Consider the following 114,012-nt stretch of genomic DNA (forward strand, 5'->3'; position numbering starts at 1 on the left):
GCACGATCCGGTCGGCGGAGAGCAGACCGAGTGCCACGGTCGCGGTGAGCGACACGAGGGCGATAACGCCGGAGAAGAACGAGAAGACGCCACGGATGGCGGCCGCCGCCTCCATGCCGGGCGCTGTCCGCCCGAGCATGAGGAGACCGACCACGGAGATCGTGATCGTGACGCCGAGGCCGATCCTGGCGGGCCTCTGGTCGAGACTGATCCCGGCTTCCGCCCGGGTGTGTCTCGGAGTCCGTCTGTTACCCACCTATGGCTCCTGTCTGCGAAGCGGCTCGGACGGCTTCTGCGTCCGAGGGTGATGGACTCTGATATCGCGAGATGCCGCCCCCCGTCTCCGCGGGGTGTGGAAGAGGCGCGGAGACGAGGAGCGGCGGTCCCGGGAGGACGACCGTCAGCAGCGACGGTTCCTGTTGATGCAGTCGACCGCGAGCCTCATGAGCCGGTCGGGCATCAGGTTGGCGAAGTCGGCGTGGTCGGTGACGGGGTTGTGCCGCTGCTCGGGGAAGGCGTCCAGCGCGAAGGACGCCGTGCGCGGCGTGGCGTAGGTCAGGGTCATCCGCAGCTGCGGGATCGCCCTGGTGCCGGACGGGCAGGCGCCGTTCGCGTCGGGGAACAGCACGTGCGTGCGGTGGTTCGCGCTGTCGTTGTTCTGGCCGTCCCAGCAGCTGGGGAAGTCCAGGATCCGGACGAGCTGGCTGCCTCGGGGGCAGAGCGGGTACTTGGTGGTGATCCGGTTGGTGAACCCGGTGCAGGTCCACTTGGCGAGGGCGTTCGCGCCGCCGTTGGTGGCGGCCTTGGCGTCACCGGTGATCATCCTGATGAAGCGCGGCATCGGGCTCACCCTGGAGACCGCGTTCCCGCGGAACTGCAGGCTCACCTGGCGGGCCTGCATGATGGTGCCGACGTTGCCGTCCGGGTCGTCGACGTTGGCGTCGGTCGTACGGTCGCGGAGGACCGGCCAGAAGTAGGTCGAGCGGTCGTTGAGCGCGCACGTGGTGCCCGCGGCGGCCAGGGACTGGTCCGTGGAGAACCCGTCGGTCGACAGGTTGCCGACGTAGTCGTGGATGTGGTGGGCGCCGTTGGTCACGCCGGGGGCCACGATGAAGTTGTCGGAGTTGCGGTGGCCGTTCCTGTTCGTGCCACAGCGGGAGGTGAAGATGCCGGCGGAGCCGCTACGCCGCGGCCGGATCTCCCGGACGTTCCGCTGGACCTGCCGGATGTCGATGAAGTCCTCGGGGAACGGCCCGAGGTCGGCGCACTCGGCCTCCTCGTCGTCCTGCGGGGGAGCGGGGGTCTCGCTGGGAGCCGGGGTCTCCGCGGGCGGGTCGTTCGGGTTGTCCGGGGCGTCGGTCGGCGGGGCGTCGGTGGGGCTCTGCGAGGGAGCCTGGGTGGGCCTGCGACGGGCGTTGCCGTTGTCGGCGTTCTCCTGGGCCGGGGCCTGCTGCTCGTCGGCCGACTCGTCGGGGGCGGGCGGCTCCGTGGGAGACGCCTGGATGAGGCTTCCGCCCGCGGGAGGCGCGTCGGCGGGCTGGTCCTGCTGGCCCTGCTGGTTCTGGTCCTGCGCGGGCTGGTCCTGGGCGGGTTGGTCCTGCGCGGGCTGGTCCTGCGCGGGAGCGTCCTGCGCGGGAGCGTCCTGCGCGGGGGGTGCCTGGTCCTGGTTCTGGCCCTGCTGGTTCTGGTCCTGTGCGGGCTGGTCCTGCTGGCTGCGCTGGTTCTGCTGGCCCTGCTGATTCTGCTGGTTCTGCTGGTTCTGCTCGGCGGGGTCGCAGTGGTCACCGTAGGCGGGGGTCGTGACCGCCACCGTGAACGTGACGGTGGTGAGCGTGCTGGCCGCCAGGGCCAGCGCGGACAGGGAGACGAGCGAGCGTTTCATGATTCTCAAGCGTTTTCTCTCCTCACAGGTGTGTCGAGAGCGGAGACGGGCGGCGCCGGGGAGGGCATCGGAGGCTCGGGCAGGTCCGAGTAGTCGACCAGTCCCGTGCTCTCCAGCAGGGTCATGTGCTTCATGACCACCTCGACCGCCCGCTGGGCGAATGTCCTGACCAGGTCGTTCCGGGTGCCGGACCGTACACCGGCGACCACCCCGAAGACCTTTCCGTGGGCCGCGCGCAGCAGCTGGGCGAACAGGAGGTCGTACTCGGCGCCCGGCTGCACCGCCGCCAGCTGCGCCATCCAGCCCTGCTGGTCGGCGTTGGGCTGGTCGGGCAGCGGCACGTTCAGCTGCGCCGCGAGGGCGCGAACCTCCTTGTCGAGCTTGAGGTGGTCGGTCATCAGGTGCATGCCGACCTCCTTCACCCGCTTGCTCGCGGCCTTCTGCTGGGCCTGCTGACCGCTGGGAATCTCCCAGAGACCGGCCAGACGGACTTTGACCAGCAGGTCGCGGTCGGCCGCGCCCAGCGGCCCCTGCGGGGTCTGGACCCAGCCCTGCGCGGCGGCCCCGCCGCCGGGCGGGGTGATCAGGACGACCGCCACGGCGGCGATCGCGATGAAGACCCCGAACAGCAGGGGTTCGCCGTTCTTGAAGCGGCGGAACAGTGATCTGAACATGGGCCCGGTTCCGCTCTCAGAGACTGGCCGCTACCAGGGCCTTCTCGGCGCCCGGCGCGGTGGCGAACGTGCCGCCCGGCCCGTGGGGGGCCGGGTGCGTGAGGAGGAGGACAGCTCCGACCGGCCACGGGATGTGCCGCACTGCCATGTCGTTTCCTTTCCCCGAGGCCCGCCGGTGCGGGCGCACTTGGTGGGAGGTACGCGGCGCCGCCCGGGGTGGTTCAGAAGAAGTGATGAGATAGTTAGAAATGACTGGAGTTGCCAGAGTTGCAGACGGGACTCATAACGAAGGTGTAAAGATGTGCCCGTGCGTCAACTCGACAGTCGGTTCGAGAGCGCGGACACCGATGTCCTCTTGGTAGAAGATCTGTACCGGGAGTTCGGTGCACCCCTGCTCCGCCACGTGCGTAAGGCCACCGGTAACGATCTGCAATGGGCGGAGGACGTCGTCCAGGAGACGCTCGTCCGAGCCTGGCGCAATGCAGGAAGGTTGCAACGAGAGCCCGGCCTGTTGTGGGCCTGGCTCCTGACCGTCGCCCGGCGTATCGTCATCGACGGTCGTCGCAGGCGAGGCACTAGACCACAGGAGGTCGAACCCGCCGACGCGAACGCTGTGCCCGTTCCCGACGGGGCCGATCGCGCGCTGGAGGCGATGATCGTCGCCGAGGCGTTGCGAGAACTGTCCCCAGAACACCGCGAAGTCATCGAGCAGACTTACCTACGGGACCGTACGATTAACGAAGCGGCGGAAATCCTCGGGATACCGCCGGGTACGGTCAAGTCCCGGCTCTACTACGGGATCCGGGCTCTCCGAAAGGTCCTGAAGGAGAGAGGTGTCGCGAGCTGATGTTGCCCTCCCCGCATCATGACGTGGCGGCGTACGCGCTCGGGGTGCTCGACGAAGAGGACCTGGAGGCGTTCCAAAGCCATCTCATGACCTGCGAGGAGTGCCAGGTCGAGCTCCGGGAACTCAGCGAGGTTCCCGGACTCCTCGATGTGGTGAAGCGGGACCGCTCCAATGCCCTGGACGACGACCGGATGCCACATTGACGTTTAGTCACTTTTGGGGTGATATCAGGAACGGTGGTGTGTCCCGGTCAACGAGGATCGGGACAGACGGCCACTGGAGGTGTCGTGCCGCGGGCCATGCCCGATGGGCGGAGTGCGGGCCGGACGGCCCCGGCCGCCCGGCGAGGCGCCGGGAGCGTGCCCAGACTCGCCCGGCGGCGCCGTAGCCGTTCCGAGGCGACCCTGTGGGATGATTGCCGCACCGCCACCTCGCAGGGAGAACCCGCCGTCTCCGACCAGGAGCCCTTCCGTTCCCCGCCGGCAGCGGCGAGAGACCGTGGCTCCCATGACGAGCCGTGGCGCCTGGCCGACATACCGATCACCCGTGACGGGACGACCGCCCCGCGGCGGGTGTCCCGCGCCCGGACTCTGTGGAAACGCGCCCGGGTTTCCCGGGAGCGGGGTCGGTGGCCGGGCGAGGGTGCCGCATCCCGGCGGGCGCGTGCGACATCACTTCCGCCCCGCTGGGCACCATCCCCCCGGGAATCATCACTTTGACCATGGATTCCCATCCAATCATGCACAACCCCTCACAAAGGAGTGAGAGCGACATGCCGCTCGACGAGGCCAAGGACGAGCTGCTGAGGAGTGCCGCGGAGACGTACGCGCGCACACCGGGCGGCGACCACGTGAGCGTGGAGGAGGCGCTCGCCTTCCTGCGGCTCTACCACCGGCACGTCGCCCCGGAGGACCTGCTCGGCCGCGACCTGACGGACGTGTACGGCCCGGCGATGGCCCAGCGGCGGCTCGCCGAGCGGCGTCCCCAGGGCCGTGCTTTGGTACGGGCCTACACCCCCACCGCGGAGGAGCACGGCTGGGATCCCGGGTTCTCCGTCGTGGAGATCGTCACCGACGACATGCCGTTCCTCGTCGACTCGGTGACGATGGAGCTCGACCGGCACGACATCGGCACCCACCTGGTCATCCACCCGCAGATGCGGGTGCGCAGGGACATGACCGGCAAGCTGCTCGGGTCCGGCGAGGAGGACGTCACCGGGCAGGTGCTCGCCGAGTCCTGGATGCACTTCGAGATCGACCGGCAGAAGGACCCGGCCGTGCTCAAGACGATCGAGGGCGACCTGCAGCGCGTCCTGGAGGACGTGCGCGGCGCCGTCGAGGACTTCGTCAAGATGCGGGCCCTCGCCCTGCGGACCGCCGAGGACGTCTCGGCCAACCCGCCGCCCCTCGACCCCGCCGGGGTGGAGGACAGCCTGGAGCTGCTGCGCTGGCTGGCCGACGGGCACTTCACCTTCCTCGGCTACCGCGAGTACCGCCTGGAGGAGGGTGAGGGGGGCGACAGGCTGCACCCGATGCCCGGGACCGGGCTGGGCATCCTGCGCAGCGACAGCGCCGACTCCGGCAGCTTCGCCGCGCTCCCCCCGGAGCTGCGCGCCAAGGCCCGCGAGAAGCAGCAGATGCTGATCATCACCAAGGCCAACACCCGGGCCACCGTCCACCGCTCCGCCTATCTCGACTACGTGGGCGTCAAGCTCTTCGACGCCTCGGGCGAGGTCGTCGGCGAGCGGCGCTTCCTCGGCCTCTTCACCCACGTCGCCTACAGCGAGTCGATCTCCCGCGTCCCGGTGCTCAGGCGGAAGCTGGCCGAGGTGATCACGCTCGCCGGGCTCACCGCCGACAGCCACGACGGCGGGGACCTCATCGAGATCCTGGAGACCTTCCCCCGCGACGAGCTCTTCCAGACCTCCGTGGACCAGCTGCTGCCGATCGCCCTCGGCGTGCTCAGGCTCCGCGAGCGCAAGCAGGTCAAGGTCTTCCTGCGGCCGGACGACTACGGCCGCTACGTCTCGTGCCTGGTCTACCTCCCGCGCGACCGCTACACCACCAAGATCCGCATCAAGATGCAGGAGATCCTGCTCAAGGCGCTCGGCGGCACCTCCTTCGACTACAGCGCGATGATCGGCGAGTCGGCCCTCGCCAGGCTGCACGTGGTGGTGCGCGGCGAGCGCGGCAGGCCGCTGCGCGCCGACGCGGTGAACGTCGAGGAGCTGGAGGCGAGGCTCGCCGCCGCCACCAGGTCCTGGGACGACGACCTGGCCTCCGCGATCACCGAGCTGAGCCCCGAGGAGGAGGCGCCCCGGCTCGTCCGCCGCTACGCCCCGGCCTTCCCCGAGGGGTACAAGGCCGACTTCCCCGCCCGGATGGCGGTCGCCGACCTGCGCCGCCTGGAGGTGCTGGCCGCCTCCACCGACGAGATCGGGATGAACCTCTACGAGCCGTACGACGCCTCGGAGGGCGAGCGCCGCTTCAAGCTCTACCGCCTCGGCGCGCCCGTCTCCCTGTCGCGCGTGCTCCCGCTGCTCCAGCGGATGGGCGTGGAGGTGGTCGACGAGCGGCCGTACGAGATCGACCGCGACAACGACCCGGCGACCAAGGACGCCTGGATCTACGACTTCGGCCTGCGCTACACGCCCTCGCCCGAGGTCGACAGGGACGAGTTCAAGCGGCTCTTCCAGGACGCGTTCGGCGCCCTGTGGGCCGGGCGGGTGGAGAGCGACGGGTTCAACGGGCTCGTCCTGGCCGCCGGGCTGACCTGGGAACAGGCCGAGATCCTGCGCGTCTACGCCAAGTACCTGCGCCAGGCGGGCACCACGTTCAGCCAGGAGTACATCGAGCGGGTGCTGCTGGGCAACGTGCGGCTCGCCCGGCTGCTGGTGCGCCTGTTCGAGGCCAGGCTCAACCCCCGGCGCCCGGCCGAGGTCCGCGCCGACCTGTCCGACGCGCTGCACGAGGAGATCCTCGCCGCCCTGGACGACGTGGCCTCGCTGGACGAGGACCGGATCCTGCGGGCCTACCTGGAGATGATCGGCGCCACCCTGCGGACCAACTACTTCCAGCGGGTCGACGGCGAGCGCAAGCCGTACGTCAGCCTGAAGCTCGACTCGCCGTCGATCAGCGTGCTGCCGCTACCCCGGCCCAAGTTCGAGGTGTTCGTCTACTCGCCCCGGGTCGAGGGCGTGCACCTGCGCTTCGGCAAGGTCGCGCGGGGCGGGCTGCGCTGGTCGGACCGGATGGAGGACTTCCGTACGGAGGTGCTCGGGCTGGTGAAGGCACAGATGGTGAAAAACACCGTCATCGTGCCCACCGGTTCCAAGGGCGGCTTCGTGGTGAAAAATCCGCCGAAGTCGGGGTCGCGGGAGGACACCCTGGTCGAGGGCATCGCCTGCTACCGGATGTTCATCTCCGGCCTGCTCGACCTCACCGACAACCTCGTCGACGGCGCGGTGGTCCCGCCCGCCGACGTGGTCAGGCACGACGGCGACGACACCTACCTGGTGGTCGCCGCCGACAAGGGCACCGCGACGTTCTCCGACATCGCCAACGCCGTGGCCAAGGAGTACGGCTTCTGGCTGGGCGACGCCTTCGCCTCCGGCGGCTCGATCGGCTACGACCACAAGGCCATGGGCATCACCGCCAGGGGCGCCTGGGAGTCGGTCAAATACCACTTCCGCACGACCGGCGTCGACATCCAGACCACCGACTTCACCGTGGCCGGGATCGGCGACATGTCCGGCGACGTGTTCGGCAACGGCATGCTGCTCTCCCAGCACATCCGGCTCGTCGCGGCTTTCGACCACCGGCACGTCTTCGTCGACCCCCAGCCCGACGTCGCCGGGAGCTACGCCGAGCGCGCCCGGCTGTTCGCGCTGCCCCGCAGCTCCTGGGAGGACTACGACGCCTCGCTCATCTCGAAGGGAGGCGGCGTCTGGCCCCGTACGGCCAAGTCGATCCCCGTCTCCGCGCAGACGCGCGCCGCGCTCGGCATCGAAGGCGACGTGACGTCGCTCGCCCCCGGCGACCTGATCAGCGCCATCCTGCGGGCCCCGGTCGACCTGCTGTGGAACGGCGGCATCGGCACCTACGTCAGGGCGTCGGGCGAGTCCAACGCCGACGTCGGCGACAAGGCCAACGACGGCCTGCGGGTCACCGCCGCCGAGCTGCGCTGCAAGGTGATCGGCGAGGGCGGCAACCTGGGCTTCACCCAGCTCGCCCGGATAGAGTTCGCGCTCAACGGCGGCCTGGTCAACACCGACTTCATCGACAACTCCGCCGGGGTGGACACCTCCGACCACGAGGTCAACATCAAGATCCTGCTGGATCGGGCCGTCCGCGACGGGGAGCTCACCGACAAGCAACGCAACCAGCTCTTCCTCGACATGACCGACGAGGTGGCCGGGCTGGTCCTGCGCGACAACTACGACCAGAACGTGGTGCTGGCCGCCGCCCGCGCGCAGGCCCCCGAGATGCTGCACATCCACTCGCGCCAGCTGCGCAGGATGGAGCGGGCCGGGCTGCTCAACCGGCGGCTGGAGTTCCTGCCGTCGGACAAGATGCTCGCCGAGCGGCGCCAGGCACGGCTCGGGCTGACCGCGCCGGAGTTCTCGGTGCTGCTCGCCTACACCAAGCTGGTGACCGACGCCGAGATCCTCGCCTCCGACCTGCCCGACGACCCCTACCTGGAGTCCTGGCTGGTCTCCTACTTCCCGTCGGCGCTGCGCGGCCCCGGGCTCCGCGCCTACATGGACGCCCACCCGCTGCGCAGGGAGATCATCACCACCGGCGTGGTGAACGACCTGGTCAACTCCAGCGGGACCACCTTCATGTTCCGCCTCGGCGAGGAGAGCGGCGCGTCCAGCCCCGACATCGCCCGCGCCTACCTGGTCACGCGCGAGGTCTTCGACATGCCCAGCCTCTGGCACCAGATCGAGGAGCTGGACAACAAGGTCGACACCTCCACCCAGATCGCGATGGAGCTGGAGGCACGCAAGCTCGTCGAGCGGGGCACCCGCTGGCTGCTCGGCAACCGGCGCCCGCCGCTCGACCTGGCCTCCACCGTCGGCTTCTTCGCCAAGGGCATGAACGGCCTGCTGCCGCACCTGCCCAAGCTGCTGACCGGGTCCGACCTGTCGGCGTTCGAGGAGCGCCGCGACGGCTTCGTCTCCCGGGGCGTCCCGTCCGAGCTGGCCGAGCGCGTCGCCGCGATGGTGCCCGCCTACTCCACGTTCGACCTGGTCGAGGTGGCCTCACGCACCGGCCGTCCCGTCCACGACGTCGCCGAGGTCTACTTCGACCTCGCCGACCGGCTCCAGCTCTCCAGGCTGCGCGAGCGCGTCGTCGCGCTGCCCAGGGACAGCCGCTGGAACTCCATGGCGCGGGCCGCGCTCCGCGACGACCTCTACGCCGCGCACGCCGCGCTCACCCACGACGTCCTGACGCACAGCACGCCCGGGCTGTCGCCGGAGGAGCGCCTGGCGCGCTGGACCGAGGCCAACTCGGCGGCGGTCTCGCGGGCGCGGCAGACCCTGTCGGAGATCTGGGAGAGCGACAACTTCGACCTCGCGACGCTGTCGGTGGCACTGCGCGCGATCCGCACGCTGGTGGCCACCATCAACCTCCCGCACGCCGACGCCTGACCCGCCCGACGCCCGGCCGGGCCCCCTCACCGGGGCCCGGCCGCGCGGCCCGTCACCCGGTAAGGCGAGTCGGTTCTCTCTGCGGCACGGCCCCGTGTCCGGGTACGGAGAGTCCGTCACCCGGTGTGGCGAGTCGGTTCCCCGGCGGCGTGGTCCCGTGCTCCGGTGCAGCGGGTATGGCCCGCCGGAGGGAGCGGCGCGGGCAGTACAGCCAGCCCGCGACGGCTAGCCCACGGTGACCTTGGTGAGGCCGCCCAGATAGCCGATCACCTTGGCCGGACGGCCGCTGCTCCTGGCCGGGACCGTGCTCACGTACAGCTGCGTCTCCACCGTGCGCAGCTCCTTGAGGATGAACCGCTCCTTCGTCAGCCTCCTGGCCTCGGGCGGGATCCGGATGTCCGACCCGCACGGCGTGACCCTGATCGTCCGTGTCGTCGTCCTGATCAGGGAGTAGAGGACCAGCGCGCCCCCGTCGGCGGTGCGCAGCGCGTGCACCGGGTAGTTGCTCGCGGCGAAGATCGAGTCGTAGTTCAGGCAGTCGTTCCGCTTCTCTGCCGTGCGACTCCTGGTGATCTCGTCGGCGAAGCCGGTGGTGTGCGGGCCCTCCTCGATCAGCCCCGCGGCGAACCCCCGCTCGCCCTCCTCGGCCGAGGTCGCGTGCAGCGGGGCCATCAGCCGCGGGCTGATGGCCAGCGTCTCGTCCTCCTCGCCCAGCGCCGTCGCGTACCCCTCCGCGTCCGTGGCGACCACGGGAGGCCGGACGCCCTCGTCGAGCAGCGAGGTCGAGCTGACCCGCCAGTCCTCCCCGTCCTGCCGCATCAGGGTCAGCACGGCGGTGCGGACCCGGCCGGAGGGCTCCTCGCGGTCCAGGACCGCGGCGAACCAGAGGGGACCCCGCTGGTCGCGCGGGACCAGCAGCCGGGGCGTGCCCCACGTGTAGTGGGGGAGGGCCTCGGCGGAGCCGTCGAAGGCCGCCGCGGTGAGGGCCTCCTGCCCGTCGCGGGTCTGCGCCCGCAGGAGCCTGCGGTCGGCCTCCAGGTGCGGCACCGCCGCTCCCAGCACCCCGTCGGCGCCCACGACACCCGCCAGCGCCTTCGCCGCCTCGGTGAGCGTGACCGGGGGCGGCGGGGGGGCGGACGCGGGTGAGACGGCCGGTGTGGCGGCGCCGGACGAGGGGCTCCGCTCGGGCGGCGCGTCACCGGGACCGGAGCACGCGACGGTCGCCGCTGTCGCGGTGATCAACGCCAGCGCGAGTGCGAGCACACCCCGTCGCCCGTGTTCGCGCACGTCCACCTCCCGATGCTCCCCGATGCGGGCCATGCTAGCCATGGTGGGGGAGCGCGCCGTACACGATGGGGTTCGGAGGTCGCGTACCCTTTACAGACGTGGCACTCATCGATCCGGCAGAACAGATCAACGAGCTTACCGGGACGCTGAACAGCATCCAGGACGTGCTCGACCTCGGCGCGATGCGCAAGCAGATCGAGGAGCTGGAGGATCAGGCCGCCGCGCCCGATCTGTGGAACGACCAGGATCGCGCCCAGAAGGTCACCAGCAGGCTCTCCTACCTCCAGGGCGAGGTCAACAGGATCGAGTCGCTGGGGCAGCGGCTGGACGACATCTCCGTCCTGTACGAGCTCGCCGCCGACGAGGCGGACGACGACACGCGGGAGGAGGCCGACCGCGAGCTGGAGTCCCTGAAGAGCGACATCGGCGCCCTGGAGGTCCGCACCCTCCTGTCCGGCGAGTACGACGCCCGCGAGGCGGTCGTCACGATCCAGTCACAGGCGGGCGGCGTGGACGCCGCCGACTGGGCCCAGATGCTCCAGCGGATGTACCTGCGGTGGGCCGAGCGCAAGGGCTACCCGACCGACGTCTACGAGACCTCCTACGCGGAGGAGGCCGGGATCAAGTCGACGACCTTCACGGTCAAGGCCCCCTACGCGTACGGCACGCTGCGTGGCGAGCACGGCACCCACCGGCTGGTCCGCATCAGCCCGTTCGACAACCAGGGGCGCCGCCAGACCTCCTTCGCGGGCGTCGACGTGGTGCCGGTCGTGGAGACGACCGACCACATCGACATCAACGAGGACGACCTGCGCGTTGACGTCTACCGCTCCTCGGGCCCCGGCGGCCAGGGCGTCAACACGACCGACTCCGCGGTCCGCCTGACCCACCTGCCCACCGGCATCGTGGTCTCCTGCCAGAACGAGCGCTCGCAGCTGCAGAACAAGGCGACCGCTATGGCGGTCCTGCAGGCCAAGCTGCTGGAGCGCAAGCGCCAGGAGGAGAAGGCGGCGCTGAACGAGATCCGGGGCGAGTCGACCACGTCGTGGGGCACCCAGATCCGTAACTACGTGCTCCACCCGTACCAGATCGTCAAGGACCTGCGGACGGGCGCCGAGGAGGGCAACCCGAGCGGGGTGCTCGACGGCGACCTGGACGGTTTCATCGAGGCCGAGATCCGCTGGACCCGCCGCCAGGAGTCGGGCGCCGACGACTAGGGCGTCCTCGGGCGGCTCCGGAAACCGGCAGCCGAGGGCCGGGCGCCGGGTGTCGCGCGCCGGAACCGGGCGCCGGTGAGGAGAGGGGCGTCTCCCGTCCCCGGCTCCGCCGGAGACCTCGTTCACGGGCGCCTCTGAGCGCCCGTGAAGCCGTTCCCGTCCGCGAGGCCGGGAAGTCCGGGGAGAACCCCGGGAGAGCGGTCAGGTGCCGCTGAGGTGCTTCAGGGCCAGGGTGAGGAAGAAGAGCACGATCAGCAACAGCGACACGAGCGCCGGGGTCATGCCTCCGAAGCCGTTCTGGTGCATCCGCTCGCGGTACGCGCGGCAGCGGGGGCAGCGGCCTTCGGCCACGGGGTGAGCGCACCCCGCGCAGACCAGGTCCTCACAGCTCATGACGTCCTCCCTCTTCGAGGTCAGAACCACTTTATGCGGTCGTTACCAGGCACCGAATCGTTTTGTTTCCGTTATGGACGTTCCATGCCAGTCTTCCCCCTAGACTGGGCTCCGGCCAACCGGAACGTCGATCGAGAGTAAAAGACCGGCGCCCCCCGGCCGGCGAGAGGCGGGAAGTGGCCCTCTGCCACTCCTGTGACCGTCCTAACCCCTAGACTGGCATGCCGTGATGCGCCCGTGATCCATTTTGATAATGTCACCAAGGTCTACGCGAACCAGAACCGGCCCGCGCTGGACCACGTCAGCGTCGATGTCGACAAGGGCGAGTTCGTGTTCCTCGTCGGCCCCTCGGGGTCCGGGAAGTCGACCTTTCTCCGGCTGGTCCTGAAGGAGGAGCGCCCCAACTCGGGCGCGATCCACGTGGCCGGCAAGGACCTCGCCCGACTGTCCAACTTCAAGATCCCGCACCTGCGCCGCCGGATCGGATGTGTCTTCCAGGACTTCCGGCTGCTCCCGAACAAGAACGTGTACGAAAACGTCGCGTTCGCTCTGGAGGTCATCGGCAAGCCCCGGCGTTTCATCCGTAAGGTGGTCCCGGAGGTCGTCGAGCTGGTCGGCCTTGAGGGCAAGGCACACCGGATGCCCGACGAGTTGTCCGGTGGCGAGCAGCAGCGGGTCGCGATGGCCCGGGCGTTCGTCAACCGGCCGATGATCCTGCTGGCCGACGAGCCGACCGGAAACATCGACCCCGCGACGAGCATCGGCATCATGAAGGTGCTCGACCGGATCAACCGGACCGGCACCACGGTCGTCATGGCCACGCACGACGCGGCCATCGTCGACTCCATGCGCAAGCGGGTGGTGGAACTGGAGGACGGAAAGATCGTCCGTGACCAGTCGCGAGGCGTGTACGGCCAGGCGTACTGACACCAGGACCGGATAGAGCGACAGGAAGAGCATGCGGGCAAACTTCATCTTCTCCGAGGTCTGGATCGGCCTCCGCCGCAACCTCACGATGACCATCGCGGTCATCGTGACCGTGGCGATCGGCATGGCGTTGCTGGGCGTCGGTCTGATGATCAACTCCCAGATCAACAGCATGAAGGACTTCTGGGCGGACAAGGTCGAGGTCTCGGTCTTCCTGTGCAAGAAGAACGATCCCTTCCCGCAGTGCAAGGGCAGCGGCGGCGTGAACGCCCAGGAGCAGGCCGAGCTGAAGTCGACCATCGAGGGCATGTCCCAGGTCGAGGCGGTCACCGTGGAGAACGCGGCCGAGGCCTACAAGAACTTCCGGGACCAGAACGCCAACAACACCGTGCTGCTCTCGGCCATCCAGGTCGAGGACATGCCCGAGTCGCTGCGGGTCAAGCTCAAGGACCCCAACGCGTACGGGCCGGTGATCGAGGCCGTCAAGGGCGCCCCGGGGGTCTCCAACGTGGTCAACCAGAAGGAGCTCCTGGAGAAGTTCTTCGGGCTGCTGGAGAAGCTCCGCTGGGCGGCCCTGGTGGTGGCGATCATCCTGGTCTTCGCGGCCACGCTGCTGATCGGCAACACGGTCAGGCTCTCCGCGTACAACCGCAGGCGGGAGACCGGCATCATGCGGCTGGTGGGGGCCTCCAACCTCTACATCCAGCTCCCGTTCGTGATGGAGGGCGTCATCGCCGGCCTGATCGGCGGTGTGCTGGCCGCGATGCTGCTGATCGTCAGCAAGGTCTTCCTCTTCGACGGGGTCCAGCTCTATCTCTCTCCCAACAGCCAGCTGTCGTGGGAGACGGTCGCCTCGGTGATCAGTGTCACCATGGTCTTCGGCGTGCTCATCTGTGTGCTGGCCTCCTTCGTCACCCTCCGCCGCTACCTGCGGGTGTGACGACTTCCGTGCCTCCGTCCGCCGTGGCCGCCCCGCGAGCGTGGCGCGTCCGCGCGCCGATCCAGGTCCCGCCCGCGCTCGCGGGCGCGGTCCATGGCTCCGGTCACCGGTAGGCTCCAGGCATGCCACGTGAGACCGGGCGTAAGGTAATCGCCCAGAACAAGCGTGCCTGGCACGACTACCACATCGAGGACACCTACGAGGCTGGTCTCGTGCTCCAGGGCACGGAGGTCAAGTCGCTGCGGCTCGGCCGTGCCTCCCTCCTCGACGGGTACGCCGTCATCAAGGACGGCGAGGCCTGGCTGATCAACGTCCACATCCCCGAATACACCATGGGGACCTGGACCAACCACGCCGCGCGCCGAACCCGCAAGCTCCTGCTGCACCGCAAGGAGATCGAGAAGCTGGTCTCCAAGACCAAGGAGGGCGGCCTGACCCTGGTGCCGCTCGCCATCTACTTCAAGGACGGCAAGGCCAAGATAGAGATCGGCCTCGCCAAGGGAAAGAAAGACTGGGACAAGCGGCAGACGCTGGCCGAGAACCAGGCCAAGCGGGAGATGGCGCGCGCGCTCAGGCACAGGAACAGGTGATCGTGAGGGGCAGGGCCCGGCGAACCGCCGCCGCCGCGCTCGCGCTGGTGGCGACGGCTCCCATGCTGTCAGCCTGCTTCGAGGAGCCCTCGGCCCACGAGGCGGTGCGCGACTTCCTGATCGGCTGGCAGACGGGCGACTACGCCGCCGCCGCCAGGCGCACGGACGGCGACCAGAAGGTGGTCAGCCGGGCGCTGGAGGACGCCAAGCTCCAGCTCGACGCGGCCTCGTTCCGCTTCAACGTCACGAGCATGCGGCGCGCGGCGGACGAGGTCGAGGCCGACTTCGACGCCGAGGTCGACCTGGGGGAGAACAACCCCCTGTGGGAGTACGAGGGCAAGCTGCCGCTCCACCTGGTCGACGGCCAGTGGAGGGTGCGCTGGTCGCCCAGCGTCCTGCACCCCCAGCTGCGCGAGGGCGAGCGGTTCGCCGTGAAGGTCACCCCCGAGGGCCGCCAGCCGATCCTCGACCGCAACCGCGACCCGCTGCAGGAGAAGGCCGTCCTGCACGTGGCGAGCGTGGTGCCGTCCAACCTGAGGAGCGGCGAGGCGGACGAGCTCTGCGAGAGGCTCTCCAAGATCACCGGTTTCCCGCAGGACCGCCTGCTGAGCCGGATCCGCTCCGCGCCGCCCAACCTCCAGGTGCCGCTGGTCACCTTCGGCCGTACGAAGTTCCGGCAGCTGCAGGGGCAGCTGGAGGCGATCCCCGGCATCACCCTGTCCGCGCAGGAGCAGGCGGTGGCCCCCGCCTCGCCCACCCAGATCGTCGGCACCGTCACCGCCGTCACCCCGGAGAGCGAGCAGCAGCTCGGCGGCCCGCAGCGGGCCGGCGACACGGTCGGCAGGGCCGGTCTGCAGAAGGCGTACCAGGAGCATCTGACCGGCTCGACCGACACGCGTGTGATCACCGTCGACCTCAAGACGCTCAAGGTGACCGAGCTCAAGAAGTGGCGGCCCGACCGCGCCACCTCGCCGGTCCAGACCACGCTCGACCGTTCCCACCAGAAGGCGGCCGACAGCGCGCTGCTGGGCGGGACCCCCGGGATGCTGGTCGCGGTCCAGGCCTCGACCGGCGACATCCTGGCGGTGTCGAGCACCGAGCAGTACAACCAGGAGAGGCACGCCCTCGCCGGGAGGTTCCCCGCGGGGACCGCGTTCTCGATCATGACCGTCGAGGGCATGCTCAGGGCGAAGATCGACCCCAAGCAGAAGCTGGCCTGCCCGGCCGACAGGTCCGTCGGGGGGGCCGCGTTCCACCAGGAGGGCGTGCCCGCCGGGGGCTCGCCGACCCTCCAGGCCAACTTCGCCTCCGGCTGCGTGACCGCGCTCGCCGCGCTGGCCCGCAGGATCAACGGCTCGGAGCTGGCGGCCGACGCCGCGAAGTTCGGGATCGGGGTGCCCTGGACCCTCCCGTTGAAGTCGTTCAGCGGCTCCATGAAGGCGCTGAAGAACGACGCGGCCACGGCCAGGGCCATCACCGGGCAGAACGTCCTGGTCAGCCCGCTGTCCATGGCGCTGGTCGCGGGGGCCGCCGCCTCCGGCACCTGGCGCCCGCCGGTCCTGGTCACCGAGCCCCGGACGGCCGACCCCACGACCGACGCCAAGCCGTCCAAGGCGCCCGACCCGGTCAAGCTGGACGACAAGACGGTCGAGACCCTCCGCGCCTTCATGCGCAGCGGGGTGACCGCGGGCTCCGCGCGGGCCGCCGCGGCCCTCGGCGACCCCGTCCACGGCATCACCGCCTCCGCCTCGCAGAACCGCAAGCCGCTCGCCTGGTTCGTCGGGTGGCAGGGGGACGTGGCGGTCGCCGTGCTGACGCAGAGCCCGGACGCCACGTCGGGCGCGGCCGTCGCCGGGCGGTTCTTCCAGGGGCTCCACGCCGGAATGTGACTCTCTGGAATATTGTTTTCACCCTGAGCAACCACGGGGTGTCTTGTTTGCGTCCTTCTAAGTGACCGGGCTCGCTCGGGGGGTTGCGGACCCGGTCGCTGTGATGAGATCAGGGCTTCATCTCGGGGGAAGCCCTGCCGTCAGGACCGGCTCGACCCTGCCGGTCGACCCCGGGGACGCTCGCGATTCGCGGGTGTCCCCGGGGTTTCGGCGTCCGGGGTACGGCGCGCCCGGCGGGAATTCGATTCGCGTCAGCCGTGTTGCAAGAGGTATCTTCGGATAGCTCGGCCCCTCGGGGTCGCGTTGAAAACTCAACAGGGGGTGACTGGTTTCGACTTTGGCTTTGCAAGTCAGGTGAAGCGGGTCGAGGACTGCGGACATAACCTCGTTAACACTGTGACCGCGACCAACAAGTGCCAATAAGACGCACTCCGAAGTCAGCCAGGGCAACCTGGCACTCGCCGCCTAAGCAGCGAGTGACTTCTGCCGGCCCGGGAGCGCCTCCGGCCCGGATCCGGCATCGCTAGGAGGCTCAACCGATCGACCCGGCCACGGGGAAGATCGGGAAATCTTACAGTGGCTGAGCCCGTCGGCGACTTGCCTGCGTGATTGCCGGGGCTGAGAAAAGCACAGCAGGCTCCACCCGGAGAAGCCCTGTCTTGGAGTTGAAGGACGCGGGTTCGATTCCCGCCACCTCCACCCCCGTCTCGCACCGAACCGTGCGAGACAGATCGCCGAAGGGCGGTCGGGCCGGCCCCAAGCCGCCCCGGCCGCCCTTTGTCTTTGCCGGGGAGAGCGCCGGGCCGGGGGGGTCGCCGGGGCCACGGCGAATCCGGTGCGAACGCTCGCGGGGCAGGCGGCCACGAACCCTCCGTTGGAGACTCGTCGAGATGACGGCGGAAGAGGACGAGATGGGGTCGTCGCGATGCGGCAGGGTCGCGCCGTTGGCCCTGTCGCGGCGGTTCGGCTGATGGGGTGTGGTCGGGCTGAACGCGTCCGCGCTCGGGCCGGCCCCCTGCGGCGTCTGGCGGTGGTTCCCCGTGGTTCCCCGTGCTTCTGCCCCCGGACGGCGTCTAGATGGTGAGCTCGTTCTCGATGCGCCTGAGGTGGTGCCGGGCGAGGGCCAGGTTGGAGCGGTCGCGGTCGAGCACCAGATAGAGGAAGGTGTGGCCGCTGCTGTCGGACAGGAGCCTGATGATGTGATACTGCCTGGCCAGCGTGATGAGGATGTCCTCGACGGCGTCGTTGACGTTCAGCGCGGACAGGGTCCGGACCTTGGCCCTGACGACCTCGGTGTTGCCCGCGGCGGCCACCTCCAGGTCGAGGTCGCGGCTTCCCCCGATCGTGCCGAGGCACATGCCGCTTTCGTAGTCGACCAGCGCCGCGCCGACCGCGCCGTCGATCGTCATGGTTTCCTTGAGGGCGGTTTCGATGTTCATGAGCTTCTTTCCCCAGGGGATCGCGTGCGCCCCGGCGCCTCGCCGAGTGGATCTAGGAATTTATCGGACGTGCGGATGAGTCCGTTTGTGGCTGCAGATACGTAAAGTACACTTATCTACTACCGTTAGTGAAGTGCAATATGGTGTAGTAGCGGATGATCGGCTCATTCGGGGACATATTTCGCGCTTCGGTCCGTGGTCGGGGTGCGAGCAGAACCAGAGGTGACCTTGTGCCGTCGTCGGCCGTGATCCAGCCGATGCCGTCCCGGGGAGCGGTGGACCGCTCCCCTTCCCGGAACGGGATGACGGCGTGACCGCCGGGGGGCCGGAGGCCCTGGGCGAGATCGGGAGATCGCTGCTCCGGCTCTCCCGCGAGGGTTTCTCCGGCGTGCTCCGCGTCGAAGGGGGCCCGGGAGGGGCGCTGTGGATCAGGGACGGCCTCGTGGTGGCCGCCACGACCCCGGCCGCCCCCGGCCCCGAGTCGTTGCTGCTGCGGTCGGGCCGGGTGTCGGAGAAGGACTGGACCGACGCGTACGCGACCGGTGCCCCCGCCGACCGGCTCGCCGCCGAGCTCGCCGGACGCGAGGTCATCGGCGAGGCGGCCCTGGAGGCGGTGTGCCTGGCCGCGCTCTTCGACGCGGTGTTCGCCATGGTTCTCTCCGGAGTCGAGTCGTGCGCCGCCGAGCCGGTGGGACCCGGTGACCGCCTGCCGCTGCTGCCGGTCCTGCCGGGCATCGGGCACGAGCGGCTGGCGCGGGAGACCGCGCGCCGCATGGAGCACGCGGAACGCTGGCGGCGGCTCGGCCTGTCCATGCGCGTCAGGCCGGTGCCCCCGGCGGTTCCCGCTCCCACGTTGCTCGGCGCCGACCGCATCCGCCGCGCCGTCCTGGAGCGGGCGACCGGCCGCAGGACGCCGCGCGACATCGCCTTCGTCCTGGGCAAGGGCCTGTTCGCGGTGATGAGCGAGATCGCCAGGATGCTTGAGGAGAGGGTGCTCGACCTCGGGGAGAGCGCCGCCCCGGCGGTAGGGGCTCCCGTTCCCGCGTCCGAGGAGGACGCGGACGGGAGCGCGGCCACCCGGCTGCCGCGCCGCCGCCCGGGTACCAGCAAGATCAACGAGGTGCTGGCCCTCACCGGGGGAGGACAGGCCCCCACGCGGCCCCTCCTCGCCCTGCGGTCCCTGCCGCCGGAGGCGGAAGAGGTCGGTCCCGCCGGTGAGTGACGGCTCCGGCGGCTCCGAGGGCCTCGCCGCGAAAGACCCGTCAGGCGGCACCGCGCCGCGCCTTCGTCTTCCCGGGGTCGAGACCCGGGGCCCCACGCTGGAGGTATCCGATGACCAAGCAAGCGGTGCTCGCCGAGCTGAAGATCCTGCGCGATCAGGTGGCCGGAGTGCTGGAGACGGCCGTCGCGTCCGTGGACGGGCTCCTCGTCGCGGCCGACAGCGAGGGGGCGAGGCCCGAGGTGCTGGCGGCCCTGGCCGCCGCCACGCTGGGCCTGGGCAAGCGCACGGGCTACGAGGTGGGCATGGGAGAGCTTCGTGAGGTGGTGACCCGCTGCCGCAGCGGGTACATCGTCGTCTACGCCGTCCGCCAGGAGGCGCTGCTCGTCGTGCTCGCGGACGAGGGGCTGGACGTCACCCGGCTGCACGTGGAGTCCCGGCCCACGGTCGAGCGGCTGGGCGCGCTGCTCGCCGGTGCCTGACGGGTTCTGCCGGTGACCGGCGTGCGGTCTCCGGTGCCTGACCGCTGCTCCCGTCACCGATCGGTGTACGGCCGCCGTCCGGCGCCTGACCGGTCCCGTCGGTGATCGGTGTGCGGTCGCCGTCCGGTGCTTGACCGGTCTCGTCGGTGATCGGTGTGCGGTCGCCGTCCGGCGCCTGGCCGGTCTCGTCGGTGATCGGTGTGCGGTCGCCGCCCCCCCGCCGTCGCGGGCCGGTGCCCGACCGGCGCGCCCCGCGACCCGGGGGATCCGCGGGTCGTACGGGGCACGTCCGGTGGTAGCGCGGGTTCTCAGGACACGTCGACCCAGTCGAGGGTGCGCTCGACCGCCTTCTTCCAGGCCGCGTAGCCGGTGGCCCGCCGCTCGTCCGACCACCGGGGCTCCCAGCGGCGGCCCTCCTGCCAGTTCTGCTTGAGCTCGTCGGTCGACTTCCAGAAGCCGACGGCGAGCCCCGCCGCGTACGCGGCACCCAGGGCGGTCGTCTCGGCCACGACGGGCCGGGAGACGGACACGCCGAGGATGTCGGCCTGGATCTGCATGCACAGGTCGTTGGCGGTGACGCCGCCGTCGACGCGCAGCACGTCTAGGGCGACACCGGAGTCCTGCCGCATCGCCTCGACCACGTCGCGGCTCTGGTAGCAGATTGACTCCAGGGTGGCCCGCGCGAGGTGGGCGTTGTTGTTGAAGCGCGACAGGCCGACGATGGCGCCCCGGGCGTCGGACCGCCAGTACGGGGCGAAGAGGCCGGAGAAGGCGGGGACGAAGTAGACGCCGCCGTTGTCCTCGACCTGCCGGGCGAGCGCCTCGCTCTGCGCCGCCCCCGAGATGATGCCGAGCTGGTCGCGCAGCCACTGCACGGCGGAGCCGGTCACCGCGATGGAGCCCTCCAGCGCGTACACCGGAGGCTCCTCGCCGAAGCGGTAGCAGACGGTGGTGAGCAGGCCGTTCTGGGAGCGTACGAGCTCGGTGCCGGTGTTGAGCAGCAGGAAGTTGCCGGTGCCGTAGGTGTTCTTGGCCTCGCCGACGCCGAAGCAGACCTGCCCGACGGTGGCGGCCTGCTGGTCGCCGAGGTCGCCGGAGAGCGCGACCTCCCCGTTCAGCGGGCCGGTCGCCCGGGTGACGCCGTACAGGCCGGGGTGGGAGGAGGGGGCGATGGACGGCAGCATCCGGCGGGGGATGCCGAAGAACGACAGCAGCTCGTCGTCCCAGTCGAGGGTCTCCAGGTCCATCAGCATCGTGCGGCTGGCGTTGGTCGGGTCGGTGACGTGCACGCCGCCGTCGGTGCCGCCGGTCAGGTTCCACAGCAGCCACGTGTCGGTGTTGCCGAAGATCGCGTCTCCCGCCTCGGCCGCCTCGCGCACCCCGTCGACGTTCTCCAGGATCCACTGGATCTTGCCGCCGGAGAAGTACGTCGCCGGGGGCAGGCCCGCCTTGCGGCGGATGACGTCGCCCCTGCCGTCGCGGTCCAGGGCGGAGGCGATCCGGTCGGTGCGGGTGTCCTGCCAGACGATCGCGTTGTGGTACGGGCGCCCGGTCCTCCGGTTCCAGACCACCGCGGTCTCGCGCTGGTTGGTGACGCCGAGCGCGGCCAGGTCGGAGGCGGCGAGGCCCGCCCTGTTCATCGCGGTCTCGATCACCGCCCGCGTGCGCTCCCAGATCTCCGTCGGGTTGTGCTCGACCCATCCGGCCCGGGGCAGGATCTGCTCGTGTTCGAGCTGGTGGCGGCCTATCTCGTTGCCGCCGTGGTCGAAGATCATGAATCGGGTGCTCGTCGTTCCCTGGTCGATCGCTCCGACGAAGTCAGGCATGGATGGTGCCTCCTCTGTGAGACTCTCCGGGAGATCTGCCGCTCTCCCCGTGACGGTTCCCGGCCGCGGTCGTCCCGCTCCCGTTCATGCGGGGGTGGCCCCCTCGTCGGACGGCACCCGCCCCACCTCGGGCGCGGCGTCCTCGGGGGGCAGGAACCTGGCGATCAGGAGCTGGTACAGGAACGCCCCTATCAGGCCCCCGATCACGGGCGCCACGATCGGCACCCAGAAGTAGAGCTGGCCGTACTGATCCTGCCAGGCGGTCTCGTATCCGGTGAGGTACGAGGCGAGTCGCGGCCCGAAGTCGCGGGCGGGGTTGATGGCGTACCCGGCGTTGGTGCCCCAGGCCATCCCGATGGCCACCACGATCAGGCCGACCACGAAGGGGGCCAGGTTGGCCATGGGCGCCGAGTTGCGCGCGTCGGAGACGGCGAGGATGAGCAGGAGCAGGATCGCGGTGCCGATCACCTGGTCGCGGAAGGCGCCCCAGGTGCCGATGGGCAGGCTCCCGTTGCCCGGCAGGGTCGAGAAGACGCCCTGGGTCTTGATCGTGAGCCCGGGGTCGGCCTTCTGCAGCACCTCGCCGTAGTTGAAGCGGACGATGAGCGCCGCCACGAACGCGCCCGCGGTCTGCGCCAGGGAGTACGGCAGGACCTTGCGCCAGGAGAACCCCTTGAAGGCGGCGAGCGCGATGGTGACGGCGGGGTTGAGGTGGGCCCCGCTGGTGCGTGCCGCGACGTAGACGCCCAGGGTCACCCCGATCCCCCACGCCCACGCGATGCTGTCGTGGTCGCCGATCTCGGCCGCCACGACCTGGGCCACCACCGCCACCCCGAACAGGATCAGGATCATGGTTCCGGCGAACTCCGCCGCCAGCTCGCCGACAAGCCCCCGGCCCTTCAGGCGCTCCGCCATCTTTCCCCCTCACGACGCCGCTCGGATGCCCGGACGGTAAGCGCGAATCTCAAGGCAGTCAACGGTAATGTGACGAAATTATTGAATTTTGGTCAACAATCTAAGTCATCGGTAACGAGACCGAAATGAAGCGCAACGTCCGCACTTGCGACGTCTCCGCTCGGTGAGAATCCGTCACCGTCCGGCGTCCCCGGGTGCCGGGAGCCCCGTCGTCCCCGGGGGCCGCGCGGCGCCGCCGAGAGCCGCTCCGGCGGGAACCTTTGCCGGGTGTGGAGGTCAACCCGCAGGTCAGAGGGGGATGAGAAGCGTATCGTCAGTGCGCTTTGGAGGAATTCGATGGGCCGTCTCAGAATGGGCAGGGCCGGTGTGGTCGTCGCCACGGGAGTCGCGACGGGAGCCGTGCTGGCCGGATGCGGATCGACGGGACCGGACGCGGGCGACGAGCAGCGGGCCAGGGTGGCGGCCTCGGCCAAGGCGTCGGCCGCCGCCGCCTCGCAGGCCAACCTCCTGAAGGCCAAGGTGCAGGCCGCGGCCAAGGTCAAGGCCAACGAGCTCGGGCAGGTGCCCGTCCTCATGTACCACCGGGTGGTCGACAAGCCCGCCACCCAGGACGACCGCACTCCCAGGCAGTTCCGTACCGAGCTGGAGCGGCTGGCCAAGGAGGACTACGTCGCGGTCACCGCGGCCGAGTTCGTCACCGGGCGCATCGACATCCCGGCGGGCAAGCACCCCGTCGTCCTCACCTTCGACGACTCCTCGCCCTCGCAGTTCGAGCTGGACGGGATGGGGCTGCCCAGGCCGAACACCGCCGTCGCGATCCTCCAGGACGTCGCCAAGACCCACCCGGGCTTCCGTGGCGTTGGAACGTTCTACGTGACGCGCGACATGTTCGGCAAGGCGACGCCGGAGGAGGGGGCGCAGATGCTCCTCTGGCTCACCGACAAGGGATTCGACATCGGCAACCACACCCGCGACCACCTCAGCCTGCGCGGCAAGCCGAAGAAGGCGGTCAACTCGGAGGTGGCGGCCGGACACCGGCTCATCACCGGCCTGATCAAGGTACCTCCGGTCACGCTCGCCCTGCCGTACGGCAACCAGCCCGACGGCAAGGAATGGGGGCTCAAGGGCTCCTCGGGGGACGTCTCCTACGACTACGGCGGCGTGTTCCTCGCCGGTTACACCCCGGCGCTGTCGCCGTTCAACAAGAAGTTCGACCCGCTCGGCATCCCGCGCATCCGCTCGATGGACAAGAAGGGCGACTGCGCCAAGTTCTGCTCGGTGGCCTGGCTCGACTGGCTGAAGGCGAACGCCGACGAGCGCTACACCTCCGACGGCGACGTGAAGACGGTCGCCTTCCCCAAGTTCAAGGCCCCCTTCGTGGCCAAGTCCTTCACCGACCGCGTCCTGCCCTACTGACCCGGCACCGACCCGGCCCGGCACCGACCCGGCCGGGCGGTCCCGGGGGCCCGGCGTCCAGCGGTCTCGCCGTACCGGGGGCCACGCCGGTCCCCGGTGCGAGACACCCGGGGGTGCCGGTGTCAGCCGCCGGGAAGCTCCTCAAGGGGGACGACCACGGTGGGCGTCGACCCGTCGGGGCGCAGGAGCTCGACCTTCGCGTCCTGGCCGGGCTTGAGCTGGGCGAGTACCGACGCCAGCTCCTGGGTCGACGAGGTGGGCATGCCGTCGATCGAGACGATCAGGTCCCCGGCCCTGAGTCCCGCCCGCTCCGCGCCGCTGTTCCGCTGCACTCGCACGACGCCGACGCCCGCGGGCTGCCCGTTCATGTCGATCACGGTCCGTACGACGACGCCGAGCGCGGCCCTGCGGGTGTTGGTGACCCTGCCGTCCCTGATGATCTGCGCGGCGACGTCCTTGACGGTATTGGCCGGGATCGCGAAGCCGATGCCCGGGGCCTGGGCGTTGCCGAGCTCGGGGTTGACGGCGGTCAGGGTCGGCACGCCGACGACCTCGCCCCGGAGGTTGACCAGGGCGCCGCCGCTGTTGCCCGGGTTGATGGGCGCGGAGGTCTGGATGGCCCCGCTGATCGTCGCGCCCGGCGAGCCCTCGCCCCCGGGCTCGGTGACCGTGCGGCCCAGCGCCGAGATGATCCCCTCGGTGACGCTGCCCGACAGGCCCAGCGGGTTTCCCATGGCCATCACGATCTCGCCGACCCGCAGCCTGGCGGAGTCGCCGAAGACGACGGGTTTCAGCCCGGACGGGTCGTCCACCTTGATCACCGCCAGGTCGCCCAGCTCGAACGAGTCGACCAGCCTCGCCGTACGCGGGGTGCCGCCGTTGGCGAGCGTGACCTTGAAATTCTTGGATTCCCCGACCACGTGGGCGTTGGTGATGATGTGCCCTGCGGTGTCGTACACGATCCCCGAGCCGAGGCCGTCCCCCGTGGTGATCTGCACGATGGACGGCAGCACCCTGGCGATGGTTTGCTCGTACGCGTCCTCAAGGGCGTCCGGGACGGGGCCGGGGGTGGTGGGGGAGCCCCTTGGGGAGGCTTCCGCGAAGGTGCTCGCCGATGGGCCGGGGGTGGGGGCGCCTGGCGAGCCCACCGTCCCGGCCGTTTGCAGTTGCAGGCCCTGACCGCAGCCCGCGAGCGTCATGACGGCGGCCGCCAGCAGCGCGGCGCCTGTCGTTGGTCCCCCCATGCAAGGGTATTTGCCCAGCTCAGGCAGGAAGATACGTATTGCGAAGGTCGCTCCGGCTGAGCTTGCCCGTGGGAGTGCGCGGCAGCGGGTCGCGGTACTCGATCACCCGGGGGTGCTTGAGGCGGGCGAGCCGGGTGTCGCAGTGGGCCAGCAGCTCGCCGGTGAGCTCCGCGCCGGGGACGGCGCCCGGCGCGGGCTGGACGAGCGCGACGACGCGCTGGCCCCACTCCGGGTCGGGGACGCCGATCACCGCCACGTCCGCCACCGAGGGGTGCTCCTGGAGCACGGCCTCGACCTCGGCCGGGTAGACGTTGACCCCGCCGGAGATGATCAGGTCTGTGCGCCGGTCACAGAGGAACAGGTAGCCGTCCTCGTCCAGATAGCCGATGTCGCCGGGCGTGTAGAGGGCGCCGCGCATCGTGGAGGCGGTCTTGGACGGGTCGCGGTGGTACTCGAAGTGGTTGATGCCGCCGATGTAGACCATGCCGGGCTCGCCGGGCGGGAGCTCCGCGCCGTCGTCGCCGAGGATCGTGAACGCGAGGCCGTCGATCGCCCGGCCGACGGTGCCCGGCCGCTCCAGCCACTCCGCCGAGGAGACCATCGTGGCCACGGCGGCCTCGGTCGAGCCGTAGTACTCCCACAGCACGGGGCCGAGCCAGTCGATCATCGCCTGCTTGGTGGAGGGCGGGCAGGGCGCGGCGCCGTGGTAGAGGTGCGTCAACGACGACAGGTCGTGCTTCGCCCTGACGGAGGCGGGCAGGGCGAGCAGCCGGTGGAACATGGTCGGCACCATGAACGCGTTGGTCACCCGGTGCCGCTCGACCAGCTCCAGCGTCTCCGCGGCGTCGAACCGCTCGGTCACCACGACGGTGTGCCCGAACTGCAGGGCCATCATCGCCTGCCCGTACGGCGCCGAGTGGTAGAGCTGCGAAAGGAGCAGGTGCACGCCGTCCGGAGGCAGGCCGAAGTGCCGCCAGCCCTTGCGCGTCAGGATCGGGTAGAGGTCCTCGGGGCTCAGCTCGATCAGCCGCCGCCGCACGCCCTTGGGCCTGCCGGTGGTCCCCGACGTGTAGAGCATCATCGACCCGGCCCTGCGCCCCTCGGGCGGTGTGGCGGGCCGCCCCTCGGCGAGGTCGCCGGTCTCCGTGAACCCGCCCGGCACCGCGTGCCCGTACCGCCCGGAGCTCACCACCACCCGCGCCGCGCAGTCGGTGACGATGTAGCCGACCTCGTCGGCCGTGTAGTGCCAGTTGACCGGGACGTGATAGGCGCCGATCTGGTACGTCGCCAGCATCATCGTGATCGCGTCGACCCCGTTGGGCAGGACCGTCACGACGGTGTCGCCGGGCCGGGTGCCGCGCGCCAGAAGGCCGTGCGAGACCTGGTTGACCCGCTCGTACAGCTCGCCGTAGGTCGTGCTCACCGTCGCGGCCGCGCTCGCGTCCCCGGCTGGGCCCTGGGTCGTACCCGCCTCCGTGGAAGCGCCCTTGACAGTGGTCGCGGCCGCGTCCGTGACGACGGCGACGCGTCCGGGATCGGCCGGCGCGATCTCGTAGAAGCCCCTCGTAGCCCTCATGGCGCGACCATACAGAACGACATTCTGTTCATGGAAGGGGAAAGACGGTTACCTGGGCTGATGCACATCCCGTGGCCGAAGCGTAATAAACGACGATGCGTCGAATCTTTCCGGGGTGACATAACCTGACGCGTATGGCGGACGTCGGCGGCAACTCCTCCGGGCGCTCTCACGAGAGATACATCCCCTCATATGACGCGCCCACGGCTCCCATACCCGCCATTCCCGCCGAGGACGGTTCGATCATCAGCCCCCGGGTGCCCCGGAGGTTCCCCATCGGCGACGGCGAGGAGACCGCCCTGGTCTCCAGGCCCCCTGGATCGTTCCCCCGCCCCGTCGCCGCGCCCGGCGACCGGCGGGACGAGCCGGAGGCCGACGCCGGCCAGGTGCGAGAGTCGGGCGGGCTCGGCACGATCCCGGTCAGGCGGGTAGGCGGATCCGCGGGACCCTGGCGTCCCGACAGGACCGGAATGCCCGGCCGGCCGGGCGCGGGGCCCCTGGCGGGCGCCGGTGACGGCCACGGCAACCGGCACGGCAACCGGCAGGGCGGCGGGCAGGGCGGGCAGGACGTGGCGGCGGGGTGGCCCGGCGCGGCGCAGCGGCCCGAGGTGTTCGGGGAGTCCGGCGGCGCGCGGGGCGGCACCGAGGCGAAGGACGGGGCGAAGAGGTCCGGCGGCCTGCTGATGCGGATCGGCGACATCCCGATCCGGGTCGCCTACAGCCTGGGAGCCGCCGCACTCACCGGTGTCATCGTGGTCCTGATCTTCGTGCTGTTCTCCGGTGACGAGCCCGGCGATCCGGCCGGGGTCGGCCGGGCCGTGGTGCCCACCGCGAAGCCCTCGCCGACCGTCTCGCCGATCACGCTGCCCGCCCTGCCGGGCGCGACCGCCCTGCGGGTGCTGCCGGGCACCCCGAGCGTGGTGCTGGGCGCGGTGACCGACACCAGGTCCGCGCTGACCTACGTCAGCCTGGGCGCGCCGTGGGCGACCAAGGCCGTGCCGTCGTTCTCCGTCGGCCAGCAGGTCGGCGCGGCCCGGCTGCCGCGCACGGTGATCGCCTCGGGGCCGCTCCCCGGCGCCACCCCGGCCAAGGCCCTCAAGAGCGACGCCGACTACCGCAGGGCGGCACTGAACGCGGTGCGGTGGACGATCCGCAACCACCACCCCGCGGGAGGCAAGGTCACCTGGACCGCCTCGCAGCGGCCCGCCGGGGGCAAGGGTTGGACGCTCGGCTACCGGGTCACCTACGAGGTCAAGGGCGAGAAGCGCGCCTCCCAGGCGGCGCTCGCGGTGATCGACGTCGGCCGCCGCAAGCCCTCCGTGCTCTTCGTGACCGTGCCCGACACGCGCAAGCGGCTCTGGGCCGACATCGCCCCCCTGATGGCGAGCGTCCGCGCCCTCTGACGTCCTCCGTCGCGCCCCGGTTCCCGGCCGTACCCGGTGATGGAGGCTCGCGCGTTGTGATGGAAGTACCTTCTAGAATATGGTTCTGGCATTGAATCCTGTCTGGAGGCTGTCATGGCGATCGGGTTGAGCGAGGAGCACGAGGCGCTCCGGGAGTCGGTGACCAGGTGGGCGGAGCGCAACGTCCCGTCCGAGGTCGTGCGCGCCGCCGTCGCGGCCGAGGGGGAGGAGCGCCCCGGTTTCTGGGCGTCGCTGGCCGGCCAGGGGCTGCTCGGCCTGCACGTCCCCGAGGAGCACGGCGGCAGCGGCTACGGCCTGCTGGAGACCGCCGTCGCCGTCGAGGCCCTCGGCGAGCGCGTCGCTCCGGGCCCGTACGTTCCCACGGTGCTCGCCAGCGCCGTGATCCTCGCCTCCGACGGCAAGACCCACGCCGAGCTGCTGCCCGGCCTCGCGGACGGCACGCTGACCGGCGCGGTCGCGCTGGGCGCCTCGATCACCGGCAGCCGGGGCGACGACGGCACCCTGACGATCTCCGGCACCGCCGACCTGGTCCTGGGCGGCGGGTCGGCGGACGTCCTGGTGCTCCCGGTGAGCACCGACCGCGGCGAGGAGTGGGTCGCGGTGGACGCCTCCGCGGCGACCGTCACCCCGGTCAGGGCGCTCGACCTCACCCGTGGGGTGGCCAAAGTCGAGCTGGACGCGGTCACCGTACCGGCCGGGCGGGTCCTCGACGGGCTTCAGGGGCCCGGGGTCCTCAACCTGGCCGCGATCCTGCTCGGCGCGGAGGCCGCGGGCGTCGCGTCGTGGTGCGTGACCGCCGCCGCCGGATACGCCAAGGTCCGCGTGCAGTTCGGCCGCCCGATCGGGCAGTTCCAGGGCGTCAAGCACAAGGCCTCCCGGATGCTCGTCGCCCTGGAGCAGGCCCGCGCGACCGTCTGGGACGCCGCCCGCGCCACGGACGGCACGGCCGGCGGCAACGGGGCCACCGAGGTGTCGGCCGACGAGCTGGCCTACGCCGCCGCGATCGCGGGCGTGGTCGCCCCCGACGCGGCCGTGCTCTGCGCCAAGGACGCCATCCAGATCTTCGGCGGCATCGGCTACACCTTCGAGCACGACGCCCACCTGTACTACCGCCGCGCGCTCACCCTGCGCGCCCTGCTCGGTTCCTCGGGGGAGTGGGCCGAGTCGGTCGCGGAGCTCGCCCTGAACGGCGTGAGCCGGGAGCTGGAGATCGAGCTGCCCGAGGAGGCCGCCGAGCTGCGCGAGGGCATCCGGGCCGAGATCGCCGGGTTCGCCGCGCTGGAGGGCAAGGAGCAGAAGCGGGCGCTGGCGAGCGCCGGATACGTCATGCCGCACCTGTCCAGGCCCTGGGGCCGCGACGCCAAGCCGCTGGAGCAGGTCCTCATCCTCCAGGAGCTCAAGGCCGCCAGGGTCAAGCTGCCCCAGATGATCATCGGCGCCTGGGTGGTGCCCTCGCTCGTCTCGTACGGCACCCCCGAGCAGCAGGAGCGCTTCCTGCCGCCCACGCTGAGCGGCGAGATGATCTGGTGCCAGCTCTTCTCCGAGCCCGGCGCGGGCTCCGACCTGGCGAACGTGCAGATGAGGGCCGAGAAGGTCGAGGGCGGCTGGCGGCTCAACGGCCAGAAGATCTGGACCTCCGTGGCGCACTTCGCCGAGTGGGGCATCTGCATCGCCCGCGACTCCTCCGAGGGCTCCAAGCACGAGGGCATCACCTACTTCCTGGTCGACATGAAGGGCACGGGCGTCACGGTCAGGCCGCTCACCGAGATGACCGGGGAGAACCTGTTCAACGAGGTCTTCCTCGACGACGTCTTCGTCCCGGACGACCTGGTCGTCGGCGAGGTGGGCCAGGGCTGGAAGGTCGCCAGGAACACGCTGTCCAACGAGCGGGTCTCGCTCTCCTCGGGATCCGGCGGCACCGGCTCGTCCGTCCCCGACCTGATCGGCCTGGCCGGGCGCCTCGGCAGGGAGCTCACTCCCGCCGAGCGCCAGGAGCTGGCGCACGTCGTCTGCGAGGGCCACTCGATCGCCGCGCTCGGGCTGCGGGTGACCCTGAAGCAGCTGACCGGCCTGGAGCCCGGTGCCGACGCCTCGGTCCGCAAGCTCCTGTCCACCTCGCACGCCCAGCACGTCTCGGAGTGCGCGGTCTCGCTGCTCGGCGCCTCGGCCGTCACCGCCGCCGACATGAAGCTCGGCGACGCGGGCTACTGGAACCGCGCGGTCCTCTCCACCCGGGCCATGACGATCTACGGCGGCACCACCGAGGTGCAGCTCAACATCATCGCCGAGCGCATGCTCGGACTGCCCCGCGACCCCGAGCCCGGCAAGTGAGGTTCGGTTAGGCTTCGCGCATGTCGATGCGGTTCCGGCCAGGTGTGGTCGTCCGGAGCGCCGTCGCCGGTGCGATCCCGTTGCGCTGGTTCGGCGCCGTGATCCGCCGGGTCTACCCCCGGCTGGACGCCGAGCTGGCCCGCGCCGGGGAGTTCGCGCCGCGCGGCGGCACCGCCGTCGACGTGGGCGTCTGGTACGGGCCGTGGACCGCGAAACTGCGGCGGCTCGGCTGCGACGTCGTCTCGATCGAGGCCAACCCCCGCCTGGCCGCCATGCTCCGACGGACCTTTCCCGACGTCCGGGTGATCGCCGCGGGCGCCTCGGACCGCTCGGGTACGGCGCGGCTGTGGATCCCCGGCGGCGGGCGGGGAGCGGAGGCCACGGCCTCGCTCGTGCACGGGGAGGGCGAGGGTGTTCCGGTGGACATCCCGACCGTCACCATCGACGAGCTGGGGCTGAAGGACGTCCGGTTCATCAAGGTCGACGTGGAGGGCCACGAGCTCGCCGCCCTGCGCGGCGCGGAGCGGACCGTCCACCGGGACCGGCCCGTCCTGCTCGTCGAGCTGGAGACCCGGCACCAGGACATCGGGCTGGTCGTCGACCAGCTCGCCGAGTGGGGCTACACCGGCTCCGTGCTCACCGGCGGGACCTGGGTCCCGCTGGACGGCTTCGACCTCGCCGCCCACCAGGAGGCGGCGGTCGGCGAGGTGGAGCGGAGCTTCATCTCCCGTCTCCTCAGGCCCGGCGGCGAGTACGTGAACATGGTGCTGTTCCGCCCCGCAGCCCGCTAGTGCGAGCCCTTCGCGCCTCCACGCCGTTCCTGGCTCCCGCCCTGGTGGGGCTGCTTCTCGGGGTGCTCGCGCTCTGGCCCGCGCTCGGTCCCGGTTTCGTGCTCCGCTACGACATGGTGTTCGTGCCCGATCCGCCGATCCCGGCGATCCCGCCTACCGGCGGCGGCTTCCCCCGCGCGGTGCCGAGCGACCTCGTGGTGGCCCTGCTCTCGTCGGTCCTTCCCGCCCAGATCGCGCAGAAGGCGATCCTGCTGGGGATCTTCGTGCTCGCCGCGACGGGCGCCGCGGCCCTGGTGCCCGGGGAGCGCCAGGTCGCCCGGCTCGCCGCCGCCGCGTTCTACGCCTGGAACGTCTACCTCGCCCAGCGGCTGCTGCTCGGCCAGTGGGCGCTGCTGCTCGGGTACGCGGGCCTGCCCTGGGCGGTGCGCGCGGTCACCCGCGAGGGGATCTGGAGGACGGCCCTCGCCCTGGTCCCCGCGGCGGTCGGCGGCTTCCAGGCGATGCTCGTCTCGGCGATGGCCGTGCTGCCCGTGGCGGGCCGCCGGGCGCCGCGCGCCCTGCTGGTCGTCGCCGTGCTGAGCCTGCCGTGGCTGGTCCCGGCCCTGGGCAGCGCCGCCGTCACCGACCCCGCCGGGGTGCGGGCCTTCGCGCCCCGCGCCGACGGGCCGCTGGGCACCCTCGGCAGCCTGCTCACCCTCGGGGGCGTGTGGAACTCGGGAGCCGCCGTACCGGGACAGGAGACCTGGTGGTCGGCCCTGGTCCGGCTCGCGGTGGCGGTGGCGGCGGTGGCGGCGTACGCCCTGCTCAAAGGGGGGTGGCCGCTCGCGACGCGCGGTCACCGAGGTCAAGGTACGGAGGAGGGACGCGGCGGGGACTCCGGCGAAGGTGACGGGGAGAGCGGCGGGCGGCCCGCGTACTGGGGTGGGCTGGCGGCGGCGTCGGCGGCGGGGCTCGCGGTGGGGTGCGCCGGGGCCTTCCTGCCGGGGGTGGTGGAGGCGATGGTCGGGCTGTGGCCCGGCTTCGGGCCGCTCCGCGACGGGCAGCTCTACCTCGCCCCCTTCGTCCTGCTGCAGGCGGTCGGCCTGGCCGCGGTGACCGCGCGCCTGGCCCCGGCGGTCCGGCCCGGCATGCTCGTGCTGCCCCTGCTGGTGCTGCCCACCTTCGCGCTGGGGGCGTTCGGCCGGCTGGTCGCGGCCGACTACCCGCCGGACTGGTCCAGGGCGCAGAGGATCGTGGACGCGGATCCCGCGCCGGGGGCGCTGCTGACGCTGCCGTGGGGGGCCTACCGGGCGTTCGGCTGGAACGGGGGCCGGGTGGTGCTCGACCCGGCGGTCAAGCTCTTCCATCGGAGGGTCGTCTGGAACGACGGCCTGCCGGTCGGGCTGGGGGACGGCCGCACGCTCACCCTCGCCACCGAGGACCCGCTGGCGCGCCGGGTCGGCGCGGTCCTCGCGGGGTCCGGCCCGCTGACCGGCCCGCTCGCCGCTGAGGGGATCGGTTACGTGCTGATCCAGAGATCGAACGAGAACCTGTTCCGTGACAGGCTCCCCGGCGCGAGACTGGTCTTCGCAGGTCAGGACCTGCTTCTCTTCCGCCTCTGATTCCCTGAGATGCAACTATGTCGCGATTTACCAGCTGGTAACATTATTTATCACATTTTTACCGATTGACTAGCTGAGGACCTGTATCAGGTTCTACTGTCGGGCAGACCGCACGACCACGCGTTGGAGGGAGAACTCGAGTGTTGCGAGTGATTGCCGCTCTGGCGGTAGGGGCGGTGCTGGCGGTCGGAGCGTCGGTGGCCGTCACGAACGTCGCGGCGCCCACCCCCGAGCCGCCCAACAGACCGCTCTACAACTACGGCACCAGGTGACGGCCCGGGGCCGCGGGCCGGCCCCGGCAGCCGCCTGAGCGCCGCCACCCCCGACGCGAGGGAAACCCGTTCCGGGTCACGTCGACGCGACAGGGCCCGGCCGCCGCATGCGCGAATTCCCCCCGGCGCCGTTCTCGCGCGCCGTACGGCGGTTCCTCCGGACACCCGTCGTACAGGGACACGCCACCCGGAGTCACAGGAGATGCAGGAGATAGGAGTGGTCGTGGCCGGACAGGGCGCCAGGGCGACCCCCCGGGCCTCGGGCCCGGCGCCCGCCGCGGGCCTGGTGGCCGAGACGGCGCGGCAGCGGCCGTCCATGCGCGGGGTGCGCGTCGCCGTCCTGAACTTCCGCGAGCCGCGGCAGTCCGTGGCGGGCGGCGCCGAGGAGTACGCCTGGCAGGTCAGCCGCTACCTGGTCGGGCAGGGAGCCTCGGTCACCTTCGTCACCTCCAGGGAGGCCGGGCAGTCCGCGGCCGAGGAGCGCGACGGCATCGCGCTGCGGCGGATGGGCAACCCGTTCCTCGTCTACCTGCTGGTCCCGCTCTGGCTGCTGTGGCGGCGCGGGCGCTTCGACGCCGTCATCGACTGCATGAACGGCATCCCCTTCTTCGCCCCCCTGGTCGTGAGGCGGCGCACGGCGGTCGTCTCCCTGGTGCACCACGTGCACGACCGCCAGTTCCACGCCTTCTTCCCGCGCTGGCTGGCCAGGATCGGCTGCTTCGTCGAGGGGCCGGTCGCCCGGCTCGTCTACCGGCGCCGCGCGACCGTCACGGTCTCGGAGTCCTCCAGGAACGAGCTGCGCGAGCGGCTCGGCTGGCTCGCGCCGATCCAGGTCATCCCGAACGGCAGCCCGGTGGCGCGCCCGGTCGCGAGCGTCGGGGACACGGCGGGAGATCCCGCCGTGGTCTACCTCGGCAGGCTCGTGGGCCACAAGCGCGTCGAGCGGGTGGTGGACCTCGCCGGTGACCTCGAAGCGGCCTGGCCCGGCATCCACGTGCACGTGATCGGGCGCGGCGGCGAGCGGGAGCGGCTCGCCGCCCACGCCGCCCGCCGGGGGCTGGAGGACCGGGTCCATATGCACGGCTTCCTGCCCGAGGCCGCCAAGAACGCGATCCTGGGGGCGGCGCGGGTCAACGTCACCGCCTCGGAGTTCGAGGGCTGGGGGCTGACCGTGATCGAGGCCGCCGCGCTCGGCGTCCCGACGGTCGCCTTCGACGTCGCGGGACTGCGCGACTCGGTACGCGACGGCGTCACGGGCTGGCTGGTCAAGGAGGGCGAGGCGCTGGCCGGCGTGGTGGACCGCGCGCTGCGGGAACTGTCGGACCCGGCCAGGCGCGAGGAGATCCAGCAGGCGTGCAGGCTCTGGGCCGCCGAGTTCACCTGGGGGAGAACGGGCGCTACGATGACCGGACTAATCACCACGGAACTATCTAAAAACGGTCGTCACCTCCATGTATCCGATCCCTGTCTCGCCACGGGTGAGACCGACCCGCCATAAGTGTCCGTGATCCCTGAGGCGTGGATCACCCGCCTGGCCGCGCCTCCCGCCACGTTCGGAGCCTCCGACACCGGGCTCCGCCGCAGGCTCAGGTTGCTCGCCGGGTGCCTCTTCCTCGCGGCCGTCGCCTTCAACATGGCGCCGGGCATGCTCATCGCCGAGACGAAGCTGGACATGCCGATCAACCCGATCGGCTTCCTCTCCCAGGCGCTGAACATGTGGGACCAGGACTATCTGGGACACCTGCAGAACCAGGCGTACGGCTACATCTTCCCGATGGGCCCCTTCTACACCCTGCTGATCAACGCGGGCATGCCCCCCTGGGTGGTGCAGCGGCTCTGGGTGACGCTGATCCTGTGCGTGGCCTTCGTCGGCGTCGCCCAGGTGGCGAGGGCGCTGCGGATCGGCGGGCAGCTCGCCGGGGTGCTGGCCGGTCTCGCCTACGCGCTCGCCCCGCACGCGCAGGCGCTCATGGGGTTCAACTCCGTGGAGTTCGCCCCCAGCGCGCTCCTGCCCTGGGTGCTGCTCCACCTCGTCAGGGGGGCGCGGGGAGAGACGAGCCCGCGCAGGGCCGCCGGCCTGTCGGCGCTGGCGTTCCTGTGCGCGGGCGGCATCAACGCCGCAGCCGAGCTGGCCGTGCTCGTCGTACCGATGATCTACCTGCTGACCCGGGAGGGCGGCCCGCGCAAGCGGCGGCTGATCGCCTGGTGGCTCGCCATGATCGCCGCGGTGTCGTTCTGGTGGCTCGTCCCCCTGGTGATGCTCGGCCGGTACGTCTTCTCCTTCATGCCGTTCACCGAGAACGCGTGGACGACCACGGTCGTGGGCTCGCTCACCAACGTGCTGCGCGGCATGAACAGCTGGGTGGCCTTCCTGCCCGTGGACGGCCGCCCCTTCCTGCCCGCCGCCTACGAGCACGCCACGACGCCCTGGCTCGTGCTGGTGACCGCGCTCGTCGCCGGGCTGGGGCTGGCCGGGCTCACCCTCGCGCGCACGCCCGAGCGGGCCTTCCTGCTGCTGACCACGCTCGCGGGCGTCGCGATCCTCGTCGCGGGACACGCCGGGCCGCTCGCCGAACCCGTCAGGGCGCTGCTGGACGGCCCGCTCGCGCCGTTCCGCAACCTGCACAAGTTCAACGCGCTCGTACGGCTGCCGCTCGTGCTCGGGCTCGCCGCGCTCGTCTCGTACGTGGGGGCGCGCAGGGCCCTCGTCCGCCTGCCCGTCGCGGTGGCGGGGGCCGGGCTGGTCGGGCTCACCCTCGTCCCCGTCGCCTCGGCGGGCATCGCGCCGAGCGGCGCGTTCGCCGACGTCCCCGAGCACTGGCGGCAGGCGGCCTCCTGGCTGGACGACCGGGCCGACCAGGGCACCGTGCTGGTCCTGCCGGGAGCCAGGCGCGGCGAGTACACCTGGGGGAGGCCGCTCGACGAGCCGTTCCAGCCGCTGCTGAGGAAGGCCCGCTGGGTGAGCAACACGATCGTGCCGTGGGGCACGGCCGGCTCCAACCGGCTCGTCAAGGCGATCGACGACCGCTTCGCCAACGGGCAGGGCTCCGAGGGGCTCACCCAGACGCTGCGCCGGATGGGCGTGCGCTACCTGCTGATCCGCAACGACCTCGACAGGGTCGCCTTCGGCGACGCGTGGCCCGCCCGCGTGCACGAGGCGCTGGACCGTTCTCCCGGCCTGAACCGGGTGCGCGGCTTCGGGCCCACGGTCGGCTTCGAGGACTCCTCGACCGGCGCGGGCTGGCTCGACCAGCCGTACACCTCCCTGGAGATCTACGAGGTCGCCGGGGCGCGTCCGGTGGTCGGCACGGTCGCCGCGGCACGGCCGCTGCGGGTCTCCGGCGGCCCCGAGGCGCTGCTCACCATGGCCGAGGAGGGCGTCCTCGACGACGACCGGCCGGTGATCCTCGGCGACGACCCCGGCGCGGACGCGATCCCCGCCGCCGACACCGTGCTCACCGACACCATGCGACGGCGCGAGCTGGTGGTGAGCGACCTGCGCAGGCCGTACGGCGAGACGATGACGCCGGACGAGCCCTACGAGGGCCGGGGGCCCGCCCACGACCTCACCGATCCGGTCTGGGCCGAGCCCAAGACGGTCGCCGTCTTCACCGGGATCAAGGGCGTCACCGCCTCCTCCTCGCAGTCCAGGCTCGGCGTGACCCCCGGGACCCGCGACGGCGGGCAGCAGCCGTTCGCCGCGGTGGACTTCGACCTGCGCACCGGCTGGCGCTCCACCGGCTGGGAGCCGCCCACCGAGCAGTGGCTGGAGGTCCAGTTCGCCGAGCCGATCCCGGTGCCCTCGATGCAGGCCGTCTTCGAACGCTCGGAGAACGCGGTGACGGTCTCCGAGGTCATGGTCGAGACCGACACCGGCCGGGTGCGCACCCGGCTCGGCCTCACCTCCCTGTGGGAGAAGCTGAACGTCCCGGCGGGCAGGACGTCCCGGCTCAGGATCCGGGTCACCGGGGTCCTCCGCGACCCCAACCCCCGGGTCGGCATCACCGAGCTGTCCATCCCCGGGGTCCGCCCCGGCCGCACGCTCGTGGTGCCCGCCCAGGGGCCCGCCTCCTCGCCATCCTCCTCGGCGGACCCCTCTGAGCCGGGGCGGACGGTCGTGACCAGCCGGACGGACACCGCCCCCGGCTGCATGCTCGGCTCCTACGCCTGGACCTGCTCGGACAGGCTGCGCTTCGTGGGCGAGGACGGTTACGGCTTCGACCGGTCGGTTCCCGTCGCCACCGGGAGGCGGGTGCTGGAGGGCAGGGCCGTGCTCACCGACCAGCGGGTGGCGGAGACCCTGCTGATGCCCACCGGGAGCTTCCCGCGCGCCACCGCCTCCTCCACCGCGGGCGACATCCCGGCCACCGGCGCCTACGCGGCCTTCGACGACGACCGCAGGACCATCTGGTACGCCGGGGACAAGGACCTGGCGCCCTCCCTCTCCGCCGAGCTGGGCAGGAAGGTGACCCTGTCGCGGCTGCGCGTCGACTTCCCCGACACCAGGCTGGGCGCCCCGCCGGTCCGGGTCACCGTCGAGACCGACGACGGCGTCCGGTACGCCTGGGCCTCGAAGGACGGGTGGATCCGCTTCGCGCCGATGAGGGCGAGCCGGGTGAAACTCACCTTCGCCGCCCTCGGCTCCTGGCGGATGGAGGTGCTCGGGGTGGCCGTTCCCGGCGTCGCGCCGCTGCCCGCCCTGGGTACGCAGCCGGTGAGGATGCCCTGCGGGTTCGGCCCGACGCTCACCGTCAACGGGGTCGAGACGCCCACCGAGATCCACAGCGGGACCCTGGGCGACCTGCTCAACGGCCGTCCGGTCGGCTACCGGGCCTGCGAGGCGGTGTGGTCCCAGGGCGGCACGCTGCGGGTGCGCGCCGCCGCGCTCCAGGGCTTCCGGGTGGACTCGATGGTCCTGCGCGCCACCGGAGGCGGTACCGGGACTGCCGGGAGCACTACGAGCACCGGGGGCGCGGCGGCGGTGACCCTGCGGGCCGCGGCCGTCGAGAGGTGGGACGCCGGGGAGCGCCGGGTCAAGGTGTCCACGACGGAACCCTCCTACCTGGCGCTCGGCGAGAACTTCAACCGGGGCTGGCAGGCGTCGTTCGGCGGGCGCGTGCTGGAACCGGCCAGGCTGGACGGCTGGCGGCAGGCGTGGCTGCTGCCCCCCGGGAGCGGGACCGTCGTGCTGACGTACGCCCCCGACGGCCTCTACCGGACGTCGCTGATCGTCGGCTGGGCGCTGGTCGCGCTCGTCGTCGTGCTCGCCCTGGCCCGCCCCCGGCCGGGCAGGAGACTTCCCGCGTCGCCGCCCGCGGCGGTGCGGGCGGCCTGGCTGTGGCCGCTCGCCCCCGCGCTGGGCCTGCTGGCCGAGGGCTGGGCCGGTGCCGCGCTGACCGGACTGGTGGCGGCGCTCGCCCTGTGGCTGCGGGGCGTCGCCGGGGCCGGGCACAGCGCGGGCGGCTCGCCGTACCGGATCGGCCGGGTGCTGCTCACGCCGTTCCCGGTGGCGGCGGCGCTCGGCGCGGCAGGTCTCGCGCTCGGCTACGGCGGGGACGCCGGGGCGGTGGCGGCGCAGTACCTCTGCCTGGTCGCGCTCGGCCTGCTGCTCGCCGCGGCGCGGGTGCCGCCGCCACCCCGCTCGTGGCTGCCGGTACGGGCACGCGCCCAGGACGGTCCCCTTCGGCAGGACGGCCCCCTCCGGCAGGACGGCTCCCTCCGACCCGGGGAGCGAGGATGAACGACCAGAGGTCGCGGGGCGTGCTGCTCCTGGTCGCCGGGGCCTTCCTGATCACGCTGGCCGCGCTGGTGCGCCTCCACGTCTACCCCAGCGGCCTGCTGCTGCCCGCCGAGCAGGACCGGATCACCAAGCTGACCACCGAGTCCGGCTCCTACTTCGACACCGCCACCCTGCGCACGCACCGGGGCGTCCCGCTGGAGACGGTCGTGGCCAGGTACGGGGACACGGTCAGGTCCACGCCCGACGTCGCCGTGTGGACCGAGTTCGTCTCCCTCGCCACCCGCGACGGGCGGCGCGTCGACTACCACGAGCGGCGCGCCGCCTTCGACCGCCGTACGGGGCTGGCGGTCAACTGCTGCGAGAACTACGTCGACGAGAACGCGAACCCCGCCCCGCGCGGGCTGGTGTTCCGCTGGCCCTTCGACGCCCGGCCGATCGCCTACCAGGTCTACGACCCGCTCGTCCGGCGCCCGGTGGCCGCCCGCTTCGAGGGGATCGAGACCCTGTACGGCGTCCGGGTCAACCGCTACGCGCAGCGCCTGGTCAACGAGCGGCTCGCCCAGCAGCCCATGGAGCTGCCGGGGTCGGTCCTCGGCCTGGGCGGCGCGAGGCCGTTCCCCGTCAACGCCTACGTCGAGGGGACCCGCACCTTCTGGGTGGAGCCGGAGAGCGGCATGGTGATCGGGTTCAGGGAGAACCTGGTCAGGACCCTGCGCACCCCCGACGGCCGGGGGCGGCTGGTCGCGCTCGCCGCCGACATGCGCACCAGCGAGGGGGACGAGCGGTGGAACGCCGGGGAGGCGGAGCAGTTCGGCCGCTGGACGACGCTCGTCAACCGGGTGGTCCCGCTGTCGTGCGCCGTACTCGGGGCGCTGCTGCTGGTGGCGGGCCTGCGCGTACAGGCCCGAGTCCCCGCTCCCGCGAGCTCCGGGGACGACCCCGGGGAGAAAGAGGAGGACGGGGTCAGCGACGACGGCGGAACCGACGCAGCCGCTGCGCCGGAGCCTCGACCAGCCGGTGACTGAGGTCGGCGAGCAGCACGGTGAACGCGGTGCACACCACCAGCGTCGTCAGCAGGCCGCCGGTGAAACTCTCCTGGCCGGTCAGCTCGTACCAGCCCACGATCACCACGAACTGCCACAGGAAGACGCCGTAGGAGATGCGGCCGAGATAGCGCATCACCCGGTTGCCGAGCAGCGAGCGCAGCGGCGAGGGCGGCGAGGACGCAGCGGTCTGCAGGGCCACCGGAGCCAGCAGGGCCAGCACGAAGGCCGTGTAGAGGATCATCTCGAAGATGTCCGTCCACAGGTCCTGGATCTCGAAGAGGCGGCCCCCCGCGACGGGGCTGGCCGCGACGGCGTAGACGAGGGCGGCGATGATCCAGCAGGTCACCCACGACTCGCGCAGCCCCCTGGTCAGCCGCCGCACCGGGGCGTCCGGGTCGGTCTCGGCGTGCGCCCAGAGCGAGACGACGGCCAGCGCCATGCCCGTCGCGAAGTAGAGCATCGACCGGGGGAGCCAGAGGCCGAGTTCCGGCCGGTGCGCCGGGAGGTGGCTGAAGATTGCCCAGAGGGGGGAGACCAGCGCGAGCGCGCAGATGCCGGTGAGCAGCAGCCGGGCCCGCGCCACCGGGTCCGCGCCGCGCCGGGCCAGCGCGCGCAGCGCGACGGCGATCAGCGGGAGGGCGAGATAGAAGGTCATCTCGACCGAGAGGCTCCACATCTGCCCGAGCCCCGGCGGGCTCGCCCCGGCCCACCACGGGTCGGGGACGTAGTTCTGCACCAGCAGCAGGAAGGGCAGCCAGCTGACCGGGTCGGCCGCCCGCGGCCACGACCACAGCGACAGCGCGACGGCGACCACGAGCCAGTACGCGGGCAGGATGCGCAGCGCCCGCTTCCACAGGTAGTCGCCGACGCGGGGTGGAGGCGCGCCCGCTGTGCCCGCCGCGCCCTCTATGGCCTCCCTGGCCCAGGGCCGGTACAGGAGGAAACCGGAGAGCAGGAAGAAGATCGGCACCGCGATGTCGCCCCGGGAGAGCAGGGCGGGGAGGAACCCCTCCCGCAGCGATGCGCCCGTCGTGCTCGCCACGTGGTATACCAGAACGCCGAAGGAGGCGACCGCGCGGACGCCGTCCATCGCGTCGAGATGCCCGCCGACCGCCGGGAGATCCCGCGCGTCCCCGCCGGTCAACTCCCGGTGAACCGGCATAGAACCTGTTTCGGTCACTTTTTGGCATCCCTGGTGACGTAGATGATTCCCGGCACTAACATATCGCGAAATGGAACATGTTATAGGGCGATCCGGACACCTATACAGCGCACGGCCCCTGGAGGAGCGATGCGTCGCGTCATCGGTTTGGTGTTGATCGGAATCGGGGCATTCCTCATTGTTCTCGCACCGCTCGTACGGTTCCAGGTGGCGGCCAGTCTCATCGCCGCCCCCGCCAACCAGTACGGCATCAGCAAGCTGGAGGCCGTAGACGCCCAGTACTTCAGCCCCGGGGACCTGAAGGTGATGACGGGTGACCTCGACATCACCGTCACCACCAGGGGTGACGTCGCCGCCGCCGAGGGCGACCGGGTCGTCTGGGAGGAGGCGATGGCGGTCAACGACGTGACCAACCAGAACCCCCTCATCAACTTCACCGAGCGCCGCAGCGCCTTCAACAAGTACACCGGCGAGGGCGTCAACTGCTGCGACGTCAACATCGACAAGGACCCCGTGCGGCTCCAGGGCCAGATCTACAAGTGGCCCTTCGACGTCGAGAAGAAGACGTACAGCGTGTTCAACTCGACCACCGGCAAGGCGTTCGACGCCAAGTTCGTCGGCGAGGAGCAGGTCGGGGGGCTCACGGTCTACCGGTTCGAGCAGTCCGTCCCGGCGACCAAGATCGACACCATCACCGCCCCGGCCTCCGTCCTCGGCATGGACGACACCGGCGACGTGCAGGTGGACCGGATCTACGACGGCGTCAACACCTACTGGATCGAGCCGGCCACCGGCTCGCCGGTGCGGCAGGAGCAGCAGCGCCACGACGTGCTCAAGACCCAGGACGGGGTCGAGCGCTCGCTCGCCTTCGTCGCCACCGCGAAGATGACCCAGCAGACCCAGGACGACCTGGTCAAGAACGCGGTCGACGGCAGGAACACCATCACGCTGCTCAAGACCACGATCCCGGTGGCGCTCCTGGTGGGCGGCCTGATCCTGGTCGTCGTCGGCTTCCTCCTCATGAGGCGCCGCAGGGACGTCTGAGGCCCTGAGGGAACCACCGAGGGAGGCCGCGGGCACACGCCCGCGGCCTCCCTCTTTTCGTGCTCTCCGGTGGGTGACTACTGGAACGCGTTCCACCTTTCTTCCCGCTTCATTACTCGCGAGTAGCTTTGGGTTGCGACAAACGGAAATGTTCTGGAATAGAACGCGTTGCAGTTTGTTCTCGGCCGGTCGTACAGTCGTGGTATGCGGACACGTGTTACCGACATGCTCGGGATAGAGTTGCCGATCTTCGCGTTCAGCCACTGCCGTGACGTCGTCGCCGAGGTCAGCCGCGCGGGGGGGATGGGCGTGCTCGGCGCCCTCTACTTCACCCCCGAGGAGCTCGAAACGGAGCTCAAGTGGATCGACGACCACGTCAACGGCAAACCGTACGGCGTCGACGTGGTCATGCCCGCCTCGTACGCGGGCTCCGACCTCGGCGTCGACTCCCCCGAGGACCTCGTGGGACGGCTCCAGGGGATGATCCCCCAGGGGCACCGGGAGTTCGTCGACGGCCTGCTCGCCGCCCACGGCGTGCCGAAGCTGTCGGCCGACGCGGACGCCGGGAGAGTGCTGCTCGGCTGGACCGACGCCACCGCCCGCCCGCAGGTCGAGGTGGCCCTGCGGCACCCGATCGCACTGCTCGCCAACGCGCTGGGCCCGCCCCCCGCCGACGTGGTCGAGCAGGCCCACGCCAAGGGGGTGAAGGTCGCCGCGCTCGCCTCCACCCCCCGGCACGCGATCAAGCAGGTCGAGGTCGGCGTGGACATCGTCGTGGCCCAGGGCACCGAGGCGGGCGGGCACACCGGGGAGATCTCCACGATGGTCCTCATCCCGCAGGTCGTGGACGCCGTCGGCGTCCCCGTGCTCGCGGCGGGCGGCATCGGCGACGGCCGCCAGATGGCGGCCGGGCTCGCGCTCGGCGCCGAGGGGGTGTGGACGGGGTCGATCTGGCTCGCCGTGGAGGAGGCCGACACCTCCGAGGTGGTCAAGCGGCGCATCCTGGCGGCCACCTCGCGCGACACCGTGCGCTCGCGGTCCTGGACCGGCAAGCCCGCGCGGCTGCTCAAGAACGAGTGGACCGACGCCTGGGAGTCCCGGGAGTCGCCCGGCACGCTCCCGATGCCGCTGCAGTTCATGCTGATCTCCGAGGCGCTGCGCCGGATCGGCCGTTCCGACGCGACCGAGCTGGCGACCTTCCCGGCCGGGCAGATCATCGGCACGATGAACCAGGTCAGGTCCACCAGGGACGTCGTCTTCGGCATGATCGAGCAGTACGTCGAGGCAATGGAACGATTGGGCCGCATTACCAGCGAGTAGGTAGCTCATACCTGGACGAATGGGCTAAGAACTCATCAGAGCCGATGAGTTTGGAGAATGATGGCGTCGCCCCAGGTCACCGACCGTGCCCCCGATCCCCTGGCGAGGGCTTCCCGGCCCTTCCCCGGGAGCCGGAGGGTGTTCGGCGTCGCGCTCGTCCTCGTCGCGGCCCAGCTGGCCTGGCGGGCCGTGGTCCTGCACCGGGGCGGCTTCTTCGGCGACGACCTCAACATGGTGGGCCGGGCCGCGGCCGAGCCGTTCGGGCTCGACTATCTCTTCGGGGTCTACTCCGCGCACGTGATGCCGGTCGGGATGATCGCCAACAAGGTGGTCACCGCGCTCGGCGCGTACAACTGGACGGTGACCGCGGCGGCGCTGCTGCTCTTCCAGCTCGCCGCCTCGCTCGCCGTGTACCGCATGCTGCGCGTGCTGTTCGGCGCCCGCTGGGCGATCCTGGTGCCCCTGTCCCTCTACCTGTTCACGCCACTCGCCCTGCCCGCCTTCTACTGGTGGGCGGCGGCGGTCCAGGCCCTGCCGCTGCAGGTCGCCATCGCGATGGCGGTCGCCTCCCACGTGACGTTCCTGCGGTCGGGGCGGGGCGTGGACGCGGTCGTGACGGGACTGTGGTTCCTGTTCGGGCTCGGCTCCTTCCACCTCAAGGCCGTCTTCGCCATTCCACTGCTGCTCGTCCTGGTCACGGTCCTGTACTTCCCGGTCCGCGAGCGCCTGCGCTCCCTGGCGGTGGTGTTCGGCGCGTACGCGGCCATGGCGGGCGCGTACTCGATCCTGTTCGTCATGCAGCTCGACCGCCTGCACGGCCAGACCGTCGGGGCGCCCGCCTCGGAGGTGGCGGGCCGGGCGATGGCGCGGATGCTGGGCGTCACCCTCCCCGTGCTCGCGGCCGGTGGCCCCGGGCGCTGGTGGTACAAGTTCTACGCGGTCCCGCCGCAGCTGATGATCGGCGCGGCCTGGCTGCTCGTCGCGGTGGTCGTCGCCGTCACCCTGTTCTTCCGGCGCGGGGCGTGGAAGGCGTGGCTCGTCCTCGCCGTCTACCCGCCCCTCCTCATGGTGCCGATCCTGGCCGGACGCTCCCTGGACCGCGCCCTGGGCGAGGAGGCCCGCTACCTCGCGGACGTGACCCCGGTGATCGCCCTCTGCCTGGCGCTCGCGATGCTGCCGCTGCTGGGCGAGGCGCGCCCGTACCGCAGGCGGATCCCGGCCCGCGCCGCCGTCAGGACCGCCTGCGCGCTGCTGGCGGCCGGGGTCGCCGCCTGCTCCGTCTACTCCGCGCACAGATACGTGACGGGGACGGAGCCGGGGCGGGCCGAGATCCGCTCCTACCTCGCCTCGGTGCGGACCACGCTGGCCGCCGCCCCGCCGGGCAGTGACGTCTACCCCCAGCAGACCCCCTACGACCAGTTCGGCTTCGGGTACGGGGACGAGGGGCTCAGCAACCTCACCCTCAGCCCGCTGGCCCCGCCCGAGCTGGCCGCCCTCATGCGCAACCCCCGCCCGGCCACCGCCCCGCTCGTGCTCGACCGCACCGGCCGCCGCCTCGTCCCGGCCCGCCTCACCGGCCCCTACGTCGCCGCCACCGGCGGCTGCTTCCCCCAGCGCGGCGGCGTGATCTCGGTCCCCCTCACCCACAAGGGCGGCATGGTCGTCCTCGGCCTGGACTACCGCTCCACCGCCCGGACGGCGGCCTACGTGCGCGTCGGGGAGCAGGAGACCGAGGTCGTCTTCGAGCAGGGAACCGGCAGGATCCACATCCCCTTCACCGCCCCCGGCTCCTCCGTGCGGCTGGAGATCCTGTCGGCCGAGACCCAGGTCTGCGTCATCGGCGGCCTCTTCGGCGGTCCGGTCCCGCGCTAGAGGAGTAGGTTCCGGGCCGAGCCTGCCCTTGGCGGCCCCCGGCCGTCCCGCGTCGTCACACCCTTCTGTCGTGGTGAGTGAGACTTTCGTCGATTAATGGCAAAAAGGTATGGGCAAGCCGAAGATCTTGCCTTAGATTACGGCGCAGAGCAGCGTTAGCTCCTCCGTGTCACAGCGAACAAGACCCGGCGTCCGCCATCCGATACGGCCGTATCGGCTACATCGGCCGTATCGGCGGTGCCGCACCCCCCACGCCGCGCCGGACGCGGCACCCTCACCGAGATGGGAACGGCCATGCGGAAATTACCCCTGTTATCCGTCTCACTGCTCACCGCGCTCTCATGGCTCGCCGTACCCGCCCAGGCGCACGCGGCGGTGCCGCCGCAGCAGCCGGGCGTCACCCTGCGCACCTACGACGTCCAGGTCGAACTGTCCAAGCTCTGCACGCTCAAGCCCGGCCAGACACCCAACGTGGACAAACTGATGCCCACGATCGACTGGACCTCCGACGCGGACTTCGGCCTGACCGACAAGTTCGTCACCGAGGCCGTCGGCAACATCTCCATCGCCACCGCGGGCACCTACGAGTTCCGGCTCACCAGCGACGACGGCTCCCGGCTGCGCGTCGACGACACCGTTGTGATCACCAACGACGGGCGGCACGCGGCGATCGCCGTGGACGGCACGATCAACCTGACCACCGGCTACCACGCGTTGCGCGTCGACCACTTCGAGCACCTGTACGGCCAGCGGCTCAAGCTGGAGTGGAAGCCGCCCGGCGCCTCGGCGTTCACCCTCGTGCCGAACTCGGTGCTGAGCACGGACGCGGACGTGGTGCGGGTCACCGCCCCCGGGCGCAAGGACTGCGAGAGCGGCGCCGACTCCCCGGGCGACGGGCTGCCGCTGGAGTCGGTGCACCCCGACTTCGCGCTCACCGACCTGCGACCGGCGGGCTTCCAGCCGCAGGTGACCGCGATGGACTGGCTGCCCGACGACCGGCTGGCGATCACCACGTGGGGCGGCTCGGAGAACAGGCTCGGCGAGGTCTACCTGCTCGACAACGTCACGGGCGCGACCTCGCCCGCACGGGTGACCACCAAGAAGATCGCCAGTGGGCTTCAGGAGCCGATGGGCATCAAGTACGTGGACGGCAAGCTCTACGTGTCGGAGAAGTCCCGGCTGGTGGAGCTGAACGACACAGATGGCGACGAGGTCGCCGACAACCTCAGGACCGTGGCGACCTGGCCGTTCGGCGGCAACTTCCACGAGTTCGCGTTCGGGATGCTCTACCGCGACGGCCACTTCTACATCAACCTCTCCGTCGCCATCAACTACGGCGGCGCCACCACCGACCCGCAACCGGCCCCCGACCGGGGCACGACCATCAAGGTCGACAAGGCCACCGGCGCGATCGAGTACGTCGCCGGAGGCCTGCGCACGCCCAACGGGCTCGGCTGGGGCCCGAACGACGACCTGTTCGTCATGGACAACCAGGGTGGCTGGCTGCCCGCCTCGAAACTCGTACACGTCAAGCAGGACCGGTTCTTCAACCACTACACCAACCCCGACGGCCGGTTCGACGACAACCCGGTGACCGCGCCCGTGCTCTGGCTGCCGCACAACGAGATCGCCAACTCCCCCAGCACGCCGCTGCTCGTGAAGCAGGGCAGGTTCGCGGGCCAGCTGCTGTTCGGCGACGTCACCTACGGCGGGATCCAGCGCGGCTTCCTGGAGAAGGTCAACGGCGAGTACCAGGGCGCGGTCTTCCGCCTCACCCAGGGCCTGGAGGCCGGGGTCAACCGGATCAGCCTGGGACCCGACGGCGCGATCTACGCCGGAGGTCTCGGCGCCGGTGGGAACTGGGGCCAGACGGGCAAGCTCACCTACGGGCTGCAGAAGCTGACCCCCAGCGGCGACAAGGCCTTCGACATCCTGAGGATGCGCGCGATCGAGGGCGGCTTCGAGCTGGAGTACACCCAGCCGCTGTCGGCCGCGACCGCCGCGTCGCTCGCGTCCAGGTACCAGATCACCCAGTGGCGGTACGCCGCGGCCTCCTCCTACGGCGGCCCCAAGGTGGACGAGGAGCCGCTGACCGCCACCTCCGCGGACCTGAGCCCCGACGGGAAGAAGGTCACGCTGAAGATCGCGGGCCTCAAGCCGGGGCGCGTGGTGCACCTGCGGTCGCCGCGCCCGTTCAGCTCGGCGTCGGGGCAGCCGCTGTGGAGCACCGAGGCCTGGTACACCCTCAACACCCTGGTCAACGGCCCGGAGACCGACACCGTGTACGAGGCGGAGAGCGCCTCGCACAGCGGCGGCGCGAAGCTGAACACCGACCATCCGAGCTACTCGGGAAGCGGCTTCGTCGACGGCTACCAGACCGTGGGAGCGGCCACGCAGTTCGCCGTGCGCGTGCCCAGGGAGGGCACGTACCACGTGGGCCTGCGCTACTCCAACGGCCCGAACCCCGCGCCCGGCACCAAATCCCTGAGCGTGTACGTCAACGGGACCAAGGTCAGGCAGGTGCCGCTGCCCACCACGGAGACGTGGGACCTGTGGGCCACCCGGGTCGAACCGCTCGCGTTGAAGGAGGGCGCCAACACCATCGCCTACAGGTTCGACAGCGGCGACAAGGGCAACGTCAACCTGGACTCCATCACCGTGGCCGCGCAACGGGTGTTCGAGGCGGAGAACGCCACGCTGGGCGGTGGCGCGAAGGCGAACCAGAACCACCAGGGCTACACCTACAAGGGCTTCGTCGACGGCTACTGGAACGAGGGCGCGAGCACGTCGTTCTCCGTGTGGTCGGGCTCGACCGGCCCGCACAACGTCGGGCTCCGCTACGCGTCCGACACCGGCAGGTCGGTGAGCGTGTACGTCAACGGCGAGAAGGTCAGGCGGGTGCGGCTGGCCGCCACCGGCGGCTGGGACGCCTGGGCCGTCCAGACGGAGGCGCTCACCCTGAACCGGGGCACGAACACGATCGCCTACAGGTACGACTCCGGCGACACGGGCAACGTCAACCTCGACCACCTCACCGTGTCGAAGGCGGAGCGGATCACGCTGTTCGACGGGTCCGGCCTGGCGGCGTGGGAGAAGCGGGGCGGCGGGGCGGCGACCTGGCCGGTCGCGAACGGCTTCGTGGAGTCCTACGGCGGCGACATCCGCACCCGGCGGACGTTCGGCGACTTCAAGCTCCACGCCGAGTGGTACGAGCCGGACTACCCGCCGAACGTGACCGGGCAGCAGCGCGGCAACAGCGGCATCTTCCTCCAGGAACGCTACGAGGTCCAGGTGCTGGAGTCGTTCGGTGACACCACACCGGCCGCCAACGAGGCGGGCGCGATCTACAACAAGCGCGCGCCCGACCGCAACATGGCAACCGCCTCGGGGACGTGGCAGACCTACGAGATCACCTTCCGCGCGGCCCGCTACACCGGCGCGGGAGTGAAGACCGACAACGCGCGGGTCACGGTCGTCTGGAACGGCGTGGTGGTGCACGACGACGTGGCCGTCGACGGCGGCACGGGCGACCACATCCCGGAGAGCGCGGCGTCGGGCGGGATCCGCCTCCAGGACCACGGCGACGCCGGCGAGAACCCCCGCTTCCGCAACATCTGGATCGAACCCGTCTCCTGACCCCGTCCGCCCGGCAGGCCGCCCCGCCCTTCGCGCGTGGCGGTCTGCCGGGCCGGTGCCTCACGCGGGCTCCGGCCGTACCGCCTCCCCGGCCAGCTCGTGGACGCCCTTGAGGAGCCTGTCAACGTCGGACTCGTCGGTGTACGGCGCGATCCCGGCCCGGAGCGCGCCGGTGTCGCCGAGGCCCAGGCGGCGGGAGCACTCCAGCGCGTAGAAGCTGCTCGCGGGCGCGTTGACGCCGCGTTCGGCCAGGAAGCGGTAGGCGTCGGCCGGCCTGACATGGCCGACGGAGAACAGCGTCGTGGGGGTCCGGCGGCGCGAAGCCGCGCCGTACGAGGTCACCCCGGCGATCTCGGCCAGACCGGCGTCGAGCCGGTCGAGCATCACCCTCTCGTGCTCCTCCAGCGCGGCCATCGAACCGGTGAGGCGTTCGCGCCGGGTCCCCTCGCCGGGCACGAGACCGGCGAGGAAGTCGACCGCCGCCGTCGTACCGGCGAGCAGCTCGTACGGCAGCGTGCCCAGCTCGAAGCGTTCGGGCACCGCGTCGCTGGAGGGGAGCAGCTTGTCGGGGCGGACGCTCTCCAGCAGGCCGGGGTCGGCGGCGAGCACGCCCAGGTGCGGCCCGAGGAACTTGTACGGCGAGCAGGCGTAGAAGTCGGCGCCCAGCCGCCCGACGTCGACCAGGCTGTGCGGCGTCAGGTGCACGCCGTCGACGTAGAGCAGCGCCCCCGCCCCGTGTACCCGCTCGGCGATCGCCGGGATGTCCGGGCGGGTGCCCAGCAGGTTCGACGCGGCCGTGACGGCCACCAGCCTGGTGCGCTCGGTGAGCAGGTTCGCGATCGCGCCGACGTCCAGCTCGCCGCTCTCCGGGTCGAAGTCGGCCCAGCGCACCGTGACCCCGCGCGCCTCGGCGGCCTGCGTCCAGGGCCGGATGTTCGCGTCGTGGTCCAGCGTGGTGACCACGACCTCGTCACCGGGGTGCCACTCCTTGGCGAGCGCGCGGGCCATGTCGTAGGTGAGCTGCGTCATGCTCCGGCCGAACACGACGCCGCCCGGCGTGGCGCCGAGCAGGTCGGCCATCGCCCGGCGCGCCTCGGTCACGATCCCGTCGGCCCGCCGCTCGGCGGCGGTCTCGGCCCCCCGGTTGGAGACGGCGGCCCGGAGCGCCCCGGCCACGGCCTCCGCGACCGCCTCGGGCACCTGCGACCCCCCGGGCCCGTCGAAATGCGCCGCGCCCTCGCGCAACGCGGGAAAACACGCCCGTACGGCCGTTACGTCGTATGTCACAGAACCTCCAGGGTCGCTGTCGACAATACGGAAGTGCCCCGCTGCTCGCGAGCAGCGGGGCACCGATCCCGGACGCGTCAGAGCAGCTCCCGGACGAGATCCACGGCTCGGGCACTCACGGCGCCGACGTCTTCCACGGGGTGCACCTCGGCGCCCAGCGCGCGGAACACCTGCTCCGCCTCCTCGTAGGCCGTCTCCTGCTGGGCCGTCTCGGGGGTCGCGATGACCACCTGCAGATTCACGTCTCGGGAGACCTCGCTCGAACGGCCCTGGGCGTCCACCATCCGCGCCTCGTCACCGCGACGCAGGCGTTCCAGCGCGAAGCCCCAGGCCTTCACCTGTGTGAGGAGCCTGTCCATGCCGGTGACCCGGAAGGACCAGCCCTGTGCCAGCTGTGCGACCTCGCCGTTGGCGACGGCTATGTCGACGGCGGAACGCAGCTTGTCGCCGATGAACACCTCCGATTTCGGTCTCAGGAGGTGCGCCGGGATCTGCGCCTGCGCATAGGCTCTACGAAGATCCTGAACGACTCGGTCCTTTCCGACGGTGACCTGTCGTGGTTGCGACGCCGGATCGATGATCATTCGCCCGAAGACGATGTCGAGCGCGGCCTCGGCGTGGTTGGCGACGATCGGAAGCGGCGGACTGAGCTGCACGATGTTGCGATGGTCGTGATGCAGCCTGCGGAGCCAGTCGTCGTCGAACGGGTGACCGTCCCCGGTTTCCAGGGTCTCTCGCGCCTCGGCTATCTAACTGCTCAGGCGGACCATGAAACGGTCGGTGACATTGATCGCCGCGGGCGGTGCGAACTTTTTGATCCGGTCGGTGTTGCTCAGGCGCCGGACAGCCCAGTCGCCGGTGTCCGGGTCGCCGGCCACGGCGCCGACGTTGACGAATTCGCCGGTTCGCGGATCGGGGAGACAGCGAACGATCGAGTAGATGTATCTGCTCACCGGGTGTCACACCCCCTTCAGGCTAGGGCTCGGAGACGGCTCGCCACGGCGGGCGCCCGGTGTTCGAGGAACCAGCCGAGCGTTGCCAAAGCCTCGTCGCTCACCGGCCACGATGCTGGCACGGCACGCAGGACATTGACGAGAGCATCGCGATCTATTTTCTCAAGGGCCCGCGCGACGGTCTCGACCGCCGTCGGATCCAACCCCTTCGGGGCGTCGGGCAGCGTGTTCGGTTCGTCGGCGGACCGTTTGAGGATGTCGGCGTCGACGGCGCCGAGGTTGGGTGGGAAGTACAGGCCGTGATCATGTGAATAGATGGACCGGTCGTCGTCGAGGTCGTAGAGCCACTGAGCGTCGTCTCCGTAACACCAGTCTTACAGTGCGTAGACGCCGGCGTGGCGGGCTCGGTTGTGATCCTGGTCGCGGTACGCCAGATGGTCGCGTTGCTCGTCGGCGTGTTCCAGGGCCTTGCCGGCGTGGGCGATTCCGGGCACCAGGGGGACGCCGGGACGGATCTCGTCACCCCTGAAGTCCTCAGGTATGCGTATCAACCGGCTGTCACACACCGGGGCTTCGATCAGCTTTCCCACTCGGCCGACGACGTACTCGACCGCGAGTGACCCTCTGGCCCAATCTCGTCGGCAGGACTCCAAGGTCTTGACGAGGCAGTCGTTTCCATCGTCGGCGATCGCGCGAAAGGGACTTGCCCAGCTTTGCCCGCCGGGGGCGACGATCGCGACCAGCCGGAGGGCGTCGTAGTCATCGGTGCGCCCGCTGACCAGGCCGTACCAGCCGGCAAGATCGGCTAAGGCTGCCTCCGCTCACTCATCGACGGGTCATCGCGGCAGCATAAACGGGCCGTGGGCATCGCGGGTGGCGGTTAACGAAGAAGGAATCGGTGGTGCTCCGGGTTATTCGCCTCGGTAGGCGGCCGGGCGTTTTTCGCGGAAGGCTCGGGAGCCCTCCTTGGCGTCCTCGGAGCCGATGACCGGCCAGCCGATGGTGTCGGAGACCTTCAGGGCCTCGGCCTCGGGCAGGCCCAGGGTCTCGCGGTAGGCGCGGAGGATGGCCTGGACGGCGAGGGGGCCGCACCCGGCTATCTGGGCGGCGATCTCCAGGGCGACGGTGAGCGCCTCGCCGTCGGGGACGACCCGGTTGACCAGGCCCATGGCCAGCGCCTCTCGCGCGGTGACGGCGCGGCCGGTGAGCAGGATGTCCATGGCGAAGGCGTACGGGATCTGGCGGGGCAGGCGGATCGCGGAGCCGCCCATGGGGAAGAGGGCGCGGCGGGCCTCGAACAGGCCGAGGGTGGCGGACTCGGCGACCACCCGCATGTCGGTGCCGACGAGCAGCTCGGTGCCCCCGGCCACGGCGTACCCCTCGACCGCGCAGACGATCGGCTTCGTCGGCAGCGCGCCGGAGTCGCGGAGCAGGCCCTTCCAGTGGAAGTCGGGGATGGCCGCGGCCCGCTCCCTCACCCGGGCGTCCTGCGACGGGCTGCCCATCGCCTTCAGGTCGGCGCCCGCGCAGAACGTCCCGTGCGCGCCGGTCAGCACGGCGACGCGGACCCCGGGCTCCTCGGAGACGTACGCCCAGGCGTCGGCCAGGCCGACCAGCATGTCGGTGGAGAGCGCGTTCTTGGCCTCGGGGCGGTCCATGGTGACGACCACGACGTGACCGTCACGCTCGACCCGGCAGTGCGGGGTGCTGATCGGCAGGAGTTCCACGGGACGACCTCCGTTGATTCGCCAGGTGCCTGATGGGAAATTCTGGACTCGTAGCGTTCCCGCCCGGGTGGGGGAGGGGTTCCGGTCGTTCCCGCGCGGCCGGGCCGCCCGGGGGAGACCGGGGTTCCGGCGACCTCGGGCGGGGCGCCGCCCGGGGAGGACCGGGGTTCCGGCACCGCCGGGGGAGGCGTCTCCCGGGGTGCCGATCCTGCATTGAACGGGCGGGGCCGGTGCTGAGTCAAGCGCTTGCTAGGCGTACCTCGCGGGGTTAGTCTGCCCATGCGTACAAGAACAGATTCTTGTTCTAAATACCCCGTTCCGCCAGGGCTTGTCGCGATAAAGAGAACGTGATTCACTCCGGCGTGCCGGGGCCTTTCCACCGAGAGGATTTCCGATGGGTACGCTCGGTTTCTGGAGATTGGCGCAGGCGGACCCCGAGTGGGTGGCCGCCGTCGACCCGGACGGCACCGAACACCGCGCCGGAGACCTGCTCGCCCGCGCCAACCGCCTCGTGCACGCCCTGAGGGGGCTCGGCCTCAAGGCGGGCGACGGCGTCTGCGGGCTCGTGCCCAACGGCTCCGACGGGCTCACCCTCTATCTCGCCGCCCTGCAGGCCGGCTGGTACTACACGCCGATCAACTGGCACCTCACCGGCCCCGAGATCGGCCACATCGTCGCCGACAGCGAGGCGCGCGCCTTCTTCGTCCACGAGCGCTACGCCGAGGAGGGCCTGCGCGGCGCCGCCGAGTCGGGCATCGCCGCCGACCGCGTCTTCGCGTTCGGGCGGATAGAGGGGACGCGGCCCGCCTCCGAGCTGACCGAGGGACAGCCGGACACCGCCCCCGCCGACCGTACGGCGGGCGCCACCATGCACTACACCTCCGGCACCACCGGCAAGCCCAAGGGCGTGCGCCGCCCGCTCAGCGGGCTGGACCCGGACGAGGGGGCCGAGCTGATGACGTTCCTGCTCACCCTGTTCGGCGTCACCCCGGGCAAGGAGAACGTCCACCTGGTCACCTCGCCGAACTATCACACCGCCGTCACCCAGTTCGGCGGGACGGCCCTGCAGATGGGGCACACCCTCGTCTACATGGACAGGTGGGACGCCGAGGAGACGCTCCGGCTCTGCGAGAAGTACCGGGTGACCAACTCGCACATGGTCCCCACCCACTTCAAGCGCCTGCTCGCCCTCCCCGCCGACGTGCGGTCCAAGTACGACCTCTCCTCGCTCAGGTGGATGATCCACGCCGCCGCCCCCTGCCCGGTCCCCGTCAAGTGGGCGATGCTGGAGTGGTGGGGTGACTGCGTCTACGAGTACTACGCGGCCACCGAGGGCGGCGGCACCATCGCCACCCCGGAGGGCTGGCGGAGCCATCCCGGCACCGTCGGCACCGCCTGGCCGATCAGCGAGCTGCTCGTCGTGGACGAGAACCTGGAGCCCGTCCCGACGGGGACCCCCGGCACCATCTACATGAAGATGCTGGGCGTCCGGTTCGAGTACAAGGGCGATCCGGTGAAGACCGCGGCGAACCGGCTGCGCGACCACTTCACCGTCGGCGACATCGGCTACCTGGACGAGGAGGGCTACCTCTTCCTCTGCGACCGCAAGGCCGACATGATCATCTCCGGCGGGACCAACATCTACCCGGCCGAGATCGAGAACGAGCTGATGGTCCACCCCAAGATCGCCGACGTGGCCGTGTTCGGCATCCCCGACGAGGAGTGGGGCGAGCAGATCAAGGCCGTGGTCGAGCCCGCGGCCGGAATCGTCCCCTCGCCGGAGCTGGCGGACGAGCTCATCGAGTCGCTGCGGGGCCGCCTGTCGAGGATGAAGTGGCCGAAGTCCGTCGACTTCATCGCGGAGATGCCCCGCGAGCCCAACGGCAAGCTCCTCAAACGCAAGCTGCGTGACCCGTACTGGAAGGGACACGAACGTGCCATCTGACGACACCGCCGGGACGCCGCCGCGGGCGCGGCACGTGCTGGAGTTCCCCGGCGGATACACGCGCACGACGGGACCGGTGATCGGGCGCTTCCTCACCGAGCTGCGGGACGGGCGGCTCGTCGGGGTCCGAACGGCGGGCGGGCGCACGCTGGTGCCGCCGCTGGAGTACGACCCGGAGACCGGCGACGCCGTGACCGGCGAGTTCGTCGAGGTCGGCCCCGCGGGCACCGTGGAGAGCTGGGCGTGGGTGACCACCCCGAGGAGGAACCACCCGCTGGACCGGCCGTTCGCCTGGGCACTGATCCGGCTCGACGGCGCCGACACCGCGCTGGTGCACGCGGTGGACGCCGGGGACGTCAGGGCGATGCGCCCCGGGCTGCGGGTGCGCCCCCGCTGGCGGGCCGGGCGCACCGGGCACATCACCGACATCGAGAGCTTCGTCCCCGAGGTCACCAGGATCGTCTCCGAGGTCAGCGTCGCGTACACCGTGACGCCCGGCCTCGCGCTGACCCGCTTCCTGGAGGGGGTCGCGCAGGGCGTTCTCATCGGCTGCCGGTGCGGCACCTGCCACAAGGTCTACGTGCCCTACCGATTGTCCTGTCCCGAGTGCGGGGTGTCGATCACCGAGGAGACGGTCGTCCCGGACACCGGCACGATCACCACCTTCGCCATCAACAACCTGCCCGACCCGCGGGCCCCCGAGGTGCCGTTCGTCTCGGCGTACATCCAGCTCGACGGCACCGACATCCCGATGATCGCCCTGGTCGGCGGGATCCCGGCGCACGAGGTGCGCCAGGGCATGCGGGTGCGGGCCGTGTGGGTGCCCGAGGAGGAGCGGACGACGTCCATGTCGAACATCAAGTGGTTCGCCCCCACCGGCGAGCCGGACGCGGAGCTCTAGATGCGGGAGATAGCGGTCGTCGCGTTCGCGCAGACCCGGCACAGCGCCGTCGACGAGGGACAGAGCGAGGCCGAGCTCATCCTGCCCCCGCTGGAGGAGGTGCGGGCGGCCACCGGGCTGCGGAGGTTCGGGTTCACCTGCTCGGGGTCGTGCGACTACCTGGCGGGCGCGCCGTTCTCGTTCGTCTCCGCGCTCGACGCGCTCGGCGCCTGGCCGCCGATCTCGGAGAGCCACGTCGAGATGGACGCGGCCTGGGCGCTGTACGAGGCCTGGGTCAGGCTCCAGCACGGCGACGTCGACTCGGCCCTGGTCTACGGCTTCGGCAAGTCGACCCAGGGAGACCTGCGGGAGATCATGACGCTCCAGCTGGACCCGTACTACCTCGCCCCCCTCGGCCTGGACCAGGTCTCCTTCGCCGCGCTGCAGGCGTCGGCCACCGGGGCGGACCGGGCCGAGCTGGACGAGATCGTACGGCGCAGCCGCGCCGACGGCCGGGCCAACCCGTACGCCCTCGACCTGCCGGACCCCGGCCCGGATCCCACCGGGGAGGAAGCGGAGGTCGCGCCGCTGCGGCCGTACGACATCGCCCCGATCACCGACGGCGCCGCCGCGCTGGTGCTGGCGGCCGGTGACCTGGCCAGGGAGCTGTGCGAGCGGCCCGCGTGGATAACGGGGATCGCGCACCGCATAGAGCCGCACTACCTGGGCATGAGGGACCTCGCCCGGTCGGTCTCCGCCGCCGACGCCGCACGCGCGGCGGGGGCCGGCAAGGGTGACGTCGACGTGGCCGAGCTGCACGTCCAGTTCAGCCACGAGGAGCTCATCCTGCGCGAGGCGCTGGAGCTCCCGCAGGGCACGCGCGTCAACCCGAGCGGCGGCCCCCTCGCCGCGAACCCGGTCATGGCCACCGGCCTCATCAGGATCGGTGAGGCGGCCGGGCGCATCCTGGACGGCACCGCGGGCCGCGCCCTCGGGCACGCCACGAGCGGTCCCTGCCTCCAGCACAACCTCGTCACCGTGATGGAGGCTTAGAGACCATGGGCAATCCCTGCGCCGTCATCGGTGTCGGCCAGACCCACTACACGACCAAGCGGCGCGACGTCTCCCTCGCCGGGCTGGTCCGCGAGGCGGCGCTGCGCGCGCTGGAGGACGCGGGCCTGACCTGGAAGGACATCGACGCGGTCGTCATCGGCAAGGCGCCCGACCTGTTCGAGGGCGTGATGATGCCCGAGGCGTACCTCGCCGACGCGCTGGGCGCCGCGGGCAAGCCGATGATGCGGGTGCACACCGCCGGTTCGGTCGGCGGGTCCACCGCGCTCGTCGGCGCCTCGCTGATCCAGGGCGGCGTGCACGACCGGGTGCTGGTGGTGGCGTTCGAGAAGCAGTCGGAGTCCAACGCGACCTGGGCGCTCTCCACCCACCTGCCGTTCAGCGCCTCGCTGGTCGTCGGCGCGGGCGGCTACTTCGCCCCGCACATCCGCGAGTACATCCGCCGCTCCGGCGCCCCCGGGCACATCGGCCACCTGGTGGCCGTCAAGGACCGGCGCAACGCGCTGAAGAACCCGTACGCCCACCTGAGGATCCCCGGTATTGATCAGAAGATGGTCGAGTCGACCCCGATGCTCTGGGAGCCGATCCGCTACCTCGACACCTGCCCGTCCTCCGACGGCGCCTGCGCGATGGTCCTCGCCTCGGAGGACAGGCTCACCGGCGGCACCCCGGCCTGGGTGCTCGGCGCGGCGTCGCGCTCCGAGCCGATCTTCCGCGCGGGCCGCGACACCGTGAACCCGCAGGGCGGCAAGGACTGCGCGGCCGACGTCTACCGGCAGGCCGGGATCACCGACCCGCGCCGGGAGATCGACGTGGCGGAGGTGTACGTGCCCTTCTCCTGGTACGAGCCGATGTGGCTGGAGAACCTCGGCTTCGCCGCCGAGGGGGAGGGCTGGAAGCTCACCGAGTCCGGGGCCACCGCCCTGGACGGCGACACCCCGTGGAACGCCTCGGGCGGCGTGCTGTCGAGCAACCCGATCGGCGCCTCCGGGCTGATCCGGTTCGCCGAGGCGGCGCTCCAGGTGCGGGGGATGGCGGGGGAACACCAGGTGGACGGCGCCAGGCGGGCCCTCGGGCACGCGTACGGGGGAGGCGCGCAGTTCTTCGCGATGTGGATGGTCGGCAGCGACAAACCCTGATCCCCCAGGAGGGGTGCGAATGGAGTTCAACCACGCGGATCTGTTCGAAGGGCTCGCCGACGCGGTAGGGCACCGCACGGCCGTCGTCTGCGGTGACCGCCGCGCGACCTACGCCGAGCTGGACGCGCACGCCAACCGGCTCGCCCACTTCCTCCAGGGCAGGGGCGTGCGCCCCGGGCAGCACGTCGGGATCCACCTGTGCAACGGCGTCGAGTACGTGGCCGGGCTGCTGGCCACCCTCAAGATCCGGGCGGTGCCGGTCAACGTGAACTACCGCTACGTCGAGGCGGAGCTGCTCTACCTCTACAAGGACTCCGACATCGTGGCCCTGCTGTTCGACGTGGAGTTCGACGCCCGGGTGGCGGCCACCGCCCCGGACGCCCCCGCCCTGGAACACCTGATCGCGGTGGGGGGACCGTCCCGGGTCGAGGGCGCGGTGCCGTACGAGGCGGCGCTGGCCGGGCAGCCTGAGACGCGCGGGTTCCCCGAGCGGTCGGGCGACGATCTCTACATCATCTACACCGGCGGCACGACCGGCATGCCCAAGGGCGTGATGTGGCGTACCGAGGACCTGTTCTTCGCCTTCGGCGGCGGCAACCCCTACGGCGAGCCGCGCGCCACCCCGGGCGAGGTGGTCGAGGCGGCCGTCGCCGCGGGTGAGATGACCATGATGGCCGCGGCCCCGCTGATGCACGGCGCCGCCCAGATGGGCACCTTCATCACCTGGTGCATGGGCGGCACGATCGCGTACGTCCGCAAGTTCGACGCGGCCGAGGTGCTGCGGACGATCGAGCGGGAGAGGGTCCTCACGCTCAACATCACCGGGGACGCGATGGCCCGCCCGCTGGTCGAGGAGATCGCCACCGGCGCCTACGACCTGTCCTCGCTGTTCGTGCTGAGCTCCACCGGAGCGATCCTCAGCGGTTCGGTGCGCGAGCGGCTGGAGGAACTGCTGCCCGGCAAGATGATCGTCGACAGCTTCGGCTCCACCGAGTCCGGCTTCACCGCCTCGGCGGTCCCCGGCTCCTCGCCCGAGTCCGGGCTGCGCTACCAGGCGAACCCCCAGGCCACCATGGCCGTGCTCAACGAGGTCCTCGAACCGGTCAAGCCCGGCTCGGACGAGCTGGGCACGGTGGCGAGGAGCGGCCGCATCGCCTCCGGCTACTACAAGGACGAGGCCAAGACGGCCCGCACCTTCGTGACGGACAAGGACGGGGTCCGCTGGCTGCTCACCGGCGACATCGCCAGGGTCGAGGCGGACGGCACCATCGCGATCTTCGGCCGGGGCTCCGCCTGCATCAACACCGGCGGGGAGAAGGTCTTCCCCGAGGAGGTCGAGGCGGTGCTCAAGGGCCACCCGGCGGTCTTCGACGCGGTCGTGACCGGCATCCCGGACGAGCGGTGGGGCGACCGGGTGGCGGCGGTGATCGAGCCGCGCCCCGGCGCGGCGCCGACGGCCGAGGACCTGGAGGCCCACTGCCGGGGGAAGATCTCCGGCTACAAGGTGCCCAGGACCTTCGCCTTCGTCGACGAGATGGTCCGCTCCCCGGCGGGCAAGGCCGACTACCGCTGGGCGAGGAGGACCGCCGAGGCCGCCCGGACGAGCGGGGGCTGACCCTTCACCCGCCGTCGTCCCGTCGTGGCGGGGGCGCCTCCGGTGAGGTGCCGGTGTCCGTGAGGCGCCGGTGTCCGTGAGGCCGCCTCGCCGGAGGCGGGGCGTGAACCGCGAGGGGATCCGGTCCGTTTCAGTGGTGTGATGCGCTTCCTGCTCGCCGCCGTGCTTCTGCTCCTGACCGGCTGCTCCGCGACCACCGGGACCAGCGCCGCCGTCGAGACCACCCAGCCCGCCGTGCCCGCCACGACGGCCGGGGCCCGGCCGGGCGCCGTCGTCGTCCGGTACGTCAGCTGCGGCGGGATGACGTGCGAGGGCGGCGACGGCATGGCCGTCACCGCCGACGGGCGGGCCGTCTCGCTGCGGGACGGGGAACTCGTCGTCGTCCCGCTCCCGGAGGCCGAACTGCGCGACCTGCGGGCCGGGCTCGCCGCGTCCCTGGCCGGACGGGAGGGCACGCTCGACCGTACGGGAGGGGCCACCGACCAGCCCTTCGCCGTCGTGACCGTGGTGGACTCCGGCGGAAAGACCCATGAGACCCGGCTGGAGGGGACGCCGTCGGCGGAGGACGGGCCGATCGTCGCCGCGACCGAGCGCCTCTCGAAACTGACCGCCAGGATCCGCTCCACCGGCACCCCCGACCCCGCCGCGCCGATCACGGTGACGATGTACGAGGACCCGAGCACCCGGCCCATCAGGCGGGCGACCTGGCCCAGGGGGATCACCACGCCGATCGAGGCCGCGACCGGCGGCAACTTCGGCACCCGGACCTACCGGGGAGACGAGGCGACGACGCTGCGTGCCGCCCTGGGGAAGGCGGGGGACAACGTGACGGTGACCCCCGGAGGCAAGACCCTGATCGCCCGCTGGGAGGCGGTGCTTCCCTGATCTCGCCTCCGTGACGCGACGGGGTGTATTCACGGGCGAGCCGGTGCCGGACACCGTGGCGGGCACCGTCGGCCTTCGCGTTCTTCGGCTACCGCGCCTGCCCGGTCAGCACCCGGTGCCACATCTCCCGCGCCTCACGGACCCTCCACCGCCCGGTGAAGGCGTGCTCCGGCGGACTGCCCTGGACCACCCTGTGGATCATGTAGGCGCCGCCGCAGGAGACCAGCTCGTAGAAGACCGTCCGGCAGGAGCACGTGTGCTCCACGGCGCGGTAACGCCCCTGCGGCACCGAATCCCAGTCGAGAGCCTGGCACTCCGGGACGGCGCGTACCGGATGCGCGCTGACGCCGGGGCAGGGCCATTCGCCGCGGACGTCCTTCGGACCGCCGCTCGGGGTGCCGGGCGTCTCGTGCCCCTCTTCGAGGTGCGGAGGGCCGGGCGACGACTCCCGGCCCTCCGCCCGGCCCCGCCGCGGCCCCTGGTCACGCACCACCGCTCGCGGGGAGTGTGGCCCGACGGCACGGGCGGCTGGCCGCCGTGCCGCCGCGCCGCTCATGGGGCCGTGGCCGGCTCGGCGTAGTGCTCGCCGAGCCGTCCGGCGATCCGGCGGGCGACCCGCGGCAGGTCGTCGGCCGGGGCGTGGTCGGCGGGTTCCTCCAGGTGGTGGGTGCCCCAGCAGAGGAACATGCCCTCGCGGTCGGCCCAGACGGTCAGCGTGCCGTCGCCGATCACCAGGCGGGGCTGCCCCTCGTCGCAGGCGATGGCCGGATAGATCCGGTGATCGTGCAGCTCGGTCCGCAGGTGCTGGAGCGCGGCGACGGCACCGGGCCGCCAGGTGGCCGCGCCGAGCCGGTCGCCCCCCGGTGTGCCGTGAGACGGGATCACGTCCGCTTCCTTCCGCTCAGCATGGGACGACATCGTCGGCGTCGTCGGGCAGGAGCGCGTCGGCCAACAGCGGCAGCTCGCCTTCCAGGACGCCGGCGGCGGGGCGGGAGCGCAGGATCCGGTAGTGCCCGGCGAGCCGTTCGGCGGCGAGGGGCAGCGTCAGCCCGGAGCTGAGCAGGGGCGCGCCGGAGTCGCCGAGCCCCGGGCCGGTCCACCAGAACGTCTCGCCGTCGGTGTAGGCCAGGAGCCCGAGGAAGACGGACACGATGGCGTTGCCGGAGGCGAGCGCGTGGACGTCGGCCTCGATGCCGTAGACGTCGCCCAGGATGGCGGCCAGGTCCTCGGCGCGCTGCAGGGCGGGCGATGGTTCGGTGGTCGGCCGCACGTACTCGTGATCGGCGCTTCGGCCGGGGCAGCCATGCGCGGGGGCGTGCCCGCGGACGGCGCAGCCCATCGGCGGAGGCGACAGGTCGGCGAAGCAGCCGCAGCCGCTCGCCGTGGTCCGGTCGAGAATCGGAGCATTGGGGTTGTTCACAGGTCAGGACACCACTTCCTGATCAAGGGGTCCGTCCTGGCGCGCAATGCCATGGGCGGACTCCGCTGTTCTGGCGACGGTGAAGAACGCCAAACGGCACGTCATGTCTACGAGTAACGTTTCCAATACCGGAGGTCATGGGCCAGGTATTGGCCGTCCCCCGCTGTCCGCAGAAACTGTGGACAATGGTGGACGACCGCGAACGCGCCAGGAGCGGAAGCATGGACTCGGAAACGTTCGGCCAGACATTGCGTCGCCTGCGCGGTGACCTGTCGATACGCGACGTGGCGAACCGGGCCAAGTGTGGGAAGAGCTACGTCTCGGCATTGGAGCACGACCGCCGCACTCCCAGCCCTGCCGTCATCATCGCCCTCGACGAGGCGTTGGGCGCCCGGGGCGAACTCATCGCCGCAGCCTGCAAACCGTCAAGGCCATCCGTACTGGAGCGGGCCGAGGAGTTGCGCCGAGGCATGACCGACGTACTGGCCAGTGGAGGGATGAGCGACGCCGGTATCGAGGACTGGGAGCGCGTTGTCGCCCGTTACGGACGGGCGACCAGGTATCGGCCCGAGGCTGATCTTCTCGCTGACCTGCTGAGCGATTTCTCTGACCTACTCCAGGTGCTGGAGCATCGCCACCCTGCGGCGGTTCGGCGCAAGCTCAGTGTGGTCGCAGCACACCTGTCGGGGCTTGTGGCGTTGACACTGCTCAAGTTGGGAGATGACCGGTCGCGCGACTGGTGGCGGACCGGCCGAGCAGCTGCTGCTGCAGCGGAGGATCGGGCGGCGCAGTCGTGGATGTATGCGCAGGAGTCCTACGCTCTTTACTACGACGGGGACATGATCGGCGCGATCGAGCTGGCGCAGCGGGCGCAGAGCGTCGCCGAGGGGGAGCCGTATGTGGGGGCTGCCCTGGCTGCGCCGCTGGAAGCCCGAGCGCATGCCGCGCTGAGGCGCGGGGACGCTGCGGACCACGCGCTACGGCGGGCGGAAGAAGCGCTGGAGCGTCTTGACCCCGAGCTCGCCACGGCGTCGGCCTTCGGCTACAGCGAGTCTCAGCTGCGATTCCATGCCGGGAACACGTGGACGCACCTGCGGCAGAGTGGCCGAGCCTGGCAGGAGCAGCAGCGGGCGCTGGAGCTGTACTCCGAGGAAGAGCACACGGATCGCACGCTGATCCACCTCGATTGGGCACTGTGCCTGGCGCATGACGGAGATACGGCGGCAGCGGCGGCGCACGCCACCACCGCTCTCGTCGCTCTGCCTCATGAGCACCGCAGCCACTTGATCATTGAGCGTGCCCGACATTTGACCAATAGTGTGCCTGCATCACGATTGAAGTTGTCGGAGGTGCGGGCGCTCAAGGAGGTCCTCGCGTTGCCCGCCGACCGCGATGTGGAGGACTGAAGAGCTGATGACGCTCACGATCGAACAGGCCCGGCCGGAAGACGCGACCCTTATCTCGGAGCTGATCGAAGAGATCGAGATCCACTACGGGGTGAGCGACATCTCGCCCGAGGAGGAACGCGTTCGGCAGATCGAAACTCTGCTCTTCGGTGAATTCCCGGTCGCATGGGTGCTGCTGGCCCGAGACGAAGATCAGGTGGTGGGAATGGCCTCCTACTCGTTTCTCTGGCCAGCTGCCGGGGCGTCACACTCGCTGTTCCTGAAGGAGCTGTTCGTCCGGGAGTCGGCTCGGCGCCAAGGTGTGGCCCGTTTCCTCATGGAGCGCGTGCGGCAGATCGCCACGAAGAGCGGTTGCAGCAGGGTCGAATGGCAGACCGAGCGCGGCAACACCGATGCGCGGCGCTTCTATGAGGCGATAGGTGTGCCGATTCACGACGGGAAGATTTTCTATCGCATCAATACGTAGCGGTGCTGTCGCACGTAGGCGCGCTGGCATACGTCAGAAAGTGGCGGATTCCGCCGTACCGGCAGGTGGCCAACATCTCGCGCAAACGGATCGCCTTGGGGGAATCCCTATTGGCTTGGCCGCCACATCCCGAGGATGGTCAAGTTGGAGAACGAGTTGGACGTCGCGCGTGACATCCCGTGCGAAGTCACCCGGTTCGACCCGGCAAGCCGCTGATGCCGACGTAAGAACATCGAACGTATTCGGCGCCGGCTCGCCGCGCTGCGATGGCGGGTTCGCCGGGCGCGGCTCCCGGGGCGGCCTTGGGGAGGTCGGAGGTAATTTGGTCAGCCGACGCGACGGCCGTTGCTAGACGCGTCGATCGAGGGCGCGGGCATGGCCGGGTCGGCCAGGGGCAGGCGGACGACGAAGCAGGCGCCGCCCAGCGTGGAGTCCTCGATGTGGATCGTGCCGGAGTGGGAGGTGACGATGTCGCGGGCGATCGTCAGGCCCAGGCCGGTGCCGCCGAGGTCGCGTGAGCGGGCCTCGTCCAGCCGGATGAACCGGTCGAAGACGCGCTGCCTGTCGGCTTCGGGGATGCCTCGCCCGTCGTCGGCGACGGTCAGGATGGCGCAGTCGGAATCGTGGCTCAGCTCGACCTCCACGACGTGGTCGGCGTGGCGCTGGGCGTTGTCGAGCAACTCGGCGAGCATCCGGTTGATCTTCTCCGGAGCGGCGCCCACCAGGATTCTCGGCCGGCACCGCAGGCTGATCTTGTGTTCGTCCTTCCGCCGGTAGACCTGCCTCTGAACGATCTTGGCCAGGTCGACCGCCTTGTATTCGCCGATGCTCGTGCTCGCCTCCAGCTCCGTCAGGATGAACAGGTCGGTCACGATCGCCTGTAGCCGGTCGACGTTGCTCAGCGCGTGCGAGAGAAGGTTTTCCAGGTCGGTGTTCTGGGGGTTGCGCGCGGCCTCTTCCAGCGAGACGCGCAGGCCCGCGATGGGAGTACGCAGCTCGTGGGAGGCGTCGGCGGCGAACCGGCGCTGCCGGCGGATCTCACGGCTCAGCCGGCAGCGCATGCCGGTTATGGTGTCTTCGAGCTTGTCCAACTCCGCGACGCATTCACGTAGATCGGTCATATCCGGATTTCTCCTGCCCCTGACCTGTTTCGGGCGATCGAGACCTTGGGTTTTCCTCCGCACCGGCGTGGCGTCCGGGACGCGGTGACGCTCGGTCGACGTCTCACCCATCTGGATGATCACTTTGGCTCGGAGATCTCCCTGCGGGAAGCGTGAAACCTCCGCTACCTGGTCATTCGATCCCGCGGTGCCCCACGGTTGCCATCGGCCGCCCATGTGATTTTCCCGGCCTCCGAACCGGGACCGTCCTCGCCGGTCATCGAGGGCGTGGCCGACGAGGGGCGAGCGGATCCGCGCCGGGTGGCCACTGTGATGGAAAGCGCTTACCGTAGGAGAGTGGGCCTGGTGTGGCAGGCTCCGCTGAGGAAAGGCTTCCATCTTGATCCACTCAATCGACCCCAGGACCGGCGAGTCCGTCGGCGATCCCTTCCCGCTGACCTCGGACGACGAGGTGGACGCGATCGTCGGGGCGGCTCTCGCGGCCGGGGCCGGCTGGCGTACGGCGGACCGGGCGGCGGCGCTCGACGCGGTCGCGGCGGCGCTGGAGGCGAACGTCGAGGAGCTCTGGCGGGCGGCCGACGAGGAGACCGCGCTCGGGGAGACCCGGCTGCGCGGGGAGGTGGGACGGGCCGCCGGCCAGTTCCGGCTCTTCGCCCAGGTGCTGCGGGACGGCGGGCACGTGGAGGCGGTGATCGACCACGCGACGGCCCGGCCGCCGGTCCCCGACCTGCGGCGGATGAACCACCCGCTGCCCGGTGTGGCCGGGGTCTTCGCGGCGAGCAACTTCCCGTTCGCCTTCTCGGTCGCGGGCGGTGACACGGCCTCGGCGCTGGCCGCCGGATGCCCGGTGGTGGTCAAGGCCCACGACGGGCATCCGGCCACGTCGGAGCTGTCGTGGCAGATCATCCAGCGCGCCCTCCCCGACCCGGCCCTGCTCGGCCTGGTCCGCGGGCTCGACGCGGGGAAGCGGCTGGCCGGGCACCCGTCCGTGGCGGCCGTCGGGTTCACCGGCTCCATCCCCGGGGGCAGGGCCATCCAGGCGCTCATCGCCGAGCGTCCCGACCCCATCCCGTTCTACGGCGAGCTGGGCAGCGTCAACCCCGTCGTCGTGCTGCCCTCGGCCGCCCGCGACGGCCTCGCCCAGGGGTTCGCCGCCTCGCTCACCCTCGGCACCGGCCAGTTCTGCACCAACCCCGGCCTGGTGTTCGTCCCCGACGACACCGAGCTCCTGGTCTCCGTCTCCGAGGCGGTCTCCGAGACCGTGGGCGGGCCGATGCTCACCGAGCGGATGCGGGGCGGCTACCTGCGCGGGCTGGCCAGGCTCGGCAAGCTCACCCCGCTCGCCGAGGGGCGGCCGGGCGAGGGGGCGTTCGCGGTGACCCCGCAGGTGTTCGTCACCGACCTGGCGACGTTCGCCGCGGACCTGCCCGACCTCGTGGAGGAGTGCTTCGGCCCGGCCGCCCTCGTGGTCGTCTACACCGACCCCGCGGACCTGCCTCCCATACTGGAGAGGCTGGACGGCTCGCTGACCGCGACGATCCACGCGACCGACCCCGCCGAGGCGCACGGGAGCGCCGAGGTGCTGCTCAGGAAGGCGGGACGGCTGATCTGGAACGGCTGGCCGACCGGGGTGGCGGTCCGCTGGGCCATGCACCACGGCGGTCCCTGGCCCGCGAGCACGGCCGCCGCCCACACCTCGGTCGGCGCCGCCGCGATCCGCAGGTGGCTGGTGCCGACCGCCTACCAGGACTGGCCGGCCCAGCTCCTGCCGCCCGAGCTGCGCGACGACAACCCGCTGGGCATCCCCCGCCGGGTCGACGGGGTCCTCGTCGAGGGCCGCGCCTGACATCCCGCCGATCTCCGGGCACGCCGGAGATCGGCTTCGCGCCACCCTGTTTTCGGCTTGCCCCTAACTCCCTATTAAAACGTAATAACAAAAAGAGTCTTGCCTGGGTGGCCTTCTGTCGGAAATGTCGCGTTAATCAACTATTGACGGTCCGGAAACGCTGATCTACTGTCCAGTCAGCTTTAAATCGATTTACTCCGTCTTGGTTCGCCCTGCCTTTTCGCCCCCCACGGATCGCAAGGAGACGGCATGCCATTCCCCTCCCTCCACCCCGGCCGGTTACGCACACTCCTGTGGACACTGGCCCTCTGCGCGCTGGTGGCGGGGCTGCTGCCCGCCGTCGCCGCCCCGGCGCGGGCCGCCGCCCCGGTCGGGCTCGCCGGGGCCAACTGGATCTGGTCCCCCGGCGGGGACGCGCGGCAGTCCGTCCCCGCGGGCACCCGCTACCTGCGTCGTACCTTCACCGTCCCGGCGGGCGCCGTCACCGAGGCGCAGTTCGTCGCGACCGGGGACGACACCCTCGACGTCTGGCTCAACGGGGTCCCGCTGGCGACCTCGCCCAGGGCCGAGCACTCCTGGCGGCGGGCGCTCTACGTCGACCTCGCCGCGGCCGTCCGCTCCGGCGCCAACACCCTCGCCGTGGCGGCCCGCAACACCACGGCCGGAGCGGCCGGGGTGATCGGCAGGCTGCGGGTCGTCACCGCCGGTGGCACGGTGGAGCTGGTCACCGACGGCGCGTGGAAGGCCGCCGAGACGGTCACCCCCGGCTGGACCGAGCCCGGGTTCGCCGACTCCTCCTGGCCCGCCGTCGCGGTCTCCGGGGCGTACGGCGTCACCCCCTGGAACAGCGACGTCGTCGCCCCCGACCTCGCCGCCGCCTCGCCGCTCACGGTCGCCGCGCCCGTCACCGAGCGCCGTGTCGCCCCGATCGGCGTCGACACCGCCAGGCCCCGGTTCGGCTGGCAGCTCACCTCCGCCGCCCCCGGGCAGATCCAGGCGGCGTACCAGATCATCGTCGCCTCGACGGAGGCCCGCGCGCAGGCCGGTACCGGCGACGTGTGGGACAGCGGGCGCGTCGTGTCAGGCAAGTCGGTGGACGCGGTCTACGGGGGCGGCGCGCTGGCCTCCCAGACCCGCTACCACTGGCGGGTACGGGTCTGGGACACCCAGGGCCGCGCCACCGGGTGGGGCCCGGCGCACTGGTTCGAGACCGGCCTGCTCGCCCCGGCTACGGAGTGGCGGGCGGCCTTCGTCGGCGCGCCCGGCAGCGCTCCCAGCCTGTCCGGCGCGAGCTGGATCTGGTACCCGGAGGGCGACCCGGCGGCGAGCGCGCCGCAGGCCACCCGGTTCCTGCGCCGCCAGTTCACGCTGCCCTCGGGGGCGATCACCCGCGCCAGGCTCACCGTCACCGGCGACGACACCGCCGACGTGTGGGCCAACGGCGTCCAGGTCAGTACCTCGGCCCGCGCCACCGACTCCTGGAAGTCCGCCGCGGTCGTCGACCTCGCCTCCCGGCTCCAGGCCGGGACCAACACGCTGGCCGTCTCCACCCAGAACACCACCGTCTCCCCGGCCGGGGCGATCGCCGCGCTGGAGGTCGTCGTCGGCGGCGCCACCACGCGGATCGTCACCGACGCGGCGTGGAAGGCCTCGCAGAGCGGCCCGTCGGGCTGGGAACAGCCGGGCTTCTCCGACGCCTCCTGGCCCGCGGCCCGGGTCGTCGCGGCCTACGGCTCCGGGCCGTGGGCCTCGAACGTCACGGCCGCCGAGGCGGCGCCGTACCTCAGGAAGGGGTTCTCGCTCGGCAAGCCGGTGGCCGAGGCGCGGCTGCTGGTGACCGCGCTGGGCCTGCACGAGACCCGGATCAACGGCACGAGGGTCGGCCAGGAGGTCCTCGCCCCCGGCTGGACCGACTACAACAAGCGCCTGACCTACCGCGCCTTCGACGTGACCTCGCTGGTCCGCCAGGGTGACAACGCCGTCGGCGCGCAGATCGGCCGGGGCTGGTACGCCGGATCGCTCGGCTTCGCCGGAAGCCAGAGGTACGGCACCCAGCCGTGGTACTCGGCGCAGCTGCGGGTCCGCTTCACCGACGGCACCGAGACCACCGTGCTGACCGACTCCTCGTGGCGCACCGCGCCGGGGCCGATCACCGCCGACGACCTCTACCACGGCGAGGAGTACGACGCCCGCGCCACCCGGACGGGCTGGGACGCCTCCGGGTTCGACGACTCCGGCTGGAGCGCGGTGCGGGTGCGCGGGGAGGCCAAACCCACCCTCGTGTCGGCCGTCGACCCGGGCGTGGTCGTGCAGCAGGACATCGCCGCGCGGTCGGTGACCCAGCCGAGACCCGGCGTGTGGGTGGTCGACCTGGGGCAGAACTTCACCGGCTGGAACCGGTTGCGGGTGCGCGGCCCGGCGGGCACCACGGTGACCATGCGGCACGCCGAGGTGCTCAACGCCGACGGCACGATCTACACCGCCAACCTGCGCGCCGCCCGGCAGACCGACAGGTTCACCCTCGCCGGGACCGGCGCGGACGAGGTGTACGAGCCGAGGTTCACCGTGCACGGCTACCGGTACGTGGAGCTGACCGGCTTCCCCGGCACGCCGACCACCGCGAGCCTCACCGGCCGGGCCGCCTGGACCGGCGGCGCGCCGACCGGCGTCTTCGACTCCTCCAGCGCGCTGGTCGACGGGCTCCAGCGCAACATCCTGTGGGGCGCCCGCTCCAACATGCTGTCGGTGCCCACCGACTGCCCGCAGCGCGACGAGCGGCTCGGCTGGACCGGGGACATCGCGATCTTCGCGCAGACCTCGACGTTCAACTTCGACGTCCACGGCCTGCTGGACAAGTTCTCCGACGACCTGACCGACGCGCAGCGCGCGGACGGCGCCTTCACCGACGTGGTCCCCGACGTCTGCTGCGGCGCGGGCAAGGCGGGCTGGGCGGACGCGGGCGTCATCGTTCCGTACACGCTGTGGCAGCGGTACGGTGACCTGCGCGTCGTCGACGAGCACTACGCGGGGATGAGGCGCTGGGTCGACTACTCGCGCTCCACCTCGGGCTCCGACCTGATCCGCAACCAGGACACCTACGGCGACTGGCTGAACGTCAACGACAACACGGCGAACGACCTGATCTCCACCGCGTACTTCGGCCACAGCGCCCGGCTGCTGTCGCGGATGGCCGCGGCCACCGGGCGGACCGCCGACGCCGCCTCCTACGGCACCCTGGCCGACCAGGTGGCCCAGGCGTTCACCTCCAGGTTCGTCGCGGCGGACGGCACGGTGTCGGGCAACACGCAGACCGGGTACGTGCTGGCGCTGTCGTTCGGGATGGTGCCGCAGAACCGGGCCCAGGCGGTCGCGGACAAGCTCGCCGCGAAGGTGGCCTCGCGGGACGGCCACCTGAGCGTGGGCTTCCTGGGCGTGGAGAACCTGCTGCCCGTGCTGGCCGACCACGGTCATCTCGGCACCGCGTACCAGATCCTGCTGCAGCCCGGCTACCCCGGCTGGGGATACATGAGCGGCAGGGGAGCCACCACCATCTGGGAGCGCTGGGACGGCATCCGCACCGACGGCTCCTTCCAGGACCCGGGGATGAACTCCTTCAACCACTACGGCCTCGGCTCGGTGGGCGACTGGCTGTACCGGACGGTGGGCGGCCTCGGCCCGGACACCGGCGACCCCGGCTACCGCCGGATCACGATCGCGCCACGCCCCGGCGGCGGGCTCACCTCGGGCAAGGCCGACCTGCGGACGCCGTACGGCAGGGCGCTCAGCGACTGGTCGATCGGTGGCGGGACGCTGACGCTGCGGGTGGAGATCCCGGCGAACGCCACGGCCACCGTCCGGGTCCCCTCGGCCTCGGCCGCGGCGGTCACCGGCCCGCCGGAGGCGGTGCCCATGGGCTACGAGGGCGGCGCGGCCGTCTTCCGGCTCGGCGCCGGTTCGTACACCTTCACGGCGCCCGCCTGACGCAAGGCTCGTACGTCTTCACGGCGCCTGAGGGCCCCGGGAAGCCGGGGCCCGGCATGGGCGACCCGGGTGGCTCGTCGTTCGCGAGCCACCCGGGTCCGCCGGGTCCCGCGGTGGCCCCGGAGGTGTCCAGGGGCCCTTCGGACACCTCCGGGTGTCTCGGGTGCCCCTCGACGTCCCCGGGATCCGCCGGATCTCCGGGGGCCACCGGGTGTCCGTTCGAATCCGCCGGGGTTCGTCAGGGGACCCGGACGCCACCGCGGGCCGTCCGGGGGCGTGCGGCGGCCCTGGATCTCATCGGACCGCCGCACGCTCGCTTCCGGCCTCCCCACACTCGTGCGCGGTGGTCCTCAGCGGGACCTCCCGCGCGCTCGTGTGCGGTCGGCGGGGATCTCCCGCACGCTCACGCGCGGCCGTCCTCAGTGGATCTCGCCCACGCCCGCGTGCCGGGAGACCGAGCGGTCCACCGTCCGGGCCGGTTCGATCGCCGTGTGCAGGACGGGGGTCCAGCCCGCGTCCGTGCCGAGGTCGGGGTCGTAGGCGGCGTTGTGCGCGGCGACGAGGTCGATCGGGGTGACCCTGCCGCCGACGCGGAGCACGTTCTCCCTGGCGGTGAGGGTGGTGCCGCCCCAGTTGTAGAGGAGGTCGGCCGGGGCGACCGCCCGGCCCAGCCGGAAGAAGTTGTTCTCCGCGAAGATCTGCGACTGCACCCCCACACCGAGGGCGTACTCGAAGGTCGAGGCGTCGGGGATCTCGTAGTAGTTGTTGTAGACGTGCACCTGGCCGAAGCGCACGCGCGGGAGCCGCTGGAGCACGTCGTCGAAGTGGTTGTGGTGGACGGTGACCTTCAGCTTGCCCGTGTCGTTCGCCGGGTTGTTGGTCGAGCCGATCAGCATCGTCTTGTCGTGGCCGGAGAAGCGGTTCCAGGAGGCCGTGACGAGGTTGGCGGCGTTGGTGATGTCGAGCTGCCCGTCGTGCACCTGGTAGGGCCTGCCGAAGTATCTCGGCTGGTTCGAGTCCGGGTTGTCGCCGTCGGTGAAGGTGTTGTGGTCCACCCACACGTGCGTCGAGCCGGTCACCGAGATGTTGTCGTAGAGGGAGTTCCAGTTGCCCTCGGCGCCGTCGGTCGGGTCCCACTTCGGGAAGCAGTCGGCGGTGTCCTCGAAGAGGACGTTGCGGATGATGACGTTGTCGGCCTTGTCGACGTGCAGGTTGACGCCCCGGATGCGCGCGTTCTTGCCGAGGCCGACGATGGTGGTGTTCGAGCCGACCTTGAACTTGATGTTGGCGGTCTGCCTGGCGGCCGAGGCGACCCGCGCGTCCTCCAGCGGGCCCGAGGGCACGGCCGCCCTGCCCCACACCGCGGGGTCGTACGCGGCGAGGTAGGCCTCCAGCGTGTAGCCGCCGGTCGCGTAGTCGGCGCAGGTCCTGTCGGTGTCGACCGTCCCCTTCACGTAGATGATCTTCGGTGAGGGGGCGGCGAGCGCGGTGGCCAGCTCGGTGCGGGTGGAGACGGTGTGCACGTTCGACGCGGGCGCGGCGGCGCCGCCGGTGGTGCCGGTGCCCTCGGCGGCCCAGCCGTCGTTCGCGGGCAGGGTCTGCCGGCCCAGGTCCGGCTTGCGGCCGGAGGTCTCCGAAGAGGCCCCCGGGAGGGCGACGGCGGACGCGGGCGGGGCGGCGAGGATCGCCAGGGACAGCAGGGTGGTGAGCGCGACGGCTCGTTTCACGGGAATTCCTCCGCTGGTCAGGTCGGGAGGGAGGCTCCGTACGGCCCCCGAGAGCCTTCCGGGTGGTGGAGGCGGGCGCGCCCAGGTCAGGGATGGGCGCGCCCGCCCCGCTTTGACGGCTCAGCCGCCGTTGCGCTGCCTGTACGACGCCTGCGCTTCGGTCAGCCTGGCCGCGAACGTGTCCAGGAAGTCCTTGGGGGCGAGGCCGCCCCGCAGGACCTTCTGGAACTCCGGCTCCATGTCGGTCTTGGCGATCGCGTTGAACTCCGGCTTGAACCAGTCGGTCCGATACCAGAAGACGTCCATATTTGTGGATATCGGCACCAGGTAGGTCTTGCCGTCGGGCACCGTGCTCTTCACCGTGGCCAGCACCTGCTCGTTCAGCACGCCGTTCAGGGCACCGCCGGAGATCCGGGTGTCCACCGGCTCCAGCGCCTTCTGCGCCACCAGGCTCGACGGCATCGCGGTGGACACGCCGCCCACGTCGGGCAGGCCCCCTCCGGCGATGGCGGTGTCGTACTTCTGCTGTGCCTGGGCGATCGGGATGCCGACGTACCTCACCTCGATGGCCGGGTTCGCCTTATGGAACTCGGCGATGACGTGCCGCCACACCGGGGTGCGGGCCGGGCCGCCGTTGTCGTCCCAGAAGGTGAACGTGATCTTCCCACCGGAGGACCCCGACGGTTCCTCCGAGCCGCAGGCGGCGAGTCCCGCGCCGAGCGCCAGGGCCGTGGCCGGGATCGCCACGCGCTTGGAGCGTGTGATCATCTGCTCCTACCTCTCTGTGTCGTGTCCGCCGAGATGCCTTGACCACGCGGGCACCGGCCGTCCCGCCTCGGTACGGCGCCCGCTCCAGGGCACCCGGAGTTCCGAGTAGAGCGCGAGCCGTTCCGCGCTCGTCGCCGTCACCTCGGCGATCCTGGGCAGCACCCGGCGCTCGTCGCCGACCTCCTGGAACACGTCCGGTATGGCGAGGGGCTCGGGCGCCAGCCGCACCGCGTCGAGGACGCGCATGAAACCGGCGGTCCTCTCCAGCGGCACGAGCAGGCCGGCGCCGTCGCGGATGTGCGCGACGAGGTTCTCCAGCAGGTCGGTCCTGGGGTGGACGACCGAGGTCCCGTCGAACTCGACCCTGTCCTCGGTGTAGGTCAGCCGGATCCGGCCGCTCTCGCCGTGCACGATCAGGTACGGCTCGTGCCGCCGGTCCGCGCACAGCGAGACCGCGACCGTCACCACCGTCCCGTCGTCCATTCGCGCCCGTACGCACGAGGTGTCGTCCGCCTCGATCACGTTGGCCCGGTAGAGCTCGACCTCGACGTCCTCGACCCCCGCGCCGGAGACGGCCAGCGCGGTCGCGGTCGCGTGCGCGAGCGGGTTGGTGAGGACGCCGTCCATCACGGGGACGCCGTCGACCTCGCGCCTTCCCGCCCACGGCACCCGGCCGTAGTAGGAGTAGGGCCGCTCCCAGGCGCCCGCCGCGCCGATACCGGTGACCCGGCCGATCGCCCCCTCGGCGATCATCCGCCGGACGGCCGGGATCGCCTCCGAGCCCAGGCTCTGGAACCCCACCTGGCAGGCGAGCCCGGTCTCCTCGGCCACCGCGACGATCCGCAGGTAGTCCGCGTACGTGGCGGCGGGCGGCTTCTCCAGCAGCACGTGCGAGCCGGCGCGCAGCGCCTTCCCCGCCAGCTCGGCGTGGGTGTGGATGGGCGTGCACAGGATCGTCACCTCGGCGCCGGTACGCCCGATCAGCTCGACCAGGTCGCCGGAGAACTCCGCCCCCTCGGGCAGGTCGTCGACGGGCCGCACGTCGCACACCCCGGCCAGGTCCACCAGCCCGGCCTCGGACAGCCGCCGGACGTTCGACAGGTGCCACCAGCCGTGCCCGTGCGCCCCGGCGAGCACCACGCGAACCGGTTCCATCACGCCATCTCCCATCGCAGTCCCCGCCCACCGGGCCGGACCCGGCCGGCCCGGCGGGCTCTTCCACGTGTCCGTGTCATCGGTCGCTCACCGCTCCTCGCTCGTCGGGTCGGCCGGGGCCGGGCAGTCACGGGCGCCACGGGCGTCACCGGTCTCGCCGTCACGGGGGCCGGGGCGCTCACCGTCACGAGGAGCGTCATCCCTTCACCGCCCCCGCCGACATGCCCTGCACCAGGTAGCGCTGGACCACCGTGAAGACGAGCACCACTGGCACGGCGGCGACGACCCCACCGGCCGCCAGCGCGCCGAAGTCCACGCTGAACTCGCCCAGGGTGTACGCGAGCCCGACGGGCACCGTGAACTTCTCCTGCTCGTTGACGAACATCAGCGCGAACAGGAAGTTGTTCCAGCTGTGGACGAAGGCGAACGAGCCGACCGCGACCAGGGCGGGGGCGATCAGCAGGTAAGGGGTCCTGGCGGCGCGACCTGGCCGGCGGCGTGTCAGGGGACCCGCCGTGGAGATTGCCATCGCCGTCAACTCCCTCCGGGTCGGCGTCATGGACTGCAACCGGTTGCAAGAAACACTGAGGACATCTTCCGGCAACGTCAAGGGCCCAATTTGGTAAATCACCCGCCATCTGCGGATTTTTCGGTATTTCTGATAGCCAGAGGTGCGCAACCGATCTCGTACCGCTTCGCAAAGCATCCGATTCCGGCGTTGACAGTCACGCAACCGCTTGCACTAATGTGCTTCAGGGCCCGATGCCGGGTCGGGGCGAAGGAGCATGGTGGCAGCGACGATCAGGGATGTGGCGCGGGCGTCGGGAGTGCACGTCTCGACGGTGTCCCGCACCTTCTCCGCGCCCCACCTGGTGAACACCGAGACCCGCAACCGGGTGCTCGCCGTCGCCGAGGACCTCGGCTACCGCCCCAACCGCGCCGCGCGGGCCCTCACCACCGGCAGGACCCACAACATCGGCCTCATCGTCGCCGACATCTCCAACCCGTTCTTCCCGCCGCTGATCAAGGCCGCCCAGGCGCACGCCAGGGCCCGCGACTACCACGTGTTCGTGGCCGACACCGACGAGGACCCGCTGGTCGAGGAGGAGCTGATCCAGACCCTCGCCAAGCAGGTCGACGGGGTCCTGCTCTGCAGCCCCCGGCTCTCCAACCGGGCCATCGAGCGCCTCCACGCCGACGTGCCGTTCGTGGTGGTCAACCGGCGGATGAAGGGCCTGCCGACGATCCTGATGGACGTCGGCGAGGGCGCCCGCCTCGCGATCGAGCACCTCACCGGCCTCGGCCACCGCGGGATCGCCCTGCTCTCCGGGCCGAGCGGCTCGTGGACCAGCGGCGAGATGAGCGCCGCCGCCACCGCGATCGACGGTGTCGAGCTGGTCATCCTCGGCCCGAACGCGCCCACCGAGCAGGGCGGCCTCGCCGTCGCCGGCGAGGTGGTCGCCTCCGGGGTGACGGGCGTGCTCGCCTACAACGACCTGGTGGCCATCGGGCTCATCGAGGGCCTGTACGAGCGCGGCGTGCGCGTCCCAGACGACATCAGCGTGGTCGGCGTCGACGACATCGTGTCCGGGCGGCTGAACCGGCCCAAACTGACCACCGTGGCCATGCCCACGGCCGCCGCCGGGCGGATGGCGGTGGACCTGCTGCTGCAGTCGTTCGGCGAGGGTGCCACCCCCACCCTGGCCACCCTGGACACCAGCCTGGTCGTCCGTGAATCCACCGGAGAGGTGCGCACATGAGCTTCGGAACCACCCCGTCGGGCGAGCAGGTCGAGCGGCACGTGCTGTCGAACGGGCGGATGCGCGCCGCGATCCTCGGCTACGGGGCGATCCTGCAGTCGCTGGAGGTCTCCGGCGTCGACGTGGTCCTCGGCTACGACAACCTCGGCGACTATCTGACGCGCAGCCGCTACTTCGGCGCCGTGGTCGGCCGGTACGGCAACCGCGTCGCGAACGGGCGGTTCACCCTCGACGGCCGCGACCACGAGCTGCCGGTCAACAACGGCCCCAACAGCCTGCACGGCGGGCCGCAGGGCTTCGACACCCGCGTCTGGCGGATCACCGGCGCCTCGGACACAGCCGTCACCCTGGAGTACGTGAGCCGGGACGGCGAGCAGGGCTACCCCGGCACCCTCACCGTCTCGGTCACCTACACGCTGACCGGCGACGCGATCCGGCTCGACTACGACGCGGTCACCGACGCGCCGACCGTGCTGAACCTCACCAACCACTCCTACTTCAACCTCGCCGGGGGCGGCGACGTCCTCAAGCACGTGGTCCGCATCGACGCCGACCACTACCTGCCGGTCGACGCCACGCAGATCCCCACCGGGGAGCTCGCCCCGGTCGCCGGCACCCCGTTCGACTTCACCTCGCCGTGCGAGATCGGCGAGCGGATCGCCGACCCGGCGCTGGGGGACGGCTACGACCACTGCTACGTCCTGCGCGGCGGCATCGAGGTCCGCGAGCCGGCCGGGGGGCTCAGCATGGAGGTCACCACCACCGAGCCGGGCGTGCAGTTCTACACGGGCAACTTCCTGGACGGCGTCGCCACCGCGTACGGCAAGCACGCGGGCCTGTGCCTGGAGACCCAGCACTTCCCCGACTCGCCGAACCAGCCGCACTTCCCCTCGGTGATCCTGCGTCCCGGCGAGCGGTTCGCCTCCACCACCACCTACCGCTTCACCTGACGGCCCCGGGCTCCCCGGTGAATCATCGGGTGAACCATCCGGTGGGCCGTCAGGTGGGCCAGAAGTAGAAGGTCAGCGAGGGGCGGCGCGCGTCGCCGCCCAGCGCGATCAGGCCCAGCCTCACCCCGGTCCCGTGAGCCGCCATCGCCTCCCGCAGGCGCAGCAGCGGGCCGAGGTCGTGCTCGTACGACCTCCGCAGGAAACCGAGCAGCTCCGCGAGCCCGGCCGGATCGTCCCACCCCCACGGGGCGCAGAGGAAGAAGATCTTCTGCCGCGTCGTGTGCCCGTCGTGCGACAGCTGCAGGAAGAGCGACCGGCCGGCGGGCCTCGGCCGCGACGCGGTGGCGAAGAGGTCGTGCAGCCGAGTGGCGGGGAGCAGGTCCGGGTGCGTCCCCGCGCGCTCGCCGAGGGTACGGCCCGGGCCCGCGGGCAGCCACTTGTAGGTCTTCCACGCCGTGAGCTCGCCGCCCGCGAAGTCGTACCCGATCACCTCGACGTCGCCGGGAAGCCCGCAGCCGTGCAGGCGTTCCGCCCGCCCGAGGGTCTCCACCAGCGCGGGGAACCTGGCGGCGAGCTCGTCCGGGCGCAGCCAGCCGGTCCTGAAGTAGACCGTCCCGCGCCCGCCGCCACCGGCCCCGTAGCCCAGGCCGAGCATCAGCGGCGCCGGGAGGTCGGCGGGGGCCCCGGCCAGGTGGGCCTCGAACAGGCCGGACATCCGGGCGGACTGCTCCCCGGTGGAGCACCCGGCGGCGGATCGGGCACGCGCCAGGGAGTCCGCCCGGTCGCCGGGCCGGTGCCCGGCCAGGTCGACGACGCAGCGCAGGGACGGGACGCCCCGCTCGCCGAGCTTCAGCGAGACCTCGACCGGTACGTCGGAGCCGGTGAGGAGGGAACGCCGCCGGGGCTCCCCGGTGATCCGCAGCAGCTCGTCCGCGACGGCACCCGCGTCGTCGCGCACGCCGAGCCGCACGGCGAGATCACCGAACGCGGCGGCCAGCCGAACCGTCGGCGTACGACCGGCCGGGGTGGAGGGTGTCGTGTCCGGTACGGGACCCCTCAAGTCAGGAACGGGTCCCTTCAGGCCGGGCACGGGAACCACCGGGGCCGGAGCGGACCCCGCCGGACCCGGCGTGGAGGCGGATGGGGCCGGGGGAGTGGAGGCGGATGGGTCCGGCGGGGGGAGTGCCGGTTTCGCGGGCCGGGGGGATCGCCTCCCTGTTACGGTGCTGCTGCCCGGAACGGTCAGGCCCTGACCGTCGCCCGCCCCGGCCGAGCCGGGCGATGAGCCGCTCCCGTGGGAAAACGGGGGAGTGGAGGCCACGGTTCTCTCCTCGGATCGGGTGGGACACGGTGACGGCTCGGACCGGGCCGGCACGGGGACGGTTCGGATCGGACGGGGCACGGTGACGGTTCGGACGGGGCACGGTGACGGCTCTGATCTCGGCACTGTGACGGCTGGGATCGGATGGACACGGTGACGGCTCGGATCGGGGGCGCGGTGACGGCCGAGACAGCCGACGTGTTGGTCATCGGTGCCGGTGTCGCCGGGCTCGCCTGCGCGCGAGAGCTGTCCGCGCGGGGATTCCACGTCGTGGTGGCCGAGGCGAGACCCACGATCGGCGGCAGGGTCCGCACCCTCAGGACGGGCCTGGCGGGACCGGTCGAGCTGGGCGCCCAGGTCGTCCATCCGGCCCGCTGCGACGCCTTCGACGAGCTGCTCCGCGAGGCGCGGCTCACCACCGCGCCCATGGAGCCCGCCGCCGGGTTCGTGGTCGTCTCCGGGGGCGCGCACCACGACGCCGCCGCCCTCGCCGCGCGGGTGCGCCCCCTGCCCTGGGCTGCCGAGGACGGGCTGTACGCGTCGCGGCCGCTGTCCGGAACGGTCGACCGCGCCCTCTCCGGCCTCGCCCCGCCCGCCCGCGCGCTGGCTCGCTCCTGGATGGAACAGGTGGTGGGCCAGGATCCGGCGCTGCTCGGCCTGGCGGAGACCGCCGCGTCGTACCACGGCAGGGGACGGGGCGGGGAGCGCGTGGTCGTGGACGGGTTCGACCGGTTGGCCTACGCGCTCGCCGGGGGGCTGGAGATCCGTACGGGCTCCCCGGCCGAGCGGCTGCGCTGGGGGCCCGGCGGTGTGGAGGCCGCGACCGCCTCGGCGGTGATCCGCGCGCGTGCGGCCGTGGTCACCCCGCCCCCGCAGGTGGCCGCCGGGAACCTCGTCTTCGACCCGCCGCTGCCCCGGAGCAGGATAGACGCGGCCGGGATCCTCGCCTCGTGCGACGCCGTCGCGGTCGTGCTGGTCACCGCCGGGCCCGCCGCCCGCTCCCGCTCGTTCCTGCTGGCCGACCCTCCCGGCGGTCTCTGGACCCGCCTGGCCGGTTCGCGCCTCACGACCGGCCACGTCAAGGGCCCCTCCGCGAAGTTGGCGCGACGACCCGGATGGGAGAACGACCTGATCAGGGCGTTCGGCCCCGACCTCGAAGGCGTGGACGACGTGCTCGTCATGGACTGGGGACGCGACCCGTGGGCACGCGGCGCCTACAGCGTTCCGGTGACCGGTGCCGCCGCCGCCTCCGCCGCGTGGGCCGAGCCGCTCGGCGACACCGTCTTCTTCGCCGGGGAGGCGTCGGCGGCACCGGAGCTGCGCGGCCTCGTCCAGGGGGCGCTGGCAAGCGGCCGGAGAGCCGCCGCCGAGGTGGCGCTCAGCCTGTCCGGCGGCCGTGACACCCGCGACAGGCCGGGCGGCGACGGCGACACCCGCGACCGGTGCGGTGCCGAGAGACCACGTGACGGACACGACCCTCACGACCAGCGCACCGGCAGGGACGCGTAACCGCGGGGAACGACGCCCGGCCGGCGGACGGCGGGCGCACCAGGCCGCGGCTCGGCCCCGCATCCCCGGATCGCCGAGACCAGCAGCCCCGCGAGCAGCCTGACCAGGGGCGCGCCGAGGCAGGTGTGCGGTCCGGCCCCGAAGGACAGGTGCGGGTTGACGCGGCGCCCCAGATCGAGCCGGTCGGGGTCGGCGAACCTCGCGCCGTCGCGGTTGGCCGCCCCGAGCAGCGGCACGACGCCGTCACCCCGGCGGATGGACCGGCCCCCGACGACGAGATCCTCCCCGGCGGTACGCGCGGTGAACTGGATGGGCGGATCGATCCTCAGCAACTCCTCCACGGCCCGCCGCTCCGGTGACCTGGTCTCCGGTGAGCGGGTCTCCGGGGGCGGGGGCCGCTCGGGCGACCGGCCGGGACTCGCCAGGTCGTGCCAGCGGCCCGGTTCGGCGAGCAGGGCGGCGACCGCGTTGGTGATCATGTCGGCCAGGGGCTCGACGCCGCCGACGACGAGGAGACCCGCGGTGGCCATCGCCTCCGCCGGAGCGAGCAGCCCTTCGGCGTGCCCCCGCGCCAGGACGGTGAACGCGTCCGGGCGCGGGTCGGCGATCCTGGCGAACAGGTGGTCGGCGAACCGGTCGCACATCGCCGACATCGCCTCCTCCCCGCCCCGCCCCGGACCGGCGAACGGGTCGAGGTTGCCCGCCACGGCGTCGGCCCAGCCGCCGAAGTCGGGCAGGTCGTCGTCCGGCAGCCCGAGGAACCCGGCGACCACCCGGACGGCCAGCGGGCGGGCGAACCCGGTGGCGAGGTCGATCTCCCGGCCCAACCCCGCCGCCTCGCGGACCCGCGACACCCACGCGGTGACCAGCGGGGCGAGCGCGCGCTCGTACTCGCGAAGCGCCCGAGGCAGGAACGCGGGCGTCGCGGCCCGCCGGAGCCTCGTGTGGTCGGGCGGGTCGGTGTTCAGCATGGACACCGGCAGCGCCGCGTGCCCCTGCCGCAACCGCTGCCCCTGCCGCGCGGAGAAGCGGGCGTCGCCGAGCACGGTCAGGCAGTCGCGGTGCCGGGTGAGGAACCACACGCGGGCCCCCGGCACGAGACGCATCGGATCGTGCTCGCGCAGGGCACGGTAGGCGGGATAGGGATCGGCGTGGATCTCCGGGGCACGAGGGTCGTACGCGGGCTCTGTCATCGGCGTCACTCGGTGTCACTCGGTGTCAATCGACGTCACTCGGTGTCGATGGAGATCAGTGCATGGTCAGGCCGCCGTCGACCGTCAGGACCTGGCCGCTCATGAACTCCGAGTCGGAGGAGCAGAGGAACAGCATGGTGCCGACGAGGTCGCGGGGGTGCTGGTGCCGTTTGACGGACTGGTACTGCAGGATCTCCTGCACGGCCTCCCGACCCGCCGGAGTGAGCCGGCGGTCCGGGAGATCGGGGACCACCGCCCCCGGGGCCAGCGCGTTCACCCGGACGCCGTGTTCGCCGTACTCGCGGGCGAGGGCCTTGGTCAGCCCGATCACCCCCGACTTGGCCGCGATGTAGTGGGCCATGTGGGACAGCCCCGACCACACCAGGTTCGTCGTCACGTTGACGATCACGCCGTGCCCCTGCTTCCGCATCACCGGCAGCACCGCCCGGCAGCACAGGAACACGCTGTCGAGGTTCAGGGCGACCACCCGCCGCCAGGCGTCGTGGTCGATGTCCTCGAACGCCACGTGCGGGTAGCTGCCCGCGTTGTTGACCAGCACGTCGACGGCCCCGAACCGCGACAGCACGGTGGCGGCCATCCCGGCGGTCTCGTCGGGAGAGGTCACGTCGACCCCCAGGGAGTGCGCGCGCTCCACGCCCGCCCGCTCGTTGAGCCAGGCGGCGAAGCCGGCCGCGCTCCGCTCGTCGATGTCGCACACGACGACCCGGGCACCCTCCTGGACGAGGGCCGTGCAGTACCAGCGGCCGATGCCGTTGGCCCCGCCCGTCACGATGACGACGCTGTCGTCCAGCCTGCCCATCAGATCCTCTTCCGGTCGTCGTCCGGCTGGTAGAACATCAACCGGTTGCCGTCGATGTCGCTCGACTCCAGGAACCGCGCGACGCCCGCGACGTCGCGCGTACGGGCCGGCGGGGTCGTCCCGTCGCCGTCGAGCAGCTCGCGGACGCGCTCCAGGTCGTCCACCCGGAAGTCGAGCACCGCGCCGCCGCTCACCCCGGCGGTGGGGATCTCCGACAGGCCGATGCTCACCCCGGGCACCGGGGACGCCAGCTCGATCCAGCCGAACTCCGGGATCGCCGCCATGACGCGGCAGCCGAGCACCCGTTCGTACCATCCCGCCGCGACCTCGGCGTTCGCCACCGTCAGCACGCACTGCAACCTGCGGTCGTCCGTGCCGGCGACGGCCGGGGGCTGGGCGGCCATCCGGGCGGCGGCGCTGCCCGGGGAGGCCGAGGTCGCCGCCGCCGGCAGGTCGCCGTCCAGCGGGAGCGCCCTGAGCGCGTCGATCAGCTCCTCCCGCCGCTCCGCCAGGAACCCGGCCACCGTGCCCGCCGCGTCACCCTCCGCTGTGCCTGTTGTGCCCGTTGTATCGCCCGCCGTGCCCGTCGTGCCCTTCGTGTCTGTTGTGTCGCCCGCCGTGCCTGTCGCGTTCGTCGTGCTGCTCGCGGTGGCCGCCGCCGTGACGTACGCCTTCCCGCTGTTCTCCCTCGGCGGGCTCCCCGACGAGCGCCCGGCCGGTTCCCCGGCTGGATCCCCGGACGGTTTCCCGGACGCCTTTTTGGTCGTTCCGCCGGTCGTGGGCAGTCCCGAGCGCCAGGTCTCCCGCTCCTCCAGGCGGGGCCTGACCGCGTCGGTGAGGAGTTTGAGGATGTCGGCGGGGGCGAACGCGATGTTGACGGCGAGGGAGTGCCCCACCGCCTTCGCGCTGTGCCAGGTCCCGGCCGGCAGGCACAGGACGTCGCCTGGCCCCAGCAGGACCTCGGCGAACGTCTCCTCGGAGATCTCCGGGCGCTCCCAGGGGCGGACCGAGCTGGGGGCCCGCCCGATGTAGCGCACCCCGCCGTCCGGGCCGGCGAAGGCGTTGCCCAGGGGGAACGGGACCCCGGGCGCCCGCGACAGGCGCCAGCGCTTGTGCCCGTCCAGCTGCAGTGTCGTCACGACGTGGGCGTCGAAGTGGGTGTTGAAACCGTAGCCGTGCGGTGAGAGGTAGCACTTGACGCTCGCGTCGCCGTGGTGGCCCAGCTCGTGCTTGAGCCGGGCGGCCAGCTCCGCGATCCGGGGGGCGGCACGCTCGATGGGCTCCACGCAGATCGAGGCGCCACGCCCGAGATGCCCGGCCACGTCGGAGGCCTCCACCGCGACGTGCGCCCCGGCGGCGCCCCCGTCGCCCTCGTGGTCGCCGCTGGCGCGGATGAGCAGGCCGAGCTCGCGCTGGCGGCTCACCGCCTCGCGCAGGTCCGCCATGGTGAACAGGTCGCGGAACCGGCCGGCGGGCCCCTGGACGTGCAGCGGCCTGCGCTGCCAGTACGCGGTGCGGAACACGTCGGGGTCGAGCGGGTGCACCAGCGAGGCCAGCGCGGAGGCGCCCCGCCCCGCGGGCCCGGGGGCGGTGACGGTCAGCGGCCACGTCCCTGTCGTCCCTGTCGTCCCTGTCGTCCCGGCCGTCTTGGTCGTCCCAGCCGTGCCGGTCGTCTCGGCTGTTCCGGTCACCTCGGTCATTCCGCCTCCCGGGAACCGAGGAGGAGGCTGTAGACGACCGACTCGTGCAGCCCGTCGAAGCCGAGCAGGTCGTCGAGCTCGCGGTCGAAATAGCCGCCGACGGGCACCGCCGCCAGGCCGCGCCCGGAGGCGGCGAGCACCGCGTTGTGCACGGCGTGCCCCGCTTCGACGAGCACGAAGCGGTAGCCGCGCTCGCCGTACTTGAAGACGGAGCGCTGGAACACCGCCGACACCAGCAGCACGGCCGGTGCCGAGGCGACGAGCTCGGACTGGACGAAGCAGCTCCCGGCCTCGAACTCGCCCAGCTCGTGCAGCTCGTGCGCCGTCGGATCGTAGTGGTAGAGCCCCTTGACCAGGCCGGACACGTCGCGCGCCCAGAGATACAGCTCCAGGGGGTACAGGGCGCCGCCCGAGGGGACGGCACGGAAGGGGCGCGGGTAGCGGCTGTCGGCGTTGGGTCTCGTCACCCCGTACGCGCACCGCAGGACCTTCGAAACGTCGGGCAGTCCCACCGGCCCCCGGCCGAACCCCCGCGCGGACTCGCGGCCGATCAGCGCCTCGTCAAGATCGATCTTCGACGGCGGGAGCTCGTACGGCAGCGCGATCCGGGGACGGTCGCGGTACGGCTTCGTCTCGCGCAGCCCGTTCATCACCGCGACGACCGTGCTGTCGGCGGGGTGCCTGTCGAAGTACAGATGGGGTGTGGCCCGGCTCGTCTTGGAGTTCTCGTGGAAGCTCTCCCAGACCGCCTCCTCGCTCTCCTCCAGCAGGAACGCGTCGACCGGATGCATGGTGGCCCTTCCTCGTCGGGGATCTTCCTCGTCAGGGAAACGGGTGGGGATGCGGGTTGTCCTCGCCGGGGGACCAGCCGGGCAGCGAGGTCAGCCGCCACCCGCCCGTCGCCCGGTTGGAGTGGCCCATGTGCAGCGGATGCAGGCCGGGAACGACCACCCGCACGACCGACAGTCCGAGCTCCGCGACGTCCGGCGTCGTGAGGTCGCAGGCGATCACGTCCTCGCCGGTCGCCGCCACCCCCGCGACGAGCGCGCGAAGGGACAGGTCGCGGTCGCCGGACAGGTCGAGGTCGGTCTCCTGGGAGGAGTCCCAGGAGAAACGGGCGTACTCCTTGGACTCCTGCGGGCAGTAGTAGCGCAGATGGGCTCGCTGACCGTCCACGGCGGGGTGGCCGGACTCCACGTCGACGGGGACGGGGGGCAGGTAGTCCATCACCTGGACGGAGAACTTCCGCGTGTGCGCCAGCTCCTCCAGGCTCTTGCGGCAGGCGACCTCGGCGTCCGGGTGGGAGGCCGCGGCGAAGGCGAGGGCGGGTGACGTCCGGGTGAAGCCCTCCGCGATCGTCATGATGGACGGGCAGCCGACGTCGGTGCCGATGTCGACCATGTGCACCGTCAACCCGACCTCCTCGAAGCGCCGCACCAGGTCGGTGAGGGAGTCGGGCAGGCGGTCGAGCCTGATCCGGGGACGGCTCAGCCGTCCCTGCCACATGAGCGTGAACGCGTCACGCTCGACGACCTCGCACAGGGCCGACACGGTGGCCTCCTGGACGGAGGACCCGCAGGCCAGGCCGGTGGAGATGGGCTGGGCGATCGGCGTCTCCGCCCGGTAGTGGTAGGGGACGTACACGAAGGAGGCGGGCAGCAGGATCTCCTCCCCGGTGACCAGGGAGCGCCCGCGCGTCCAGGCGACCCGGGTGGCCGACGTGAACGGCCGCCAGGGGAAGCCCGGGATGGCGTACTGCTCGGGCCGGTAGAGGGCGTAGGTGCCCGGCGGGGTGGCCGGGTTGTCGAGGTCGTCGTAGGCGGAGACCAGGAGATCGTCGTAGGAGAAGCAGGCCGAGCAGTAGCGCTCGACCGCCTCGCCGATCGCCTTGGCCAGGGCCCGGCGCCGATCGGTCGCGGCGCCGCCGTTGTTGCCGAAGTTCTTCAGGAAGCCCATCGCCTCGGTGGAACAGGCTTCGGACAGGTAGTGGACGAAGCGCGGGTCGTCGTCGTCGATCCGCAGCTCGGTGATCTCGCGGACGATGCCCGTACGGGGATCCACGAGATCCGTCCACGCGTCGAGCAGATCCATCGGCCTCCTTTTCCGGTGATCCTGATGACCGCTGTGGTCCCGGTGGTCCCGGTGGTCCCGGTGGTCCCGGTGGTGTCCTTTCCGGCGGTGTCACCGCGGACCCGTGACGGGCTGGGGCCCGCGACCGGCGCGGACCCGTGACGGGCGCGGACCTGCGACAAGCACGGGTCCGCGACGGGTTCGGGCCTGTGACGGGCTCGGGGCCGTCACAAGTCATTCGGAGAGCTGGGAACCGTGAGTGATCACGGGTGCGCCCTGCCTGGCCGTCCCGCCGCAGTCGGGGCAGCGCGGCACCCGCAGCACCCGGCGCACGGCCGAGCGGAACGGCACGAGGCCGACCTCGATGACCCGGCCGCACGCGGTCACCGGCAGCCCGGCGAGGTGCTTGACGGCCTCGGTGGCCGCGATCTCCCCGGCCACCGAGGGAATCGAGGGCAGGAACCCGGCACCGGGCGAGCGCTGGGCGCGCAGCATCGCGTGGGCCTCGCGCCACACGTCGCCCGAGTCGATCCTGAGCAGGTAGCAGCGCAGGCAGGCGGTGTCGAAGGGATGGGTGAGCGGGCCGACCCGGATGACGAGGTCGTCGATCCAGACGGGCAGCAGGACGACGCGCGCGTCGAGCGCGCGCCGCGCCACGTCGACGAGGGCGGGGTCGGCCGGGCCGTCGGCCGCGGCGCACCAGAGGTCCCAGCCTTCCTCCCCGGCCGCCGGCGCGGGCCGCGACCCGACCCGGCCCACACCGCACGCCACCAGCGACCGGGTGAGCGCGTCGGCGACCTGGCCGGTGCCGGTCACGAGCACCGCCGACTTCGCGATCTCGCCGGGCCCGTCCGGGGACAGCCGCGCCATGCTCGACCAGAACCGGGCCGCGGGGTCGTCACCCGCGTCCTCGCCGAGCAGGCCCCGTGCCCGCAGGTTGACGATCACCTCGCGGACGCCCTCCCGCTCCCGCGGGGGGAAGGCGTCGACGAGCTCGTCCAGCGAACGCGATCCGTCCGCGAGTTCGGCGATCCGGGTGAGCAGGGCGCCGATTCCGGGCGCGGCCAGCCGCACCTCCGCCAGCCCACGTTTCGCGACGGCCTCGTCGGGGCCCAGATGGGCGATCTGGAGCTCCCGGCCGCTCAGCGGTTCCTGTGTCGCCAAGGCGCTAGGAGGCCGTGGGGGTCATGTCGGCCGCCGCGCAGGAGCAGCAGGGCGTGCAGCAGCAGCACGAGACGTCGACGCTGCGCACCGTGGCCCTGCGGCTGACGAGATCGCTGCCGACGGCGCGCTTGAACTCGAAGAACACACCCTCCAGGTCCTGCAGGTCGTCGAGGCTCAGGGCCGCGACGCGGCGGTTGTCGGTCGGGATGCCGCTGAACTCGGCGGCGAGGTCGTTGAGGTCGTGGACCGTCAGGTCGCGGATCCTGGGCAGCCGCTCCAGCTGCTCGGGGGTCGCCAGGCCCAGGTCGGCGACGGTCCGCGACTGCTCCTTCTTCTGGAGGTTCTCCGCGCGCTGCAGGTCGTCCGGATCTCTCGCGGGCACCGCGGACAGATCCTTGAAGGGATTGTTCTCGGTCATTCGAGTCACCTCTTTCGGTTGGGCGCCGTTCCTGTACCGTAAACTTTTGAAGCTTGCCGGGCAATGGCGAATAATTATTCAGGAATGAGTTTTCCGTGGTGAGGTAACCGTGGTTTCGGGCCAATCGAAAGGAGGGGGAATTGTCGATCTCCTCGGGATGGACGCAGCTGGCGTTCGGCGCCGACCTCGGCGACGACGTCGCCGTCCTCGACCTCGCCGGACGCTCGCTGGTCGCCGTACGGAGCGGTGGTGACGTGGGAGTTTATGACGCGACATGTCCGCACAGGGGTGCTCATCTCGGATACGGCGGAAAGGTCGACGGAAATGCAATTATTTGCCCTTTTCACGGGCATCGAGTGCAGTTAGGGGGCGAGAGTTCCGGTCGTTTCCGGATCGACCGCCACCGCTCGACGCTCCGGGCCGGGGGCCTTTTCGTGCTCCTCGATCCGTCGTTCGACACCGGGCTCGAAGATTTCCTGACGAACTTACAGGAAAGCCACAGAATTGTGTCGGGATTCTCGCTCCACGTGAAGGTCCCGGCGGAATACGTCATCGAGAACGTCTTCGACGCCGATCATTTCGCTCCCGTCCACGGGCTCGGCAGGCGTCCCCGGCTGAGTGTCCGCCCGGCGGAGGGCGGCGTGCTCTGCGTCGAGGGGGACCTCGACATGGTGCGTCCCAACCGCTGGCAGGCGGGAGAGCCCGGGGACGACCCGGCCAGGGCCCACTTCCGCGCCCTGGTGTTCAGCCCGAACCTGGTGGCCACCGAGCTGGGGTCGCCGGACGAGCCCAACGTCGTCATCACCGCGGCCACCCCGGCCGGTGACGGGGCGTGCGTGGTCAGGGTGACGGTCGCGGTGCCCGCCCGCAGGGCCTCCGGCTCCCCGACCGTCCGCGAGGTCGCCTCGCTCGTCGGCGGCAGCCGCACGGCGTTCGAGCAGGACGCCCTGATCTGGGAGCACCTCGACACCACCGTCGTCCCCCGATACACCGAGGGGGACGAGCTCGTGCGCGCCTACCGGTCGTACTGCCGGAGGTTCGGGGGCCCCGATGAGCGCCGACCGGCCTGACCCCTCCGTGCCCGGCCTCGCCGTCGCGGATGACGGCGACTGGGACGGTCTGGCCGTCATCGCGAGCGGTTCGGGGACCGGAGTGCTGTGGCTGCACGGCTACACGATGAGCGCCGCCGTCTGGCCACCGCTCTGGAGGCATCTGCCCGGCCACCGGCACGTGGCCGCCGACCTCCCCTGGCACGGGCGCTCCAGGCCGCCGCGCGACGGCGAGGACCGCGCCGCGCTGGCCGACCTGCTGGTGACCCGCGCCCTGGACGCGGGCGTACGGCACGTCGTCGCCCTGTCCTTCGGCACCGTGGTGGCCCTGGAGATGGCACTGCGCCACCCCCACGCGTTCGCCTCCTGGACGCTCGCCGCCCCCTCCTACGCGGGCGGCCCGCAGGACCGGGCGGTCGAGCGCCACTATCTCGACCTGCTCCTCCTGCGCCGCGGTGACGGTTCGAGGGCGCGGACGGCCGCGCTGTGGATGTCGTACGCCCCCATCTTCGGCGGGATCGCGGCCCGGCCCGAGGCGCGTTCCGCGCTCGCCGACGTCGTCGGCGGGCACGCCTGGGACGAGCTCGACGGCACCGGCCTCCGTCCCCTCCTGGAGCCCCGGCAGCCGGTGGCCCGCCTGGCCGCGCTGGACGCGCCCCTCCTCGTGCTCGTGGGCGACGGCGAGATCCCGGCGCACCGCGCCTGCGCGGAGACGATCGCGGCGGCGGCGCCCCGGGGTCTCCTGCGGGTCATCCCCGGGACGGGGCACCTCGCCCCGCTGGAGGAGCCGCGAACCGTCCTGGGGATCGTCGGCGCGCACATCGCCGAAGCCGAAGCCGATGCCGCCAACGACGCCGCCAACGCCAACGATGCCGCCAACGACGGCGACGCGGGGCACGGCTGACCCCGTCCTGTCCGGGGCGGGTCAGCCGTTGACCCATCTGACCAGCCGGTTGAGCACCCGCACGCCGTCGTGCGGGCGTCCGGCGTATCCGTGCTCGGCCGCCCCCAGCGGGACGACGTTGTCCACCCCGCACGCGGCGACGGCGTCCCGCAGCGCGAGCCGGGTCTCCTCGGGGGCGATCCCGACCGTCGAGACGGCAGGACCCAGCAGGGGCAGCGCCCGCCGCAGGTCGTCGACAGCGCGGACCAGGACGAGCCGGGACCCGGGATGCCGCGCGAGGTCGAAGCCGCCGTCGACGCGTACGACCGCCGACGACACCTCGGGCCACTCCCCGTTGACGTACCAGCGCCCGGTGCCGAGCAGGCCCCTGCGCAGCCGGGTGAGGCGTTCCTGGGCCTGCCGCGAGGGCCGGTGCGGGAGCGCCTCGTCCCACTCGGCCAGCACCCCGGCGAGCGCGCGGGCGTACGCGTCGGCCGTGGGGGCGTCGCACTCCACGACGTGCAGCAGCGAGGACGTGCAGGCGGCCTGGTTGGCGATCAGCGAGTCGACCGCGGCGAGGCGGGCCGCGGCCTCCGGGTCCGACCGGACCAGGGCGGCCCCGATCATGCTCAGCGAGAACCGCGGGCCCATGACCAGGGTGTCGGTGCCTCCGCCGCGGGCCGTCACGCTGCCGACGGTCTCCGCGGAGCCCCAGACGACCCGCCGGTCGAAGGCCCCGTCGGCGAACAGGGTCGCCTCCACCCGCCGGTCGCCGCCCCGCCAGTACGCGAGGGTCGTGTGCCTGGCCAGCGGGTGGCCGGGGTCGGTGTCGCGCAGCGCCGTACCCAGCGCGACGACGAGGGCGGCGGCCTCGGCGGCGGGTTTGATCACGCCGGCCCCCTTGGTCGCCCACGCCCACAGCAGGGAGACCACCGGGACCACCGGGGCGTTCCCCGCGGTCAGATGAAGCTGCCTGGTGGGGAGCGCGCGCAGCGCGGGCGGCGTCTCGCGGGCGTGACCCGCGAAACGGGCGGTCATTCCCCGTACGGGCGTCTCGCCGACCTCCCGCCAGGTGTCGAGCGGGCCCGTACCGAGGTCGCGCTCGATCATGCGGCCGACGGCGTCGCCGTCGAAGAGCGCCGGGAGCTGGGCGAGGAAGGCGCGGTGCGCGCGATCGGCGACCAGCGAGGTCGCCGCCAGCAGCGTTCCCGCCTCGGCGGCCTCGGGGGAGCCCGCCAGCAGCGCCCGCCCGATCGCGTCCACGAAGGAGAGCACCTCGGGTACGGGGGTGCGCGCGAGTTCCAGCAGCGCCCCCGCCGGATCGGGTTCGAGCAGGGAGGACGGGGCGGGGGCGGGCAGCACGAGCACCTGCGTCTCGCCGGTGAGCGCGAGCGAGTCGCGGTCCACCACCGGCCGCCCGATCAGGTAGCAGCCGTCGTCGCCCGTCCCCCGGACGTGGTGCGACCCCCGCTCGGCGACCGCCAGGCGGACGTCACCCACCCGGGGCCAGGGGGGCATGACGACCTCGCCCCGGACCACGGCCGGGAGCCGGACGATCTGCGTACCGGCGATCGTGCGGGCATCGAGCGTCATCGGGCCGTTCCTTCCGTTCCCGCTGTTTCCCCCGTTCCTCCCGTGCCTCCATTTCCTCCATTTCCTTCGGTTCCTCCCGCTTCCTCCCCGATGGCGCATCCGCGCTCGCCCGCTCCGGCGGCGCGGACGATCGGAGCGGCCAGGGCCGGTCCCGCCAGACCGCATCCGCAGGGGTCGCGGCGGAGCCTGACGGCGTCGCCCGTGACGACGAACCCCGGGTAGGACAGCGCGAACGGATCCAGCACGGCCAGCACCCCCTCCACGTCGTCGCCTTCGACGGGGGCGAGGAGCCCGTCCACGACGACCGGCTCGACACAGGGAGGGACGTGATAGCGGTCGTTGACGCAGCTCGGGAAGACCGTGTTCAGCTCCGAGGTGGAGTAGGTGTCGACATACCGTTCGCGCGGCACGCCGAGGTGCTCGGCCACCCGCTCCACCAGCTCCTCCCGGGGGATCGCCGTACGGCCCTTCCAGCCGCCTCCGGTGACGACCTGACTGCCGGGAGGCAGCCGGATCCGCCGGGCCGTCGGCGAGAGGTGGCCGAGGTGGCCGAGAAGACCGGAGAGTTCCGGGGGCGTCCCGAACACGAGCACGGGCCGCTCGGCGCCCCTCAGGAATTCGGCGGCGGCCTCGTGGCCGGTGGGCGCGTTACCGGCGCGGGACGGAACCTCGCCGGAGAGGGCGCGCAGGTCGAACGGGGTGTCCCGCAGCCGGTGGACGCGGACGGCCCCCGCGGCCAGGCCGGTCGCCCCCGACTGGATCCCCGTGCCCAGCCCGGGGGCGACGAGCTGGAGGAAGTCGTAGCCGCCGGTCGCCGGGGTCCAGGGCAGGCGCACGCCGGAGGTGGCGCGCAGGGCGGCCAGGGTGAGGCGGTCGCGGGGAACGATGGACGGCCGCCCGCCGGTACCGCTGGAGAACGTGACGTACACTCCGTGCCGCTTCAGGACGGCCCGCCACTGGTCGACGTCGTCGGCGTGCGGGCCGGGGTCGGTGAGCCGCTCGATGAAGATCGACCCCAGCCAGCGCGACAGTTCGGACAGCCCTCCCCGCAACCAGGCCGGGTCGTAGCCCTTGAAGAGCTCACCGGTGACCAGAAACCGGTCGCGGATGTCGGCGAGGGTGATCGCCCCGGTGGAGGACGACTCGCCGACGAGCGCCGCGTACGCGGGGACGGTGGCGGCGTAGCGGTGGTGGTTGCCGACGAGGGCGGCCTCCCTGAGCCTGGCCGCCAGGTCCTCGTCGATCGCGGCTCCCGAGGACCAGAGCCTGGCGCAGACGAGCAGGGACTGCACGGGGGAGACGGCCGTCAGCCGTGAATTCGGACCGGGCACCGTCCGATCGTCGCCCGTATTCGGTGGCCTGACCACCCCGCGAGCCGAGAATAACGGCGCGATTGTCAATCGATGAGCGCAATAAATCTGTATTCAATGGGAAATATCGTGAAATTTTTTCGTGGCATTGATGGCCGGAGGACCCGGCCCCGGACCCCGGCCCCCGGATCTCAGCCCCCCGGCCTTCGGGCCTCAGGCTCTGGCAGTGGAGTGCTCGCCGCTGAAGGCCGCGACGGCTCCCAGGCCGAGGTAGACGACACCGCTGGTGACGTCCAGGCGGCGGCGGGCGCGGGCCGAGCGGCGCAGACGGCCCGCCATGGCCGAGGCGAGCAGGGCGAAGGCGCCGTCGCTGGCCATCCCGAGCGCCGTCCAGATCAGGCCGAGCAGCACGATCTGCGGGGCGATCGGCCCTGCCTCCGGATCGGCGAACTGCGGCAGGAAGGCGAGGAAGAAGATCGCGGTCTTCGGGTTGAGCACGTTGACCACGAAGCCCTCCCAGAACATCCGGGACCTGGTCGCGATCCGCGGCTCGAAGGACTCCTCCCCGTTCGAACGGGTCATGAGCTTGCGTACGCCCAGCCAGACCAGGTAGGCGGCGCCGAGGTACTTCACGATCGTGAAGCCGGTCGCCGAGGCCGCGAGCAGGGCGCTGATGCCCAGGGCGGCGGCGGCCACGTGGACCAGCGAACCGAGGTGGATGCCGAGCACCGACACCAGCCCGGCGGACCGGCCCTGGGCGACGCTGCGGGTCACGATGTAGAGCACCGCGGGCCCCGGGACGAGCAGCAGGGCGAGAGTCGCCGCGGCGAAGAGCGCGAGAGCAGGCAGATCTGGCATGTCCGGATCGTAGGGTCATCGGTTTCCCCGGCGCCTCACATTTTCACCGCCGGACGGTCCTTGCCCGGAGCGGACAGCCCGGCAGTCCGGCAGCCCGGCGGGACGGCCGGACCGGTCGGAGCGACGTCGGCTCCCCCGCTCCGTTCGCGCCGGTCACGGCCCCGACCTAGCAGGGGGCCGCCGTGAGGCCGACGTCGCGGAGCACGGGGTTGCCGCCGAGTTCCACGCTGGGACCGTGACGATCGCCGTCAGCACCGTTCGGGGGTGGCCTCCGCCGACCCCGCCCGCGCGTCCGGCGAAGGCGGATCACCGGTGTTCGCGGATCATGGCTGCTCCACCGGGATCCGCGGGGTCGTCACCGAGGTCAGGGCGCTCAGCAGGGCGGTGGTGGCCGGGGGGTCTGGGGGCTCGCCGTAGGTGGCGGCGTAGACGTGGCGGGTCGAGCAGGGCAGCTCGGTCGTGTTTATCTTCGGGTGCCGGTGGGCGTGCAGGGCGAGCCCAGGCAGGGCGCTCACCCCGATCCCGGCGGCGACCAGGGCCTGGACGGCGACGATGTCGTCGGTGGTGAAGGCGATCTCCGGCTCGAAACCCGCCCTGGCGCACAGCTCCAGCAGGTGGCTGCGGCACCGGTCGCAGCCGCCGATCCACCGGGAGTCGCGGTACGAGGTCAGCTCGCCGATCGGGCCGGAGGTGACCAGATAGCTGGGGTCGTCCAGCAGGTGGAGCAGCCGGATCCCGTCGGCCTCGGGGGCGGTCTCGTCGTAGCGGAAGATGACCGCCACGTCCACGTAACCGGCCTTGAGCATGCGCAGCGCGTCGGGAGGCTCCGTCTCGGTCAGTCGCAGCTCCAGGCCGGGGTGCCCCTCGGCGAGGACGGCGGCGGCCTCCGGCACGAACGTCCCCAGGGCGGAGGGGAAGGCGGCCAGCCTGACCCGCCCGGCGCGCAGGCCCACGTGCGCCGACAGTTCCGCGGACGCGGAGTCGAGGCGGCCGATGATCTCGGTGGCCCGCTCGGCGAGCAGCCGGCCCGCCTCGGTCAGCCGGATGCCCCGGCCGGCCCGCTGGATCAGCTTGGCCCCGGTCTCGGCCTCCAGCTTCGCGAGATGATGGCTCACCGAGGGCTGGGAGTAGTGCAGCTCCCTCGCCGCCGCGGTCACCGAGCCGTGCCGGGACACCGAGGCGAGGACGCGAAGTCGCACGATATCGAGCATGTATTAACTTTATCTATGGATGAGCGGGAAGATAGGCATTGGACGCTATGGATCTCCCCGTCGCATCCTTGAGACATGACAACCTTGACGCTCACCCGCCCGGGCCTGGCCGAGCTGGTCGCCGGGGTCCGTGACCTCGTCGACCCGTCCGCCGACGCTCGGACCACGGCCTTCGCCGTGGCCGGGCTGCTGCGTGAACGGCTGCCGTCCCCCGAGATCCTCACCGAGGAGGAGCGCCTCGGCGACCCCGACCGCTATGTCGGCCACACCCTCCACGCCGAGGAGGACTTCTCGATCGTGGCCGTGGTCTGGCGGCCCGGTCAGAAGACCGTGATCCACGACCACATCGCGTGGTGCGTGTTCGGCGTGCTGCAGGGTGTCGAGTACGAGACCCTCTACCGCGACCACGGCGACCACCTGACCGAGATCGGCAGGGCCGCCAACCTCACCGGTGAGGTGAGCGGGTTCGCCCCGCCCGGCGACATCCACCGCGTCCACAACACGGGCGACGAGACGGCCATCTCGCTGCACATCTACGGGGCCGACCTCGGCGCCGCCCCCACCAGCGTCCGCCGCGTCTACGAGCTGCCCGTCCGCTGAAGGTCTTTTCGCCGGATTCGCTGGATTCACCGAATTCGCCGGATTCGCCGGATTCGCCGAAGGATCGTCCCGCGCCCCGCCCGTCCGGTGAGCGGGGACCACGGGCTCGGCTTCCCCATCGAGCCGGGCCCACCTCCGGCCGCCATCGAGCCCGCTCACCCCTGGCCGCCATCGAGCCGGGCCGTTCCCGGCCGCCATCGAGCCGGGTCTCCGGTCGCAGCTATTTCTCCACTTCGGGTTTCCTGTCGGCGTTCAGGCTCTCCCTGATGGCCTCCAGACGGGCGGCGCCCTCGGCGTCGACGGCGGCGCGCTCGACCTCGATCATCCGGGCCTCGACGGAGCCGGAGGTCAGCTCGGCCTCGCCCAGGGCGCGGGCGTAGCGCTTCTCGATCTTGTCGCGGACCTCGTCCATGGTGGGCGTCTCGTCGGCGGGGGTGAGGCCGGACAGGTCGCCCATCGCCCGGTTGAGCTCCTCCTGCACCTTGGCCTGGTCGAGCTGGGAGAGCAGGCGCATCCGCTCGGCGATCTTCTTCTGCAGGGCCATCGCGTTGGTCTCGACCGCGGCCCGTGCCTGGGCCGAGGCCTGCGCGGCCCGCTCGTGCGCCAGCCGCGACTCCCGCTGCGCGCTCTCAGCCGCCACCAGGCGCGAGGCGAAGGCGCGGGCCGAGTCCTCGTACGACAGGGCCTTGCGCTCGTCACCCGCGGCCCGGGTCCGCTCGGCCAGCAGGATGGCCTGGCGGGCGTTGGCCTGGAGCCTCTCGGTCTCCTCCATGGAACGGGCGAGCCTCATCTCCAGCTCGCGCTCGTTGCCGATCACCGCCGCGGCCTGCCGGCTCAGCCGCCGGTGCCGCTCCTTGGCCTCCTGGATGGCCTGCTCGATCTGGACCCGGGGGTCGGACAGCTCGTCCAGCCGCCCGGAGAGGGCGAAGACCAGATAGCGCCAGGCCCGACGGATGACCTTGAACATGAGGGCTCCTTATCGATCCAGCGCGTCGCGCGTGATCTGCTCGGTTTCGTGGAGGCCCTGGCGGACTCCTTCGAGGGTGTCGGCGAGCTCGTCCAGCACCCGGGTCGGCTCCAGCGGGCCGTTCGCCGACACCGCGGACAGCTCCACCAGGCGGGCGAGGAGCCCTTCGATGCCGATGGCGCTCGACTCCATCCGGGCGAGCACCCGCTCCCGGGTCGCGGAGAGCCGCTCGACCACGGCCCGCTGCGAGGCCAGAGAGGCGAGGGCGCGGTCGATGTCCCGGGCGAGGCCCTGTCCCGCCTCCTCGCGGGCTCGCGCCAGCCTGGCCTGCTCGTTCCCGAGGCCGCCGAGGTCGAACCTGGCCAGCGCGGCGCCGGTGAGCGAGGCCTGCTCGGCGAGCCGCCGCAGCGTGGCCGCCGAGTCGTCGATCCGGGGCCGCATCAGCGCGATCCGCTCGGCCAGCGGGCCGCGCTCCATCGAGGCGCTCAGCTCGCCGAAGCCGTACGCGGCCGATCCGGCCCGCGCGAGCCAGTACTCCTCCGGGCTGCCGGGGGTGACGGCGAGCCCGTCGCGGTGCTCGCGGTCCTGCAGGATCGCGACGCCCGCCTTGGACAGCCAGACGACCACGCCCACGAACGCGGCGGCCGCCGGGTGCACGCTGACGGCCCACGCGGCGCCGCCGGCGGTCGCGCCCAGCAGCAGGCCCCACGGGTCCCTGAGTTCGTCGGCGAGGCGTGCCATCAGAAGTTGGATACCACCGCGGTGAACACCTGGTCGATACTTCCGGATTCGCGAGAATCGTACGCGGCGGCGGCGGTCGCCTCGGAGATCTGCCTCAGCACGCCGAGGTCGGCGTCCTGGCCGTAGGCGATCGTGAACATCCGCACCGTCTCCTGGCCCGCCTCGGTACGCAGGTCGGGCAGCAGGTTCTCCAGGGAGAGGCTGTCGGGGTCCTCGTTCTTGCCGTCGGTCAGGAAGACCACCGCGTTGATCGCGTCACCGTTCCGCAGCTTCCGCACCTGCTCGTGGGCCGCGAGCGCGGTGTCGTACAGGCCGGTGCCTCCGTCGGGGGTGAGGCCGTCGAGCCTGGCGCGCAGCCTCTCGCGCTGGGCGGTGTCGACGGTGGCCAGCGGGGCCAGTTCCAGGTGGTCCTTCGCGCCGTCGCGCTTGGTGGAGAACATCCACAGGCCGACCCTGTCGTGCGGGCCGAACTGGGGCAGCGCGTTGATCGCGGCCTGCTTGGCCAGGTCGAGCTTGCTCTTGCCGGTGTCGGGCACGGAGGCGCCCATCGAGCCGGAGACGTCGATGACCAGGAGGACGTTCGCGGGTTTGCGCAGGTCGGCCCAGCCGGTGAGTATCTTGTCGAGCACGTTCGGGGCGGGCGGGCTCAGCGTTGTTTTCGGCTCGGCGGGCAGCAGCCCGTTCGCCTGGGTGATCAGCTCGCCCGGCTTGCCCTCGTACGAGCGGAAGGCGAACTCGGCGAACCTGGCCTGCTGCTCGGGGGCCTGGAGGTGCGCCAGGAAGTCGGCCGCCACCGCCCGCTTCGCGTCGTCGACCCACGGGGCGGTCAGCACCGCGTACGGGTTGTCGGACATGAGCGTGCCCTCCTTGGGATAGATCGCCGCGAGCGGGACCTTGGGCTTGGCGTGCTTGCCCAGCGTCGCGGGATCACCCGTCGGGTTGCCCTGGTTGTAGTCCCAGACCGACTTCTCCTCGACGGCCACCGCGGAGATGTAGCTCAGGCCCGCGCCCGCGTCGTCGGCCCGCTGGAGGTTCGACAGGAACGTCAGCGTGGTGTCGCCGTAGTGCACGATCGAACGTTCGACACCCCGAACGAAGTCCCTGGCCTTCGCGTCGGCCACGTTCTTCTCCGACAGGTCGCCGGACAGGCCGGTCGCCGCGAAGTAGGCGCCGACGGTGGCGTTCAGGCCGCTGGTGGAGAAGTTGGGGTTGGTCTTGCCGAGTTTGAACCGCCCCCATTCGGGGTGCCCGTACTTCGCCCACGACCCGGCCGACACGGCGAGCACGTCCGACCAGCCGAGCTTCTCGCCCGGCCAGCCCAGCGCCTGGGCCATCGGCAGCGGCATCGCGACGACCAGCGGCGTCTTGGCGATCGACGGGTTGTCGGCGGCGACCAGGGAGCCGGAGTCGTTCGCCGAGGCGCGCTGCTGGAGGAGGGTGATCCAGCCGCTGCTGGCGGGCGACCACACGTCGGGGCGCGGGCCGTCCTGGCGCTCGTCCCAGCCCCTGGCCAGCGCCTGCATCGCGCCGCCGCTCGCCTTGGTCTCGACGACGACGTCGGCGCAGCGCCCGCCCACCTGCCTGCCGTTGTAGCCGGAGGCGATCTTCCTGAGCAGTTCGGCCTTCTCCGACGAGGCGGCGACGGTCAGGGTGACGCCCCCCTCGCAGACCTTGGTGGGCTGCTCGGTGGCCTCGCCCGCCACTCCGGCTCCGGGCTCGCTCGCGCCGACGAGGATCCGCAGGGCGACGATCAGGGCTCCGGCGAGAATGATGGCGACGATGAACGGGGCGAAGTTCCTCCGCCGTCGCCGCGGTTGCTGATACAACCCTGCCTCCCGGGGGGATGTCTGTACTTATCCGACGAACGAATCGCCCCGAGAGTTCTCCGTGACCGGAGTTGGTCGCGGGCGCCGGAAACGGGAGCGGTCGCGGGGGATTCCGGACCGTCGGCGACGGCTTCGAAAGCCTGTCGGCGGTGACTTCGAAACGTGTCGGCGGCGGCTCCGGAAATCCATCGGTGGCGGCCCCGGAAACCCCTCCGCCGTTCTTCGCCGTACGCCCGGAGCATGCCGGGACCGGAAGGACCAGAGCATTCCTGGACCGAATGAGTACGGGCGTACTCATGTGCGGCCGGACGCCTCGGGACGACGCTGGAGTCCTCGAAACGAGCGGCGGACGACGGGAAGGGGCGGCTGAGCATGAGGGAGGCGCGGAAACGCCGGGGGATCGTCGAGGTCGGCGACGAGGCGGTCGTCCAGGCCGAGACGCGGAAGGCGGCCCAGGCGCGGCAGGAACTGGCCGAGGCCGGGCTGAAGGTCCAGCGGGAGCGGGCGGCGTCGAGCAAGGCCGCGCGAAGGACGATCGGGGAGACCCTCCAGCGGCTGGTCACCCAGGACGAGGCCGGGCGGGAGGCGGCCCGGAGCCTCCTCGCCGCCCGGGAGCCGGCCTCACCGGACGACTCCACCTCGTCACCGGAGAGGAGACACGCCGCCCGGCCGTCGTCCGACGCGACGGCCGCCCCGGAGATCGTGCCGGGCGGGGAGACACTGATCTTCACCGGGCAGTCGTACGAATACTGGAACACCGGGAACACGTGGGGGTCCCTCGTGTACGGCAACGACCCGGCCGACGAGTACGCGCGCAGGGCGCAGTCCATCGACGGGGAGCCCGACTACGCCTACGGCGCGTACGGCTTCAGCCTCGTCCTGGAGGCGCGAACCGCCACCACCGTCGAGGTGCGGCCCTTCCTGAGGTACGAGTACCAGACCCGGCTGGAGGGGCCGACGAGTTTCTGGGGCGACGGGGAGGCGTGGTTCCGCTGGGGGCTGGAGATGGGGGTCTGGCAGGACGGGAACCCGGTCACCGACTTCTCCACCACGCAGATCTCCAACGGGAGCATCAGCGGCGGGGCGCCCATCGAGAGCTGGGACGGGGGCTACGCGCCCTCCGAGCTCAAGGTCGGTTTCCTCATGGAGGCCGACCGCCCCTACGTGGTCACGGTCGGCGCCTGGGCGAACTGCGACTCCTGGTGCAGCCCGGGAGCCTGCGGCAAGGTGACCGTCGACATGTGGCTGAAGATGCCCCTGCTCTTCGTCGACCCGGTCTGAGCCGGGGTGCGCCGGAAGGATCACCGTGTGACGCGCCTCCCGAGGAGACGGCCAGGGGGGCGCGTCACGCGCGCTTGACCGTGGCGCCGAACCTGGTCGCGTGTACGCGTACGTGCCCCGCCACCCGCTCGATCCCGGAGACGCGGAAGTCAGCGGGAACCACCGAAGATTCCCCGCCCACCGGCACGCGGGAAGGAGACGGCTCGTCCGGGAGGTAGGCGACGACGTGATCGACGAGTCCGGCGGCGACGAACGGCCCGGCGAGATCCGGACCCACGTCGAGCAGCAAGGAGCGGACCCCGTCCGCGTACAGCGCCCGTAATGTGCCCGCCGGATCGAGGACCGGCAGGCGTGGCGGAACGCGCAGGACACCCGCGCCGTGAGCGTCCGGTACGCCTTCCTCAAGGTGTCCGTCCACGCGGAGGACCGCGTCGGCGCCGATCCTGAGCCGACCGGCGGCGGGGACCCTTTCCAGTGCGCCGAAGGTCCCGGTGTCGTCGGTGACGTACGCCCACGTGACAAGCGGCCTGCCCAGGTCCAGCGCGCCGAGCCAGGGGCCGAGCACGAGCCGCGCCTCGTCGGCCAGTACGCCGGTCTCGACGGCGACTCCCGCGTTCCGCAGCGCGGTCACCCCACCCTCGCCCCGGGATGTCGGGTCGATCAGGGCGACGACCGTGCGGGCGATCCCCGCTTCGATGAGCAGTTGCCTGCACGCGGGCGCGCGTCCCACGTGATTGCAAGGTTCCAGCGTGACGACGGCCGTACCGCCCCGGGCCGCGACACCGGCCGCGCGCAGGGCGTTCCCCTCGGCGTGTGCCTCGCCCTTGCGACGGTGGTACCCCTCACCGACGGGGTGACCCCACGCGTCCAGGATGACGCAGCCGACCGGTGGATTGGGGCTGGTGGTACCCAGTCCGTGGGCCGACAGGGCGATGGCGCGCCGCATCGCCCTGATCACGGCGGGGGAGGCCATCAGACCACCAAGTCGCCGGACAGCGCGGCCTGGAACCTGGTGACGGCGGGAAGTGTGTGATGCGATTTCAGCGACCGGTCGACTGACTTGACCACATTCAAGATCCTAGTCGACCCGGCACTCCTGGCGATCTCCAACGCCTCCTCCGCTACGGTGACCGCCTGCTCCGGTTCGCCGGTGGCGGCGTAGGCGGCGGCCATCCCCGCCAGGGCCATGCCCCGGTCACGGCGATACACCGGTGGTAGCACGGGCAGGGCGGCCTCGTAGGCGGCCACGGCTCGGGACGGTTGCCTTAGCCGAAGCCAGCAGCGGGCTCGTTGTATCTCGATGTAGGCGGCCGAGCAGAACGAGCCATGCCCCCCACGGGCATCGCCGTCGTCGCTGATCGCCGCCGCGTGCGATTGCGCCCTGTCCAACATCGTGTGGCAGGACGTCTCGGCACCGTCCAAGGCATGTCCGTGGGCTTCCTGCTGAAGGATGGCGGCTCGCATGGGGGCGGGCAGCCGATCGGCCTCGCGCAGGGCGGCGGTCGCCAGACCGATCACTTCACCGGGATTCCGTTCGACCATCGCCTGCTGGCTCCGGCGGAACATCGTCCAGGCGAGCATCAGGTGATCGTCGGTTTCGTGGGCCCAGGCCGTCGCGCGGTCGGTCCAGTGGCGGGCCTGGTTCAGATCTCCCGCGTCCTCGTGCAGCCATGCCGTCGATTCGGCGTACTTGGCCGCCAACCGGAGTACGTCGAGCCGGACACTCCCGCGTGCCGCTCCCAGGAGCGATTCCAGGATGGCCAGCTGGTCCCGCACGGCGACCAGGGCGTGTTGCGGCCCCAAGAGGTTGTCTCGTTTGACCAGCAGATGCCACTGATCATGGAAATGCGTCATCAACTCCGCGAGCTGGTCGCCAGAGAACGCCTGCAAACGGACGGTTACCGGTCCCTGCCGCCCCGCACGGACCGATCCGGGACTTTGTGTCCCACCGCCGTCGAACAGAACGGTCTCCGCGACGCCGAACGCTCGCGCGAACAGCTGGGGGTAGGGATCGCGCGGACGGTGCCTCCCCGACTCCCAGGTTCTGAGGCTCCGGACCATGGACTCCCGGGTGGGCAGCCGGGCACGAATACGGTCGTCGGCCGCGTCGGCGAGTTGTTTGGCCATCTCCCTCTGCGACCAGCAGCGGTTACGGCGCTCGGCTCGCAGGCGGGCGGCCCAGGGCGGGACTTCGTTCACGTGGCACCTCACAGAGGTGGGAATCCGCTTGTCTCCTCCAGTTTTCACTGTCAGGGAGCGGTCACGCAGCGTCGTGGCGAAAGTGTGCGGACATTGGACCGCACACCGCCGCCTTCGCGCCGGGCGTGTCCGTCAGAACGCCGCTGAGCCGTACTCCTGGAGGAAGAGCGCCTCGGCGGTGGCGGTGCGGCGGAGTTCCTCGATGTTCACCCGCTCGTTGGGGGCGTGGATCGCCGCGTCGTCGTCCTCGGCGCCGAAGAGCAGGATCGTGGCGGCGGGGAACTGCCTGACGAAGGTGGAGACGAGCGGGATCGAGCCACCGGCGCCGACGTCGCGCGGGGGACGGCCGAAGGCACGTTCCATCGCCCGGTTCAGCGCGGAGCGGGCCGCGCCGCCGGTGTCTGCCAGGTAGCCGGAGCCCATGGTGTAGTCGCCGACGTCCACCTGGACGCCCCAGGGGGCGACCTGCCGCAGGAAGTCGACGACGGCCTCGACGGTGGTCTTCGGGTCACCGGCCGGGGGCACCCGCACGGTCACCCTGGCCCTGGCGACGGCCTGGACGGCGTTGATCGCGCCGGAGACCGTCGGCACGTCCAGGCCGGTGACCGTGATCGCGTACGACGCCCACAGGCGGTCGGCGAGCGAGCCGGAGCCGACCGCGGAGACGCCGTCGAGGATGCCCGCGGTGGAGCGGAAGTCCTCCTCCGACGGTCCGGTGCCGAGGAAGCTGCCGCGCGGCAGGCCGGGGACGCGGATGTCGCCGTGGTCGTCGTGCAGGGCGGCGAGCATCCGGATCAGCGCCGCGAGGGCGTCGGGGGCGGCGCCGCCGAACGAGCCGCTGTGCAGCGACTCCTTGAGGGTGCGCACCTCGACGGTGAAGGCGCCCATGCCGCGCAGCGAGGTCGTCACCGCCGGGTCGCCCACCCGGGGGTTGCCGGTGTCGGCGACCACGATCGCGTCGGCGCGGAACAACTCGGGGTTGTGCTCGACGAAGGACTCCAGGCGCTCGCCCGCGTACTCCTCCTGGCCCTCGATGATGACCTTGACGCCGACCGGGAAGCGCCCCTGGAAGGCGCGGAGCGCCGCGACGTGGGAGATGACGCCCGACTTGTCGTCGGCCGCGCCCCGGCCGTGGATCGCGCCGTCGATCTCCGTCGGCTCGAAGGGCGGGGTGCGCCAGAGCGCGAGGTCGCCGGTGGGCTGCACGTCGTAGTGCGCGTACAGGAGAACGGTCGGCGCGCCGGGCGGGGCCGGGGCCTCCGCGTAGACGGCGGGGAAGCTGCCCTCGACGGGGATCTGCCGGACACGCGGCAGGCCGGTGCTCCGCAGCAGCTCCTCGACCGTCGCGGCGGCCGCGTGCACGGGCTCCTCGGGGTGGCCGGGGAAGGCCACCGACGGGATGGCGACGAGCCTTTTGAGGTCCGCCGTCGCCTGGGGCATGCCGGCGGTGACGGCGTTCTCGATCTCGTCAGGAGTCACGACTTTCCCCCGCATCTCAATATCTGGTGCGTCCTATTGGATCACAACCGTAGGTACGGCCGCTCTCGCGCACGATTCCAGCACACAAGGGTTCCGCCAAGTGGAACCGGGGTTTGGGCAATGCCCGGAGACCCTTCTCCCCTGATCGCGGATTTCGTCGTTGTTACATAGGCGTTTTGCGGATTCCGAGGTTCTCGCACTTTAATGCCACGTTTTCACTTGGCAAGAGCTGTTCTGGCAGGCAGACTGGGGGAAGCTCAGCTCAACGAGGGAAGATCGTGATGACGCACCCTGAAAACACCGACGTGACCTCGCTCATGAAGGCCGCGCAGGACAACCTGTGGATGCACTTCACCCGGCACAGCTCGTACGAGGGCGCCGAGGTGCCGATGATCGTGCGGGGTGAGGGCTCCTACATCTACGACGTGCACGGCAAGCGCTACCTCGACGGCCTCGCGGGCCTCTTCGTGGTCCAGGCGGGTCACGGCCGCAGCGAGCTGGCCGAGGCCGCCGCCAAGCAGGCCCAGGAGCTGGCGTTCTTCCCGCTGTGGTCGTACGCGCACCCCAAGGCCGTCGAGCTGGCCCAGCGTCTCGCCGCCGAGACCCCCGGCGACCTCAACCGCGTCTTCTTCACCACCGGCGGCGGCGAGGCCGTCGAGAGCGCGTGGAAGCTCGCCAAGCAGTACTTCAAGATCACCGGTAAGCCGCTCAAGCACAAGGTCATCAGCCGGCAGATCGCCTACCACGGCACCCCGCAGGGCGCCCTGTCGATCACCGGCATCCCGGCCTTCAAGCAGATGTTCGAGCCGCTGGTCCCGGGTTCCGTCAGGGTGCCCAACACCAACCACTACCGCGCCGACGAGATCACCGGCGTGCCTGGTATGACGCCCGAGCAGTACGGCTACTGGGCCGCCGAGCGCGTCGCCCGCGCCATCGAGATGGAGGGCCCCGACACCGTGGCCGCCGTCTTCGTCGAGCCGGTGCAGAACGCGGGCGGCTGCTTCCCGCCGCCCCCCGGATACTTCAAGCGCCTGCGCGAGATCTGCGACGAGTACGACGTCCTGCTCGTCTCGGACGAGGTCATCTGCGCCTTCGGCCGCCTCGGCACCATGTTCGGCGGGCAGAAGTTCGACTACGTCCCCGACATCATCACCTGCGCCAAGGGCATGACCAGCGGCTACTCGCCGATCGGCGCCATGATCGCCTCCGATCGCCTCTTCGAGCCGTTCAAGAACGGCACCGAGATGTTCGCCCACGGCTACACCTTCGGCGGCCACCCGGTGTCCTCGGCCGTCGCGCTGGCCAACCTCGACCTGTTCGAGCGGGAGGACCTGCTCGGCCACGTCACCCGCAACGAGCCGGTCTTCCGCTCCACCCTGGAGAGGCTCCGCGACCTGCCGATCGTCGGCGACGTGCGCGGCTCCGGCTACTTCTGGGGCATCGAGCTCGTCAAGGACAAGGCCACCAAGGAGACCTTCGACATGGAGGAGTCCGAGCGTCTCATCAGGGGCTTCCTGTCCGGAGCCCTCTACGAGGCGGGCCTGTACTGCCGCGCCGACGACCGGGGAGACCCGGTCATCCAGCTCGCCCCGCCGCTCATCTGCGGCCCCAAGGAGTTCGACGAGATCGAGTCCATCCTCCACTCGGTGCTGACGGAGGCATGGAGCCGCCTCTGAGCGCGCCCGGCCGCGCCCCCTCCGGACCGCCACGCGCGGCCCGGAGAGACGCGCCGTACCCGCCGGCGACCGCGCCGTCCCGCCGTCCCGGCCCGCCGTGCTTGTGCCCTCCCGCCGCCCACCGGCCGGTTCACCACCGGGCCGGTGGCCCGCCCGTGCCCTCCCGGCGTCACGCACGCCGGAGTGAGAACGCACCGCACCCGCGGAAGCCTCGCTGTGCCACTCCGTCGGAACAACGAAAGGAAATCCCATGAAGATCGGCGTGCCCGCCGAGGTCAAGAACCACGAGTACCGCGTCGCCGCGACCCCGGCGGGCGTGCACGAGCTCGTCCGTCACGGCCACGACGTCTACCTCCAGCGTGACGCGGGCCTCGGCTCGCACCTCACCGACGAGGAGTACCTCTTCGCCGGGGCCAAGATCCTCGACACCGCCGACGAGGTGTGGGACCAGGCCGAGATGATCCTCAAGGTGAAGGAGCCCATCGCGGAGGAGTACCACCGCATGCGCCCCGGCCAGGTGCTCTTCACCTACCTGCACCTCGCGGCCGGCCGCGAGTGCACCGACGCCCTCCTCGACCGCCAGGTCACCGGCATCGCGTACGAGACCGTCCAGGTCGGCAACACCCTGCCGCTGCTCGCCCCGATGTCCGAGGTCGCGGGCCGGCTCGCCCCGCAGGTCGGCGCCTACAACCTCATGCGCTTCAACGGCGGGCGCGGCGTGCTGCCCGGCGGCGTGCCCGGCGTGGCCCCCGCCAAGGTCGTCGTCATCGGCGCGGGCGTCTCCGGGCTCAACGCCGCCCAGATCGCGGTCGGCATGGGCGCGGACGTCACCGTCCTCGATCTCAACATCGACCGCCTGCGCTTCGTCGACGCCATCTACCAGGGCCGTCTCAAGACCCTCGTCTCGACCTCGTACGCGATCGAGAAGGAGGTCCTGGAGGCCGACCTGGTGATCGGCGCCGTGCTGATCCCCGGCGCCAAGGCCCCGACCCTCGTCTCCAACGAGCTGGTCTCCCGCATGAAGCCGGGCTCCGTGCTCGTCGACATCGCCATCGACCAGGGCGGCTGCTTCGAGGACTCCCGCCCGACCACGCACGCCGAGCCGACCTACCAGGTCCACAACTCGATCTTCTACTGCGTGGCCAACATGCCGGGGTCCGTCGCCAACACCTCCACCTACGCGCTGACCAACGCCACGCTGCCCTACGCGGTCAAGCTGGCCGGTCTCGGCTGGAAGGCCGCGCTCCAGGGGGACGCCTCCCTCGCGCTGGGCCTCAACACCCACGCGGGACGGCTCACCAACGAGCAGGTCGCCATCGCCCTCGGCCTGCCGTACGTGCCGGTCTCCGAGGTCATCGCCGCCTGAGCCGGGGTCCCGTACGTCCCGCGCCCGGCCGGCGCGGGACGCGGACGGTTTTCGACAGGCGGACGGCTTCCGGCGGGCGGGCGGTTTTCGACGCGCGGGTGGCTTTCGACAGGCGGATTGCTTTCGACACGCGGACGGTTTCCGGCGGCCGGACGACCGCGTCGGTCACGACGACAGGCCGGAACGCAGGGCGCGGGCGGTGACCAGGACGTGCTCGATCTCCACCGGGGTCGGCCAGGGCGCGTCGCCGGGACGCAGCAGCGTGGCCCGTACGGACGCCAGGTGCTCGATCGCGCCCGACGGCAGCCCGCTCCGCTCGGTCAGCCACGCCGTGACGTCGGTGTGGTCGCGCAGCGGCCGGGTGACGAGGTCCCAGGTGCCGAGGATCTCGGTCAGGTCGGCGACCCTCAGGGGGGTGCCGCCCCGCCGGGCGACGGCGGCCACGGCGAGTTCGGCGCGGGCGACGAGCTCGGGCTCGGTGGTCCGGCCCCACGGGGGAGCGGGCGGGTCGGAGAGCCACTGCTCCGCCTCGCGGGAGAAGCCCGCGGCCGACAGCAGCGCGGCCAGCTCGACCGCGGCCCGGTGGTGCCCGGCCTGTGCCGCCTGGCGGAACCAGTGCTGCCCGCCCCTCAGGTCGCTGTGCTCGGCGATGAGCAGCAGGCCGAAGTTGAAGGCGGCCTCCGGGTCGCCGCCCGCCGCGGCCCGGCTGAACCAGTGCCCGGCCCCCCGCGCGTCGCTCATCTCCACGCACACGAACCCGGCCGTCCGCTGGTCGTCGATCCTGCCGGTGCAGGCCGCCCGCTCGAACCAGGCGCGTGCGGTGCGCAGGTCGCCGAGTGAGAGCGCGATCCCGCCGAGCTGGGACGCGGCGCCGGGGTGCTCGTTCCTGGCGGCGAGCCTGAAGAACGCCTCCGCCCCCTCGGGATCGCGGTTGGCCCGCAGGAACAGCCCGAGGTGGTAGGCCGCGTCGGCGTGGCCGCTCCGGGCGGCCAGCTCCCACCAGCGCAGCGTCTCGTCCTCCTCCCCGGAGGCGTAGGCGAGGAACCCGAGGTCGTGGGCCGAGGCCAGGTCGCCGTCCATCGCGGCCCTGCGGTGCCACTCCCCGGCCTCCTTCGCCTCGCCGCCGTCCTCGCAGAGCAGCGCGAGCCGCCTCGTCGCCGCCCGGGAGCCCGCCCTGGCCGCCGTCTCGAACCAGCGCCGGGCGGCGGGGACGTCGCCGTGCTGGTCGAGCAGGAGGGTCGCCAGGTTCACCGCGGCCTCGACGTCCCCGGCGTTCGCCGCCAGCTCGTACCATCGCGCGGCCTCCGCGGGGGTGCCGTGCTTCTCGTGCCAGATCCCCAGGTTGTAGGCGCTGTCGAGGTTTCCCGCGGCGGCCGCGCGCTCCCACCAGTGCCGTGCCGCCGAGCGGTCGCCCCGCTGCGCGAAGTGGCGGCCCAGCTGGTGGGCGGCCTGCACGTCACCGCCGTGCGCGGCGAGCAGCAGCGCCGTCTCGCCGTCCGTGTCGTTCTCGTGCTCGGTGCTCCGGGGGGTGGGTATCAACCCCGCGGCCCCCTCCGGGTCGTCAGGCCACCACCCCATGTCACCCTCCTCGCCGACGTCGCGCAGCCGACAGACCACAGGGTGCCACGTAACCGCTTGACCTCGGAGGGTAATCGCGACTTCCATTCGCGGGTCTGGTCGTCGTATCGGGCGTGTCCGGGCCGACGGCCTGCCGCCCGGGTCCCGGCGCCCGGACGAACGCTCAGACGAAGCGCACGAACCCCACGTACATGCCCATCGAGCAGACGTAGCGCAGGGAACCGGCCTCCCGCGCGTCCAGCCGTACGGTGGCGGGCAGTGTCACGTCGCGGCCGTCGATCGTGAGCGTGCCGGTGCAGCCGGGGATGCCCTCAAGGCGGAAGACGAGGTCGGTGGGGACTCCCGCGCGGACGGTCACCACGCCCGGCCGGTAGCCGTGGCCGGTGGCCCGGACCTCGACCCTCTGGACGCCGCCGGCGCGTACGGCGGTGACGGCACTCTCCCGATCGTCCCCCGCCCGTCCCGGTGAGGCGCCCACCAGCCGTGCCGGGCCGTCCGCCGTCATCGCCGTGCCACCGGATCCGGGGAGCCACCCGCCGAGACTCAGCCCCGAGGAGATCGTCCACAGACCCGCCGCCAGCGCGACGACCCCCGCCAGCGCCGCCGTCCTGCCCGTCGCGGCCCGCCGCAGGACGAGCCCGAGCAGGGCGAACGCGGGAGCCGTCCCTGTCACGAACCCGGCCATCACCGCGGTACCGCCCAGCGCCGACCCGCTGGACACCGCGACCATCTCGGTGCTGAGCGTCACCCCGCACGGCAGCAGGACCGTCGCGGCACCGAGCGCCAGCGCCCTGGGCGTGGGGGCGGCGATCCCGGACACGCGGTCACGCCAGGACGTACGCCCGCTCGGCGGGGCCTCCGGGTGGCATCCGTCCTCCGGTCCGCGGCCGAACACGCGGACGCCGAAGAACACGACCGCGATCCCGGCCACGACGAGCAGCGCGGCCCTGACCTGGGGACCCAGCCGCACCGCGGACCCGGCCAGGCCGAGCAGGGCTCCGGCCGCCATGTGGGAGCCGAGGCGCCCGGCGATGAACAGCGCGATGACCGCCGGACCCGAGGGCCCCGCTCCGGCTTCCCCGCACCCGGTCGTACGGCTACGAGAGCGGCGACAAGAGGTGAGACCGGTGAGCAGGCCGCCCTGCACGGCCGCGCACGAGGCCGTACCCGCGACCAGTCCCGCGGCGAGCCCTCCGGCGAACAGCGCGGCCGGTCCCGCGCTCAGCGGACATCCCCGGTGACCATCCAGATCCCCACGGACCTAACGTAATCTCGCCGAAGGGTAACCGAAGGTGACAATTCCTTACCGAGCGCGCACGCTGCCCTTACCTGACGTCCAGGTGCCCCGGGCAGTCCGTTACGGCGTGGTCCGGGTGTCCGCGAAGATCGAGGTGTCGAGCGTGAAGCCGACCGGCTCGGGGAGATGGAGACGCGAACCCGTCTCGACCCGGGTGGAGGTCCGGTACTCGCCCTCCTTGGGGTCACTGAGGACCGTCACGGTGGCGGGCGCGGCCACGGGGTCGATCAGGAGCGTCACGGGGACACCGCCGGAGGCGTAGATGACGGGCTTGCGGTCGCGGTCGTCGACGGTGCTTCCGGGGGACACGATCTCGGCGACCATGAGGAGACCGGAGGAGAGCAGCTCGCGGGCGCCCCAGCGCGGGCAGTCGGCGGGCGCCAGGACGAAGTCGGGAACGACCGGGTCGCGCGGTCCGTCTATGCGGACGTCGACGTTGCCGCTGAAACCATCCCACTCCTTCTCCTCAAGGAGGGGAAGGAGGGCGCGATACAGGCGCATCGCGATCCTGGCGTGTTCGGGGCCGCCCATCGGGCTCACTACCAGTCTCCCATCGATGATCTCGGTCCGCAGCCCTGGAAGCTGCGGGAGCGCGTCGAAGAGTTCGCGCGCCGTTCCTGGCAGGGGCTGGGACGAGGTCTCGGGGGAGGGGCGCAGCTTGGCGTGGCTCCGTCGCGATGTCATGACCATGACGATATGTCCCTTCGTGTTCTGGCGAACACGTTGAGTATCGCAAGTGGAACGGGCAGGCGCGAGCCTTTACCGGGATGTGGGAAGGTCAGATCCAGCCGGGGCGGACGAGGCCGGATTCGTAGGCGATGACGACCAGCTGGGCGCGGTCGCGGGCGTGGAGTTTCATCATGGTCCGGCTGACGTGGGTCTTGGCGGTGGCGGGGCTCATGAAGAGCTCGCCCGCGATCTCGTCGTTGGTCATGCCGGTGCCGACCAGGGCGAGGACCTCGCGCTCGCGGTCGGTGAGCGGGCCGAGGTCGCGGGTGTGGTGCGGCTCCTTGGCGCGGCTCGCGTACTCGGCGATCAGGCGGCGGGTCACGCCGGGGGAGAGCAGGGCGTCGCCTCCGGCCACCACCCGGACGGCCTGGATGAGCTCGGCCGGTTCGGTGTCCTTGACCAGGAAGCCGCTGGCGCCGCCGCGCAGGGCCTCGAAGACGTACTCGTCCAGCTCGAAGGTCGTCAGGATGATGACCTTCGGCCCTGGGGGCATCTCTCGGGTGGCGGCCAGGCCGTCCATGCCGGGCATGCGGATGTCCATCAGGACCACGTCCGGCTCGTGCTCGGCGACCAGCCGCAGGGCCTGCGCCCCGTCGGAGGCCTCGGCCACCACGGTCATCCCCGGCTGCGCGTCCAGCAGGGCACGGAACCCGGCCCTGACGAGGGCCTGGTCGTCGGCGAGGACAATCTTGATCATCAGGGCTCCTCCGGGATCGGCAGCCGGGCCTCGACGCGGAAGCCCCGGCCGTGGTGCGTGGCGGTGAGCGTTCCCCCGAGGGCGGCGGCCCGCTCCCGCATGCCGGGGACGCCGTTCCCGCTGCCCAGGCTCTCCCCGGGGGCGTCGCCGCCGGTGTCGCCGCCCGTGTCGGTGACCTGGACGGTGAGCGCGCGGGGGTCGTAGCGGAGCACGACCGTGACCGACGCGCCGGGGGCGTGCCGGGTGACGTTGGTGAGGGCCTCCTGCACGATGCGGTACCCGGCCCGGTCGATCTCGGGAGGCAGCGGCCCGGCCTCGCCGACGATCTCCTTGACGACCGGCAGCCCGCTGCGCTCGACGAGCTCGTCGAGCCGGTCCAGTCCGGCGGTGGGGGAGCGGGGGGCGCCGTCGCGCAGGACGTTGAGCACCGACCGCATCTCGGTCAGCACGTCCTTGGACGCCTGCTTGATCGTGGTGAGCGCGGTCCGCGCCTGCTCGGGCCGGTCGTCGATGAGGTGCAGCGCGGTGGACGCCTGCACGTGGATGAGGGAGATGTTGTGCGCGAGCACGTCGTGCAGCTCCTGCGCCATGGTCAGCCGTTCCTCGCTGGCCTGCCGCCGCAGCTCCTCCTCCGCCACCCGCTCGCGCTCGGCCTGCCGCTCCCTCCTGGCCCGCGAGAACTCCGCCACCACCAGGAGCAGGCCCATCAGCGCGCCCACCGTGAGGTCGTGGAGCCAGCCGGGCGTACGGACGGGGGCGAGCCAGGACGTGTAGACCACGAGGAACACGTAGGCCAGGCCCCATATCGACCAGGCCGCCCGCCGGTGGCCGCTCACCACGGCGGTGTGCAACGCGATGATCGGGCTGAGGAAGGCCGGGCCGTAGGGATAGCCGAGGCCGATGAAGACCGCGGTCGAGCCCGCCGCGACCGCCAGGCAGAGCACCGGACGGCGGCGGCGTACGATCAGGGCCAGGGGCCCGGCCAGCACGAGCGCGCAGCCCAGCGGGTCGAGCGGGGCCCTGAGCATGCCGGTGTCGTGGACCTGCCACCACTGCACGCCGCGGGTGGCCATGACCTGGAAGACCCCCGCGAACAGCGGGAGCAGCAACTCGGCCCAGCGGGGTTTGGCGCGCACGTCAGCACTGTACGCGCGCCCGCCAGGAGAGCGCGTCCATCTCGTGAGGCATGAGGTAGTACATCCCCCGCGGTAGGGAAGGGGCTGACAATGCTCACGGGCTGAGTCAAGCTGTCTGCGGGAGGTCTCATGATCAATCGTCGATTCGCCACCCCCCTGGCGGGGATCCTGGTGGGAAGTTCCTTGGTGCTCGTCCAACCCGCGGCCGCCTCTCCACCGGCGCCGCGGGTCGAGAAGAAACCGGTCGCGGAGGGGTACGGGGGCGCGGTCTCGACCGTCGACCTCGACGCCAGCGAGGCCGCGCTGGGCGTGCTGCGCGCGGGCGGCAACGCCGTGGACGCGGCGGTCGCCGCGGCGGCCACCCTGGGCGTGACCGAGCCCTACTCGGCCGGGCTGGCCGGGGGCGGGTTCATCGTCTACTACGACGCGCGCCGCAAGAAGATCCACACGATCGACGGCCGGGAGGCCGCGCCGAAGGCGATGGGGCCGTCCTCCCTGGAGGGCATCCCGTTCGAGGAGGCCGTGACCAGCGGGCTGTCCGCGGGGGTGCCCGGCAGCGTGGCCCAGTGGGAGCTGGCGCTGCGCAAGTTCGGCACGCTCTCGCTGCGCCAGGCGCTGAGGCCCGCGATCGAGGTCGCGTCCAAGGGATTCAAGGTCGACCAGACCTTCTACGACCAGACCGCCGCCAACGCCGCCCGGTTCAAGGACTTCACCTCCACGGCCAAGCTCTACCTGCCGGGCGGTGCCCCGCCGCCGGTCGGCTCCACCTTCCGCAACCCCGAGCTGGCCGACACCTACCGCAGGCTCGGCAGGCAGGGCGGCGAGTGGCTGTACGGCGGCTCGCTGGGCGCCGAGGTCGTGGCCACCGTCAAGAGGCCGCCGGTCACCCCGGGCTCCACCCGCAACGTGCGGGCCGGGCTGATGGAACTGCCCGACCTGAAGGCCTACCGGGCGCTCGAACGGCCGCCCACGAAGGTGACGTACAAGGGCATGGACGTGTACGGCATGGCGCCGCCGTCCTCGGGGGGATCGACGGTCGGCGAGGCGCTCAACATCCTTGAGGCCCTGCCGAAGGTCGGCGAGCACGAGTACCTGGAGGCGTCCAGGCTCTCCTTCGCCGACCGGGGCAAGTACGTGGGCGACATCCCGAACGTCCCGCTCAAGGAGCTGCTGTCCGACGGGTTCGCCAAGGAGCGCGCCTGCCTGATCGGCGAGCGGGCGCTGACGAGCCCGGCCGCGCCGGGCAACCCCGACGGGACGTACGGGCCGTGCGCGCCCGCGCCCTCGGCCGACGCCACCCCGTCGGCGCCCGAGGGGCCGGAGACCACGCACCTGGTGGTCACGGACCGGTGGGGCAACGTGGTCGCCTACAACATCACCATCGAGTCGACCGGCGGCAACGGCATCGTCGTCCCCGGCCGGGGCTTCCTGCTCAACAACGAGCTGACCGACTTCACCTTCGGACCGGCCCCGGGCGACCCGAACCTGCCCGCGCCGGGCAAGCGGCCCCGTTCCTCGATGGCGCCGACGATCGTCCTGAAGAACGGCGAGCCGCTGCTCGCGCTGGGTTCCCCCGGCGGCTCGACGATCATCACCACCGTGCTGCAGATCCTGGTCAACCGCTGGGACCTCGGCATGACGCTCCCCGAGGCGCTCGCCGCGCCCCGGGCCACCCAGCGCAACACCGCCCAGACCCAGGCCGAGCAGGGCTTCATCGACCGCTACGGCGCCGCGCTCACCGCCCGGGGCCACAGCCTCGTGCTGAACCCCGAGATCGGCGCGGCCACGGCGGTGGAGTTCCTGCGGCACGGGAAGCTCCAGGCGGTCGCGGAGCCGACCCGTCGCGGCGGCGGCAGCGCGCTGGTGGTGAGCGGGCGCAGGTAGGGCTCCCGCCCGCCCGTTCCCGCCCGCACGCCGCGGTACGCGCGGCGACGACGGGCACGACGGGCACGACGACGGTACGAACGGATGCCGACCCCGGCGGCGCGGTCTCGACCGCGTCGCCGGGCGTCGTCAGGTGGCGGTGCCGGTAGGAGCCGGGGGCGGTGGGGGCGGCCTCGCCGGTGAGGGAAGCGGTCAGGGGATCAGCTCGTAGGCCTCCCGTCTCGGGGTCCGGGTGCGTGCCCAGTATTCGAAGGTGAAGCCCGGCCAGAGGGTCCTGTTGAGGCCGTGCTCGTCGAGATACCAGCTGCCGCAGCCGCCCGTGTTCCAGACACGGCGGTTCAGGCGGTCCTGGAGGCGGTCGTTGTGGGCGCGCTGCGCCTCGGGGCGGACGTCGAGGGCCCTCGCCTTCGTCCTGGACAGCAGGCGCAGGCAGCCCAGGACGTACCGGACCTGTGATTCGATCATGAAGACGACCGAGTTGTGGCCCAGGCCGGTGTTGGGGCCGAGCAGCAAGAACAGGTTCGGGAACCCGGCGACGGTGACGCCGTAGTAGGCCTGCGCGCCGTCCTGCCAGGCGTCCTGGATCTTCCTGCCGTGCCTGCCGACGATCCGCCGCTCGTCCAGCGCGGAGGTGACCTTGAAGCCGGTGCCGTAGACGATCACGTCGACCTCGGTCTCCCCGCCGGTGCCGTAGACGATC

At 71.6% G+C, this 114,012-nt stretch carries 93 protein-coding genes, 1 other RNA gene and 1 pseudogene (2 of these 95 running past the window's edge); 46 read left to right on the forward strand and 49 right to left on the reverse strand.

Annotated elements, in window-relative coordinates; all coding sequences use genetic code 11:
- From ACSC1Q_RS21010 to ACSC1Q_RS21025, 4 genes are all read right to left on the reverse strand, one after another.
- Window positions 1–256, reverse strand: the beginning of a protein-coding gene (locus tag ACSC1Q_RS21010) for a ferric reductase-like transmembrane domain-containing protein (RefSeq protein WP_436760393.1). It extends 584 nt beyond the left edge of the window; 256 of the gene's 840 nt are visible here — the first part of the coding sequence; its start codon is at window positions 254–256; the stop codon falls past the left edge of the window.
- Window positions 257–400: 144 nt separating this feature from the next.
- Window positions 401–1,882, reverse strand: coding sequence for a DUF1996 domain-containing protein (locus tag ACSC1Q_RS21015; protein ID WP_436760561.1), 1,482 nt, complete (start codon window positions 1,880–1,882; stop codon window positions 401–403).
- Between the two features lie 5 nt (window positions 1,883–1,887).
- Window positions 1,888–2,556: a DUF4142 domain-containing protein gene (locus ACSC1Q_RS21020; RefSeq protein ID WP_436760394.1), complete on the reverse strand. Its 669-nt coding sequence runs from the start codon at window positions 2,554–2,556 to the stop codon at window positions 1,888–1,890.
- 16 nt (window positions 2,557–2,572) lie between these two features.
- Window positions 2,573–2,704 carry a hypothetical protein gene (locus ACSC1Q_RS21025; RefSeq protein WP_344745232.1) on the reverse strand — a complete coding sequence of 44 codons (132 nt, stop codon included), beginning with the start codon at window positions 2,702–2,704 and terminating at the stop codon, window positions 2,573–2,575.
- A 159-nt stretch (window positions 2,705–2,863) separates the two neighbouring features.
- Between ACSC1Q_RS21025 and ACSC1Q_RS21030 the strand changes: the two genes are divergently transcribed.
- The 3 genes from ACSC1Q_RS21030 (at window position 2,864) to ACSC1Q_RS21040 (ending at window position 9,056) form a co-directional block, all read left to right on the forward strand.
- Window positions 2,864–3,403: a sigma-70 family RNA polymerase sigma factor gene (locus tag ACSC1Q_RS21030; protein WP_362837597.1), complete on the forward strand. Its 540-nt coding sequence runs from the start codon at window positions 2,864–2,866 to the stop codon at window positions 3,401–3,403.
- Window positions 3,403–3,606: a zf-HC2 domain-containing protein gene (locus ACSC1Q_RS21035; protein ID WP_436760395.1), complete on the forward strand. Its 204-nt coding sequence runs from the start codon at window positions 3,403–3,405 to the stop codon at window positions 3,604–3,606. Before ACSC1Q_RS21030 ends, ACSC1Q_RS21035 begins: the two co-directional genes overlap by 1 nt.
- A 569-nt stretch (window positions 3,607–4,175) precedes the next feature.
- Window positions 4,176–9,056 (forward strand): NAD-glutamate dehydrogenase, encoded by a 4,881-nt coding sequence (locus tag ACSC1Q_RS21040; RefSeq protein WP_436760396.1) that lies wholly within the window; start codon window positions 4,176–4,178, stop codon window positions 9,054–9,056.
- Between the two features lie 225 nt (window positions 9,057–9,281).
- Here the strand turns inward: ACSC1Q_RS21040 and ACSC1Q_RS21045 are convergent, their stop codons facing one another.
- On the reverse strand, window positions 9,282–10,376 hold the full coding sequence (locus ACSC1Q_RS21045) for a DUF8094 domain-containing protein (protein ID WP_436760397.1): 1,095 nt from the start codon (window positions 10,374–10,376) through the stop codon (window positions 9,282–9,284).
- A 65-nt stretch (window positions 10,377–10,441) separates the two neighbouring features.
- On the opposite strand from ACSC1Q_RS21045, the gene prfB reads away from it, so the two are divergent.
- Window positions 10,442–11,560, forward strand: a complete 1,119-nt coding sequence (gene prfB / locus ACSC1Q_RS21050; protein WP_436760398.1) for a peptide chain release factor 2 — start codon at window positions 10,442–10,444, stop codon at window positions 11,558–11,560.
- A 201-nt stretch (window positions 11,561–11,761) separates the two neighbouring features.
- Here the strand turns inward: prfB and ACSC1Q_RS21055 are convergent, their stop codons facing one another.
- A complete protein-coding gene (locus tag ACSC1Q_RS21055) occupies window positions 11,762–11,953 on the reverse strand; it encodes a hypothetical protein (protein ID WP_350973002.1) in 192 nt (63 codons plus the stop codon).
- A gap of 237 nt (window positions 11,954–12,190) precedes the next feature.
- Between ACSC1Q_RS21055 and ftsE the strand changes: the two genes are divergently transcribed.
- The 5 genes from ftsE (at window position 12,191) to ssrA (ending at window position 17,001) form a co-directional block, all read left to right on the forward strand.
- Window positions 12,191–12,880: a cell division ATP-binding protein FtsE gene (gene ftsE / locus ACSC1Q_RS21060; RefSeq protein ID WP_012888192.1), complete on the forward strand. Its 690-nt coding sequence runs from the start codon at window positions 12,191–12,193 to the stop codon at window positions 12,878–12,880.
- A 31-nt stretch (window positions 12,881–12,911) separates the two neighbouring features.
- Window positions 12,912–13,820 (forward strand): permease-like cell division protein FtsX, encoded by a 909-nt coding sequence (gene ftsX / locus ACSC1Q_RS21065; protein ID WP_436760399.1) that lies wholly within the window; start codon window positions 12,912–12,914, stop codon window positions 13,818–13,820.
- A gap of 122 nt (window positions 13,821–13,942) precedes the next feature.
- The gene (smpB, locus tag ACSC1Q_RS21070; protein WP_436760400.1) at window positions 13,943–14,410 is read left to right on the forward strand and encodes an SsrA-binding protein SmpB; all 468 of its coding nucleotides are present in this window, start codon (window positions 13,943–13,945) and stop codon (window positions 14,408–14,410) included.
- Window positions 14,411–14,412: 2 nt separating this feature from the next.
- Complete coding sequence (locus ACSC1Q_RS21075; RefSeq protein ID WP_436760401.1) at window positions 14,413–16,299, forward strand: penicillin-binding transpeptidase domain-containing protein; 1,887 nt, start codon at window positions 14,413–14,415, stop codon at window positions 16,297–16,299.
- 317 nt (window positions 16,300–16,616) lie between these two features.
- Window positions 16,617–17,001: a transfer-messenger RNA gene (ssrA, locus tag ACSC1Q_RS21080) on the forward strand.
- 371 nt (window positions 17,002–17,372) lie between these two features.
- Here the strand turns inward: ssrA and ACSC1Q_RS21085 are convergent.
- A complete protein-coding gene (locus tag ACSC1Q_RS21085) occupies window positions 17,373–17,738 on the reverse strand; it encodes a hypothetical protein (RefSeq protein WP_436760402.1) in 366 nt (121 codons plus the stop codon).
- Window positions 17,739–18,048: 310 nt separating this feature from the next.
- Here ACSC1Q_RS21085 and ACSC1Q_RS21090 point away from each other — a divergent pair, with 310 nt between their 5' ends.
- A complete protein-coding gene (locus tag ACSC1Q_RS21090) occupies window positions 18,049–18,960 on the forward strand; it encodes a hypothetical protein (protein WP_436760403.1) in 912 nt (303 codons plus the stop codon).
- Window positions 18,961–19,070: 110 nt separating this feature from the next.
- Window positions 19,071–19,439 carry a roadblock/LC7 domain-containing protein gene (locus tag ACSC1Q_RS21095; RefSeq protein ID WP_436760404.1) on the forward strand — a complete coding sequence of 123 codons (369 nt, stop codon included), beginning with the start codon at window positions 19,071–19,073 and terminating at the stop codon, window positions 19,437–19,439.
- Window positions 19,440–19,747: 308 nt separating this feature from the next.
- On the opposite strand, the gene glpK is transcribed toward ACSC1Q_RS21095, so the two are convergent.
- Both glpK and ACSC1Q_RS21105 read right to left on the reverse strand, forming a co-directional pair.
- Window positions 19,748–21,265 carry a glycerol kinase GlpK gene (glpK, locus tag ACSC1Q_RS21100; RefSeq protein WP_436760405.1) on the reverse strand — a complete coding sequence of 506 codons (1,518 nt, stop codon included), beginning with the start codon at window positions 21,263–21,265 and terminating at the stop codon, window positions 19,748–19,750.
- Window positions 21,266–21,349: 84 nt separating this feature from the next.
- Entirely contained in the window at window positions 21,350–22,180 is an 831-nt protein-coding gene (locus tag ACSC1Q_RS21105) for an MIP/aquaporin family protein (protein WP_436760406.1), read from the reverse strand.
- 336 nt (window positions 22,181–22,516) lie between these two features.
- Between ACSC1Q_RS21105 and ACSC1Q_RS21110 the strand changes: the two genes are divergently transcribed.
- Entirely contained in the window at window positions 22,517–23,596 is a 1,080-nt protein-coding gene (locus tag ACSC1Q_RS21110; protein ID WP_436760407.1) for a polysaccharide deacetylase family protein, read from the forward strand.
- Window positions 23,597–23,718: 122 nt separating this feature from the next.
- Here the strand turns inward: ACSC1Q_RS21110 and ACSC1Q_RS21115 are convergent, their stop codons facing one another.
- The gene (locus ACSC1Q_RS21115) at window positions 23,719–24,840 is read right to left on the reverse strand and encodes a S1C family serine protease (protein ID WP_436760408.1); all 1,122 of its coding nucleotides are present in this window, start codon (window positions 24,838–24,840) and stop codon (window positions 23,719–23,721) included.
- A gap of 19 nt (window positions 24,841–24,859) precedes the next feature.
- Window positions 24,860–26,416 carry an AMP-binding protein gene (locus ACSC1Q_RS21120; protein WP_436760409.1) on the reverse strand — a complete coding sequence of 519 codons (1,557 nt, stop codon included), beginning with the start codon at window positions 26,414–26,416 and terminating at the stop codon, window positions 24,860–24,862.
- A gap of 134 nt (window positions 26,417–26,550) precedes the next feature.
- Between ACSC1Q_RS21120 and ACSC1Q_RS21125 the strand changes: the two genes are divergently transcribed.
- From ACSC1Q_RS21125 to pgfA (ACSC1Q_RS21160), 8 genes are all read left to right on the forward strand, one after another.
- Window positions 26,551–27,819 carry a transporter permease gene (locus ACSC1Q_RS21125; protein ID WP_436760410.1) on the forward strand — a complete coding sequence of 423 codons (1,269 nt, stop codon included), beginning with the start codon at window positions 26,551–26,553 and terminating at the stop codon, window positions 27,817–27,819.
- Window positions 27,820–27,933: 114 nt separating this feature from the next.
- Window positions 27,934–30,171 (forward strand): acyl-CoA dehydrogenase family protein, encoded by a 2,238-nt coding sequence (locus ACSC1Q_RS21130; protein ID WP_436760411.1) that lies wholly within the window; start codon window positions 27,934–27,936, stop codon window positions 30,169–30,171.
- Between the two features lie 20 nt (window positions 30,172–30,191).
- Complete coding sequence (locus tag ACSC1Q_RS21135) at window positions 30,192–30,962, forward strand: FkbM family methyltransferase (protein ID WP_436760412.1); 771 nt, start codon at window positions 30,192–30,194, stop codon at window positions 30,960–30,962.
- Entirely contained in the window at window positions 30,962–32,563 is a 1,602-nt protein-coding gene (locus ACSC1Q_RS21140; protein WP_436760413.1) for a hypothetical protein, read from the forward strand. The genes ACSC1Q_RS21135 and ACSC1Q_RS21140 overlap by 1 nt, the downstream gene beginning before the upstream one ends.
- 140 nt (window positions 32,564–32,703) lie before the next feature.
- Window positions 32,704–32,835 (forward strand): hypothetical protein, encoded by a 132-nt coding sequence (locus tag ACSC1Q_RS21145; protein ID WP_344745256.1) that lies wholly within the window; start codon window positions 32,704–32,706, stop codon window positions 32,833–32,835.
- Between the two features lie 202 nt (window positions 32,836–33,037).
- Complete coding sequence (locus ACSC1Q_RS21150; protein ID WP_436760414.1) at window positions 33,038–34,333, forward strand: glycosyltransferase family 4 protein; 1,296 nt, start codon at window positions 33,038–33,040, stop codon at window positions 34,331–34,333.
- Entirely contained in the window at window positions 34,334–38,575 is a 4,242-nt protein-coding gene (locus ACSC1Q_RS21155) for an alpha-(1->3)-arabinofuranosyltransferase (RefSeq protein ID WP_436760415.1), read from the forward strand. It begins immediately after the preceding gene.
- Window positions 38,572–39,600: a cell envelope lipid trafficking protein PgfA gene (gene pgfA, locus ACSC1Q_RS21160; RefSeq protein ID WP_436760416.1), complete on the forward strand. Its 1,029-nt coding sequence runs from the start codon at window positions 38,572–38,574 to the stop codon at window positions 39,598–39,600. Before ACSC1Q_RS21155 ends, pgfA (ACSC1Q_RS21160) begins: the two co-directional genes overlap by 4 nt.
- On the opposite strand, the gene ACSC1Q_RS21165 is transcribed toward pgfA (ACSC1Q_RS21160), so the two are convergent.
- Entirely contained in the window at window positions 39,539–40,783 is a 1,245-nt protein-coding gene (locus tag ACSC1Q_RS21165) for an acyltransferase family protein (protein ID WP_436760417.1), read from the reverse strand. The genes pgfA (ACSC1Q_RS21160) and ACSC1Q_RS21165 overlap by 62 nt on opposite strands.
- A 150-nt stretch (window positions 40,784–40,933) precedes the next feature.
- Between ACSC1Q_RS21165 and pgfA (ACSC1Q_RS21170) the strand changes: the two genes are divergently transcribed.
- The 4 genes from pgfA (ACSC1Q_RS21170) (at window position 40,934) to ACSC1Q_RS21185 (ending at window position 48,655) form a co-directional block, all read left to right on the forward strand.
- Entirely contained in the window at window positions 40,934–41,827 is an 894-nt protein-coding gene (gene pgfA, locus ACSC1Q_RS21170) for a cell envelope lipid trafficking protein PgfA (RefSeq protein ID WP_436760418.1), read from the forward strand.
- A gap of 204 nt (window positions 41,828–42,031) precedes the next feature.
- On the forward strand, window positions 42,032–43,147 hold the full coding sequence (locus tag ACSC1Q_RS21175) for an NAD(P)H-dependent flavin oxidoreductase (protein WP_436760419.1): 1,116 nt from the start codon (window positions 42,032–42,034) through the stop codon (window positions 43,145–43,147).
- Between the two features lie 60 nt (window positions 43,148–43,207).
- Window positions 43,208–45,019, forward strand: coding sequence for a hypothetical protein (locus ACSC1Q_RS21180; RefSeq protein WP_436760420.1), 1,812 nt, complete (start codon window positions 43,208–43,210; stop codon window positions 45,017–45,019).
- 294 nt (window positions 45,020–45,313) lie between these two features.
- Window positions 45,314–48,655, forward strand: coding sequence for a 3-keto-alpha-glucoside-1,2-lyase-like domain-containing protein (locus tag ACSC1Q_RS21185; RefSeq protein ID WP_436760421.1), 3,342 nt, complete (start codon window positions 45,314–45,316; stop codon window positions 48,653–48,655).
- A gap of 60 nt (window positions 48,656–48,715) precedes the next feature.
- Here ACSC1Q_RS21185 and ACSC1Q_RS21190 read toward each other — a convergent pair whose 3' ends face one another.
- From ACSC1Q_RS21190 to ACSC1Q_RS21200, 3 genes are all read right to left on the reverse strand, one after another.
- Window positions 48,716–49,942, reverse strand: a complete 1,227-nt coding sequence (locus ACSC1Q_RS21190; RefSeq protein WP_436760422.1) for a cysteine desulfurase-like protein — start codon at window positions 49,940–49,942, stop codon at window positions 48,716–48,718.
- 77 nt (window positions 49,943–50,019) lie between these two features.
- Window positions 50,020–50,598, reverse strand: coding sequence for a hypothetical protein (locus ACSC1Q_RS21195; RefSeq protein WP_436760423.1), 579 nt, complete (start codon window positions 50,596–50,598; stop codon window positions 50,020–50,022).
- A 93-nt stretch (window positions 50,599–50,691) separates the two neighbouring features.
- A complete protein-coding gene (locus ACSC1Q_RS21200) occupies window positions 50,692–50,895 on the reverse strand; it encodes a DUF3037 domain-containing protein (protein WP_436760424.1) in 204 nt (67 codons plus the stop codon).
- A gap of 59 nt (window positions 50,896–50,954) precedes the next feature.
- Between ACSC1Q_RS21200 and ACSC1Q_RS21205 the strand changes: the two genes are divergently transcribed.
- Window positions 50,955–51,206, forward strand: coding sequence for a hypothetical protein (locus tag ACSC1Q_RS21205; protein ID WP_436760425.1), 252 nt, complete (start codon window positions 50,955–50,957; stop codon window positions 51,204–51,206).
- A 63-nt stretch (window positions 51,207–51,269) separates the two neighbouring features.
- On the opposite strand, the gene ACSC1Q_RS21210 is transcribed toward ACSC1Q_RS21205, so the two are convergent.
- Together ACSC1Q_RS21210 and ACSC1Q_RS21215 are read right to left on the reverse strand one after the other, a co-directional pair.
- Window positions 51,270–51,485, reverse strand: coding sequence for a hypothetical protein (locus ACSC1Q_RS21210; RefSeq protein WP_436760426.1), 216 nt, complete (start codon window positions 51,483–51,485; stop codon window positions 51,270–51,272).
- Between the two features lie 321 nt (window positions 51,486–51,806).
- Window positions 51,807–52,622: a crotonase/enoyl-CoA hydratase family protein gene (locus ACSC1Q_RS21215; protein ID WP_436760427.1), complete on the reverse strand. Its 816-nt coding sequence runs from the start codon at window positions 52,620–52,622 to the stop codon at window positions 51,807–51,809.
- A gap of 394 nt (window positions 52,623–53,016) precedes the next feature.
- Between ACSC1Q_RS21215 and ACSC1Q_RS21220 the strand changes: the two genes are divergently transcribed.
- From ACSC1Q_RS21220 to ACSC1Q_RS21245, 6 genes are all read left to right on the forward strand, one after another.
- Complete coding sequence (locus tag ACSC1Q_RS21220; RefSeq protein WP_436760428.1) at window positions 53,017–54,567, forward strand: acyl-CoA synthetase; 1,551 nt, start codon at window positions 53,017–53,019, stop codon at window positions 54,565–54,567.
- Entirely contained in the window at window positions 54,557–55,468 is a 912-nt protein-coding gene (locus ACSC1Q_RS21225) for a Zn-ribbon domain-containing OB-fold protein (protein ID WP_436760429.1), read from the forward strand. Before ACSC1Q_RS21220 ends, ACSC1Q_RS21225 begins: the two co-directional genes overlap by 11 nt.
- Complete coding sequence (locus ACSC1Q_RS21230; protein ID WP_436760430.1) at window positions 55,469–56,500, forward strand: thiolase family protein; 1,032 nt, start codon at window positions 55,469–55,471, stop codon at window positions 56,498–56,500.
- A 5-nt stretch (window positions 56,501–56,505) separates the two neighbouring features.
- Window positions 56,506–57,657 carry a thiolase family protein gene (locus ACSC1Q_RS21235; protein ID WP_436760431.1) on the forward strand — a complete coding sequence of 384 codons (1,152 nt, stop codon included), beginning with the start codon at window positions 56,506–56,508 and terminating at the stop codon, window positions 57,655–57,657.
- A gap of 19 nt (window positions 57,658–57,676) precedes the next feature.
- Complete coding sequence (locus tag ACSC1Q_RS21240; protein ID WP_436760432.1) at window positions 57,677–59,272, forward strand: acyl-CoA synthetase; 1,596 nt, start codon at window positions 57,677–57,679, stop codon at window positions 59,270–59,272.
- Window positions 59,273–59,413: 141 nt separating this feature from the next.
- Window positions 59,414–60,157 (forward strand): hypothetical protein, encoded by a 744-nt coding sequence (locus ACSC1Q_RS21245; RefSeq protein ID WP_436760433.1) that lies wholly within the window; start codon window positions 59,414–59,416, stop codon window positions 60,155–60,157.
- A gap of 88 nt (window positions 60,158–60,245) precedes the next feature.
- On the opposite strand, the gene ACSC1Q_RS21250 is transcribed toward ACSC1Q_RS21245, so the two are convergent.
- The 3 genes from ACSC1Q_RS21250 to ACSC1Q_RS21260 are packed head-to-tail and all read right to left on the reverse strand — an operon-like array spanning window position 60,246 to window position 61,577.
- Window positions 60,246–60,650, reverse strand: coding sequence for a hypothetical protein (locus ACSC1Q_RS21250; RefSeq protein ID WP_436760434.1), 405 nt, complete (start codon window positions 60,648–60,650; stop codon window positions 60,246–60,248).
- A 59-nt stretch (window positions 60,651–60,709) separates the two neighbouring features.
- Window positions 60,710–61,042: a hypothetical protein gene (locus tag ACSC1Q_RS21255; RefSeq protein ID WP_436760435.1), complete on the reverse strand. Its 333-nt coding sequence runs from the start codon at window positions 61,040–61,042 to the stop codon at window positions 60,710–60,712.
- Window positions 61,043–61,058: 16 nt separating this feature from the next.
- A complete protein-coding gene (locus ACSC1Q_RS21260; RefSeq protein WP_436760436.1) occupies window positions 61,059–61,577 on the reverse strand; it encodes a hypothetical protein in 519 nt (172 codons plus the stop codon).
- Between the two features lie 221 nt (window positions 61,578–61,798).
- Here ACSC1Q_RS21260 and ACSC1Q_RS21265 point away from each other — a divergent pair, with 221 nt between their 5' ends.
- Together ACSC1Q_RS21265 and ACSC1Q_RS21270 are read left to right on the forward strand one after the other, a co-directional pair.
- Window positions 61,799–62,983, forward strand: a complete 1,185-nt coding sequence (locus ACSC1Q_RS21265) for a helix-turn-helix domain-containing protein (RefSeq protein ID WP_436760437.1) — start codon at window positions 61,799–61,801, stop codon at window positions 62,981–62,983.
- 7 nt (window positions 62,984–62,990) lie between these two features.
- Window positions 62,991–63,449, forward strand: a complete 459-nt coding sequence (locus ACSC1Q_RS21270) for a GNAT family N-acetyltransferase (protein ID WP_436760438.1) — start codon at window positions 62,991–62,993, stop codon at window positions 63,447–63,449.
- Between the two features lie 326 nt (window positions 63,450–63,775).
- Here ACSC1Q_RS21270 and ACSC1Q_RS21275 read toward each other — a convergent pair whose 3' ends face one another.
- Entirely contained in the window at window positions 63,776–64,570 is a 795-nt protein-coding gene (locus ACSC1Q_RS21275; RefSeq protein ID WP_436760439.1) for a sensor histidine kinase, read from the reverse strand.
- Between the two features lie 379 nt (window positions 64,571–64,949).
- Here ACSC1Q_RS21275 and ACSC1Q_RS21280 point away from each other — a divergent pair, with 379 nt between their 5' ends.
- Together ACSC1Q_RS21280 and ACSC1Q_RS21285 are read left to right on the forward strand one after the other, a co-directional pair.
- Window positions 64,950–66,416 (forward strand): aldehyde dehydrogenase (NADP(+)), encoded by a 1,467-nt coding sequence (locus ACSC1Q_RS21280; RefSeq protein ID WP_436760440.1) that lies wholly within the window; start codon window positions 64,950–64,952, stop codon window positions 66,414–66,416.
- 249 nt (window positions 66,417–66,665) lie between these two features.
- The gene (locus ACSC1Q_RS21285) at window positions 66,666–70,397 is read left to right on the forward strand and encodes a family 78 glycoside hydrolase catalytic domain (protein ID WP_436760441.1); all 3,732 of its coding nucleotides are present in this window, start codon (window positions 66,666–66,668) and stop codon (window positions 70,395–70,397) included.
- A gap of 419 nt (window positions 70,398–70,816) precedes the next feature.
- On the opposite strand, the gene ACSC1Q_RS21290 is transcribed toward ACSC1Q_RS21285, so the two are convergent.
- The 4 genes from ACSC1Q_RS21290 to ACSC1Q_RS21305 all read right to left on the reverse strand — a co-directional run bounded on the left by ACSC1Q_RS21290 (window position 70,817) and on the right by ACSC1Q_RS21305 (window position 74,576).
- Complete coding sequence (locus ACSC1Q_RS21290; protein WP_436760442.1) at window positions 70,817–72,124, reverse strand: pectate lyase family protein; 1,308 nt, start codon at window positions 72,122–72,124, stop codon at window positions 70,817–70,819.
- 120 nt (window positions 72,125–72,244) lie between these two features.
- Entirely contained in the window at window positions 72,245–72,892 is a 648-nt protein-coding gene (locus tag ACSC1Q_RS21295) for an extracellular solute-binding protein (protein ID WP_436760443.1), read from the reverse strand.
- 6 nt (window positions 72,893–72,898) lie between these two features.
- Window positions 72,899–74,047, reverse strand: coding sequence for a Gfo/Idh/MocA family protein (locus ACSC1Q_RS21300; protein WP_436760444.1), 1,149 nt, complete (start codon window positions 74,045–74,047; stop codon window positions 72,899–72,901).
- 196 nt (window positions 74,048–74,243) lie between these two features.
- Entirely contained in the window at window positions 74,244–74,576 is a 333-nt protein-coding gene (locus ACSC1Q_RS21305) for an ABC transporter permease family protein (RefSeq protein WP_436760445.1), read from the reverse strand.
- Window positions 74,577–74,835: 259 nt separating this feature from the next.
- Here ACSC1Q_RS21305 and ACSC1Q_RS21310 point away from each other — a divergent pair, with 259 nt between their 5' ends.
- On the forward strand, window positions 74,836–75,807 hold the full coding sequence (locus ACSC1Q_RS21310) for a LacI family DNA-binding transcriptional regulator (protein WP_436760446.1): 972 nt from the start codon (window positions 74,836–74,838) through the stop codon (window positions 75,805–75,807).
- Window positions 75,804–76,757 (forward strand): aldose epimerase family protein, encoded by a 954-nt coding sequence (locus tag ACSC1Q_RS21315; RefSeq protein WP_436760447.1) that lies wholly within the window; start codon window positions 75,804–75,806, stop codon window positions 76,755–76,757. The genes ACSC1Q_RS21310 and ACSC1Q_RS21315 overlap by 4 nt, the downstream gene beginning before the upstream one ends.
- A 49-nt stretch (window positions 76,758–76,806) precedes the next feature.
- On the opposite strand, the gene ACSC1Q_RS21320 is transcribed toward ACSC1Q_RS21315, so the two are convergent.
- Window positions 76,807–77,817, reverse strand: a complete 1,011-nt coding sequence (locus tag ACSC1Q_RS21320; RefSeq protein ID WP_436760448.1) for a hypothetical protein — start codon at window positions 77,815–77,817, stop codon at window positions 76,807–76,809.
- Between the two features lie 414 nt (window positions 77,818–78,231).
- Between ACSC1Q_RS21320 and ACSC1Q_RS21325 the strand changes: the two genes are divergently transcribed.
- Window positions 78,232–79,587 (forward strand): flavin monoamine oxidase family protein, encoded by a 1,356-nt coding sequence (locus ACSC1Q_RS21325; protein WP_436760449.1) that lies wholly within the window; start codon window positions 78,232–78,234, stop codon window positions 79,585–79,587.
- Here the strand turns inward: ACSC1Q_RS21325 and ACSC1Q_RS21330 are convergent.
- The 7 genes from ACSC1Q_RS21330 to ACSC1Q_RS21360 form a co-directional block, all read right to left on the reverse strand.
- Complete coding sequence (locus ACSC1Q_RS21330) at window positions 79,557–80,780, reverse strand: cytochrome P450 (protein WP_436760450.1); 1,224 nt, start codon at window positions 80,778–80,780, stop codon at window positions 79,557–79,559. The two genes, ACSC1Q_RS21325 and ACSC1Q_RS21330, sit on opposite strands and share 31 nt — an antisense overlap.
- Before the next feature lie 55 nt (window positions 80,781–80,835).
- Window positions 80,836–81,600, reverse strand: coding sequence for an SDR family NAD(P)-dependent oxidoreductase (locus tag ACSC1Q_RS21335; RefSeq protein WP_436760451.1), 765 nt, complete (start codon window positions 81,598–81,600; stop codon window positions 80,836–80,838).
- The gene (locus ACSC1Q_RS21340; RefSeq protein ID WP_436760452.1) at window positions 81,600–83,300 is read right to left on the reverse strand and encodes a JmjC domain-containing protein; all 1,701 of its coding nucleotides are present in this window, start codon (window positions 83,298–83,300) and stop codon (window positions 81,600–81,602) included. Before ACSC1Q_RS21340 ends, ACSC1Q_RS21335 begins: the two co-directional genes overlap by 1 nt.
- A complete protein-coding gene (locus tag ACSC1Q_RS21345; protein WP_436760453.1) occupies window positions 83,297–84,091 on the reverse strand; it encodes a SagB family peptide dehydrogenase in 795 nt (264 codons plus the stop codon). The genes ACSC1Q_RS21340 and ACSC1Q_RS21345 overlap by 4 nt, the downstream gene beginning before the upstream one ends.
- Window positions 84,092–84,122: 31 nt before the next feature.
- On the reverse strand, window positions 84,123–85,391 hold the full coding sequence (locus ACSC1Q_RS21350; RefSeq protein WP_436760454.1) for a YcaO-like family protein: 1,269 nt from the start codon (window positions 85,389–85,391) through the stop codon (window positions 84,123–84,125).
- 213 nt (window positions 85,392–85,604) lie between these two features.
- A complete protein-coding gene (locus tag ACSC1Q_RS21355) occupies window positions 85,605–86,534 on the reverse strand; it encodes a TOMM precursor leader peptide-binding protein (RefSeq protein ID WP_436760455.1) in 930 nt (309 codons plus the stop codon).
- A gap of 4 nt (window positions 86,535–86,538) precedes the next feature.
- The gene (locus tag ACSC1Q_RS21360) at window positions 86,539–86,952 is read right to left on the reverse strand and encodes a hypothetical protein (protein WP_436760456.1); all 414 of its coding nucleotides are present in this window, start codon (window positions 86,950–86,952) and stop codon (window positions 86,539–86,541) included.
- 140 nt (window positions 86,953–87,092) lie between these two features.
- Between ACSC1Q_RS21360 and ACSC1Q_RS21365 the strand changes: the two are divergent.
- The 3 genes and pseudogenes from ACSC1Q_RS21365 to ACSC1Q_RS21375 form a co-directional block, all read left to right on the forward strand.
- Window positions 87,093–87,311 (forward strand): annotated as a pseudogene (locus ACSC1Q_RS21365) (Rieske 2Fe-2S domain-containing protein); the annotation flags it as partial.
- Window positions 87,312–87,479: 168 nt separating this feature from the next.
- Window positions 87,480–88,022 (forward strand): hypothetical protein, encoded by a 543-nt coding sequence (locus ACSC1Q_RS21370; protein WP_436760562.1) that lies wholly within the window; start codon window positions 87,480–87,482, stop codon window positions 88,020–88,022.
- Entirely contained in the window at window positions 88,003–88,905 is a 903-nt protein-coding gene (locus tag ACSC1Q_RS21375; RefSeq protein WP_436760457.1) for an alpha/beta fold hydrolase, read from the forward strand. Before ACSC1Q_RS21370 ends, ACSC1Q_RS21375 begins: the two co-directional genes overlap by 20 nt.
- Window positions 88,906–88,926: 21 nt before the next feature.
- On the opposite strand, the gene ACSC1Q_RS21380 is transcribed toward ACSC1Q_RS21375, so the two are convergent.
- From ACSC1Q_RS21380 to ACSC1Q_RS21395, 4 genes are all read right to left on the reverse strand, one after another.
- A complete protein-coding gene (locus ACSC1Q_RS21380; protein ID WP_436760458.1) occupies window positions 88,927–90,477 on the reverse strand; it encodes an acyl-CoA reductase in 1,551 nt (516 codons plus the stop codon).
- Window positions 90,474–91,808 (reverse strand): LuxE/PaaK family acyltransferase, encoded by a 1,335-nt coding sequence (locus ACSC1Q_RS21385; protein ID WP_436760459.1) that lies wholly within the window; start codon window positions 91,806–91,808, stop codon window positions 90,474–90,476. The genes ACSC1Q_RS21380 and ACSC1Q_RS21385 overlap by 4 nt, the downstream gene beginning before the upstream one ends.
- A 192-nt stretch (window positions 91,809–92,000) precedes the next feature.
- On the reverse strand, window positions 92,001–92,645 hold the full coding sequence (locus tag ACSC1Q_RS21390) for a LysE family translocator (protein ID WP_436760460.1): 645 nt from the start codon (window positions 92,643–92,645) through the stop codon (window positions 92,001–92,003).
- A 323-nt stretch (window positions 92,646–92,968) separates the two neighbouring features.
- Window positions 92,969–93,856 carry a LysR family transcriptional regulator gene (locus ACSC1Q_RS21395; protein ID WP_436760461.1) on the reverse strand — a complete coding sequence of 296 codons (888 nt, stop codon included), beginning with the start codon at window positions 93,854–93,856 and terminating at the stop codon, window positions 92,969–92,971.
- A gap of 75 nt (window positions 93,857–93,931) precedes the next feature.
- Here ACSC1Q_RS21395 and ACSC1Q_RS21400 point away from each other — a divergent pair, with 75 nt between their 5' ends.
- A complete protein-coding gene (locus ACSC1Q_RS21400; RefSeq protein WP_436760462.1) occupies window positions 93,932–94,456 on the forward strand; it encodes a cysteine dioxygenase family protein in 525 nt (174 codons plus the stop codon).
- A gap of 220 nt (window positions 94,457–94,676) precedes the next feature.
- Here ACSC1Q_RS21400 and ACSC1Q_RS21405 read toward each other — a convergent pair whose 3' ends face one another.
- Genes ACSC1Q_RS21405 through ACSC1Q_RS21415 form a run of 3 tightly spaced genes read right to left on the reverse strand, consistent with a single transcriptional unit; the run spans window position 94,677 to window position 97,990 of the window.
- On the reverse strand, window positions 94,677–95,423 hold the full coding sequence (locus ACSC1Q_RS21405; RefSeq protein ID WP_436760463.1) for a PspA/IM30 family protein: 747 nt from the start codon (window positions 95,421–95,423) through the stop codon (window positions 94,677–94,679).
- A gap of 9 nt (window positions 95,424–95,432) precedes the next feature.
- The gene (locus tag ACSC1Q_RS21410; protein WP_436760464.1) at window positions 95,433–96,164 is read right to left on the reverse strand and encodes a hypothetical protein; all 732 of its coding nucleotides are present in this window, start codon (window positions 96,162–96,164) and stop codon (window positions 95,433–95,435) included.
- Complete coding sequence (locus ACSC1Q_RS21415; protein ID WP_436760465.1) at window positions 96,164–97,990, reverse strand: extracellular solute-binding protein; 1,827 nt, start codon at window positions 97,988–97,990, stop codon at window positions 96,164–96,166. Before ACSC1Q_RS21415 ends, ACSC1Q_RS21410 begins: the two co-directional genes overlap by 1 nt.
- Window positions 97,991–98,362: 372 nt before the next feature.
- Between ACSC1Q_RS21415 and ACSC1Q_RS21420 the strand changes: the two genes are divergently transcribed.
- Window positions 98,363–99,271: a hypothetical protein gene (locus ACSC1Q_RS21420; RefSeq protein ID WP_436760466.1), complete on the forward strand. Its 909-nt coding sequence runs from the start codon at window positions 98,363–98,365 to the stop codon at window positions 99,269–99,271.
- Window positions 99,272–99,335: 64 nt separating this feature from the next.
- Here the strand turns inward: ACSC1Q_RS21420 and ACSC1Q_RS21425 are convergent, their stop codons facing one another.
- From ACSC1Q_RS21425 to ACSC1Q_RS21435, 3 genes are all read right to left on the reverse strand, one after another.
- Window positions 99,336–100,244, reverse strand: coding sequence for a bifunctional diaminohydroxyphosphoribosylaminopyrimidine deaminase/5-amino-6-(5-phosphoribosylamino)uracil reductase RibD (locus tag ACSC1Q_RS21425; protein ID WP_436760467.1), 909 nt, complete (start codon window positions 100,242–100,244; stop codon window positions 99,336–99,338).
- Window positions 100,244–101,398 (reverse strand): NsdA family TPR-like regulatory protein, encoded by a 1,155-nt coding sequence (locus ACSC1Q_RS21430; protein WP_436760468.1) that lies wholly within the window; start codon window positions 101,396–101,398, stop codon window positions 100,244–100,246. Before ACSC1Q_RS21430 ends, ACSC1Q_RS21425 begins: the two co-directional genes overlap by 1 nt.
- Before the next feature lie 204 nt (window positions 101,399–101,602).
- Entirely contained in the window at window positions 101,603–102,949 is a 1,347-nt protein-coding gene (locus ACSC1Q_RS21435; protein ID WP_436760469.1) for a M20/M25/M40 family metallo-hydrolase, read from the reverse strand.
- Between the two features lie 281 nt (window positions 102,950–103,230).
- Here ACSC1Q_RS21435 and ACSC1Q_RS21440 point away from each other — a divergent pair, with 281 nt between their 5' ends.
- Window positions 103,231–104,625, forward strand: coding sequence for an aspartate aminotransferase family protein (locus ACSC1Q_RS21440; protein WP_436760470.1), 1,395 nt, complete (start codon window positions 103,231–103,233; stop codon window positions 104,623–104,625).
- A 250-nt stretch (window positions 104,626–104,875) separates the two neighbouring features.
- Window positions 104,876–105,991 carry an alanine dehydrogenase gene (gene ald, locus ACSC1Q_RS21445; protein WP_436760471.1) on the forward strand — a complete coding sequence of 372 codons (1,116 nt, stop codon included), beginning with the start codon at window positions 104,876–104,878 and terminating at the stop codon, window positions 105,989–105,991.
- Between the two features lie 165 nt (window positions 105,992–106,156).
- Here ald and ACSC1Q_RS21450 read toward each other — a convergent pair whose 3' ends face one another.
- The 5 genes from ACSC1Q_RS21450 to ACSC1Q_RS21470 form a co-directional block, all read right to left on the reverse strand.
- Window positions 106,157–107,569 (reverse strand): tetratricopeptide repeat protein, encoded by a 1,413-nt coding sequence (locus tag ACSC1Q_RS21450; RefSeq protein ID WP_436760472.1) that lies wholly within the window; start codon window positions 107,567–107,569, stop codon window positions 106,157–106,159.
- 163 nt (window positions 107,570–107,732) lie between these two features.
- Window positions 107,733–108,716 (reverse strand): sulfite exporter TauE/SafE family protein, encoded by a 984-nt coding sequence (locus ACSC1Q_RS21455; RefSeq protein ID WP_436760473.1) that lies wholly within the window; start codon window positions 108,714–108,716, stop codon window positions 107,733–107,735.
- 210 nt (window positions 108,717–108,926) lie between these two features.
- Entirely contained in the window at window positions 108,927–109,550 is a 624-nt protein-coding gene (locus ACSC1Q_RS21460) for a Uma2 family endonuclease (RefSeq protein WP_436760474.1), read from the reverse strand.
- Between the two features lie 94 nt (window positions 109,551–109,644).
- Window positions 109,645–110,292 (reverse strand): response regulator transcription factor, encoded by a 648-nt coding sequence (locus ACSC1Q_RS21465; protein WP_436760475.1) that lies wholly within the window; start codon window positions 110,290–110,292, stop codon window positions 109,645–109,647.
- On the reverse strand, window positions 110,292–111,428 hold the full coding sequence (locus ACSC1Q_RS21470; protein ID WP_436760476.1) for a sensor histidine kinase: 1,137 nt from the start codon (window positions 111,426–111,428) through the stop codon (window positions 110,292–110,294). The genes ACSC1Q_RS21465 and ACSC1Q_RS21470 overlap by 1 nt, the downstream gene beginning before the upstream one ends.
- Before the next feature lie 129 nt (window positions 111,429–111,557).
- On the opposite strand from ACSC1Q_RS21470, the gene ACSC1Q_RS21475 reads away from it, so the two are divergent.
- Window positions 111,558–113,312, forward strand: a complete 1,755-nt coding sequence (locus tag ACSC1Q_RS21475; RefSeq protein WP_436760477.1) for a gamma-glutamyltransferase family protein — start codon at window positions 111,558–111,560, stop codon at window positions 113,310–113,312.
- 192 nt (window positions 113,313–113,504) lie between these two features.
- Here ACSC1Q_RS21475 and ACSC1Q_RS21480 read toward each other — a convergent pair whose 3' ends face one another.
- A protein-coding gene (locus ACSC1Q_RS21480) for a flavin-containing monooxygenase (RefSeq protein WP_436760478.1) crosses the window boundary here: on the reverse strand, window positions 113,505–114,012 show its final stretch. 950 nt of this gene lie beyond the right edge of the window; only the last 508 of its 1,458 coding nucleotides appear in the window; the start codon falls outside the window, past its right edge — the gene reads right to left on this strand; it ends in the stop codon at window positions 113,505–113,507.

Origin of the sequence: Streptosporangium heterodermiicola (assembly GCF_051390675.1) — a bacterium.
GTDB lineage: Bacteria > Actinomycetota > Actinomycetes > Streptosporangiales > Streptosporangiaceae > Streptosporangium.

What these genes read in the sequence shown, in the direction of transcription:
- ACSC1Q_RS21015 (WP_436760561.1), bottom strand. Translation starts at nt 1,882, where the DNA reads ATGAAACGCTCGCTCGTCTCCCTGTCCGCGCTGGCCCTGGCGGCCAGC.
- ACSC1Q_RS21020 (WP_436760394.1), bottom strand. Translation starts at nt 2,556, where the DNA reads ATGTTCAGATCACTGTTCCGCCGCTTCAAGAACGGCGAACCCCTGCTG.
- ACSC1Q_RS21025 (WP_344745232.1), bottom strand. Translation starts at nt 2,704, where the DNA reads ATGGCAGTGCGGCACATCCCGTGGCCGGTCGGAGCTGTCCTCCTCCTC.
- ACSC1Q_RS21035 (WP_436760395.1), top strand. Translation starts at nt 3,403, where the DNA reads ATGTTGCCCTCCCCGCATCATGACGTGGCGGCGTACGCGCTCGGGGTG.
- ACSC1Q_RS21040 (WP_436760396.1), top strand. Translation starts at nt 4,176, where the DNA reads ATGCCGCTCGACGAGGCCAAGGACGAGCTGCTGAGGAGTGCCGCGGAG.
- ACSC1Q_RS21045 (WP_436760397.1), bottom strand. Translation starts at nt 10,376, where the DNA reads ATGGCCCGCATCGGGGAGCATCGGGAGGTGGACGTGCGCGAACACGGG.
- ACSC1Q_RS21055 (WP_350973002.1), bottom strand. Translation starts at nt 11,953, where the DNA reads ATGAGCTGTGAGGACCTGGTCTGCGCGGGGTGCGCTCACCCCGTGGCC.
- ftsX (WP_436760399.1), top strand. Translation starts at nt 12,912, where the DNA reads ATGCGGGCAAACTTCATCTTCTCCGAGGTCTGGATCGGCCTCCGCCGC.
- smpB (WP_436760400.1), top strand. Translation starts at nt 13,943, where the DNA reads ATGCCACGTGAGACCGGGCGTAAGGTAATCGCCCAGAACAAGCGTGCC.
- ACSC1Q_RS21085 (WP_436760402.1), bottom strand. Translation starts at nt 17,738, where the DNA reads ATGAACATCGAAACCGCCCTCAAGGAAACCATGACGATCGACGGCGCG.
- ACSC1Q_RS21095 (WP_436760404.1), top strand. Translation starts at nt 19,071, where the DNA reads ATGACCAAGCAAGCGGTGCTCGCCGAGCTGAAGATCCTGCGCGATCAG.
- glpK (WP_436760405.1), bottom strand. Translation starts at nt 21,265, where the DNA reads ATGCCTGACTTCGTCGGAGCGATCGACCAGGGAACGACGAGCACCCGA.
- ACSC1Q_RS21105 (WP_436760406.1), bottom strand. Translation starts at nt 22,180, where the DNA reads ATGGCGGAGCGCCTGAAGGGCCGGGGGCTTGTCGGCGAGCTGGCGGCG.
- ACSC1Q_RS21110 (WP_436760407.1), top strand. Translation starts at nt 22,517, where the DNA reads ATGGGCCGTCTCAGAATGGGCAGGGCCGGTGTGGTCGTCGCCACGGGA.
- ACSC1Q_RS21115 (WP_436760408.1), bottom strand. Translation starts at nt 24,840, where the DNA reads ATGGGGGGACCAACGACAGGCGCCGCGCTGCTGGCGGCCGCCGTCATG.
- ACSC1Q_RS21120 (WP_436760409.1), bottom strand. Translation starts at nt 26,416, where the DNA reads ATGAGGGCTACGAGGGGCTTCTACGAGATCGCGCCGGCCGATCCCGGA.
- ACSC1Q_RS21125 (WP_436760410.1), top strand. Translation starts at nt 26,551, where the DNA reads ATGGCGGACGTCGGCGGCAACTCCTCCGGGCGCTCTCACGAGAGATAC.
- ACSC1Q_RS21130 (WP_436760411.1), top strand. Translation starts at nt 27,934, where the DNA reads ATGGCGATCGGGTTGAGCGAGGAGCACGAGGCGCTCCGGGAGTCGGTG.
- ACSC1Q_RS21135 (WP_436760412.1), top strand. Translation starts at nt 30,192, where the DNA reads ATGTCGATGCGGTTCCGGCCAGGTGTGGTCGTCCGGAGCGCCGTCGCC.
- ACSC1Q_RS21150 (WP_436760414.1), top strand. Translation starts at nt 33,038, where the DNA reads ATGCAGGAGATAGGAGTGGTCGTGGCCGGACAGGGCGCCAGGGCGACC.
- pgfA (WP_436760416.1), top strand. Translation starts at nt 38,572, where the DNA reads ATGAACGACCAGAGGTCGCGGGGCGTGCTGCTCCTGGTCGCCGGGGCC.
- ACSC1Q_RS21165 (WP_436760417.1), bottom strand. Translation starts at nt 40,783, where the DNA reads ATGCCGGTTCACCGGGAGTTGACCGGCGGGGACGCGCGGGATCTCCCG.
- ACSC1Q_RS21175 (WP_436760419.1), top strand. Translation starts at nt 42,032, where the DNA reads ATGCGGACACGTGTTACCGACATGCTCGGGATAGAGTTGCCGATCTTC.
- ACSC1Q_RS21180 (WP_436760420.1), top strand. Translation starts at nt 43,208, where the DNA reads ATGGCGTCGCCCCAGGTCACCGACCGTGCCCCCGATCCCCTGGCGAGG.
- ACSC1Q_RS21185 (WP_436760421.1), top strand. Translation starts at nt 45,314, where the DNA reads ATGCGGAAATTACCCCTGTTATCCGTCTCACTGCTCACCGCGCTCTCA.
- ACSC1Q_RS21220 (WP_436760428.1), top strand. Translation starts at nt 53,017, where the DNA reads ATGGGTACGCTCGGTTTCTGGAGATTGGCGCAGGCGGACCCCGAGTGG.
- ACSC1Q_RS21230 (WP_436760430.1), top strand. Translation starts at nt 55,469, where the DNA reads ATGCGGGAGATAGCGGTCGTCGCGTTCGCGCAGACCCGGCACAGCGCC.
- ACSC1Q_RS21235 (WP_436760431.1), top strand. Translation starts at nt 56,506, where the DNA reads ATGGGCAATCCCTGCGCCGTCATCGGTGTCGGCCAGACCCACTACACG.
- ACSC1Q_RS21240 (WP_436760432.1), top strand. Translation starts at nt 57,677, where the DNA reads ATGGAGTTCAACCACGCGGATCTGTTCGAAGGGCTCGCCGACGCGGTA.
- ACSC1Q_RS21245 (WP_436760433.1), top strand. Translation starts at nt 59,414, where the DNA reads ATGCGCTTCCTGCTCGCCGCCGTGCTTCTGCTCCTGACCGGCTGCTCC.
- ACSC1Q_RS21265 (WP_436760437.1), top strand. Translation starts at nt 61,799, where the DNA reads ATGGACTCGGAAACGTTCGGCCAGACATTGCGTCGCCTGCGCGGTGAC.
- ACSC1Q_RS21270 (WP_436760438.1), top strand. Translation starts at nt 62,991, where the DNA reads ATGACGCTCACGATCGAACAGGCCCGGCCGGAAGACGCGACCCTTATC.
- ACSC1Q_RS21275 (WP_436760439.1), bottom strand. Translation starts at nt 64,570, where the DNA reads ATGACCGATCTACGTGAATGCGTCGCGGAGTTGGACAAGCTCGAAGAC.
- ACSC1Q_RS21285 (WP_436760441.1), top strand. Translation starts at nt 66,666, where the DNA reads ATGCCATTCCCCTCCCTCCACCCCGGCCGGTTACGCACACTCCTGTGG.
- ACSC1Q_RS21295 (WP_436760443.1), bottom strand. Translation starts at nt 72,892, where the DNA reads ATGATCACACGCTCCAAGCGCGTGGCGATCCCGGCCACGGCCCTGGCG.
- ACSC1Q_RS21300 (WP_436760444.1), bottom strand. Translation starts at nt 74,047, where the DNA reads ATGGAACCGGTTCGCGTGGTGCTCGCCGGGGCGCACGGGCACGGCTGG.
- ACSC1Q_RS21305 (WP_436760445.1), bottom strand. Translation starts at nt 74,576, where the DNA reads ATGGCAATCTCCACGGCGGGTCCCCTGACACGCCGCCGGCCAGGTCGC.
- ACSC1Q_RS21315 (WP_436760447.1), top strand. Translation starts at nt 75,804, where the DNA reads ATGAGCTTCGGAACCACCCCGTCGGGCGAGCAGGTCGAGCGGCACGTG.
- ACSC1Q_RS21330 (WP_436760450.1), bottom strand. Translation starts at nt 80,780, where the DNA reads ATGACAGAGCCCGCGTACGACCCTCGTGCCCCGGAGATCCACGCCGAT.
- ACSC1Q_RS21335 (WP_436760451.1), bottom strand. Translation starts at nt 81,600, where the DNA reads ATGGGCAGGCTGGACGACAGCGTCGTCATCGTGACGGGCGGGGCCAAC.
- ACSC1Q_RS21340 (WP_436760452.1), bottom strand. Translation starts at nt 83,300, where the DNA reads ATGACCGAGGTGACCGGAACAGCCGAGACGACCGGCACGGCTGGGACG.
- ACSC1Q_RS21345 (WP_436760453.1), bottom strand. Translation starts at nt 84,091, where the DNA reads ATGCATCCGGTCGACGCGTTCCTGCTGGAGGAGAGCGAGGAGGCGGTC.
- ACSC1Q_RS21350 (WP_436760454.1), bottom strand. Translation starts at nt 85,391, where the DNA reads ATGGATCTGCTCGACGCGTGGACGGATCTCGTGGATCCCCGTACGGGC.
- ACSC1Q_RS21360 (WP_436760456.1), bottom strand. Translation starts at nt 86,952, where the DNA reads ATGACCGAGAACAATCCCTTCAAGGATCTGTCCGCGGTGCCCGCGAGA.
- ACSC1Q_RS21375 (WP_436760457.1), top strand. Translation starts at nt 88,003, where the DNA reads ATGAGCGCCGACCGGCCTGACCCCTCCGTGCCCGGCCTCGCCGTCGCG.
- ACSC1Q_RS21380 (WP_436760458.1), bottom strand. Translation starts at nt 90,477, where the DNA reads ATGACGCTCGATGCCCGCACGATCGCCGGTACGCAGATCGTCCGGCTC.
- ACSC1Q_RS21390 (WP_436760460.1), bottom strand. Translation starts at nt 92,645, where the DNA reads ATGCCAGATCTGCCTGCTCTCGCGCTCTTCGCCGCGGCGACTCTCGCC.
- ACSC1Q_RS21395 (WP_436760461.1), bottom strand. Translation starts at nt 93,856, where the DNA reads ATGCTCGATATCGTGCGACTTCGCGTCCTCGCCTCGGTGTCCCGGCAC.
- ACSC1Q_RS21400 (WP_436760462.1), top strand. Translation starts at nt 93,932, where the DNA reads ATGACAACCTTGACGCTCACCCGCCCGGGCCTGGCCGAGCTGGTCGCC.
- ACSC1Q_RS21405 (WP_436760463.1), bottom strand. Translation starts at nt 95,423, where the DNA reads ATGTTCAAGGTCATCCGTCGGGCCTGGCGCTATCTGGTCTTCGCCCTC.
- ACSC1Q_RS21410 (WP_436760464.1), bottom strand. Translation starts at nt 96,164, where the DNA reads ATGGCACGCCTCGCCGACGAACTCAGGGACCCGTGGGGCCTGCTGCTG.
- ACSC1Q_RS21420 (WP_436760466.1), top strand. Translation starts at nt 98,363, where the DNA reads ATGAGGGAGGCGCGGAAACGCCGGGGGATCGTCGAGGTCGGCGACGAG.
- ACSC1Q_RS21425 (WP_436760467.1), bottom strand. Translation starts at nt 100,244, where the DNA reads ATGGCCTCCCCCGCCGTGATCAGGGCGATGCGGCGCGCCATCGCCCTG.
- ACSC1Q_RS21430 (WP_436760468.1), bottom strand. Translation starts at nt 101,398, where the DNA reads ATGGCCAAACAACTCGCCGACGCGGCCGACGACCGTATTCGTGCCCGG.
- ACSC1Q_RS21440 (WP_436760470.1), top strand. Translation starts at nt 103,231, where the DNA reads ATGACGCACCCTGAAAACACCGACGTGACCTCGCTCATGAAGGCCGCG.
- ald (WP_436760471.1), top strand. Translation starts at nt 104,876, where the DNA reads ATGAAGATCGGCGTGCCCGCCGAGGTCAAGAACCACGAGTACCGCGTC.
- ACSC1Q_RS21450 (WP_436760472.1), bottom strand. Translation starts at nt 107,569, where the DNA reads ATGGGGTGGTGGCCTGACGACCCGGAGGGGGCCGCGGGGTTGATACCC.
- ACSC1Q_RS21460 (WP_436760474.1), bottom strand. Translation starts at nt 109,550, where the DNA reads ATGACATCGCGACGGAGCCACGCCAAGCTGCGCCCCTCCCCCGAGACC.
- ACSC1Q_RS21465 (WP_436760475.1), bottom strand. Translation starts at nt 110,292, where the DNA reads ATGATCAAGATTGTCCTCGCCGACGACCAGGCCCTCGTCAGGGCCGGG.
- ACSC1Q_RS21475 (WP_436760477.1), top strand. Translation starts at nt 111,558, where the DNA reads ATGATCAATCGTCGATTCGCCACCCCCCTGGCGGGGATCCTGGTGGGA.